General features: G+C 65.7%; 110 protein-coding genes, 1 tRNA gene and 2 pseudogenes (1 of these 113 running past the window's edge). 37 read left to right on the plus strand and 76 right to left on the minus strand.

Annotated features, from left to right (window positions below; all coding sequences use genetic code 11):
• Window positions 1–454, minus strand: the 5' portion of a protein-coding gene (locus AC5RVY_RS07350; protein WP_493954273.1) for a DMT family transporter. 653 nt of this gene lie to the left of the window's left edge; only the first 454 of its 1,107 coding nucleotides appear in the window; it begins with the start codon at window positions 452–454; the stop codon falls past the left edge of the window.
• A 119-nt stretch (window positions 455–573) separates the two neighbouring features.
• Window positions 574–1,170, minus strand: a complete 597-nt coding sequence (locus tag AC5RVY_RS07355) for a TetR/AcrR family transcriptional regulator (RefSeq protein ID WP_493954043.1) — start codon at window positions 1,168–1,170, stop codon at window positions 574–576.
• Window positions 1,171–1,381: 211 nt separating this feature from the next.
• Here AC5RVY_RS07355 and AC5RVY_RS07360 point away from each other — a divergent pair, with 211 nt between their 5' ends.
• Complete coding sequence (locus AC5RVY_RS07360; RefSeq protein ID WP_493954044.1) at window positions 1,382–2,236, plus strand: SDR family NAD(P)-dependent oxidoreductase; 855 nt, start codon at window positions 1,382–1,384, stop codon at window positions 2,234–2,236.
• 39 nt (window positions 2,237–2,275) lie between these two features.
• Here the strand turns inward: AC5RVY_RS07360 and AC5RVY_RS07365 are convergent.
• Window positions 2,276–2,715 (minus strand): annotated as a pseudogene (locus AC5RVY_RS07365) (SRPBCC family protein).
• Between the two features lie 139 nt (window positions 2,716–2,854).
• On the opposite strand from AC5RVY_RS07365, the gene AC5RVY_RS07370 reads away from it, so the two are divergent.
• Entirely contained in the window at window positions 2,855–3,304 is a 450-nt protein-coding gene (locus tag AC5RVY_RS07370) for a transferase (RefSeq protein ID WP_493954045.1), read from the plus strand.
• Between the two features lie 4 nt (window positions 3,305–3,308).
• Here the strand turns inward: AC5RVY_RS07370 and AC5RVY_RS07375 are convergent, their stop codons facing one another.
• The 16 genes from AC5RVY_RS07375 to arfA form a co-directional block, all read right to left on the minus strand.
• On the minus strand, window positions 3,309–4,400 hold the full coding sequence (locus AC5RVY_RS07375) for a HoxN/HupN/NixA family nickel/cobalt transporter (RefSeq protein WP_493954046.1): 1,092 nt from the start codon (window positions 4,398–4,400) through the stop codon (window positions 3,309–3,311).
• On the minus strand, window positions 4,400–5,230 hold the full coding sequence (locus AC5RVY_RS07380) for an urease accessory protein UreD (protein ID WP_493954047.1): 831 nt from the start codon (window positions 5,228–5,230) through the stop codon (window positions 4,400–4,402). Before AC5RVY_RS07380 ends, AC5RVY_RS07375 begins: the two co-directional genes overlap by 1 nt.
• Window positions 5,231–5,376: 146 nt before the next feature.
• Window positions 5,377–5,994, minus strand: a complete 618-nt coding sequence (gene ureG, locus AC5RVY_RS07385; protein WP_493954048.1) for an urease accessory protein UreG — start codon at window positions 5,992–5,994, stop codon at window positions 5,377–5,379.
• A 26-nt stretch (window positions 5,995–6,020) separates the two neighbouring features.
• Window positions 6,021–6,686, minus strand: a complete 666-nt coding sequence (locus AC5RVY_RS07390) for an urease accessory protein UreF (protein WP_493954049.1) — start codon at window positions 6,684–6,686, stop codon at window positions 6,021–6,023.
• 207 nt (window positions 6,687–6,893) lie between these two features.
• A complete protein-coding gene (gene ureE, locus AC5RVY_RS07395; protein WP_493954050.1) occupies window positions 6,894–7,373 on the minus strand; it encodes an urease accessory protein UreE in 480 nt (159 codons plus the stop codon).
• Between the two features lie 20 nt (window positions 7,374–7,393).
• Window positions 7,394–9,166 carry an urease subunit alpha gene (gene ureC / locus AC5RVY_RS07400; RefSeq protein WP_493954051.1) on the minus strand — a complete coding sequence of 591 codons (1,773 nt, stop codon included), beginning with the start codon at window positions 9,164–9,166 and terminating at the stop codon, window positions 7,394–7,396.
• The gene (locus AC5RVY_RS07405) at window positions 9,163–9,501 is read right to left on the minus strand and encodes an urease subunit beta (RefSeq protein WP_493954052.1); all 339 of its coding nucleotides are present in this window, start codon (window positions 9,499–9,501) and stop codon (window positions 9,163–9,165) included. Before AC5RVY_RS07405 ends, ureC begins: the two co-directional genes overlap by 4 nt.
• A 10-nt stretch (window positions 9,502–9,511) precedes the next feature.
• Window positions 9,512–9,814, minus strand: coding sequence for an urease subunit gamma (locus AC5RVY_RS07410; protein ID WP_066273243.1), 303 nt, complete (start codon window positions 9,812–9,814; stop codon window positions 9,512–9,514).
• 88 nt (window positions 9,815–9,902) lie between these two features.
• The gene (locus AC5RVY_RS07415; RefSeq protein WP_493954053.1) at window positions 9,903–10,337 is read right to left on the minus strand and encodes an SRPBCC family protein; all 435 of its coding nucleotides are present in this window, start codon (window positions 10,335–10,337) and stop codon (window positions 9,903–9,905) included.
• Window positions 10,338–10,373: 36 nt separating this feature from the next.
• Window positions 10,374–10,703, minus strand: coding sequence for a YciI family protein (locus AC5RVY_RS07420; protein WP_493954054.1), 330 nt, complete (start codon window positions 10,701–10,703; stop codon window positions 10,374–10,376).
• 81 nt (window positions 10,704–10,784) lie between these two features.
• The gene (locus tag AC5RVY_RS07425; protein ID WP_493954055.1) at window positions 10,785–11,762 is read right to left on the minus strand and encodes a TIGR03086 family metal-binding protein; all 978 of its coding nucleotides are present in this window, start codon (window positions 11,760–11,762) and stop codon (window positions 10,785–10,787) included.
• A complete protein-coding gene (locus AC5RVY_RS07430) occupies window positions 11,762–12,082 on the minus strand; it encodes an ArsR/SmtB family transcription factor (protein ID WP_493954056.1) in 321 nt (106 codons plus the stop codon). The genes AC5RVY_RS07425 and AC5RVY_RS07430 overlap by 1 nt, the downstream gene beginning before the upstream one ends.
• A 185-nt stretch (window positions 12,083–12,267) precedes the next feature.
• Window positions 12,268–12,819 (minus strand): cysteine hydrolase family protein, encoded by a 552-nt coding sequence (locus tag AC5RVY_RS07435; RefSeq protein WP_493954057.1) that lies wholly within the window; start codon window positions 12,817–12,819, stop codon window positions 12,268–12,270.
• Window positions 12,820–12,946: 127 nt separating this feature from the next.
• Window positions 12,947–13,951 carry a LacI family DNA-binding transcriptional regulator gene (locus AC5RVY_RS07440; protein WP_493954058.1) on the minus strand — a complete coding sequence of 335 codons (1,005 nt, stop codon included), beginning with the start codon at window positions 13,949–13,951 and terminating at the stop codon, window positions 12,947–12,949.
• Between the two features lie 103 nt (window positions 13,952–14,054).
• The gene (locus AC5RVY_RS07445) at window positions 14,055–14,645 is read right to left on the minus strand and encodes an HhH-GPD-type base excision DNA repair protein (protein ID WP_493954059.1); all 591 of its coding nucleotides are present in this window, start codon (window positions 14,643–14,645) and stop codon (window positions 14,055–14,057) included.
• An 81-nt stretch (window positions 14,646–14,726) separates the two neighbouring features.
• Complete coding sequence (gene arfA, locus AC5RVY_RS07450) at window positions 14,727–16,217, minus strand: arabinosylfuranosidase ArfA (protein WP_493954274.1); 1,491 nt, start codon at window positions 16,215–16,217, stop codon at window positions 14,727–14,729.
• 408 nt (window positions 16,218–16,625) lie between these two features.
• Here arfA and AC5RVY_RS07455 point away from each other — a divergent pair, with 408 nt between their 5' ends.
• Window positions 16,626–17,645: an ANTAR domain-containing protein gene (locus AC5RVY_RS07455; RefSeq protein ID WP_493954060.1), complete on the plus strand. Its 1,020-nt coding sequence runs from the start codon at window positions 16,626–16,628 to the stop codon at window positions 17,643–17,645.
• A gap of 22 nt (window positions 17,646–17,667) precedes the next feature.
• On the opposite strand, the gene araA is transcribed toward AC5RVY_RS07455, so the two are convergent.
• From araA to AC5RVY_RS07480, 5 genes are all read right to left on the minus strand, one after another.
• Entirely contained in the window at window positions 17,668–19,188 is a 1,521-nt protein-coding gene (araA, locus tag AC5RVY_RS07460) for an L-arabinose isomerase (protein ID WP_493954061.1), read from the minus strand.
• A 42-nt stretch (window positions 19,189–19,230) separates the two neighbouring features.
• Window positions 19,231–19,950 carry an L-ribulose-5-phosphate 4-epimerase gene (locus tag AC5RVY_RS07465; RefSeq protein WP_493954062.1) on the minus strand — a complete coding sequence of 240 codons (720 nt, stop codon included), beginning with the start codon at window positions 19,948–19,950 and terminating at the stop codon, window positions 19,231–19,233.
• A complete protein-coding gene (gene araB / locus AC5RVY_RS07470) occupies window positions 19,947–21,707 on the minus strand; it encodes a ribulokinase (RefSeq protein WP_493954063.1) in 1,761 nt (586 codons plus the stop codon). Before araB ends, AC5RVY_RS07465 begins: the two co-directional genes overlap by 4 nt.
• 328 nt (window positions 21,708–22,035) lie before the next feature.
• On the minus strand, window positions 22,036–23,049 hold the full coding sequence (locus AC5RVY_RS07475) for a LacI family DNA-binding transcriptional regulator (protein ID WP_493954064.1): 1,014 nt from the start codon (window positions 23,047–23,049) through the stop codon (window positions 22,036–22,038).
• Window positions 23,050–23,165: 116 nt separating this feature from the next.
• Window positions 23,166–23,238 (minus strand) — tRNA-Lys (locus tag AC5RVY_RS07480).
• Between the two features lie 178 nt (window positions 23,239–23,416).
• Here AC5RVY_RS07480 and AC5RVY_RS07485 point away from each other — a divergent pair.
• The 4 genes from AC5RVY_RS07485 (at window position 23,417) to AC5RVY_RS07500 (ending at window position 26,710) form a co-directional block, all read left to right on the plus strand.
• On the plus strand, window positions 23,417–24,076 hold the full coding sequence (locus AC5RVY_RS07485; protein WP_493954065.1) for a hypothetical protein: 660 nt from the start codon (window positions 23,417–23,419) through the stop codon (window positions 24,074–24,076).
• Between the two features lie 370 nt (window positions 24,077–24,446).
• Entirely contained in the window at window positions 24,447–25,064 is a 618-nt protein-coding gene (locus tag AC5RVY_RS07490; RefSeq protein WP_493954066.1) for a DUF47 domain-containing protein, read from the plus strand.
• 1 nt (window position 25,065) lies between these two features.
• Window positions 25,066–26,079: an inorganic phosphate transporter gene (locus tag AC5RVY_RS07495; protein ID WP_493954067.1), complete on the plus strand. Its 1,014-nt coding sequence runs from the start codon at window positions 25,066–25,068 to the stop codon at window positions 26,077–26,079.
• Between the two features lie 226 nt (window positions 26,080–26,305).
• Window positions 26,306–26,710 (plus strand): hypothetical protein, encoded by a 405-nt coding sequence (locus tag AC5RVY_RS07500; RefSeq protein ID WP_493954068.1) that lies wholly within the window; start codon window positions 26,306–26,308, stop codon window positions 26,708–26,710.
• Window positions 26,711–26,803: 93 nt separating this feature from the next.
• Here AC5RVY_RS07500 and pstB read toward each other — a convergent pair whose 3' ends face one another.
• From pstB to pstS, 4 genes are all read right to left on the minus strand, one after another.
• The gene (gene pstB / locus AC5RVY_RS07505) at window positions 26,804–27,583 is read right to left on the minus strand and encodes a phosphate ABC transporter ATP-binding protein PstB (protein ID WP_050056681.1); all 780 of its coding nucleotides are present in this window, start codon (window positions 27,581–27,583) and stop codon (window positions 26,804–26,806) included.
• A gap of 71 nt (window positions 27,584–27,654) precedes the next feature.
• Window positions 27,655–28,767 carry a phosphate ABC transporter permease PstA gene (gene pstA / locus AC5RVY_RS07510; RefSeq protein WP_493954069.1) on the minus strand — a complete coding sequence of 371 codons (1,113 nt, stop codon included), beginning with the start codon at window positions 28,765–28,767 and terminating at the stop codon, window positions 27,655–27,657.
• Window positions 28,768–29,700 (minus strand): phosphate ABC transporter permease subunit PstC, encoded by a 933-nt coding sequence (gene pstC, locus AC5RVY_RS07515; protein ID WP_493954070.1) that lies wholly within the window; start codon window positions 29,698–29,700, stop codon window positions 28,768–28,770.
• A 112-nt stretch (window positions 29,701–29,812) separates the two neighbouring features.
• Complete coding sequence (gene pstS / locus AC5RVY_RS07520; protein ID WP_493954071.1) at window positions 29,813–30,934, minus strand: phosphate ABC transporter substrate-binding protein PstS; 1,122 nt, start codon at window positions 30,932–30,934, stop codon at window positions 29,813–29,815.
• Window positions 30,935–31,188: 254 nt separating this feature from the next.
• On the opposite strand from pstS, the gene AC5RVY_RS07525 reads away from it, so the two are divergent.
• Together AC5RVY_RS07525 and radA are read left to right on the plus strand one after the other, a co-directional pair.
• Entirely contained in the window at window positions 31,189–32,316 is a 1,128-nt protein-coding gene (locus AC5RVY_RS07525) for an FUSC family protein (protein WP_493954072.1), read from the plus strand.
• A 65-nt stretch (window positions 32,317–32,381) separates the two neighbouring features.
• Window positions 32,382–33,755, plus strand: coding sequence for a DNA repair protein RadA (radA, locus tag AC5RVY_RS07530; RefSeq protein ID WP_493954073.1), 1,374 nt, complete (start codon window positions 32,382–32,384; stop codon window positions 33,753–33,755).
• 40 nt (window positions 33,756–33,795) lie between these two features.
• On the opposite strand, the gene AC5RVY_RS07535 is transcribed toward radA, so the two are convergent.
• Window positions 33,796–34,071, minus strand: a complete 276-nt coding sequence (locus AC5RVY_RS07535) for a hypothetical protein (protein ID WP_493954074.1) — start codon at window positions 34,069–34,071, stop codon at window positions 33,796–33,798.
• A gap of 119 nt (window positions 34,072–34,190) precedes the next feature.
• Between AC5RVY_RS07535 and AC5RVY_RS07540 the strand changes: the two genes are divergently transcribed.
• The gene (locus AC5RVY_RS07540) at window positions 34,191–34,664 is read left to right on the plus strand and encodes an NUDIX hydrolase (RefSeq protein ID WP_493954075.1); all 474 of its coding nucleotides are present in this window, start codon (window positions 34,191–34,193) and stop codon (window positions 34,662–34,664) included.
• A gap of 54 nt (window positions 34,665–34,718) precedes the next feature.
• On the opposite strand, the gene AC5RVY_RS07545 is transcribed toward AC5RVY_RS07540, so the two are convergent.
• From AC5RVY_RS07545 to AC5RVY_RS07565, 5 genes are read right to left on the minus strand one after another with little or no spacing between them, the layout of a single operon-like run.
• Window positions 34,719–34,991: a hypothetical protein gene (locus tag AC5RVY_RS07545; protein WP_493954076.1), complete on the minus strand. Its 273-nt coding sequence runs from the start codon at window positions 34,989–34,991 to the stop codon at window positions 34,719–34,721.
• 15 nt (window positions 34,992–35,006) lie between these two features.
• Window positions 35,007–35,411: a universal stress protein gene (locus AC5RVY_RS07550; RefSeq protein ID WP_493954077.1), complete on the minus strand. Its 405-nt coding sequence runs from the start codon at window positions 35,409–35,411 to the stop codon at window positions 35,007–35,009.
• A complete protein-coding gene (locus tag AC5RVY_RS07555; RefSeq protein WP_493954078.1) occupies window positions 35,408–36,955 on the minus strand; it encodes a tripartite tricarboxylate transporter permease in 1,548 nt (515 codons plus the stop codon). The genes AC5RVY_RS07550 and AC5RVY_RS07555 overlap by 4 nt, the downstream gene beginning before the upstream one ends.
• Before the next feature lie 9 nt (window positions 36,956–36,964).
• Complete coding sequence (locus AC5RVY_RS07560) at window positions 36,965–37,549, minus strand: tripartite tricarboxylate transporter TctB family protein (protein ID WP_493954079.1); 585 nt, start codon at window positions 37,547–37,549, stop codon at window positions 36,965–36,967.
• Window positions 37,550–37,554: 5 nt separating this feature from the next.
• A complete protein-coding gene (locus AC5RVY_RS07565; RefSeq protein WP_493954080.1) occupies window positions 37,555–38,556 on the minus strand; it encodes a Bug family tripartite tricarboxylate transporter substrate binding protein in 1,002 nt (333 codons plus the stop codon).
• Window positions 38,557–38,702: 146 nt separating this feature from the next.
• Here AC5RVY_RS07565 and AC5RVY_RS07570 point away from each other — a divergent pair, with 146 nt between their 5' ends.
• The 5 genes from AC5RVY_RS07570 to AC5RVY_RS07590 all read left to right on the plus strand — a co-directional run bounded on the left by AC5RVY_RS07570 (window position 38,703) and on the right by AC5RVY_RS07590 (window position 45,114).
• Window positions 38,703–39,587, plus strand: coding sequence for a LysR family transcriptional regulator (locus AC5RVY_RS07570; protein WP_493954275.1), 885 nt, complete (start codon window positions 38,703–38,705; stop codon window positions 39,585–39,587).
• A 125-nt stretch (window positions 39,588–39,712) separates the two neighbouring features.
• Window positions 39,713–40,627, plus strand: a complete 915-nt coding sequence (gene kdgD, locus AC5RVY_RS07575) for a 5-dehydro-4-deoxyglucarate dehydratase (RefSeq protein ID WP_493954081.1) — start codon at window positions 39,713–39,715, stop codon at window positions 40,625–40,627.
• Between the two features lie 54 nt (window positions 40,628–40,681).
• Window positions 40,682–42,295 carry an aldehyde dehydrogenase (NADP(+)) gene (locus AC5RVY_RS07580; protein WP_493954082.1) on the plus strand — a complete coding sequence of 538 codons (1,614 nt, stop codon included), beginning with the start codon at window positions 40,682–40,684 and terminating at the stop codon, window positions 42,293–42,295.
• Complete coding sequence (locus AC5RVY_RS07585) at window positions 42,292–43,620, plus strand: enolase C-terminal domain-like protein (protein ID WP_493954083.1); 1,329 nt, start codon at window positions 42,292–42,294, stop codon at window positions 43,618–43,620. Before AC5RVY_RS07580 ends, AC5RVY_RS07585 begins: the two co-directional genes overlap by 4 nt.
• 141 nt (window positions 43,621–43,761) lie before the next feature.
• Window positions 43,762–45,114 carry an MFS transporter gene (locus AC5RVY_RS07590; RefSeq protein WP_493954084.1) on the plus strand — a complete coding sequence of 451 codons (1,353 nt, stop codon included), beginning with the start codon at window positions 43,762–43,764 and terminating at the stop codon, window positions 45,112–45,114.
• Window positions 45,115–45,157: 43 nt separating this feature from the next.
• Here the strand turns inward: AC5RVY_RS07590 and AC5RVY_RS07595 are convergent, their stop codons facing one another.
• Both AC5RVY_RS07595 and AC5RVY_RS07600 read right to left on the minus strand, forming a co-directional pair.
• Window positions 45,158–46,387 carry a beta-ketoacyl-[acyl-carrier-protein] synthase family protein gene (locus tag AC5RVY_RS07595; RefSeq protein WP_493954085.1) on the minus strand — a complete coding sequence of 410 codons (1,230 nt, stop codon included), beginning with the start codon at window positions 46,385–46,387 and terminating at the stop codon, window positions 45,158–45,160.
• A gap of 6 nt (window positions 46,388–46,393) precedes the next feature.
• On the minus strand, window positions 46,394–48,007 hold the full coding sequence (locus AC5RVY_RS07600) for a peptide chain release factor 3 (RefSeq protein ID WP_493954086.1): 1,614 nt from the start codon (window positions 48,005–48,007) through the stop codon (window positions 46,394–46,396).
• Window positions 48,008–48,212: 205 nt separating this feature from the next.
• Between AC5RVY_RS07600 and AC5RVY_RS07605 the strand changes: the two genes are divergently transcribed.
• On the plus strand, window positions 48,213–48,443 hold the full coding sequence (locus AC5RVY_RS07605) for a hypothetical protein (protein WP_493954087.1): 231 nt from the start codon (window positions 48,213–48,215) through the stop codon (window positions 48,441–48,443).
• 359 nt (window positions 48,444–48,802) lie between these two features.
• Window positions 48,803–49,879: a DNA integrity scanning diadenylate cyclase DisA gene (gene disA, locus AC5RVY_RS07610; RefSeq protein ID WP_493954088.1), complete on the plus strand. Its 1,077-nt coding sequence runs from the start codon at window positions 48,803–48,805 to the stop codon at window positions 49,877–49,879.
• Window positions 49,880–49,884: 5 nt separating this feature from the next.
• On the opposite strand, the gene AC5RVY_RS07615 is transcribed toward disA, so the two are convergent.
• A complete protein-coding gene (locus AC5RVY_RS07615) occupies window positions 49,885–50,577 on the minus strand; it encodes a hypothetical protein (protein WP_493954089.1) in 693 nt (230 codons plus the stop codon).
• Between the two features lie 194 nt (window positions 50,578–50,771).
• Between AC5RVY_RS07615 and AC5RVY_RS07620 the strand changes: the two genes are divergently transcribed.
• The 3 genes from AC5RVY_RS07620 to AC5RVY_RS07630 all read left to right on the plus strand — a co-directional run bounded on the left by AC5RVY_RS07620 (window position 50,772) and on the right by AC5RVY_RS07630 (window position 52,783).
• Window positions 50,772–51,698, plus strand: a complete 927-nt coding sequence (locus tag AC5RVY_RS07620) for an HhH-GPD family protein (protein WP_493954276.1) — start codon at window positions 50,772–50,774, stop codon at window positions 51,696–51,698.
• 73 nt (window positions 51,699–51,771) lie between these two features.
• Window positions 51,772–52,203 (plus strand): DUF3592 domain-containing protein, encoded by a 432-nt coding sequence (locus AC5RVY_RS07625; protein ID WP_493954090.1) that lies wholly within the window; start codon window positions 51,772–51,774, stop codon window positions 52,201–52,203.
• Window positions 52,204–52,291: 88 nt separating this feature from the next.
• Window positions 52,292–52,783 (plus strand): hypothetical protein, encoded by a 492-nt coding sequence (locus AC5RVY_RS07630; RefSeq protein ID WP_493954091.1) that lies wholly within the window; start codon window positions 52,292–52,294, stop codon window positions 52,781–52,783.
• 2 nt (window positions 52,784–52,785) lie between these two features.
• Here the strand turns inward: AC5RVY_RS07630 and AC5RVY_RS07635 are convergent, their stop codons facing one another.
• The 5 genes from AC5RVY_RS07635 to AC5RVY_RS07655 form a co-directional block, all read right to left on the minus strand.
• Window positions 52,786–52,998 carry a hypothetical protein gene (locus tag AC5RVY_RS07635; RefSeq protein WP_493954092.1) on the minus strand — a complete coding sequence of 71 codons (213 nt, stop codon included), beginning with the start codon at window positions 52,996–52,998 and terminating at the stop codon, window positions 52,786–52,788.
• A gap of 47 nt (window positions 52,999–53,045) precedes the next feature.
• Window positions 53,046–53,735, minus strand: a complete 690-nt coding sequence (dhaM, locus tag AC5RVY_RS07640; protein ID WP_493954093.1) for a dihydroxyacetone kinase phosphoryl donor subunit DhaM — start codon at window positions 53,733–53,735, stop codon at window positions 53,046–53,048.
• Window positions 53,732–54,364: a dihydroxyacetone kinase subunit DhaL gene (gene dhaL, locus AC5RVY_RS07645; protein WP_493954094.1), complete on the minus strand. Its 633-nt coding sequence runs from the start codon at window positions 54,362–54,364 to the stop codon at window positions 53,732–53,734. The genes dhaM and dhaL overlap by 4 nt, the downstream gene beginning before the upstream one ends.
• A gap of 2 nt (window positions 54,365–54,366) precedes the next feature.
• Window positions 54,367–55,368 carry a dihydroxyacetone kinase subunit DhaK gene (gene dhaK / locus AC5RVY_RS07650; protein WP_493954095.1) on the minus strand — a complete coding sequence of 334 codons (1,002 nt, stop codon included), beginning with the start codon at window positions 55,366–55,368 and terminating at the stop codon, window positions 54,367–54,369.
• 250 nt (window positions 55,369–55,618) lie between these two features.
• Window positions 55,619–56,128, minus strand: a complete 510-nt coding sequence (locus tag AC5RVY_RS07655) for an amino-acid N-acetyltransferase (protein WP_493954096.1) — start codon at window positions 56,126–56,128, stop codon at window positions 55,619–55,621.
• A 280-nt stretch (window positions 56,129–56,408) separates the two neighbouring features.
• On the opposite strand from AC5RVY_RS07655, the gene AC5RVY_RS07660 reads away from it, so the two are divergent.
• Window positions 56,409–57,869, plus strand: a complete 1,461-nt coding sequence (locus AC5RVY_RS07660) for an amino acid permease (protein ID WP_493954097.1) — start codon at window positions 56,409–56,411, stop codon at window positions 57,867–57,869.
• A gap of 240 nt (window positions 57,870–58,109) precedes the next feature.
• Here the strand turns inward: AC5RVY_RS07660 and AC5RVY_RS07665 are convergent, their stop codons facing one another.
• Both AC5RVY_RS07665 and AC5RVY_RS07670 read right to left on the minus strand, forming a co-directional pair.
• On the minus strand, window positions 58,110–60,233 hold the full coding sequence (locus AC5RVY_RS07665; RefSeq protein ID WP_493954098.1) for a S9 family peptidase: 2,124 nt from the start codon (window positions 60,231–60,233) through the stop codon (window positions 58,110–58,112).
• Between the two features lie 278 nt (window positions 60,234–60,511).
• Window positions 60,512–60,769, minus strand: coding sequence for a hypothetical protein (locus AC5RVY_RS07670; RefSeq protein ID WP_493954099.1), 258 nt, complete (start codon window positions 60,767–60,769; stop codon window positions 60,512–60,514).
• Between AC5RVY_RS07670 and AC5RVY_RS07675 the strand changes: the two genes are divergently transcribed.
• Window positions 60,768–61,889: a CBM96 family carbohydrate-binding protein gene (locus AC5RVY_RS07675; protein ID WP_493954100.1), complete on the plus strand. Its 1,122-nt coding sequence runs from the start codon at window positions 60,768–60,770 to the stop codon at window positions 61,887–61,889. The genes AC5RVY_RS07670 and AC5RVY_RS07675 overlap by 2 nt on opposite strands.
• Before the next feature lie 182 nt (window positions 61,890–62,071).
• Here AC5RVY_RS07675 and AC5RVY_RS07680 read toward each other — a convergent pair whose 3' ends face one another.
• The 4 genes from AC5RVY_RS07680 to lysS form a co-directional block, all read right to left on the minus strand.
• Entirely contained in the window at window positions 62,072–64,564 is a 2,493-nt protein-coding gene (locus AC5RVY_RS07680; protein ID WP_493954101.1) for an ATP-dependent Clp protease ATP-binding subunit, read from the minus strand.
• Window positions 64,565–64,948: 384 nt separating this feature from the next.
• The gene (locus AC5RVY_RS07685) at window positions 64,949–65,284 is read right to left on the minus strand and encodes a histone-like nucleoid-structuring protein Lsr2 (RefSeq protein WP_493954102.1); all 336 of its coding nucleotides are present in this window, start codon (window positions 65,282–65,284) and stop codon (window positions 64,949–64,951) included.
• Window positions 65,285–65,417: 133 nt separating this feature from the next.
• Complete coding sequence (locus tag AC5RVY_RS07690; protein WP_493954103.1) at window positions 65,418–65,597, minus strand: hypothetical protein; 180 nt, start codon at window positions 65,595–65,597, stop codon at window positions 65,418–65,420.
• Window positions 65,598–65,599: 2 nt separating this feature from the next.
• Window positions 65,600–67,138 carry a lysine--tRNA ligase gene (gene lysS, locus AC5RVY_RS07695; protein WP_493954104.1) on the minus strand — a complete coding sequence of 513 codons (1,539 nt, stop codon included), beginning with the start codon at window positions 67,136–67,138 and terminating at the stop codon, window positions 65,600–65,602.
• Window positions 67,139–67,206: 68 nt separating this feature from the next.
• Here lysS and AC5RVY_RS07700 point away from each other — a divergent pair.
• Together AC5RVY_RS07700 and AC5RVY_RS07705 are read left to right on the plus strand one after the other, a co-directional pair.
• A pseudogene (locus AC5RVY_RS07700) lies at window positions 67,207–68,061 on the plus strand (alpha/beta fold hydrolase).
• 89 nt (window positions 68,062–68,150) lie between these two features.
• Complete coding sequence (locus AC5RVY_RS07705) at window positions 68,151–68,987, plus strand: alpha/beta fold hydrolase (RefSeq protein WP_493954105.1); 837 nt, start codon at window positions 68,151–68,153, stop codon at window positions 68,985–68,987.
• A 75-nt stretch (window positions 68,988–69,062) separates the two neighbouring features.
• On the opposite strand, the gene AC5RVY_RS07710 is transcribed toward AC5RVY_RS07705, so the two are convergent.
• Window positions 69,063–70,538, minus strand: coding sequence for a DHA2 family efflux MFS transporter permease subunit (locus AC5RVY_RS07710; protein ID WP_493954106.1), 1,476 nt, complete (start codon window positions 70,536–70,538; stop codon window positions 69,063–69,065).
• 130 nt (window positions 70,539–70,668) lie between these two features.
• Entirely contained in the window at window positions 70,669–71,235 is a 567-nt protein-coding gene (locus AC5RVY_RS07715) for a type 1 glutamine amidotransferase domain-containing protein (protein ID WP_493954107.1), read from the minus strand.
• A 256-nt stretch (window positions 71,236–71,491) separates the two neighbouring features.
• Here AC5RVY_RS07715 and AC5RVY_RS07720 point away from each other — a divergent pair, with 256 nt between their 5' ends.
• On the plus strand, window positions 71,492–73,126 hold the full coding sequence (locus AC5RVY_RS07720; RefSeq protein ID WP_493954108.1) for an HNH endonuclease signature motif containing protein: 1,635 nt from the start codon (window positions 71,492–71,494) through the stop codon (window positions 73,124–73,126).
• A gap of 45 nt (window positions 73,127–73,171) precedes the next feature.
• Here the strand turns inward: AC5RVY_RS07720 and AC5RVY_RS07725 are convergent, their stop codons facing one another.
• The gene (locus tag AC5RVY_RS07725) at window positions 73,172–73,840 is read right to left on the minus strand and encodes a TetR/AcrR family transcriptional regulator (RefSeq protein WP_493954109.1); all 669 of its coding nucleotides are present in this window, start codon (window positions 73,838–73,840) and stop codon (window positions 73,172–73,174) included.
• A gap of 111 nt (window positions 73,841–73,951) precedes the next feature.
• On the opposite strand from AC5RVY_RS07725, the gene AC5RVY_RS07730 reads away from it, so the two are divergent.
• The gene (locus AC5RVY_RS07730; protein WP_493954110.1) at window positions 73,952–74,218 is read left to right on the plus strand and encodes a hypothetical protein; all 267 of its coding nucleotides are present in this window, start codon (window positions 73,952–73,954) and stop codon (window positions 74,216–74,218) included.
• Here AC5RVY_RS07730 and AC5RVY_RS07735 read toward each other — a convergent pair whose 3' ends face one another.
• From AC5RVY_RS07735 to dacB, 15 genes are all read right to left on the minus strand, one after another.
• Window positions 74,219–75,190 (minus strand): 4-phosphopantoate--beta-alanine ligase, encoded by a 972-nt coding sequence (locus AC5RVY_RS07735; protein WP_493954111.1) that lies wholly within the window; start codon window positions 75,188–75,190, stop codon window positions 74,219–74,221.
• Between the two features lie 2 nt (window positions 75,191–75,192).
• Window positions 75,193–76,086: a Rossmann-like and DUF2520 domain-containing protein gene (locus AC5RVY_RS07740; protein WP_493954112.1), complete on the minus strand. Its 894-nt coding sequence runs from the start codon at window positions 76,084–76,086 to the stop codon at window positions 75,193–75,195.
• On the minus strand, window positions 76,079–77,710 hold the full coding sequence (locus AC5RVY_RS07745) for a PH domain-containing protein (protein ID WP_493954277.1): 1,632 nt from the start codon (window positions 77,708–77,710) through the stop codon (window positions 76,079–76,081). Before AC5RVY_RS07745 ends, AC5RVY_RS07740 begins: the two co-directional genes overlap by 8 nt.
• Window positions 77,711–77,817: 107 nt before the next feature.
• The gene (locus AC5RVY_RS07750; RefSeq protein ID WP_493954113.1) at window positions 77,818–78,330 is read right to left on the minus strand and encodes a PH domain-containing protein; all 513 of its coding nucleotides are present in this window, start codon (window positions 78,328–78,330) and stop codon (window positions 77,818–77,820) included.
• Window positions 78,311–78,859 carry a DUF3180 domain-containing protein gene (locus tag AC5RVY_RS07755; RefSeq protein WP_493954114.1) on the minus strand — a complete coding sequence of 183 codons (549 nt, stop codon included), beginning with the start codon at window positions 78,857–78,859 and terminating at the stop codon, window positions 78,311–78,313. Before AC5RVY_RS07755 ends, AC5RVY_RS07750 begins: the two co-directional genes overlap by 20 nt.
• Complete coding sequence (gene folK / locus AC5RVY_RS07760) at window positions 78,856–79,401, minus strand: 2-amino-4-hydroxy-6-hydroxymethyldihydropteridine diphosphokinase (RefSeq protein WP_493954115.1); 546 nt, start codon at window positions 79,399–79,401, stop codon at window positions 78,856–78,858. The genes AC5RVY_RS07755 and folK overlap by 4 nt, the downstream gene beginning before the upstream one ends.
• On the minus strand, window positions 79,398–79,847 hold the full coding sequence (folB, locus tag AC5RVY_RS07765; RefSeq protein WP_493954116.1) for a dihydroneopterin aldolase: 450 nt from the start codon (window positions 79,845–79,847) through the stop codon (window positions 79,398–79,400). Before folB ends, folK begins: the two co-directional genes overlap by 4 nt.
• Before the next feature lie 8 nt (window positions 79,848–79,855).
• Window positions 79,856–80,776: a dihydropteroate synthase gene (gene folP, locus AC5RVY_RS07770; protein ID WP_493954117.1), complete on the minus strand. Its 921-nt coding sequence runs from the start codon at window positions 80,774–80,776 to the stop codon at window positions 79,856–79,858.
• Between the two features lie 10 nt (window positions 80,777–80,786).
• Window positions 80,787–81,431 carry a GTP cyclohydrolase I FolE gene (folE, locus tag AC5RVY_RS07775; protein WP_306637627.1) on the minus strand — a complete coding sequence of 215 codons (645 nt, stop codon included), beginning with the start codon at window positions 81,429–81,431 and terminating at the stop codon, window positions 80,787–80,789.
• A 10-nt stretch (window positions 81,432–81,441) separates the two neighbouring features.
• Window positions 81,442–83,505, minus strand: coding sequence for an ATP-dependent zinc metalloprotease FtsH (gene ftsH, locus AC5RVY_RS07780; protein ID WP_493954118.1), 2,064 nt, complete (start codon window positions 83,503–83,505; stop codon window positions 81,442–81,444).
• 180 nt (window positions 83,506–83,685) lie between these two features.
• Complete coding sequence (locus AC5RVY_RS07785; RefSeq protein WP_493954278.1) at window positions 83,686–84,729, minus strand: LacI family DNA-binding transcriptional regulator; 1,044 nt, start codon at window positions 84,727–84,729, stop codon at window positions 83,686–83,688.
• Window positions 84,730–84,761: 32 nt separating this feature from the next.
• Window positions 84,762–85,313 carry a hypoxanthine phosphoribosyltransferase gene (gene hpt / locus AC5RVY_RS07790; RefSeq protein WP_041651844.1) on the minus strand — a complete coding sequence of 184 codons (552 nt, stop codon included), beginning with the start codon at window positions 85,311–85,313 and terminating at the stop codon, window positions 84,762–84,764.
• 31 nt (window positions 85,314–85,344) lie between these two features.
• On the minus strand, window positions 85,345–86,433 hold the full coding sequence (gene tilS / locus AC5RVY_RS07795) for a tRNA lysidine(34) synthetase TilS (protein ID WP_493954119.1): 1,089 nt from the start codon (window positions 86,431–86,433) through the stop codon (window positions 85,345–85,347).
• 131 nt (window positions 86,434–86,564) lie between these two features.
• Complete coding sequence (locus AC5RVY_RS07800) at window positions 86,565–87,698, minus strand: zinc-dependent metalloprotease (RefSeq protein ID WP_493954120.1); 1,134 nt, start codon at window positions 87,696–87,698, stop codon at window positions 86,565–86,567.
• Between the two features lie 173 nt (window positions 87,699–87,871).
• Window positions 87,872–89,386 carry a D-alanyl-D-alanine carboxypeptidase/D-alanyl-D-alanine endopeptidase gene (gene dacB / locus AC5RVY_RS07805; RefSeq protein WP_493954121.1) on the minus strand — a complete coding sequence of 505 codons (1,515 nt, stop codon included), beginning with the start codon at window positions 89,384–89,386 and terminating at the stop codon, window positions 87,872–87,874.
• A 154-nt stretch (window positions 89,387–89,540) separates the two neighbouring features.
• On the opposite strand from dacB, the gene AC5RVY_RS07810 reads away from it, so the two are divergent.
• Together AC5RVY_RS07810 and AC5RVY_RS07815 are read left to right on the plus strand one after the other, a co-directional pair.
• A complete protein-coding gene (locus tag AC5RVY_RS07810; RefSeq protein ID WP_079596875.1) occupies window positions 89,541–90,029 on the plus strand; it encodes an inorganic diphosphatase in 489 nt (162 codons plus the stop codon).
• 120 nt (window positions 90,030–90,149) lie between these two features.
• Window positions 90,150–91,556: a carboxylesterase family protein gene (locus AC5RVY_RS07815; protein WP_493954122.1), complete on the plus strand. Its 1,407-nt coding sequence runs from the start codon at window positions 90,150–90,152 to the stop codon at window positions 91,554–91,556.
• Here the strand turns inward: AC5RVY_RS07815 and AC5RVY_RS07820 are convergent.
• The gene (locus AC5RVY_RS07820) at window positions 91,553–93,961 is read right to left on the minus strand and encodes a phosphoketolase family protein (protein ID WP_493954123.1); all 2,409 of its coding nucleotides are present in this window, start codon (window positions 93,959–93,961) and stop codon (window positions 91,553–91,555) included. The genes AC5RVY_RS07815 and AC5RVY_RS07820 overlap by 4 nt on opposite strands.
• Window positions 93,962–94,122: 161 nt before the next feature.
• Here AC5RVY_RS07820 and AC5RVY_RS07825 point away from each other — a divergent pair, with 161 nt between their 5' ends.
• A complete protein-coding gene (locus tag AC5RVY_RS07825) occupies window positions 94,123–94,722 on the plus strand; it encodes a hypothetical protein (protein ID WP_493954124.1) in 600 nt (199 codons plus the stop codon).
• 26 nt (window positions 94,723–94,748) lie between these two features.
• Here the strand turns inward: AC5RVY_RS07825 and AC5RVY_RS07830 are convergent, their stop codons facing one another.
• On the minus strand, window positions 94,749–95,333 hold the full coding sequence (locus tag AC5RVY_RS07830) for a histidine phosphatase family protein (protein ID WP_493954125.1): 585 nt from the start codon (window positions 95,331–95,333) through the stop codon (window positions 94,749–94,751).
• A gap of 110 nt (window positions 95,334–95,443) precedes the next feature.
• Window positions 95,444–96,304 (minus strand): HAD family hydrolase, encoded by an 861-nt coding sequence (locus AC5RVY_RS07835; protein ID WP_493954126.1) that lies wholly within the window; start codon window positions 96,302–96,304, stop codon window positions 95,444–95,446.
• A gap of 716 nt (window positions 96,305–97,020) precedes the next feature.
• Here AC5RVY_RS07835 and AC5RVY_RS07840 point away from each other — a divergent pair.
• Window positions 97,021–97,572 carry a PDDEXK family nuclease gene (locus tag AC5RVY_RS07840; RefSeq protein WP_493954127.1) on the plus strand — a complete coding sequence of 184 codons (552 nt, stop codon included), beginning with the start codon at window positions 97,021–97,023 and terminating at the stop codon, window positions 97,570–97,572.
• 62 nt (window positions 97,573–97,634) lie between these two features.
• On the opposite strand, the gene serS is transcribed toward AC5RVY_RS07840, so the two are convergent.
• Entirely contained in the window at window positions 97,635–98,915 is a 1,281-nt protein-coding gene (serS, locus tag AC5RVY_RS07845) for a serine--tRNA ligase (protein WP_493954128.1), read from the minus strand.
• Window positions 98,916–99,005: 90 nt separating this feature from the next.
• Here serS and AC5RVY_RS07850 point away from each other — a divergent pair, with 90 nt between their 5' ends.
• Window positions 99,006–100,070 (plus strand): diacylglycerol/lipid kinase family protein, encoded by a 1,065-nt coding sequence (locus AC5RVY_RS07850; protein WP_493954129.1) that lies wholly within the window; start codon window positions 99,006–99,008, stop codon window positions 100,068–100,070.
• Between the two features lie 23 nt (window positions 100,071–100,093).
• Here AC5RVY_RS07850 and AC5RVY_RS07855 read toward each other — a convergent pair whose 3' ends face one another.
• The 3 genes from AC5RVY_RS07855 to AC5RVY_RS07865 all read right to left on the minus strand — a co-directional run bounded on the left by AC5RVY_RS07855 (window position 100,094) and on the right by AC5RVY_RS07865 (window position 101,762).
• Complete coding sequence (locus AC5RVY_RS07855; RefSeq protein WP_493954130.1) at window positions 100,094–100,300, minus strand: hypothetical protein; 207 nt, start codon at window positions 100,298–100,300, stop codon at window positions 100,094–100,096.
• Between the two features lie 95 nt (window positions 100,301–100,395).
• The gene (pheA, locus tag AC5RVY_RS07860; RefSeq protein WP_493954131.1) at window positions 100,396–101,373 is read right to left on the minus strand and encodes a prephenate dehydratase; all 978 of its coding nucleotides are present in this window, start codon (window positions 101,371–101,373) and stop codon (window positions 100,396–100,398) included.
• A 62-nt stretch (window positions 101,374–101,435) separates the two neighbouring features.
• Window positions 101,436–101,762: a rhodanese-like domain-containing protein gene (locus AC5RVY_RS07865; protein WP_493954132.1), complete on the minus strand. Its 327-nt coding sequence runs from the start codon at window positions 101,760–101,762 to the stop codon at window positions 101,436–101,438.
• Window positions 101,763–101,918: 156 nt separating this feature from the next.
• Between AC5RVY_RS07865 and AC5RVY_RS07870 the strand changes: the two genes are divergently transcribed.
• From AC5RVY_RS07870 to AC5RVY_RS07890, 5 genes are all read left to right on the plus strand, one after another.
• Window positions 101,919–102,059 (plus strand): hypothetical protein, encoded by a 141-nt coding sequence (locus AC5RVY_RS07870; RefSeq protein WP_493954133.1) that lies wholly within the window; start codon window positions 101,919–101,921, stop codon window positions 102,057–102,059.
• Window positions 102,052–103,470 (plus strand): amidase, encoded by a 1,419-nt coding sequence (locus tag AC5RVY_RS07875; protein ID WP_493954134.1) that lies wholly within the window; start codon window positions 102,052–102,054, stop codon window positions 103,468–103,470. The genes AC5RVY_RS07870 and AC5RVY_RS07875 overlap by 8 nt, the downstream gene beginning before the upstream one ends.
• 483 nt (window positions 103,471–103,953) lie before the next feature.
• Window positions 103,954–104,316 carry a hypothetical protein gene (locus AC5RVY_RS07880; RefSeq protein WP_493954135.1) on the plus strand — a complete coding sequence of 121 codons (363 nt, stop codon included), beginning with the start codon at window positions 103,954–103,956 and terminating at the stop codon, window positions 104,314–104,316.
• A 292-nt stretch (window positions 104,317–104,608) separates the two neighbouring features.
• Window positions 104,609–105,109: a LapA family protein gene (locus tag AC5RVY_RS07885; protein ID WP_493954136.1), complete on the plus strand. Its 501-nt coding sequence runs from the start codon at window positions 104,609–104,611 to the stop codon at window positions 105,107–105,109.
• Window positions 105,110–105,313: 204 nt separating this feature from the next.
• Window positions 105,314–106,762, plus strand: coding sequence for a purine-cytosine permease family protein (locus AC5RVY_RS07890; RefSeq protein WP_493954137.1), 1,449 nt, complete (start codon window positions 105,314–105,316; stop codon window positions 106,760–106,762).
• Between the two features lie 122 nt (window positions 106,763–106,884).
• Here the strand turns inward: AC5RVY_RS07890 and AC5RVY_RS07895 are convergent, their stop codons facing one another.
• Together AC5RVY_RS07895 and AC5RVY_RS07900 are read right to left on the minus strand one after the other, a co-directional pair.
• The gene (locus AC5RVY_RS07895) at window positions 106,885–107,469 is read right to left on the minus strand and encodes a DUF4190 domain-containing protein (protein WP_493954138.1); all 585 of its coding nucleotides are present in this window, start codon (window positions 107,467–107,469) and stop codon (window positions 106,885–106,887) included.
• Window positions 107,470–107,513: 44 nt separating this feature from the next.
• Window positions 107,514–108,500 (minus strand): nuclease-related domain-containing protein, encoded by a 987-nt coding sequence (locus AC5RVY_RS07900; RefSeq protein WP_493954139.1) that lies wholly within the window; start codon window positions 108,498–108,500, stop codon window positions 107,514–107,516.
• Window positions 108,501–108,794: 294 nt separating this feature from the next.
• Here AC5RVY_RS07900 and pgm point away from each other — a divergent pair, with 294 nt between their 5' ends.
• Window positions 108,795–110,471, plus strand: coding sequence for a phosphoglucomutase (alpha-D-glucose-1,6-bisphosphate-dependent) (gene pgm, locus AC5RVY_RS07905; RefSeq protein ID WP_493954140.1), 1,677 nt, complete (start codon window positions 108,795–108,797; stop codon window positions 110,469–110,471).
• On the opposite strand, the gene AC5RVY_RS07910 is transcribed toward pgm, so the two are convergent.
• A complete protein-coding gene (locus tag AC5RVY_RS07910; RefSeq protein ID WP_493954141.1) occupies window positions 110,468–110,980 on the minus strand; it encodes a 2'-5' RNA ligase family protein in 513 nt (170 codons plus the stop codon). The genes pgm and AC5RVY_RS07910 overlap by 4 nt on opposite strands.
• Window positions 110,981–111,093: the final 113 nt, after the last annotated feature.

The following is a 111,093-nucleotide window of genomic DNA, read 5'->3' on the forward strand; positions in this document are numbered from 1 at the left end:
CGGCCCGGTAAGAGCCCTCGGGCCGGTGCCCCGCAATGGACAGCACCACCGCGCCGCCGACGCCGAGGAACGCGCCACCCAGCCACCGGCGGGTGAGCAGTTTCCGGTCGGCCAAGCGCTCGATCACAGCCGCGGCCACAGGGGCTGAGCCAATGGAGACCACCGTTCCCACCGCTACGCCGGCAAGATGCATCGAGGTGTAGAAGGCCAAGGGATAGACCGCCACGGCCAGTGCCCCCAGCGACACCAGCGGCCATTGCGCCAGCAGGCCGCGCCATTGACCGCTGATCGGCCTTGCAGCGTACAGGGCCTGAAGCAGACCGCCCACCCCCATCGCCACGGCACCAATGGCCAGGGGGCTCACCGCCGGGGCAAACGTGGCCGCCGTTCCGGTAGTCCCCCACAGAACCGATGCCGCCAGCACAAAGACAGCACCCCAACCCGGCCCGGACAGATGGCCAGCTCTGGAGGGGCGGGCAGCCCAGGACGGACGGCCGGCCAAGGTCGAGCGGACGGTCCAGGTCGGGCGGGCGTTTCGCTGGAGCGGCCGGGCTGATCCGCCCGTGGAGGACCTCACAGCTCGTCCAGCATCTGCGCGGCAATCGTTCGGCCTTCCCGTAATCGGGCATCCCCGCCTTCGAGCCCGGCCCGGACCATGGCGCCCTCCAGCAGGAAGGCCAAGTGGGCGCCAAGCCGGGCCCGGCGTCCGTCATCTCCTGGAAGCAATTCCCCGAGGTGCCCGGCCAAGAGCGACTCGACTTCTTCCTTATGCCGCCGGACGGCCAACCGGCCAGGGCTGCCGCCGGGAAGTTCTGCCGCCGCGTTGAGCAGTCCGCAGCCGCGGAATCCGTGTTCGTAGGCGAAGTGTGCGTGATCCAGGTACGCGTCAAAAATAGCCAGCACCCGGTCCTTGGGCACGGCAGCATTCTCCAGGCGCGCCCGGTACAGGCCCAGCCATTCTTCATGCCGGGCTTCGAGGTAAGCGGCCACCAGGTCCGACTTGGACGTGAAGTTGTTGTACAGGCTCTTTTTTGCCACGCCCGCCTCCGCAGTAATGGCATCAATCCCCGTGGCACCGACACCCCGGGCATAAAAGAGCCTGGCCGCCGCATCGAGCAACAACTCCCGGGCACGCTTCTTTGGTGGCAGGGATACGTCAGCGTGGCCCACGGTGGCTCCTTATCGTCATGGTAGGTAGACCAGTCTACCTATAACGCCGAAAAATGCCTTCCATGCCGAATGGTGGTGCTGGAAAACGCCCGCAGGCGTACCCTGAAGGCAATTTCCGTGCTCTCCAGAAACGCCAGCAATAGGGAGTCCATGCGGCAAAAGTGGGAAGCACTGGGACAGTGAAACGAGCTGAAGTCCGGAGGAGCCGGTGATGGGTTCAATGGAGGGGCGCCTGGCCCTCGTAACGGGAGCAACCGGCGGGCTGGGGAACGCCGTGGCAACAGGGCTGGCACGCGAAGGGGCGGTGATTGTCGTCGTCGGGCGCTCCATTGCAAGGGCGGAGGAGGCCATAGCCGGCATCCGTGCCCAACTCCCGGCCGCACAGCTCGAATCCCTGCCCTGCGACCTGTCGTCGCAGTCCTCCATCCGCTCGGCCGTGTCAGACTTCCTGTCCCGGCATGAACGGCTGGACGTACTGGTGAACGCAGCGGGGGTGTTCCGGAAGGAACGCCACGTAACTCCGGATGGACTGGAGCTGACCTTCGCCACGAACGTGATGGCCTATTTCCTCCTGACCAACCTGTTGCTGGACGCACTCAAGCATGCCTCAGGCGCTGGCGGAAATGCGCGCATCGTCAATGTGGCGTCCAGGTACGGCAAAACCAGGGTGGACTTCGACGACCTCCAAACACTGAACGGCAAATACAGCTACCTTCGCTCCACGCCGCCCACCATGCTGGCCCGGGTCCTCCTCACCCAGGAGTTTGCCGAACGGCTACGCGGAACGGGAGTGGTGGCAAACGCCGTCCACCCCGGGCTGGTCAAAAACACCGCCCTGCTGCAGGACGTCGGCGGCCCGTTCCGCTGGATCACCAACACGTTTGGCGCCCCCGCGGAAAAGGCTGCCGACACCGCAATCTGGCTTGCCGGCGCACCTGAAACCGCGGAGGTTACGGGAAAGCTGTGGACAAAGCGGAAGGAGCTTCCGACGCCGGGAATGGGCTCGGACCCCGAAGCCCGCCGGCGCTTGTGGGAGGCGTGCAGCCGGTTGGCCGGACTTTCCTGACATCCGCCCACGCACCTGCGGGTCGGCTTGGAGGGGGTTCTAGGCAGCAGCGCGGGAGTTGAGGGTGTTCCTGATCCCGTTCAGTGCAGGGTCCGCAACGACATAAACGCCGGTTTCAGGAGCGGCTGGATGATCTTGGCGGGACCCTTGATGCTGAATTCGGCCGTGTACTTAACCACCGAACCCCCGCCGGCCGGGCTCACGTCGATGGAGTCGAACGCGGTGACTGTCCTGTTCTCACCACGAAGCTTGATGTGGTTGGCCGTCAGTTCGATGACCTCGTATTCCAGGGACTGCCGTTTGCCGCGGAACTCGGACTCCGCGTGGTACCTGTGGCCCACGGCCACGGTGCCCGGCGTGAGCTTGTCCATCACGGGGGTGCTCGGATCCCACTCGCTGGTGTTTTCGAACTCCCGCATGTACGCAAAGGCCTGGTCGGCGGGCAGGTTGGTTTCCACGCTTCCGGAGACTGTGATCATCACCCAAGTGTAGGAACCGTACCGTCGCAAGCCCACCCCTCTTGCCTACAGGACTTCGCACCCCCACCGGGAATCCCTTTGAGTTGTGGACCGTTAACTGAATGTGCGGAAGAGTCCGCGCCTTCAGACGAGGGATTGAATGAACGCGAAGTTTGTATCAGTTGAAGACGACGCCGGGAAGGTCACCCGCTACGCCCGCCATGCCAACGGCGGCGGCCTTATCGCTCCCGGCGCCACAGTGGCCGATAACGCACGCATCGGTCCGATGACCTATGTGGAGCACGGTGCCCGGATCGGTTCCGGCTGCCGGATTGGGCATGGCAGCTGGATTGACCGTGATGCCAACATTGGCGACCGCACGGTCATCGGGGACGGCGTTCGGATTGGCCGTGGAACCGTGGTTGGAAGCCGGGTGCATATCGGCAGCCATTCCCGGATTGGCTCCGGCGTCCTGATCGAGCACGGGGTGCACCTGCACGCGGACACTACAGTTGCCGAGGGCGGGCACGTTCCGATGAGTGCGCGGGCACGCGTGGACCAGGCGAAGAACCGACCGCATGGCAAGAGCAAGGGCCGGATGGCGGCTTGACTTCTTAGTGCCGGGAGCCGCCGAGGTGCCGGGACCTGCCGAGCAGCCGCCCCTGTACTGCCGCAGCTCCCCACAGCCCCAGCAGCAGTGCCACCAGTAACAGTCCGGCGTCACCCAGGTCGATGGATCCAAGCCACAAGGTCTCGGAATCTTCGAGGGATAAGGCCGCGTTGATGAATCCGCCCAGGGTAATGGCGGACATGAACAACGCGGACACGGCGGAGATACCGGTGACCAGGGCGTTGAAGCCGAGTTTCCGTTGCGGGTCAGCCAGTGCCGATCGGTACATCCGCATCATGGCCATGCCGTTGACCGAGTCGCACAGGGTCATGGCGGCCGTGAAGGCGAGCGGCAGCGCCAGCAGGGCGAAGGGCGGCACTCCGGCGAGGGACGCCGCCGTCGTGATCATCAGCAGCCCGATGGTGGTGGCGGTGTCAAAGCCGAGGCCGAACAGGAAACCGATCACGTAGATGTTCCGCGGCCGCCGCACACTGGACAGCGGCCGGGCAAGAATACGCGCCACCAGCCCCCGCGGCTCGAGATCTGCGGCATCGATTGCCGCGCCGGCACGCGCCCGGCGGTAGGCGCTGGCGGAGCGGGCGAAGGCCGAGCCGTTGAACAGGCCCATCGCGAGCAGGAACAGCCCTGAAACACCGCTGCCGATCAGGCCGAGCACCAGGTTGCCGGCGGATCCGTCCTGCATCAAATCCCCCGCCAGGGCAGCGCCGGCGATCACCAGCACACCGGCCAGCGTCACCACGGAACTGTGGCCAAGGCTGAACGCGAACCCGACGCTTACGGGGTCCTGGCGGTCTGCCACGAACTTGCGGGTTGAATTGTCAATGGCCGCGAGGTGGTCCCAGTCGTAGCTGTGCTTCACCCCGGCGAGGTATGCCGTCAGGACCAGTCCCCACGCGAGTGCCGGCGCACCGGTCCCGCCCGGACCGGCTCCGGTGCCTGCGTTGCCCGCCAGCAGAAGTACGACGGCGGCTGCGTGCAGGGCGGCCACGGCACCGAACATCCACAGCAGGCGGGTCCGCTGCGGCAGCGTCTCCCGCTGGCGGTACAGCCTGGCGATGTTCGGGATAGCTGTCATCAGTGCTTCCTCAGATCCAGGGGTTCCTGCCCGAACCAGCATTTCCGGAGCAGGGCAGTGCAAGCACCCAGCAGGAGGTTCAGTTCTCCGGTGCTGTTCGAGAGTGCGCGCAGCACCAGCCCCGTGGTTCCTGCGATGCTGCGGGTGAGGGAGATCCCGGTGACTGCGGCATTTTTGGACGTCAGCTGGTGCAGTTCATCGGCGAGCGCCTGGTTCACCCGCGGGTCCACAGCAACCAGCGAACCGAGGTGGCTGAATCCCTCCATGAATCCGAGCCCGGTGATGTCGCCGGCCGGGGGCCGGATCAGCAGGTTGTCCAGTGCCAGCAGCTGGCTGGAATGGTCCATTTCAACGTGGATCTCGTTCCGCAGCCGCACTTCCTCGTACCGGAACGCGGCCCCGTCCGGCGACCACCCTGGCGTGACCACTTCCGCCATCACCAGGGTCGACGACGGCCGCACTGTCACAGAGGTCCGTTGCCGGTAGCTGGCCTCACGGTAGGCAATGAGCTGGTCAGGGACATACTCCAGCCGGGCCCCCTCCCCCAACCGCACAGCCATCCGCTGTTCGGCAAAGGACCCGGGAGTCCGGTAAACCTTGGTAGCGGACTGGGTGGTCAGCAAAAGATCCGCACCATCCCCGACCTCGACATCCAGCAGAAAGAGATCCGCCCCCAGATAAGCCCCGCCAGGATTCACGACGACATAACAAACCTGCCCGGAGTCGTCGAGGTAGTGAGGCCGGACAATCCTCAAAGCGCCCCGGTGATACTGGTGCTCCGCGAAGGAACGCCCCGTACGCTCGGCGACCCGAAGCTCAAGCTCGCCCATGGGTGGTTGTCTGTGGCTGGGTCCAGCGGCTTCGCCGGATTTGGGACCGTGCCCGCTTCGCGGTGCCCACCACGCCGCGGCCCCCAAATCCGGCCTCGCCGCCTCTGCAGTCACCTCACCTTCAGGCGCCACTTGGGGAACCGTCGTCACTGAGCGAGGTCTAGCATGAGGACGTCGTGGCGTATCCAATCGATGACCTTTTCCAGCCCTTCGTCGGTTTTAAGGTTTGTGAAGCAGAACGGCTTAGACCCGCGGAACTCTTTGGAGTCCCGTTCCATGACCGACAGGTCAGCCCCGACGTGGGGTGCGAGGTCTGTTTTGTTGATGATGAAGAGGTCGGACTTGATCATGCCCTGGCCGGCCTTGCGGGGGATTTTTTCACCTTGGGCTACGTCGATGATGTAGATGGAGAAGTCGACCAGTTCGGGGCTGAAGGTGGCGGAGAGGTTGTCGCCGCCGGATTCGACGAAGATGACCTGCAGGTCGGGGTGCCGGGCTTTGAGTTCGTCGATGGCGACGGTGTTCATGGAGGTGTCTTCGCGGATGGCGGTGTGCGGGCAGCCGCCGGTTTCGACCCCGATGATGCGGTCCACGGGGAGGATGCCGTTGGCTGCGAGGATTTTGGCGTCCTCGATGGTGTAGATGTCGTTGGTGATGGCGGCCATGGAGATTTCGCCGCTCATGTGCCGGGTGAGCCTCTCCACGAGCTGGGTTTTGCCTGCACCGACGGGGCCGCCGATACCGATTTTGATAGGTTCGTTCATCTTTTCTCCTTGAACTTAAAGCACAGTTAGCTCATGAACATCCGCGCACGTTGGCGTTCGTGCCGCATTTGCGAGATTTCCAGTCCGGGGCTGACGGCCCCCAGGTGGTCCGGCGCCAGGTGCGGGATCTGCTCGACGGCGGCAGCAACGGCGTCGGCCGCTTGCCGTAGGATCCGCTGCCCGGCGTTTTGGCCCAGCGGGATGGCGCGGACGGCGTTCTGCGTCAGGGACGTGACGGTGGCGAACAGGTACGCGGCGAGCGCCTCCTGGAGCGGCACCCCGAGCGAGCGGGCGACGACGGCGAATGCCAGCGGCTGATGCCCCGCAGAGCGGCCGCCGGCCACCAAGTCCCGGTACAGTTCCAGCGCAGGCGAGGGAAAGACCTCCGCCCCAATCTCAAGCAACCGGAGCCCCATCTTCACACTGGCCTCCCGAACCTGCCGGGGCAAAAGAGAAGCAGACAAAAGAGCATCCAGTTCTCCGAGATCAACACCCTCATAAAGAAACCGAATGGCCAACCCATCAGAATAGGTCAACTGCTGCCCGATAAACGCACCAAGCCAGACCCCAAAACCAGCCTCATCAGCGATCACTCCGCCGTCGACATAGGTCTCGAACCCCAGGGAGTGAGCAAAAGCCCCAGTAGGAAGCGCAGAGTCAACCAACTGCTGCAGGGCGAGCTGGTAACTCATGTAAGGCACCTCGACGGAAGGCGACCTTTCGAATCGGCGGAGGCGGGAGATAGGGGCCGCGGCGTGGCGGGCCGCGCGGGGGGCCCACAGGCGCGAGGGCCCCGGCCCGAGCTTGCGAGGGTTGGGAGCGCCTGGGGACGGGCACGGCCCCTATCTCCCGCCGAAGCCCCCGAGGCGCACACGGTGAAAGGAGCCGAAGGCGATGAATTAGTGCGAGTGCTCAGCATGGCGGAAAGGTACAGGCATGACGCGTTCCTGGCGGGTAAAGGGCGCACCCACGTGGACAAGGTAGTCCTCGACGGTGTGGTCGTAGGCGCACACCATGACGTCCGCCCCATACTCCGAGGACGCGTCGAAGAACTGGGCCTGGAGGTGCCGGTTGCCGAGCGAGTGTGACACGACGCCCATCTCATACATGGACCGCGGCGCGATCACGAGGACGTCGGTGGGCAGCACGGATACCACGATCATGTTGGTCTCTTCGACGTGCAGGATGTCGCCGTCGCGCAGGTCGCCGGAGCCGGAGGGGAGCCGGATGCCGATCTCCTTGCCGTGGTCGGTGGTGGCACGTTGGATGCGTTTGACCAGTTGGGTGCTGGGCAGGACCACTTTTTCCTGGTGCAGATGGGCGTAGGCGTGCGGGTCCGGCAGTTCGTGCAGATTGCCGAGGACTTTGTCGATGATCACGTGGGCTCCGGGGATGGAAGTTAGAACAGGAAGTAGCGCTGGGCCATGGGCAGGACGTCGGAGGGCTCGCAGGTGACGTTCTCGCCGTCGACCGTTACCTGGTAGGTTTCCGGGTCCACCTGGATGTCCGGCGTGGCGTCGTTGTATTTGAGGTCGGCCTTGGTGAGGGTGCGGATCCCCGAGACGGGCCGGATGACCTTCTCCAGGCCGAGTTCGTGGGGTACGCCGGCGTCTATGGCGGCCTGTGACAGGAACGCGATGGAGCACTGTTGAATGGCCTTGCCGAACGCGCCGAACATGGGGCGCATGGTCCGTGGCTGCGGGGTGGGGATGGAGGCATTGGCGTCGCCCATGAGTGCGTAGGCGATGTGGCCGCCCTTGAGTACGAGCTCAGGTTTCACGCCGAAGAAGGCCGGGTCCCACAGCACCAGGTCCGCGAATTTGCCCTCTTCCACGGAGCCGACGGAGTCGGCGATGCCCTGCGCGATGGCCGGGTTGATGGTGTACTTGGCCACGTAGCGCTTGAGCCGGAAGTTATCGCTGTCCGCGCCCAGGCCTGCCTCGGAACCGTGTACTCCGGCCGCTTCGTCCCCCCGGGGGTCCTGCAATACTCCGCGCTGCTTCTTCATCTTGTCCGCCACCTGCCAGGTGCGGGTGATGACCTCGCCTACGCGGCCCATCGCTTGGGAGTCGGAGGAGGTGATGGAGAAGATGCCAAGGTCCTGCAGCACGTCCTCGGCGGCGATGGTTTCGGCCCGGATCCGGGAATCGGCAAAGGCCACGTCCTCGGGGATATCCGGGTTGAGGTGGTGGCACACCATCAGCATGTCCAGGTGCTCTTCAATGGTGTTGCGGGTGTAGGGCAATGTGGGGTTGGTGGACGCGGGAAGGACGTTGGGCATCCCGGCAATTTTGATGATGTCCGGGGCGTGGCCCCCGCCGGCGCCCTCGGTATGGAAGGTGTGGATGACGCGGCCGTTGATGGCGCGGATGGTGTCCTCCACGAAGCCGCATTCGTTCAACGTGTCGGTGTGGATGGCCACCTGGACGTCGTATTCGTCCGCCACGGTGAGGGAGGTGTCGATGGAGGAGGTGGTGGATCCCCAGTCTTCGTGCACTTTCAGCCCGATGGCTCCGGCGCGGATCTGCTCAGCCAGGGGCTCGACGGCGGATGCGTGGCCTTTGCCGAACAGGCCGATGTTCATGGGGAACCCCGCGGTGGCCTGCAGCATCCGCTGGATGTGCCATTTCCCGGGGGTCACGGTGGTGGCTTTGGTCCCTTCGGCCGGGCCGGTGCCGCCGCCGATCATGGTGGTCACACCGCTGGTCAATGCCGCGGGGATCTGGTCCGGGGAGATGAAGTGGATGTGGGTGTCCACGCCGCCGGCGGTGAGGATTTTGCGTTCGCCGGCGATGATTTCGGTGCTGGCGCCGATCACGATGTCCACGCCGTCGGTGATCTGCGGGTTGCCGGCTTTGCCGATCCTGAAGATGTGGCCGTCTTTGAGGGCGATATCCGCCTTGTAGATCCCGGTGTAGTCCAGGATGACCGCGTTGGTGATCACGGTGTCCGGGACGTCTGCGCCCTGGACGTTCCCGTCCCGCGTCACCTGGCCGTTCTGGCCCATGCCGTCGCGGATCACCTTGCCGCCGCCGAACACCACTTCCTCGCCGTAGAAGGTGAGGTCTTTCTCGATTTCCAGGAACAGGTCGGTGTCCGCCAAGCGGATCCGGTCGCCCGTCGTCGGGCCGTACAGATCCGCGTATTGCCGGCGGGGGATCTCGAAGCTCACTTGCTGCCTCCTTCAGGGCCGGTGCCGCCGTCGAGCTTTCCATTCACCGCGTTGCTGAGCCCGTAAACCTCACGGCTGCCCCCAAGCTCGATCAGCCGAACGTTCCGGGAGTCCCCCGGTTCGAAGCGCGCCGCAGTTCCCGCCGGGATGTCCAGCCGGCGGCCATAGGCTGCTTCACGGTCGAACGTCAGCGCGGCGTTGGCCTCGGCGAAATGGAAGTGGGACCCTACCTGGACGGGCCGGTCGCCGGTGTTGGTGACCACCACATCGATCGACTCCCGTCCGGCGTTCGCCGTCACGGGCTCGGGCCGAAGGATGTATTCTCCTGGAATCATGGCCAGCCCTTCAGCGGATGGGATCGTGGACGGTGACGAGTTTGGTGCCGTCCGGGAAGGTTGCCTCGATCTGTACGTCGTGGATCATCTCCGGAACGCCTTCCATTACGTCTTCCCGGCCCAGCAACGTGGTGCCGTAACTCATGAGGTCGGCGACGCTGCGGCCGTCCCGGGCGCCCTCGATCAGTTCGTAGCTGATGATGGCCACGGCTTCGGGGTAGTTGAGCTTGAGTCCGCGGGCCTGGCGGCGGCGGGCGAGATCCGCGGCCACCACGATCAAAAGCTTTTCCTGCTCACGCGGCATCAAGTGCATGAGGATCCCTTCAACGGCAAGGCTGGCATGGTTTCTGACCACACTAGGCCGGTCACGTTACCGTCAGGTTTCCGGCAGCCCCTTTCTCCTAACGCGCCTCGATGACGTCCTTCAATCTGTGCAGCTGGGCCACTTCGTTCTGCATGGTCCTGGCCACCAGGGCGTCGAGCACCTTCATGATGCCCGGCAGCTTGAGGTCAAGCACGAAGCGGACAGCAGTGCCGCTGTCCGCTTCGGTCAGGAAGTACTGTCCCTTGGGCCGTGCCGGGCCGGCAATCACCTCAAAGGCGAGCAGCCGGCCGGGCTCCGCGGCCGTGATCCGGTAGTCGCCAGCGATCGGCCTTCCCCGGGGTCCTGTCAGTGTCTGGCTGTAGACGGCACCGGGCTGCCCCGCGTTGCCGCTGGCCAACTCGATTTTCTGGACGCTGTTCCGCCAGGCGGTATTGTTCAGCCCGTCGGCCAGGAAACCGTAGACCTCGACAGCAGGGCGGTGGATGATGATCGAGTTTTCGGCGTGTGCCATTGACTGCCTCTCGTGCCGCCCCGGCGGACTGGTTGCCTACATCTGGATCTCGGCGAGCTCGTAGATCTCAAGCCTGAACTTACCACTGCCCTCGGAGAGGAACGGGTGGCCCGCGGCGAGGGCCTTGGCTTCATCGAGGTTGCCGGCCTCGACCATCGAGTAGCCGTTCAGGTCGGAGGCGTCAGCCGGCTGCCCGTCGTCCGCCACGGCTGCGCGTCCGGCGAACGGGGAGCCGCCGTCGAGCAGTGCCGGCCCCATGTTCTCCATCCAGGAACGCCATGCGGCCATCTGCTGGTCCGATTGCTCGGGGGTGAACTGGTCCATGGGGGTGGCGGGTCCTTTGTAGAGGTACATGAACTTGCTCATGGCATTTCCTTTCTTATTGTTGATGCGGCGGATTGTTGTGCGGCGGATTGTTGTGCGGCCGGATGGCTCAGGGGGGAGTGCTCAGATCCCTGCAACCTGGCGGCCGGTGAAAGCGATGAGCCGGTCAAGGCTGGCCGCTGATTCGTCGACCAGGGTTTCTTCGGCAAAGCTCTTGCCGCGCATTTGCGGGCTGATGGTGTTGCGGGCCAGGCCCAGCACATAGTCGGCGAGGACCGGGGAAACCGGCACGTCCTGTCCCGTGGCCTTGGCAAAGTCCCAGGCGTGGACCAGCAGTTCGAGGTTCAGGATGTTGGCAACGGTGGTTGCCGGGAGTTCGGCGAAGCCTATGTCCAGGGTTCCGTCGGTACCGTTGGCCCGGAACGCCTCCAGTACGGGCTGGGCGGCGTCCGCGATCCGCTTCTCCGGGGCGGCAGAAGGCTGGTCTGCAACGGTCACGCCGAGGGACTTGCCGATGGCCGCAATGGATCCGAAGAGATGGTCCAGCAAGCCGGCCACGGTGAAGTCCTCGCAGGGCGTCGGCAGTGCCAGGTGGGACTCGTTGAGCCCTCCGAGGACCCGCTGGGCAACTGCCAGCGCGGCTTCGGCGCTGGCCAGTTCGTCCATCGGATCGGGGGCTGCCGCCCATGCGTCCGGCCCCGCATCCCCTTCCGAGGCCAGCAGGACGAGGCGCTCCAGGAAGTGGTTCCAGCCCTCAGCGTGGGCCATCTCCTGGTCCCCGGTCAGCCCCTCGTGGATCAGCTGGACGGTAGTGCCGCCCTCGACCGGCTCCAGGTTCACTGTCACGGTGGACGTCCCCGGCGGCAGGGCGTCGTCGCCCTCCCAGCCCCAGGTGTAGACGATCCGCTTGCCAGGTTCGACTTCAGTGAAACTTCCCGCCGCAGAGTGGCCCGGGGTGATAGTCCACCGGTAATCCCCGCCCACGCGGAGGTCCACTCGTGCCGCCACAGTCTTCCAGCGCCGGAGCCGTTCCGGCTCGGTGATGAGGGCGAAAGCGGCGTCCGGATCTATGGGGAGGAATACGGTCTTGTTGAATGTCATCAGAAAGTCCCTTGCGATGGTTGTGGCCCCAACTTGGCAGCATCAGCCACCAGCAGGTCCAGTTCGGTTGTCCAGAAGGCCTCGAATTGTTCGCGCAGCCGGATCATGCCGGCTCCGTCCAGGCGGTAGTACCTGTTCCGCCCGTCTTTCCTGGCTGTCACCAGTCCCACCTCTGTCAGGAGCAGCAGATGCTGGGAAATAGCCGACCTGCTGACCGGAAAGTGGCCGGACAGCTCCGTGACCGTCTTCTCACCCTCCGCCAGGAGCCGAAGCAGTGCCCGCCTGTTCGGCTCCGTTGCGACTTCCAGAAGATCAGGCACAAGAAATACGTTAGCCGCCACTAACGCATTAAGCAAGAGCGAGGCCTCCTCTGGTCGCCTGCGGCGCGCTGAATCTCCCCAGGTTTCAACGCTGGGGTGGCGAGGACGACGGCGTTTCACCGGGACGCGCCGTCGACCGTCCTAAAAGGGGGAGACCCAGAGGTGGAGACCGGAGCTGGGGAGACTCAGCTCTCGAGCCGCGCCAGGATCTCGCTGCTGGACTGGACGGGCTGGCGGTAGGAGGTGGACAGGATGCGGAGCATGTCGGCCGCGTCCTTGCTGTCCTCGGAGGCCATGGCGTCCTTGGCGTAGGTGACCCGGATGTTGTGGGCGAAGGCGTCCGCGCCGGTCTGGGCGATGCAGTTGTGGGTGGAGACGCCGGCGAGCACCACCTCGTCCGCACCCCAGTTGCGGAGACGGGACAGCAGGTTGGTACCCACGAACGCACTGTCCCGCGTCTTGTTCAGCTGGGGCAGGCCGTCGATGGCCAGCCCGGGAACAGCCTGCGCCTGCTCGCTGCCGCGGAAGATAAAGCCCTGGTCGTCATCAAGCATGTTCAGCGTCCAGGTGGACTTGTCCCGCTCGTGTTCCGTGCCCACCATCAAGGCTTTGTGTCCGCTGGCCTTGAACGCCTCCAGCAGCTTGTTGCAGGAAGCCACGAGGCCCTCCTGCTGGGCCGCCAGTTCCGGCGCCTCGAAGTACGCGTTCTGCATGTCGATGACAAGAAGGGCTATCATCCAACGCACCTTTCCGACGTGTTGATCGTCCCGGAAACGTACCCTCCGGATGCCTTGGCGAAACGCCGACCGAGGAAGCCGCGGCGCGGAACGGCCAGGGCGCCGAACGGCCAGGGCGCGGAAAGCCCTAGGGTGCGGATTCGCGGATCTGCAGCTGGAACCCGGCCTCCAAGTGCACGCCCTGCTCCGCTGTTTCACGTCCTTCGATCCTGTCGATGAGCAGGGCGATTGACCGTTCGGCGATTTCGGCCATACCGGGGGAAACAGTGGTGAGGGAGGGCGAGGCGAAGCGGGCCTCGTCGATGTCGTCGAAACCGGCGACGGCCACCTGTTCCGGCACCTCGACGCCGCGGATGAGCAGTCCGTGCATGGCGCCGAGGGCGATGGCATCATTCAGCCCGAAGACCGCGTCAAAGCGGACACCACTGTCCAGGAGTCCGGCAACGGCCGCCGCTCCGCCGTCGCGGCGCCATGCGCAGGGCGTGATCAGCTCAGGATCAAAGGGAATCCCTGCCTTGTCCAGTGCCTTCCGGTAGCCGTTGAGCCGGAACCCGGCGCTTCCGACGGACTCGTCAGGGCGGGCGCCGATGACTGCAATCCGGCGGCGGCCTCCCTCCACCAGGTGCGTGGTCAACGCCGCGGCGGCTTCCTCGTTCTTCATGGTGACCAGGTCGAACCGCGGATCCAGGATGTGTTCCCCCAGCATCACCAGCGGTTTCTTGCCCCGGCCGGCGGCAATGGCGTCAGCGTCCATAACCAGGGGCGTGAACAGCAGGCCGTCGGTCAGCTGCCGGAACGGCCCCTGCAGGGCGCTCCGTTCCACGTCCCCCACCGCGTTCGACTGCTCCACCAGCACCCTGTAGCCGCGCTGCGATGCGGCCTTCATCAGCCTGGAAGCCAGCTCCGCGTAATAGGGGGCAGAGAGGTCGGACAGGACCAGGCCCAGCATGCGGGTCTTGCCGGAACGAAGGCTCCGTGCGGTCAGGTTGGCCTCGTAGCCCAGCTCTGCGATGGCGTCCTGGACCCGCTGCTTGGTGGCAGGACGGATGAACTCGTAATCGTTCAGGACGTTGGAAACCGTCTTCAACGACACACCCGCCGCCCTCGCGACGTCGTTCATGGTGACCGCCATAGTGGCTCCTTCTTGTGGTTCCGCCTGTTCCTGCCATACATCGTTGCAGAAGTTGCCCGTTTGCCGGGAACCCGCCGTCGGACCGGCGGCAGAAGCACTCCGATCAGCCCTTTGTTTTCTCCGCCTTCGCTGCAGCCTTGGCCGCCTGCTTGCTGGCGCGGACTTTCACCAGGGACTCGGGGTCAACGATGTCGGCCACGGAAAGGTAGGAGCCTTCCTCGCCGTAGTGCCCGGCGGCCTCGCGCCACCCCGGTGCCTGGAGGCCGCGCTGCTTGCCCAGCAGGGCCAGGAAGATTTTGGCTTTCTGCTCCCCGAAGCCCGGCAGCGCCTTGAGCCGGCGCAGGACCTCAGGGCCGTCCGGCTGGCCCTTCGTCCAGATCGCGGTGGCGTCGCCGTCCCATTCGTTCTGCACTGCTTCGGCGAGCGCCTGCACCCGCGCCGCCATCGAGCCGGGGAAGCGGTGGACGGCGGGGCGTTCCTTGAACATCTCCACGAAGGCCTGCGGCTCCTGGGAGGCGATGGCATCCGGGGCGATCGATCCGATCCTGGTCCGGATCTTCTCAGGGCCCGCGAACGCCGATTCCATCGTGACCTGCTGATCCAGCAGCATGCCCGTCAGCAACGCAAAAGCATCCTCACTCAACAACTTGTCCGCGGCGGGGTCCCCCGTGATGTGCAGTTCCATGCCGTCCATCCTCGCAGAGTGTTGGCCGGCGCGTCAGCGGGGTGCCGGAGTTGGCTCCCGGCACCCCGCCGCAACTGTTTCCCCTGAAGGCTACCCGGCCACGGCCAGCCGAATCATGGACCAGGAGACGGCAGGGAGCTCGGCGGTGAGCCGGCCGCCGTCGGACGTGACCGAGACGTTCTCGACGGGCAGGACGGAGGTTGAATCATCCGCCGTGGCCTGCCAGTAGGGATCCTTGTTCGAATAGGTGATGGCCTCCACCACCCGCACGTCGCCCAGGCCGGAGACCACGGCGTCCAGGGCGAGTGACTCCGTGGCCGAGCGGTTGACGGCGAACACCACGGCCTCGCCCTTGTCCGCATCGTACGTTGCGACGGCGGACACGGCGGCAAAGTCTTGCGTCTTGCCCCCGCTGACCAGCGGGGATTCGACGGCGAGCTGCAGCACCGTTCCGGCGGCGTGGCGGGAGGTGAGCGCAAACGGGTGGAACGTGGTCTGCTTCCAGGCGCGGCCGCCGGGCTCGGTCATGATGGGGGCGATGACGTTCACCAGCTGCGCCAGGCTGGCCGAGTGCACGCGGTCAGTGTTCTTGAGCAGGGTGACCAGGAGGTCCCCGACCACAACGGCATCTGCCACCGTGTAGGTGTCCTCGAGCAGGACGGGTGCCACCGGCCAGTCCTTGCCCGTGGGCGCCCGGGATGCGTCGCGGCTCATGTGCCAGACGTTCCACTCGTCGAAGGAGATGTTGACCTTCCGGGTGGACTTCTTCACGGACTTCACATGGTCGATGTGGCTCACGATGTCATGGATGAAGGCCTCCATCCGGTGGCCGGCGGACAGGTGTTCCTGCAGGTCCCCGAAGTCCTCGAAGTACTGGTGGGCCGAGATCAGGTCAACCAGCTCGTAGGTTTCGGACAGGACCACGCGCTCCCACTCGCCGAAGGTGCTCATGCTGGGGCCGGAGCTGCCGCAGGCTACCAGCTCAAGACCGGGTTCCACCATCCGCATGCCGCGGGCCGTGTCCGCTGCAAGCCTGCCGTACTCGAGGGCGTTTTTGTGCCCGATCTGCCAGGGCCCGTCCATCTCGTTGCCCAGGCACCACATCTTGATGCCGTAGCCGTTCTCCGCGCCGTTTGACCTGCGCTGCTCCGAAAGGGCCGTGCCGCCGTCGATATTGCAGTATTCCAGCAGGTCCAGCGCCTCCTGCGTTCCGCGGGTGCCCAGGTTCACTGCCATCATGGTTTCGACGCCGGCCTTGGCTGACCACTTGGCGAACTCGTCAACGCCCACCAGGTTCGGGTCCGTGGAGTGCCAGGCCAGATCGAGCCGCACTGGGCGCTGGTCCGCAGGGCCAACACCGTCTTCCCAGCGGTAGCCCGACACGAAGTTGCCTCCCGGATAACGCACAGTGGAGACGCCCAGTTCACGCGTCAACTCCAGCACGTCGCCGCGGAAGCCATCCTCATCCGCAGTTGGGTGTTCCGGCTCGAAGATGCCGGTGTAAACGCACCGCCCGAGGTGCTCCACGAAGGCGCCAAAGGTCCGGCGGCGGACGGGACCCACGGCGAAGGCGGGGTCCATGGTGATTTTTGCCGCTGCCGATCCCGGTTCGGCGGGTGCTGATGCCGGCGATTCCGGTCCGGCCGCTTGGCCGGGGGCGGTGGATTCTGTTGCTGCCACGAAAAACGTCCTCGTTCCTGTTCTTTTACAACGTTATAGAAATATTGTTGGCACTTCCCGGGTGCGAGTCAAGGGCCTGCCTCCGATCGTCCTGGGAAGGGAGGTGGGCAGGGCTCGTCCGGCTGCACGCCACCCACCTGCGGAAACACCGGAAGCAGGCTGGTGCCTGGCAAATCCAAGTAGTACCTAATCTCAAAAACACGTACCGGTTACGCGTTCATGCCAACAGCTGCGCAACTAGATTTTTCTCAGAGAGAAGACGAGTCCTGGCTCGCAGTACTTGGCTCACGAGGGGGTGTGAGACTGGCAATGCATGCACATTACGCAAGCTCCGATTTCCCGGTCCGAAGGACTCGGGTCAAAAGCGGGGCCGGCGACGAGGAGGCCTTCGAGACCAAGGCCTCTCCCCCAGCCGTCGCCGGCCCTCCTGTTTCCGGGCAGGGAGCCAACCATCACCAGCATGGGCCCGCAGCCCACGGAAGTCCCTCGCGCGGGCATTCCGCGCACGCCAGCACACCGGGGAACACCGCTTCTGCACCTAAGGGGCAGCGCAGGGCCCCGGCACCTCAGCACGAAAAGCAGAACGCAATCCTGCTGGACCTGGTGACCGGCGCCCGCACGTTGCGCGATTCCCTTGACTTGCTGGCAACGGCAGCAGCCCGGGCCGTGGTGGGCACGGCAGGCCTGGTCATTGAATGCGGCGTGGTGGTGCGGCAGCCCAAGCGCACCCCGATGATCACCGGAACGTCCGGAGAAGTCATCCGCCTCCTGGAATGGGAGCAGGAAAAGGGCGAAGGGCCCGTCAGTGACGTCCTGGCCGGCGGCCATCCAGTGGCCGTACTGCAGCGCAACGGCGACTTTCGCTGGCCGCGGTACTGTCACGAGTTACAGGCTGCAGCGCTGGGCAGCGTCCTGGGTATGAGGCTCCGCCTGGACCAGGACAACGCGGAAACGGATGACGGCACCGTCCCCGTCCGCGAAACCACTGCGGCCCTCGCATTCTTCGCCCAGGATGCCAAGGCCTTTCCGCTGCAGGTGATCTCGGAGGCACGCTCCTTCGCCGGGCTTGCGGGCAAGAGCCTCCAGATTGCCCTGGACCTCCATAACGCCAAGTCCACGGCATCGGATCTGCGGCTCGCCCTGGACAGCCGCACGTCCATCAACGTTGCCTGCGGCGTGATCATGGCCCAGAACAGGTGTTCCTACCACGAAGCCTTTTCGATCCTCGCGCGGGCCTCCAGCCACCGGAACGTCAAAGTCCGCCGGGTGGCGGAGGACATCCTCGAGCAGTTGCCCGAGGGTCCCCCGCAAGCCCACTTCGGCCGCTAGAAGGGCACCTCCGCCGCCAGGGCTAAATGCCACCGGCCAGTTTGTAGTAGGCGGCGTTCCAGTTCAGGTCCTTCTTGAACTGGCGGATGGTGGTTCCCTCGTCGATGGTGAGCAGTTCGGTTTTGGCGATTTCGGCGAAGTCCTCGAACACGTCCATGCCCACCTGGGTGGACAGCACAGTGTGGTGTGCCGCGCCGGCGGTGAGCCACGCCGCGGCGGAGGTGGCGAAGTCCGGTTTGGGCTGCCACAGTGCACGGGCCACGGGGAGGTTGGGCAGCGGCTGGTCCAGGGGGACGACGTCGACGGCGTTGGCCACCAGGCGGAACCTGTCCCGCATGTCGGACAGGGCGACGACGACGCCCGGGGAGGCGTCGGCGTCGAACACCAGGCGGACGGGGTCCTCCTTGCCGCCAATGCCCAGCGGGTGGATCTCCAAGCGCGGCTTCCCGGCTGTCAGGGAGGGGCAGACCTCCAGCATGTGTGCGCCCAGGATCTTCTCGGCCCCGGGTTCCAGGTGATAGGTGTAGTCCTCCATCAACGAAGCCCCACCCGGCAGGCCGGAACCCATCACCTTCGCGGCACGGACCAGGATGGCCGTCTTCCAGTCCCCTTCCGCGCCGAACCCGTAGCCGGCGGCCATCAGCCGCTGGACAGCCAGGCCGGGGAGCTGGCGGAGCGCGCCGAGGTCCTCGAAGGACGTGGTGAATGCGGCGGATCCATTGGCTTCGAGGAAGCTGCGCAGGCCCAGCTCGATCCGGGCGCCGTACCGCAGGGAGTCGTGACGCGCCGCACCCGCGCGGAGCTCCGGCACCACCTCGTAAAGGTCCTCGTACTCGGCAACGAGCGTGTCGACGTCGGCCTCCGCCGCGCCGTGGACGGCGTCCGCGAGCTCGTTGACGGACCAGGTGTTGACCGCGACGCCGAAGCGCAGCTCCGCCTCGGTTTTGTCGCCCTCGGTGACGGCAACATTGCGCATGTTGTCGCCGAAGCGGGTCAGCTTCAGGGTGCGCACGGCGGCCCAGCCCGCGGCGGCGCGCTGCCACGAACCCACCTGGCGGGCAACCTCAGGGTTGGAAACGTGCCCGACGACGGTCTTCCGGGCAATGCCCAGGCGGGACTGGATGTAGCCGAACTCGCGGTCGCCGTGCGCGGCCTGGTTGAGGTTCATGAAGTCGAAATCGATGTCCGCCCAGGGCAGGTCCCGGTTGGCCTGGGTGTGCAGGTGCAGCAACGGCTTGCGGAGCAGGTCAAGGCCCTGGATCCACATCTTGGCCGGGGAGAACGTGTGCATCCAGGCGGTGACGCCGATGACGGAGTCATCCGAGTTGGCCTCCAGGGCCGTGCGGCGGATGGCGTCGGAATCAGTGAGGACGGGCTTCCACACGATCTTCACGGGGACGGCAGAGGAGGCGTTGAGCTGGTTGGCGATTTCCTGCGACTGGGCGGCCACCTGCTTGAGGACGTCCTCGCCGTAAAGGTGCTGGCTGCCGGTGAGGAACCAGACCTCATAGCCGTGAAGGGAAGTGTTTGCTGCGGTGCTCATGGTTCTCCTGGAGTAGTTTTTGGGATGCCGCGCGGGCGGTTGTTACTGTCCGTAGACGTTCTGGTAGCGGGCGTAGAGGGAGTCGATGTGGCCTTGGTCGATGGGCAGCGGTTCGCCCAGCTGCCGGGAGATGTGGACGGTGCGTGCCACTTCCTCGCACATCACGGCGGCCTTGACTGCCGACTTGGCATCCTTGCCGATGGTGAACGGGCCGTGGTTTTGCATCAGCACCGCGGGTGAGTTCGAGTTCTTCAGCGTTTCCACGATGCCGTGTCCGATCGAGTCGTCGCCGATCAGTGCGAACGGCCCCACCGGAATGGATCCGCCGAACTCGTCGCTCATCATGGTCAGCACGCACGGGATGGCCTCCCCGCGCGCGGCCCAGGCTGTGGCGTAGGTGGAGTGCGTGTGCACCACACCGCCCACCTCCGGCATGTGGCGGTAAACATAGGCATGGGCGGCCGTGTCCGACGACGGCGACAGGGCCGGGTTGCCCCACTCGACGGTCCCGGCACTCCCGCCAAGGGCAGCACCTTTGACAGGCCTTCCGTAGAGGTCCGTGACCACCATCTGTTCCGGCGTCAGGTCCTGGTAGGAGACGCCGGAGGGTTTGATGACCATCAGGTCGCTGCCGGGGACCCGGGCGGAAACGTTGCCCGCGGTCCACACCACCAGTCCATACCGGGTCAGCTCAGCATGCAGGGCGCAGGCCTCCTCCCGGACACGGGCGATGGTTTCCAGGATTCCGGCTTGGGCGCTCATGCGGACACCTCCACAACAGCCTGATCAGCGGCGCCCGCCGCGGGCGAACCGGCAGCTCCCGCAAGGGAACCGTGCGCCTTCCTCTGGATGGCCTTTAGCCGGTGCATGACGTCGTTGCTGCCGCGGCCGAAGTAGTCGTGCAGGGTCCTGTATTCGTGGAACAGTTCCTCATAGGCGGCCACATTTTCGGGGATCGGGGTATACACCTCGCCCGGTTCCGAGCCCATGGCGGCTGCGGCTTCGCGGATGTCCGCATACTTTCCGGCGGCGACCGCCGCGTGGATTGCCGAGCCCAGCGCCGGGCCCTGCGCGGAACCGATGGTGGAGAGCTGCAGCCCGGTGACGTCGGCGTAGATCTGCATCAGGAGCGGATTCTTCAGGAGCCCGCCGGCCACAATGAACTCCTTGACCGGTACCCCGGAAGTGCGGAACGCGTCCACGATGGTGCGGGTGCCAAAGGCGGTGGCTTCCAGCAGGGCCCGGTAGGTGTCCTCGGGGCGCGTGGCCAGGGTCTGCCCGACGATGATCCCGGAAAGCTCGTGGTCCACCAGCACGGACCGGTTGCCCGAGTGCCAGTCCAGGGCGAGGAGGCCGTGTTCGCCGATGGCCTGCCGGGACGCCAGTTGGGTGAGGTACTCGTGGATGCCAACACCGGCTTCCCCGGCGGCGCGGTGGTATTCGGGCGGGACGCCGTACTTGGTGAACCACCCGAAGATGTCGCCGACGCCGGACTGGCCGGCCTCGTAGCCCCAGAGACCGTCCACGATCCCGCCGTCCACAACGCCGCACATGCCCGGCACTTCGCGCAGTTCCGTCCCGTTCATGACGTGGCAGGTGGAGGTGCCCATGATGGCCACCAGCTGGCCGGGATCCACTGCCCGGGCGGCGGGGGCAGTGACGTGGGCGTCCACGTTGCCCACGGCCACGGCGATACCCTCGGGCAGGCCCGTCCAGGCAGCAGCTTCAGCGGTGAGGTAGCCGGCAGCGTCCCCGAGACGGCCGATGGTGTGCTCAAGTTTGGCGCTGACGAAGTCTTTGAACCCGGGGTTCAGGGCCGCCAGGAAGTCCTCTGACGGGTACCGCCCGTCCTGGTAGATGCCCTTGTAGCCGGCGGTGCAGGCGTTGCGGACGTACTGACCGCAGAGCTGCCAGACAATCCAGTCGGCGGCTTCCACCCAGTGGTCCATCTCGGCGTATGCTTCGGGGTCCTCCTCCAGCAGTTGCAGTCCTTTGGCAAACTCCCACTCAGAAGAAATCAGGCCGCCATAGCGCGGCAGCCAGTCCTCGCCGCGCTCGGCGGCCAGCTTGTTGATCCTGTCGGCCTGGCCCTGCGCAGCGTGGTGGCGCCACAACTTCACATAGGCGTGCGGGCGGTTTGCAAAACCAGCCACCTCATTCAGCGGGGTGCCGTCCGCCTTCACGGGCACCATGGTGCAGGCAGTGAAGTCAGTGGCGATTCCGACGACGGCGGCCGGGTCGATCCCTGAGTCCGCCAGGGCTGCCGGTACGGCATGGCGCAGGACATCCCGGTAATCGTTCGGCACCTGAAGCGCCCACTCCCCCGGGAGCCGGATGCTGTTTCCGTCAGCCCCGGCGACGTCCCCGGGAAGGGCGTCGGTGACCACAGCGTGCGGGTAGTCGAACACACCGCTTCCGAGTTCCTTGCCGTCCCGCACCCGCACCACCACGGCACGGCCGGAAAGCGTCCCGTAGTCCACACCAATGACGTAGCTGTCCGTGTCCACATTGACGTCCATAAAAGTTCCTCCAATTAGCTGCCGGAGCTTCGCGGCCCTCCAATTGTGAGCGCTAACAAGCGTGAAGTCAATGACCAGGCAACTGCTCAATGGGCAGGCGAATGGCAAACCTTCTCCGCGAGGGGTAGGGAGATTAGGGAGCGGCAGCAAAACGCCCGCAACAGGAAGGGCGCCATGGGAAGCGTGCAGCCAAGGGAGCGTACTGGTTCCGTCGCATGGCTGGCCGGTCCGCTCTTTACCGGCCTCGGCCTGGGAGCGCATGTGGCGGCCGGCGGTCCGGCGCCCACCCAGATGATCCTCGCGGCTTTGGCCGCGCTGCTGGGGATTGCTAGGCAGGCGGTGCCGCCGCGCTCTCCCGGCGCACCAGTTCGGGGGTGACCACCGTGGAGCTCACGGGGGCACCCGCTTCAATTTCCTTCAACATCGTGTCCATGCAGCGCCTGCCCAACTCCTCGAAGTCCTGGCGCACCGTGGTGAGCGGCGGCGTGAAGTAGCCCGATTCGGGCTGGTCGTCGAACCCCACCACGGAGACGTCGTCGGGCACCCGCACGCCCGCCTCATTGAACGCGCGCAGCACACCAAGGGCCATCTGGTCGTTGCCCACGAACAGCGCTGTTGCCGTCCGTTTTGCCGCCAGCCGGCGCCCAATCGCGTAGCCGCTTCCGGCGCTCCAGTCTCCCTCCACTACCAGGTCATCCTGCAGCCCGGCACGCCGGAGGGCGGCCCGCCAGCCCTCGGTGCGGAGCGCGGCGTCCGTCCAGTCCGCCGGCCCGGCAACGTGCCCAATCCTGCGGTGCCCGCGTTCGATCAGGTGGGCCACAGCAATCTCGGCGCCTCGTTTCTGGTCCACCATCACGCCGCTGACGGCCTCGTTGCCCAGCGAACCTACGGCCACCACCGGCACGCCGGGGTTGAACTCCTCCAGGATGCGCAGTGTTTCGCTATGCGGCACCAGGACGGCGATTCCGTCCACGGCCTGGTCAGTGAAGTGCCGGAGGGCGTCGAAGATCGCGTCCCTGCCGATGGAGCGCAGGGCGGCGATACTAACGAAGTAGCCGGCGTCCCGCGCGGCACGCTCCACTCCCAGCATGGTGTTGGCCGGGCCGTACTGTGACAGCTCACTGCCCAGCACGCCGATGGTCTGCGAGCGCCGGGTCACCAGGCTCCGGGCTGCGGTGTTCCTCCGGTAGCCCAGTTGAGCGATGGCGGATTCCACCTTTTCGCGGGTTGCCTTGCTGACGTTGGGATGGCCGTTAACCACCCTGGAAACCGTCTGGTGCGAAACGCCGGCAAGTTCGGCCACGTCCTCGAGCCGCGGCAGCCGCCCGGTGCTTTTTGTCATGTCCCCATTCTGCCCGTTGTGGCCTGCGCCTGTTACGGCTTGGGCCCGTGGCCTGAACGAAAAATCCCCCGGCGGCCTTGGGAGGCTGCCGGGGGATTCCCGCTCTATTCAAAGAGTGGGCCCTGTGGGGCTCGAACCCACGACCCACGGATTAAAAGTCCGATGCTCTACCAACTGAGCTAAAGGCCCCTGCCGGGCTGTGTCGGCACCGAATGCCGGCCTGCCCGGCCCAATCCATTTCTGGACATTTAATACTCTAACCCATGGTTCCGGCCCCATTGCACGCAAGCCGGAACGCTCCGTGGGCTTTGCCGGCAAGGGTTTCGATGCTCGATTTCCGGGAGCGCACAGGAGTAGCGTGGGTGGCATGAGTGAGCAACCAGGTCCCAAGCCTTACGGCGGCGCCAACCGGCACCATAAGCCCAAGCCTTTCGCCCCCGTGGACTTCGAGCCTTTTGCCGGCGGCGCGGACCCCGCACGAGTGTCCGAAGCCGCCCACCTTGCCGCCCAGGCGCTGGTCCGGCACGGCCGTGACAGCGATGATCCGGCCGTGACGGAGCGGCTGGTGAGGCTTGCCGACGAGCAGGGGCTCGAGGCCATCGCAGAGATGTGGGCGGAGAGCCCGGCCCGGTCCCTTCCCGGGGCGCTCTGGCGCCTCTATGCGTTGCGGGCGGCCACCGTGCAGGACCCAGAGCGCATTTCCGTGTACTTCCGCGCGGGCCGGGATACTGCCCAGGTTTCCAACGTGGTGGCCGGGGCGGCCGAGCCTCCGGGAGCGGATGAAATGAAGACGATGGCGGATGCCATCCTGTCCGGAGCGTTCGACGGCGAGTTCGACGTCGCACTGGAACGTTCCGCCGCATTCTGCCGCGTGGTGGCGCTTGGCCAGGCAACGCTCGCCGATGGTGCCGACCTTGGCAACGAGGCGCACGCGAGCAAGCTCACCCGCAACTCGCACCAGCTGGTGAAAACTGCTGAGGACCTCGAGCACGCCGCCAATGCGTGGCGGCTGGGCGAACTGGACTGACAAGCGCGACCGCTGGGCCGGAAAGTTTCGGTGAGGCCGGTTCCATTGGCCCAAGACCCCGTATCTGTCAATGTTGACTTGGGCCAACCAACGTAGAACACTGAAACTGGTGCCGAGCCGCGAAACCCCCGGGCTTCAACATTCAGCCGCCTAGAGCGGCCTACCGCCGAGAGGCGTATCCGGTTCGGCACCATTTTCATGCCCGCCTTTATGCCGGGCGCCCACCGGCACCAACAGGGCCCGGCTGCCCGCTGTCAGCCCATGTCAGGGGTCCTTTTCCGGGCCGGTAGAGTTAGCGTTGGTTGCGCCGGGGTCACGTCACACGGCAGGCAACCCCCGCCCTGTACTTTTCCCGGAGACCGGTAACTACGTGAAACTGCGCCTTTTTCCCCAGGAGCCCGCCGGGCTGAACCTCTTATCGCAGATGGCACAGCAAATTGTGCTGGGCAGCGCCACCCTGGCTGAAATCCTCGGCGTGCCGGCCGCAGAGCACGGCAGGCTTGTGGAGGACATGCACAACCACGAAGCCCGGTCCGCGGAACTGCATTTCGCCCTCCTGACGCATATGCGCACCAGCTTCGTGAACCCGCTGCCGCGCGAGGACATGTATGCCCTATCGCGCTACCTTAATGAAGCCATCGAGAAGCTGGACGCCGCCGCGGAACTGGTGGCGCTTTACCACCTGGAGCGGCTGCCCAAACGGGCCGCGGACCAGCTGGAGATCATCAGCCGGCAGGCCGAACTGACGGTGGATGCCATGCGGCGCCTGGACAACTTGGACGACCTGGAGGATTACTGGATCGAAATCCTCCGCCTGGCCAAGCGCGCCGAACGGACCCACCGGGTGTGGGTGGCAGACATGATCAGTGACATGAAGTGGGCCCAGTACTCCCGTAACCGCGACATCGCCAACCAACTGGTGGAAGTCACCAAGGACATGCGGCGCATCGCCACCCAGGTAGGCAGCATCATCGTCAAGGAATCCTGAGGTGACCGCAGTCATGTTTGGCACGGTGGTCCTCCTGGCCGCCGTGTTTGCCTTCGTCAACGGCTTCCGCGACGCCTCAACCTCCGTTGCCCTTGCCGTGCGCACCCGGGCACTCACGCCCAGCGTGGCGGTTCTGCTCGCAGCCTTCTTCAACTTTCTCGGCGCACTGGTCAGCGCAAGCCTGGCGGTTGCGGTCAGCCAGACCTGGATCAACCTTCCGGCCGGGACGGACGGGCTCAGCATCCTCCTCGCGGGCCTGGCCAGCGCCATTGCCTGGGGCATCATCCTGTGGTGGCGCGGAATCCCGGCTTCCTCCACCCATGCCCTGGTGGGCGGCCTCGCCGGTGCCGGGCTCGCCAGCCTCGCATTGGGCGGGACGGGAGTCGGAGGAGTGGACCAGTCCTTGCTGTTCCAGGTGGTCCTGCCACTGGTGCTGTCACCGCTGGTGGCCTACAGCGGCGCGTTTATGCTGGTCTTCCCTTCCACCTGGGCCGCCCGGCACACCCAGCCCAACGTGGTGAACCAGCGGTTCCGCAGGAGCCAGTCCATCGCCGCGGGGGCGGTGGCCTTCGGCCATGGCCTGCAGGACGGGCAGCGTGTCAGCGCGGTCCTCCTCCTCGCGCTGCTGGCAGGCGGCTATTCCGACGGCGACTCCATCCCCGTGTGGGTAGCGCTGCTTTCTGCGGTGATGATTACCGCCGGAACGATGTACGGGGGCTGGCGGATCTCGCACACTATCGGCTACAAAATCACCAGGATCGATCCGCTGCGGGGTTCAGTGGCCCAGATCTTCAGCGCCGTGATGCTTTTTGTGGGCGCCATTGGCCTGCACTGGCCGCTGTCCACCACGCACACCGTCACCGCGGCGGTCCTGGGTGCCGGGGAGAACCAGCACTTTTCGGTGACCAACAGGAAACTGGTGATCCGCATCGTGGGGCTCTGGATCCTCACCCCCGTGGCGACGGCCGCCCTCGCCTTTGTCCTGGCGCTGGCGCTGTCGCCGCTGCCCGGATGACACAGACCTACCCGCCGGCGGGTTCCCGGCCGGGGGACACCGCCGTCGTACGCCAGCCTCCATTTAGGGGCAGGACCTGTACAGCCGGAAGCTGGTGACGTAGATTCAAAAGTAGGTCCCGGCGTTGCTGCCGGGCCTGACATCCGCCGCCGGGTGCAGGGCCGCGGAGAACGCCGCTGCAGCAAATCGGCGGCCTGGATGCACAACGTGGAAAAGGCCAGGCGTCATGTCTACCTCGACTCCCCGGCACAACCTTCCCCAGCCCCGGCAAATGCGCTGCGAGCTGTGCGGAACGGAAGACCAGCTCACCGTCCATGCGATCACCGCCATCGGAGCAGCAAACGGGGACCTCGTTACCGTTTCCTACACCTGCAACGAGTGCCGCCGGTTCCAAGAGCACCTCGCGTACGCGGCCGACGTGGCAGCGGCGCTGCGCCAGGTGCGCTGGATGGCAAAGGTGGTGATGTTCGGCGACGAGTACATCCACTGCGGATTCCCCATGGAGGAAGCCGAGTTCGAAATAGAACGCCTGTGCTATCGGAGCAGCAGCGGCGGCGGGCTCAGTACCGTCTCGCTGCCCACCAGGGTGCTGCGCTGCCGCTGCGGCTTCCAGCTCGAAGTCCCCGAGTAGGCGTACGACGACGACCCTCTGGTTCAGCCGGCTGTGGGCCCACGGCCGCAGGGGTCCCCGGGCGAGCGTGCGAGCCTGGGGCGCGGCTGGGGATTATCCGAACCGGCCCGAGACGTAATCCTCGGTGGCCTTCTGCGTGGGGTTGCTGAAGATGGTGTGGGTATCGCCGATTTCGATGAGCTTCCCGGGCTTGCCGGTGCCTGCAATGTTGAAGAACGCCGTGCGGTCCGAAACACGTGCTGCCTGCTGCATGTTGTGCGTCACGATTACCACCGTGTACTGGTCCTTGAGCTCGTTGATGAGGTCTTCGATGGCCAGGGTGGAGATGGGGTCCAGCGCGGAGCACGGCTCGTCCATCAGGATCACCTGCGGCTCCACGGCGATGGCCCGTGCAATGCAGAGGCGCTGCTGCTGGCCGCCGGAGAGGCCCGAACCGGGCTTGTCCAGCCGGTCCTTGACCTCGTTCCAGAGGTTGGCGCCCTTCAGCGAGCGCTCCACCAGGACGTCAGCCTCGCCCTTGGAGATCTTTTTGTTGTTCAGCTTCACGCCCGCCAGCACGTTGTCCCGGATGGACATGGTGGGGAACGGGTTGGGCCGCTGGAAGACCATGCCGATCTGCGAGCGGACGGTGACGGGGTCCACGCCTGGGCCGTACAGGTTGTCGCCGTCGAGGAGCACCTCGCCCTCCACGCGGGCGCCGGGAAGTACCTCGTGCATGCGGTTCAGGGTCCGCAGGAAGGTGGACTTGCCGCAACCGGAGGGGCCGATGAACGCGGTGACGGACTTGGCCTCGATGTTGATGGTGACGTCCTCAACGGCCAGGAAATCGCCGTAGTACACGTTCAGGTCCTTGACGTCGATGCGCTTAGACATGGTGTTCCTTCACTAACTGGGGATGAATTGAAGTCTAGGTTCCGGCCCGGAGGAGGCGGAAGGTGCAGGCGTCAGCGGCCTGTTTTGGGGGCGAAGACCCTGGCGATCAGCCGGGCGCCCAGGTTGAGGACCATCACCAGGATGATCAGCACCAGGGCCGCTCCCCAGGCCCGCTGGGAGGACGGGTCCGGGTTGGCCGGTGATGTGGGGTTCAGGATCTGGGTGTAGATGAACGTGGGCAGCGAGGCCATCCAGCCGCTGAACACGTTGGAGTTGATGCTGGTGGCGAAGCCGGCGGTGACCAGGATGGGCGCCGTCTCGCCGATGACCCGGGCGATGGCCAAGGTGACCCCGGAAGCGATGCCGGAGATCGCCGTCGGGATCACCACCTTGATGATGGTCCGCCACTTGCGCACGCCCAGCGCGTACGCCGCCTCGCGCAGCTCATTGGGCACGATCTTCAGCATTTCCTCGCTGGACCGCACCACCACGGGAATCATGAGGACGGACAGCGCGACGGCGGCCACTGCGCCGGTCTTGGTTCCCGGTCCCACCACCGCGAAGAAGAAGGCGGCGGCGAAAAGGCCGGCCACGATGGATGGGATGCCTGTCATCACGTCAACGAAGAACGTGATGGCGCGGGCCAGCCGGCCGTCGTTGCCGTATTCCACCAGATAGATGGCGGTGAGCAGGCCCACCGGGACCGAGATGACGGTGGCCAGCAGGGTGATCTCCAGGGTGCCCAGGAGGGCGTGGTAGATGCCGCCCAGGACGGGCGCGCCCTCTTCGACGGCCTTGTTGTCGAAGACACCGGTGACGCCGTTCATGGATTTTCCCAGGAAGCCGGGCGCGAGCAGCCCGGGGATGCCGTTGACCAGCACCGTCCAGATCACCGAGAAAAGCGGGAGCAGAGCCACCAGGAAGGACCCCACCACCAGGCACGTGGCCAATTTGTCCTTCGCCTTGCGCGAACCCTCCACAGCCGCGCTCCAGGACACCAGGCCGCCGGCGAAGAGGACCGCCGAGACGATGCCCCAGCCGAAGGCGTTGAACCCCACCAGGGCGAGGATGGCGGCACCCACGACCAGGGCTGCGGCCAGGACTGCATACGGGGCGTACTTGGGCAACTGGCCCTTCGTGAGCGCCGAACGCTTGCTGCGGACGGGCGTAAGCGTGGACGTCATTTAATTGGCTCCCGAGAATTCTTTGTGCCGGGTGATGACCCAGCGGGCGATCATGTTCACGGCCAGGGTGATGACGAACAGGACCAGGCCGGCAGCGATGAGCGTGCTGACTTTGAGCCCGCTGGCTTCAGGGAAGTTCAGGGCGATCTCCGCTGCGATGGTCTGGTTGCCGGACTGGATCAGGCTGGCCGTCAGTGCCCCGGAGGACAGCACCAGGGCCACTGCCATGGTCTCGCCCAAGGCGCGGCCCAGGCCCAGCATGATTGCGCTGATGATGCCCGGCCGGGCGAAGGGCAGGACGGACATCTTGATCATTTCCCAGCGTGTGGCACCCAGGGCGAGCGCGGCTTCCTCGTGCAGCTTGGGGGTCTGCAGGAAGATCTCGCGGGACAGTGAGGTGATGATGGGCAGGACCATCACGGCCAGGACGATGCCCGCCGTGAGGATGGTCTTGCCGGTGGCCGAGGCAGGGCCCTGGAAGATAGGCAGCCAGCCCATGTTCTGGGCCAGCCAGTTGTAGGCCGGGGAGATTTCCTTGGCCAGGAAGGCAGCACCCCATGCGCCGTAGATCACGGACGGGATGGCGGCGAGCAGGTCCACCACGTAGCCAAGGCCGGCGGCGAGTCCGCGCGGGGCGAAGTGCGAGATGAACAGTGCAACGCCGATGGCGACGGGCGTGGCGATCACCAGGGCGATGGCCGCTGCGATGAGCGTGCCGATCACGATGGGCCAGATGTAGGCGAAGAAGCCCTCACCGCCCTGGATCTGGGCTGCCGGTGCGGTCAGCGCCGGGATGGCCTGGACCACCAGGAAGAGCGCGACGCCGAAGAGGACGGCGAGGATGAGGCAGCCGGCGGCCAGCGCGGCACCCGAAAAGATTTTGTCCCCGGCGCGGCCGGCGCCCTGGGTGCTGGTCAGGGGGGTGGCGGTCATTCGACGGCCCTTCGATCGTGGAGGTTGTTCAAGACTGGAAAGCGTGGCAGCCAAAGCCAAGTTCCCCGCACTGCCTTCCGGCAGGCGGGGAACCCTGGACTCGGTGCGGTAATTAGGACTTGACCTTGACGGACTTGATTGCCGCGGCAGCCTTCTCCGCAAGGGAGGAGGACAGCGGGGCGGACTTTGCCGAATCCGCGGCAGCCTGCTGGCCTTCCTCGGAAACTACGTAGCTCTCGAAGGCCTTGACCAGGTCAACGGTCTCCTGCTTGTCGTAAGTGCTGCAGACGATGTGGTAGGAGACGAGCACCACGGGGTAGGCGCCGGAAACGGTGGTCTTGCGGTCCAGCTTGATCGCCACGTCGTTGGCGGAACGGCCTTCCACTGGCTTGCCGGCTTCGACAGCCTTGGCGGCGGCGTCGGCGGAGATCTTGACGAACTCCTCGCCCACCTTGATGGCGGCGGTGCCGAGCTTGCCGCCCACTGCGGATTCGTCGGCGTAGGTCACGGCACCGGGAGTGTCCGTGACGGTCTTGACAACACCGGAGGTGCCCTTGGCGTTTTCACCCTGCAGGTTTGCGGGCCATACACCTGAGGACTTGTCCGTCCAGACCTCCGGTGCTGCCGAGGCCAGGTAGTCCGTGAAGTTGGTGGTGGTGCCGGAGTCGTCCGAGCGGTTCACGGGGGTGACCTTGAGGTCCGGCAGGGTGATGCCGTCATTGAGGGCGGCAATGGCGGGATCGTTCCAGTTGGCGATCTCGCCGCGGAAGATCCTGGCAACAGTGGCAGCGTCCAGCTTCAACCCGGTAACGCCGGGAACGTTGAAGGCCACGGCGATCGGCGAGATGTAGACGGGGATGTTGATGGCGCCCTCGGGACCGCACACAGCCTTGGAGGCTTCGAGCTCGTCGTCCTTGAGGTACGCGTCGGAGCCGGCGAACTGTGCCGAACCGTCAACAATTGCCTTGCGGCCGGCACCGGAACCATCCGGGGAGTACTGAACGGTGGCGCCTTGGTTGGCGCTGGCGAAGCCTGCTTTCCAGGCGTCCATGGCTGCACCGGTGGAGGATGCACCGATGCCGGTGAGGGTGCCGGTGACCTTGGGGCCGGCAGAAGTCTGGCCGCCTGCGGGTGCAGTGCCCGTGGCGTTGTCTGAACCGCAGGCGGTGAGCGCGAGTGCGCCGGCTGCGATAACAGCGATAGCCGCGTGGCGGCCGAAGCGGAGTGCCTTCACTTGATGTACCCCTTCCAGGGTTATTCAGATGCGGGGCAGGACGGAGAACCCTGCTGCGCGATGCGTACGTTCTGTACCTTCATCGAAGTTATGGGCCGCAGGTAACGGGATGGGCTGACCAAGGTGAACGGAACATTAACGACGGCGGGATATTGGCTTACAAGTGCCGGGTTCCCATTGCGCGGATCACAGGTCCCGCCGTAGTGCACTGGCGTGGGGAAGAAATGGCGCAGCCAGCAAATAGACTGGACGTCATGGCTTCGGCAGCAGGACTCTCAGCGGGCAGGCGCTTCCTGCACGGCCGTATCCGTACTGGCCTGATCCGGAGCCGGAACTCACTGGTTCCCGCCATCCAGATGACCGTATGCGCGGTGGGCGCCTATGCCTTCGCCGAGTACGTGCTGGGCCATTCCGGCCCCCTTTTCGCTGCCACCTCGTCCCTCATCGCGCTCGGTTTCTCGCGGGAACCGCGCCTGCGGCGGGTGGTGGAAGTGGGCTTGGGCTGCACCATCGGCATTGCGGTGGGTGACCTGCTCCTGCACTGGCTGGGCAGCGGGATCTGGCAGGCCGCCGTCGTCCTCCTTTTCTCGATCCTGCTGGCCCGGTTCCTGGACAGCGGCACCATCTTCACCACCCAGCTGGGGCTGCAGTCGTTGCTGGTGGTGCTGCTTCCGGCGCCCGCCGGCGGCCCTTTTACGCGCAGTATCGACGCTGTGGTGGGTGGTCTGTGCGCGCTCCTGGTGACCATCCTGATCCCCAAGGATCCCCGGCGCGAGCCCCGCAAGGACGTGCAGAAGCTGCTGCACGAACTGGCGGAGGTGCTGCGCGAGTGCGCCGATGCCCTGGCCAACAGCGACTCCACCCAGGCCTGGCACGCGCTCATCCGTGGCCGGAACTGCCAGCCGCTGGTGGACGCGATGCGCCAGTCGCTGCGCTCTTCCGGTGAGGTGGCCAGGTTGGCGCCCGCCTACCGCAGGCACCGGGAGGAACTGGACCAGCTAAAGGAATCCCTCGACTTTATTGACCTGGCCCTGAGGAACAGCCGGGTTTTTGCGCGCCGCCTTACCAGCGCCATCAACCACGCGGCGCTCTCGGACGAGGCCACCGAGAACATAGGGGAAGTGCTGCAGGAGACCGCTGCCGCAATTGACGAGTTGTCGCTTGGCCTGGCGGAAACGCACGACGGCGTCCGGCGCGCCCATCTGCGCACGGCCCGCCGGGACCTGAGCGAGATCGCGCTGCGGCTGCACCCGAAGCTGCTGGAGGTGCAGCGGCTGGAAGGCGAAACGGTGGTGATGCTGTACCGGCCGCTGATGGTGGACCTGCTGGAGGCCACCGGAATGGACGCCCGTGAAGCCCGGGATGTGCTGCCGGCGCTTTAGCCTCCGGTACCGGCGCCGGCGCTCGACGGACAGGATTGTCAGATCCCGCCGCTAGGGTTGAGCCCATGGCTACAAAGACATCCCGGGCGTCCAAGGCGCCCGCCTACAAGTGCGCCGAGTGCGGCTGGACCACCGCCAAGTGGGTGGGCCGCTGCGGTGAGTGCCAGGCGTGGGGCACCGTTGAGGAGACCGGCGCCGCCGTTGCCCGGACGACGGCGGCCACCACCGTTTTGGAGCCGGCCCGCCGGATTGCCGAGGTGGACGCCACCACGGCGGCTTTCCTTCCCACGGGCGTGGACGAACTCGACCGCGTCCTGGGCGGCGGACTGGTGCCCGGCGCAGTGATCCTGCTGGCCGGCGAACCCGGCGTCGGAAAGTCCACGCTGCTGCTGGACGTCGCCGCCAAGTTCGCCCGCACGGCACAGGACGTCCTGTATGTCACGGGCGAGGAGTCGGCAGCGCAGGTGAAGCTCCGGGCCGAGCGGATCGATGCAGTGGCCGAATCACTGTACCTCTCCGCAGAAACGGACCTGGGCCAGGCGCTGGGGCAGGTGGAGAAGATTGAGCCCCGGCTCCTGATCGTGGATTCGGTGCAAACGCTGAGCAGCGCCGACGTCGATGGCAGCGCGGGCGGCGTCTCACAGGTCCGGGAGGTGGCGGCGTCCATTATTGCCGCTGCAAAACGGCGGAACATGACCACCCTGCTGGTAGGCCACGTGACGAAGGACGGCTCCATTGCCGGGCCCCGGCTCCTGGAGCACCTGGTGGATGTGGTGTGCCAATTCGAGGGTGAACGCCATTCCCGGCTGCGGCTGCTGCGCGCGGTCAAGAACCGCTACGGTCCCACCGACGACGTCGGCTGCTTCGACCTGAACGAAAATGGGATTGAAGGCCTCGCCGACCCCAGCGGACTGTTCGTGAGCCGTACCAAGGATCCGGTCTCGGGCACCTGCATCACCGTGACGATGGAAGGCCGGCGTCCGCTGCTGGCGGAGGTGCAGTCGCTGCTCGCGGAAAGCCCCAACTCGCAGCCGCGCCGGGCCACCAGTGGGCTGGACAGTTCCCGGGTCTCCATGCTGCTGGCCGTCCTGCAGCAGCGCGCAGGAACTCTCCTGCACAAGGATGACTCCTACGTGGCCACGGTAGGCGGAGTGAAGCTCAGTGAACCGGCCACGGACCTCGCGGTGGCCCTGGCCGTGGCCTCGGCAAAGGCCCGCAAACCGCTGCCGATCCGCTTGATCGCCTTCGGCGAAGTGGGACTGGCAGGCGAAGTCCGGCCTGTTCCGGGCATCAACCAGCGTATCCAGGAGGCCCACCGGCTCGGCTTTACGCACGCCGTGGTCCCGGCCAGCCATGCCGGGCCCGGGCCCGTTCCGGTCGGTTTTTCGGTCCGGGAAGTGGAGCACCTGACGGAGGCGCTGAGCCTGTTGATCGGATAGCCCCGCTGATTACTGGCGGTTGTCCGAGTCGTTGCTGTGGTCAGTGCGGGCCCTGCTGGGACAGCGGGTCTGGATCGTCCCGGTGCGAGTTGAGGAGCCAGCCTGATACATCGCTGCGCAGCACCAGCAATGGGCCTCCGGTGGCGCTCACGTTTCCGTTGGGCACGTAGTAGCCACGGCCGGAACCGGAACCGCCGGCCGCCCGGTCCAGCGCGTCAACCAGATGGCGCGGGAGGTGGCCCTGGACGCCAAGGCTGCGGAGCTCTTCACGTTCTTCCGGCGTCAGCCGTCCCAAAACCTCAGCGATGTTGGCCATGAGTGGTCCCTTCGAGCAGAGTGCCTGAAGGAATAACCTAAGACAGCGCCGTGAACTGCAGATTAACGCCGGGCGGCGGTTTCGAATCAACTTCAAGTCACCCCCATGACGGAGGCATCATGCCGGTTCTCAGCGCAGGAATCCTGCTGTACAGGCGGCCCGGTCCCGCCGTCCTGGAAGTGTGGATCGCCCACATGGGCGGGCCCTTCTGGGCACGCAAGGACACGCACGCCTGGTCTATCCCGAAAGGCGAGTACAGCGACGATGAGGACCCGCTGGCCGCGGCACGGCGTGAGTTCGCCGAGGAGATGGGGACACCGGCCCCGGCGGCGGACTACCGGAACCTCGGCAGGTTCCGGCAGCCCTCCGGGAAAGTCATCACTGTTTTCGCAGCGGAGCAGGACTTCCAGCCTGAACGGATCGAAAGCAACACCTTTCCGCTGGAATGGCCCAAGGGTTCAGGCCGGATCAAGCACTATCCTGAGATCGATGACGCACGCTGGTTTCCGGAACAGGAGGCCCGGCTCAAGCTGGTAAAGGGCCAACTGCCCGTGCTGGATGCGCTTGTTGAACAAGTCGCCGGGCAGCAGTAGGAGCGCTGTTTCCAGGAAACAGCGCTCCTACTGAAAAGTTCCTGGACTGGCGGGTCAGGCCGCGGCGTGTTCCCGCTGCGGCAGCTTGGTGACGGCAACGTCATCCCCTGCACAGAGCATGGTCCGCCCGGCGCCGTCGTTCCTGATCATCCAAAAGACGCTGCGGTCGGCAGCGATCATGTCGATGGTCCCGGACATGATTTCCCCACGAGCCGTGCGCACCTCCACGTGGTCGTTCCGGCAGAGCTTGGACCAGTCTGGAACGGGTGCAGGGCACGGCTGGAGGGCCGCAGCCGATCCCCGCCGGAGCTGGTTGTGTTTGTACATAACAGCCACCCGCGCCTAGAAGCTGCCGCCGTCGGCCTTGACGGCCAGGACGGGACGGTCCGCCTGCATGAGGATCTGCTGGGCGTGGCTGCCGAGGATGAACTTCCCTACCTGGGTGCGGTGGCGCAGGCCGATAACGATCAGCGAGGCGTCCACCTCCCGGGCCACGTCCAGGAACTCGTCAGCCAGGTCGTGCTGGTATGGCGGCTGGATGACTGTTGCGGTCACTCCGTTCTCGGCGGCCCGCCGGGCGGCCTTGGCGAGGACGTCCTCGGTTGCCACGGACTTGTCCACGAGGGCGCCCTGCCGGGCAGAGTTCACGATGACCAGGTCCTGCTGCCGGAGCTTCGCTTCGGCGATGCCCGCCGTGAGGGCCGCCTCCCCCGCCGGGGTGGGCACAAAACCGACGATGATGCTCATACCTTCTCCTTGATGTTGTGGGTGGTGCCGGTGTGGGAGGAGCCGGCTGACGCCGTCGTACCCTTACGCTTGGCGAGCAGGCTTCGGATGCCCGGCAGCACGGCCACCAGGACAAACACCACCAGCAGCGTGGCCGAGATGGGACGTCCGAAGAAGCCTGAGGGATCACCGCCGAAGACGAGCAGGGATCTGCGCATCGAGCTTTCCAGCAGTTCCCCGAGCACGAAGGCCAGCACCAGTGGACCGGGTTCGAAGCCAAACTTCTTCATCAGGTACCCGACGATGCCGAAGACCACCACGAGCGTCACATCGAACATGCTGTTGTTGATGGTGTAGGCACCCAACAGCGTGATCAGGGCCGTAACGGGAGCCAGGATGGCCGCGCGGACGCGCAGGATCTTCACGAAGATCCCCACCAGTGGCAGGCTCATGATCAGGAGCAGGATGTTGCCGATGTACATCGAGTTCACCACACCCCAGAACAGCTCCGGGTTCTGCTCCACGAGCTGGGGACCGGGAGTGACGCCCTGGATCAGCAGCGCGCCGAACATCAGCGCCATGGTGGCGTTCGCGGGGATGCCAAGGGTGAGCAGCGGGATGAACGACGACGTTGCTGCCGCGTTGTTGGCGGTTTCCGGTCCGGCCACGCCTTCCGGGGCTCCCTTGCCGAACCGCTCGGGCTGCTTTGCCCGCTTTTTCTCCATGGCATAGGACGCCATGGAGGCGATCGTGGCGCCGCCGCCAGGGAGGATTCCCAATAAGAAACCCAGGACGGATCCGCGGCCGATGGCTCCGGAGGCCTGCTTGAGGTCTTTGCGGGAGGGCCAGACGTTGGTGACTTTCGACGGCGCCTTTGCGGCCCGGTGCCGCTCCTCCAGGTTGTAGAGGATTTCGCCGAGGCCGAAGATGCCCATGGCGATCGGCACGAAGTCGATGCCGTCGGCGAGCTGGAGGCTGCCGAACGTAAAGCGGCTTTCACCGGTGAAGATGTCCCGGCCGACACTGGCGAGCAGCAGGCCAAGGGCAGCCGCAATAAGGGCCTTCGCTTTCGAACCGTTGCTGATAGTGGCTACCAGGAGGATGCCCAGCATGGCCAGCGCGGTGTATTCGGGCGGCCCAAAGTCAAGTGCGAAACTGGCCACGATTGGTGCGAGGAAGGTCAGCCCGATGATGGCTGCCGTTCCGCCGATGAAGGATCCAATGGATGCAAGGCCGAGTGCGGTGCCGGCCCGGCCCTGCTTGGCCATCTGGTAACCGTCGAAGACCGTGACCACGGAAGACGCTTCGCCGGGCAGCCTCAGCAGCACCGAGGTGATGGTGCCGCCGTATTGTGCGCCGTAGAAGATGCCGGCCAGCATGATGATTGCGGTGACCGGTTCAACGTTGTACGTGAGGGGAAGCAGGATGGCGATGGTTGCCGCGGGCCCCAAGCCGGGCAAGACGCCGATCAGCATGCCGATCACGACGCCGATCAGGCAGTAGAGGAGGTTGGCCGGCTCCAGGACAACCGCAAATCCGTTGATAACGGGATTCAGAAAATCCACGTAGGTCTCCTAGAAGAGGTGGGGTATGGAGGTGTGGAGCGCGAGCACGAAGATGCCGTAGAAGGCAATGACGACGCTCGCGCTGACCACGAGGGTTGAGCGCCAGGTTTCGCCCCCGAGGAAGCGCATCCAGATGACGCACAGCACCAGGGCCGGCAGCTCAAAACCGATCAGCGGCATCAGGGCCACCATTGCGGCCAGTGTCACCAGGCCGGTCAGCGGCGCGGTGGACATGCGCGTGAACTTCTCGGCATCCCGGTTGTGCCTGCCGGCGATCAGCTGGAATAAACCGAGTGCTGTCATAACGCAGCTAATAATGAACGGCCAGAGGCCAGGCTGCGGCTTGTCCGGGGTGCCAAGCCCCATAGCTATGGAGAGGACCACGGCACCGAGTCCTACGCCTATAACCACGAGCGAGGAAGCGGCATTGGCCAAGGCCCCGGCCGCGGGAGGTTTTTCTTCCTCCCACTGGGCTGCGAGCTCCTCGGGCGTCAGGTCATCGGCAAGTTGCTCAACCACGTCGCGTGGGGCGTCCCCGCCGGACGGGACGGCAGAGCTGCCCCGTCCGGCGGATACTGCTGGAGTTGGCTCCATCGCTGCTACTTGTTTCCGCCGAGGCTGATGCTGTACTTCTCAACCAGTTCCTTGTACTTCGCGGCGTAGCCCTTCCACTGCGTGGTGACCTCGTCGCCCGAAAGCTCCTTGGGCGTGAGCAGGTTCTTTTTGTTGAACTCCTGGTACGCCTCGGACTTGAACGTTTCCTGGAACGCGGCGAGCAGCTTGTCCTTGACTTCCTGGGGGGTGCCCTTCGGGGCAGCAACTGCGCGGTACTGGGCAACCGGGACGTCATAGCCGGCTTCCTTGGCCGACGGCACATCGGGAAGGAAGGTGTTGCGCTCCTCGGAGAAGACAAGCAGCGGCGCCACCTTGCCTGCCTGGATCTGCGCCATAGCCTCGCCAAGCTGGATAGTGGCCAGTTCCACCTGGTTGCCCAGGACGGCGGTCAGGGCCGGCTTGCCGCTGTCGAACGGGACGTCAGTGCCCTGGACGTTGGCTTGCTTGAACAGGACAGTCTGGGCCAGCTGGCTGCCCGTGCCCACGCCGGTGGTGCCGAAGGTGACGTTCCGCCCGGCACCAGTGACGTCCTTGAAGCTCTTGAAGCCGGACTGCTGGCTGGCCACGAGGACGTAGTCATCCTGGGAAAGGCCGGCGATGATGTCCAGGTCGTCGATTTTGACTGCTTCATCCTCGCTCACGGCCAAGGGGGTGATGGTCACCAGCGAAGCGGTGAGCAGGACCAGTTCCTGGCCATCGGCCGGTTTGCCTGCCACTTCTTTGGTGGCAAGGGCGCCGTTGGCCCCGGGCTTGTTGACCACCGGCATCGGCTGGCCGAGAGTCTTGGAAGCTCCTTCGGCCAAAGCACGGGCGATGAGGTCGGTGCTGCCGCCAGCCGCCTGCCCCACGGTAAGGGTGACGGGGCCGGTGGGATACTTGGCCGTGTCGGTGGCGCCGCCGGCGACGTTGCCGCAGGCGGTCAAGGCCAGCAGGGTGAGGGCCGAGGCGGTTCCGAGAACGGCTCGGCGGGACGGGAAGTGCATCATTGGAACTCCTAGGTGGCAGAGCGGGACGAAAAAGCCCTGAAAGATGTGTGAAGCGGGTCACCCCGGCTTCGCTGTGTCGAGTTTAGGGAGCCGCTATGATGCTTGTCTAAGCCCAAAACAGCATTGCTTGATACCCGGAGGGCATCATTTTTACTTTTGACCAATTGGCCGGATTCATCGCCGTCGCCGAGGAACTGCATTTCGGGCGGGCAGCCGAGCGCCTGAACATGACCCAGCCACCGCTGAGCCGGCAGATCCAGAAACTCGAGAAGATCATCGGCGCCGAGCTCCTGGAGCGCGACAACCGCAAAGTCCAGCTGACGCCGGCCGGCCAGACCTTCCTGGAAGAGGCGCGGCGCCTCATGGCACTCGCGGAGCGCGCACCCCTGACCGCACGGCGCATCGCCTCGGGCCGCTCGGGCGTCCTGCGCGTCGGCTTCACGGCGGCCAGCGGATTCAGCATCCTGGGACCGCTCCTCGAAGAACTTTCCGGAATCATCCCGGACGTGGACATCGACCTGCAGGAACTGGTGACGGGCGACCAGATCAGCCGGTTGCTGACCGGCGAGCTGGACCTTGGGCTGGCCCGGCCGCCTTTCGACAAGGAAACCTTCGATTCCCACCTGCTGTACCGGGAGTCACTGGTGCTCGCCTCCCCTTCCGGCCACCCCTTGACCCTCCTGGGGCGGGACATCGTTCCGGAGGACTTCAAGGACGAGCCCCTGATCATGCACTCGCCCACGCAAGCCCGGTATTTCTACGACCTGGTGGTGCGCATGCTGCCGATCCGGCACACCAACGTGGTGCACACCGTCAGCCAGATCCTCACCATGGTCTCGCTGGTATCGGCAAACCGCGGGCTTGCGTTCGTACCCCACTCCGCCACGTTGCTTGGCGTGAAGGGCGTGGAGTTTCTGTCGCTGGGAGTCGGCGACAGCGAGCAGGTGGAACTGCACGCCATCTGGAACCGCAGGATCACCAACCCCGCGCTGGCACGCCTCCTGCGCGACCTCGAGTTCTCCATGGAGTAATCTCGCAATGCCCTGAAGGTATCAATACATACAAAAATGCACTTAGACAGGCATCAGCCGCGCTCCTAGTCTGGGAAGGAATCATCATCCCGCCGCCCGCGGCGCACATACCGGAGGACCACACCGTGGCAAAGTACTCACCCCAGGAACTGGCGGACACTCTCAAGGAAGGCCTGCTGTCCTTCCCCGTCACGTCATTCGACGCCGAGCTGCAGTTCGACGAGGAGAACTACCGCAAGCACCTGGCGTGGCAGGCCAGCTTCCCGGTGGCGGGCCTGTTCGCTGCCGGCGGTACGGGCGAAGGCTTTTCGCTGACCCCGGCGGAATCAGAGCGGGTGGTCCGCACCGCCGTCGAAGAGGTGGGCGGCCAGGTTCCCGTACTTGCCTCCGCCGGCGGATCCACCGCCCAGGCCATCGAAAACGCCAAGGCTGCCGAAGCAGCCGGCGCCGAGGGCATCCTCCTGCTGCCCCCGTACCTCACCGAAGCCGACCAGGCCGGTTTGACGGAGCACGTCAGCGCCGTGTGCGCCGCCACGTCCTTGGGCGTCATCATCTACAACCGCGCCAACGCCATCTACAAGGACACCACGGTTGCCACCCTGGCCGAACGGCACGAGAACCTGATCGGGTTCAAGGACGGTGTGGGCGACCTCGAACACGATGCCCGCGTCTACGCCAAGCTCGGCGACCGGCTCTTCTACCTCGGCGGCCTGCCCACCGCGGAAACCTTCGCCCTGCCGCTGCTGCAGCTCGGCATGAGCACCTACTCCAGCGCCATGTACAACTTCGTGCCGCAGTTCGCCCTGGACTTCTACCAGGACGTCCGCAACCAGGACCGCGTTGCCGTCAACAAAAAGCTCAACGACTTCGTAATTCCTTACCTGGACATCCGGGACCGCGTAAAAGGTTATTCCGTATCCATCGTCAAGGCCGGCCTTGACGCCATCGGCCGGTCCGCCGGTCCCGTGCGCCCGCCGCTGCAGAACCTGGCCGAGCAGGACCTGGCAGACCTCAAGGCACTCATCGCCACCGTCTCCTGATCCACCGTTCCTGATCAACCAACTCCTGATCCACCCTTACTAGGAGGAACCACCGTGACCCTTACAGGACACTCACTTATTGCCGGGCAGCCCGTTGTGGGCGATGGCAAGACTACTTTCGGCCTTAACCCGGCCACCAACGAAGCCCTCGAGCCCACCTACACGCTGCTCACCGAGGAGCAGCTCAAGGCCGCCACCGCCGCTGCAGCCGAGGCATTCCCGTCCTTCAGCGCCCTTGACCCCGAGACCCACGCAGGCTTCCTTGAAGCCATCGCGGACAACATCGAGGCAATTGGCGAGGAGCTCATCATCCGCGCCAGCACCGAAACCGGCCTGCCCGCCGCCCGGATCCAGGGCGAACGCGCCCGCACCACCGGCCAGCTTCGCCTGTTCGCCGCCGTCGTCCGGCAGGGCGACTTCCGCGGCGTCCGCATCGACCCTGCAATCCCGGACCGCGCTCCGCTGCCCCGCGCAGACATCCGCCAGCGCCAAATCCCGCTCGGCCCCGTGGCCGTGTTCGGCGCCAGCAACTTCCCGCTGGCCTTCTCCACCGCCGGGGGTGACACCGCCTCTGCCCTCGCCGCCGGTTGCCCGGTGGTATTCAAGGCACACAACGCCCACCCCGGCACCAGCGAACTCGTCGGCCACGCCATCACCAAGGCCGTCCAGGACGCAGGCCTGCACCCGGGCGTTTTCTCCCTGATCTACGGACCGGGTGCCAGCATCGGCCAGGCGCTCGTGGCCGACCCCGCCATCAAGGCCGTCGGCTTCACCGGCTCCCAGGCCGCCGGCATCGCCCTGATGCGCACCGCCGCGGCCCGCCCCGAACCCATCCCTGTCTACGCGGAAATGTCATCGCTGAACCCGGTCTTCGTCTTCGAAGGCGCCCTCAAGGGTGACGTCGAACAAATTGATGCCCTCGCGCAGCAGTACGTCACCGCCGTCACGGGCAGCTCCGGCCAGCTCTGCACCTCCCCCGGCCTGCTCTTCGCCCCCGAAGGCGATGCAGGCGACAAACTGGCAGCCGCCGTCGGCCGCGCCGTCTCCGCCTGTGCCGGCCAGACCATGCTCACCGAAGGCATTGCCAAGTCCTGGAACGCGGGCACCGAAAACCTCGGCGGCGCAGAGGGAGTCCAGCTCATCGGCCAGGGCACCCCCGGCCCCACGGAAAATGCACCCGCACCCACGATCTTTGGTACCGGCGTCACCGAATTCACCAGCAACCACGTCCTGCACGAGGAAATCTTCGGCGCCGCATCCCTGGTGATCCGCTACAGGACCGTTGAGGACCTCCTCACGGCAACACGCCGCATTGAGGGCCAGCTCACCGCCTCGCTGCAGCTCACCGAAGAGGACTACCCGACGGCGGCACGCCTGCTTCCCGTCCTCGAGCAGAAGGTGGGCCGCATCATCGTCAACGGCTGGCCCACCGGCGTCGAAGTAGGCCACGCCATGGTCCACGGCGGCCCCTTCCCCGCCACTTCCGACTCCCGCACCACCTCCGTGGGAACCCTCGCCATCAACCGCTTCCTGCGTCCCGTCGCCTACCAGAACCTCCCCCAGGAACTGCTCCCGGAAGCACTGCAGGACGGCAACCCCTGGCACCTGAACCGGCGGATCGACGGCGAAGTGGTCGCGGCTGCGGAGAAGGCCGAGGTGGGAGCATGAGCGCCCAGCCCACCATTGCCGCCATTGAAGTAGTGCCGGTTGCAGGCCATGACAGCATGCTGATGAACCTCAGCGGTGCGCACGGCCCCTTCTTCACACGCAACGTGGTGATCATTACCGATTCTGACGGCCGCACCGGCCTCGGCGAGGTCCCCGGCGGCGAGAAGATCCGCACCACCATCGAAGAGGCCGGCGCGCTGATCAACGGCAAGCCGGTGGCCCGCTACCGCTCGCTCCTGCGCGAGGTTGCGTCTGAGTTTGCCGACCGCGACGCCGGCGGCCGGGGCCTGCAGACCTTCGACCTGCGCACCACGGTGCACGCCGTCACGGCCGTCGAATCAGCACTGCTGGACCTGCACGGACAATTCCTGGGTGTTCCCGTTGCGGAACTGCTCGGCGACGGGCAGCAGCGGACATCCGTGCCGATGCTGGGCTACCTGTTCTTCGTCGGCGACCACGCCCGTACCAACCTGCCCTACCTCGTGGAGGACGCCCCTGCTGACCGCTGGGAGAAGCTCCGCCGGCAGGAGGCAATGACTCCGGAAGCCGTCGTCGCGCTGGCAGAAGCGGCACAGGAGCGCTATGGCTTCAGCGACTTCAAGCTCAAGGGCGGTGTGCTTTCCGGGGACGACGAAGTGGACGTTGTCACCGCGCTGGCCAAGCGCTTCCCCGAGGCCCGGGTTACGCTGGACCCCAACGGCGGCTGGCTCCTGGACGAAGCCATTCGGCTGGGCAAGCGGATGCAGGGCGTCGTTGCCTACGCCGAGGACCCCTGCGGCGCCGAGGGCCGGTTCTCCGGCCGCGAGGTGATGGCCGAGTTCCGCCGGGCCACCGGGCTGAAGACTGCAACGAATATGATCGCCACGGACTGGCGCGAGATGTCGCACGCTATCCGCAGCAACGCCGTGGACATTCCGCTCGCCGATCCGCACTTCTGGACCATGCACGGCTCGGTCCGGGTAGCCCAGATGTGCCACGAGTTCGGCCTCACCTGGGGCTCGCACTCGAACAACCACTTCGACATCTCGCTGGCCATGTTCACGCATACCGGTGCCGCGGCCCCTGGCGAGATTACGGCCCTGGACACGCACTGGATCTGGCAGGACGGCCAGGGCCTCACCAAGGAACCGCTGCAGATCAAGGGCGGCGCCATCGAGGTTCCGGCCGCCCCGGGCCTGGGCATCGAACTGGACCGCGACGCCCTGGACAAAGCCCACCAGCTGTACCTGGAGCACGGCCTCGACGCCAGGGACGACAGCATCGGCATGCAGTACTACATCGACGGCTGGTCCTTCGACCCGAAACGGCCCTGCCTGGTCCGCTAAACCCCGTTCACCGGCAACTGTCCCCAAGCAGCTGCCCGCGGCGGCTGTCCGGTAAAGTAGTGGGGTCGCTGTGACCGGCCCCACTACTCCCCTGTGCCGGCAGCCGGCCTGCGTTATCTAAACCCCCAAAGGAAACATTCAATGATGTCTGTGGACAACGCTGTCGCGGACGTGGCCTCGGCCACGAAAAAGTTCTTCAAGCGGGTGCTGCCCGTCATGCTGGTCATGCTGGTCTGCAACCAGCTGAACCGGTCAAACATCGGCTATGCCCAGGACCACCTCCAGGCCGACGTAGGCATTGGCGCGGCCGCTTACGGCTTCGGCGCCGGACTGTTCTTCATCGCCTACGCCATTTTTGAACTTCCCAGCAACGTAATGATGGAGAAGTACGGGGCCAAGGTCTGGCTTACAAGGATCATGATCAGCTGGGGTGCCGTTTCATTCATGATGGCCTTCGTGCAGAACGAAACCATGTTCTACGTCCTGCGTTTCCTGCTGGGTGCCGCTGAAGCCGGCTTCTTCCCGGCCGTCATTTTCTACTTCGCCCGCTGGGTACCCGCGGGCCAGCGCGGCAAGGCCACGGCAGTCTTTATCGCCGGTTCGTCGGTTGCCGCCGCCATTTCCGGACCCATCGCAGGGATGCTGCTCAGCCTCCAGGGCGCCCTCGGCCTGCGCGGCTGGCAATGGCTCTTCGGCTTCGAAGGCGCCCTGTCAATTGTTGTGGGCATCACCGTGTTTTTCCTCCTGGACGCCAAAATCAATGACGCAACGTGGCTGACCGGCTCCGAAAAGAACGCACTGACCCGGGCCATTGCCGATGAAGACGCCCAGCACGCCACGGCCGACGGTGGAAAGATCAACCGCTGGAAGATGCTCCTGAACCCGCAGATCCTGCTGCTCTGCGGCATCTACTTCTCGGTCCAGCTGTCCATTTACGCCAACACGTTCTGGCTCCCGAGCATCATCAAACAGATTCCCGGCACCACGGACCTCACGGTCGGTTTCCTGTCCTCAATCCCGTGGATCTGCGCGGTGTTCGCCATGTACTTTGCGGCCAAGTGGCAGGACAAGGCCAAGTCCAAGCGGCCGCTGCTGGTGGCCGCACTCCTCGTCGCTGCAATCGGCACCTTCGCGGCAGCGATCGCGTCACCCGTAATGGCGCTGGTGTTCCTGGCCATCGCTGCCATGGGCTTCAAGAGCGCTTCACCGCTGTTCTGGACCATCCCGCAGTCCGGGCTGCATCCGCTGGTTTTGGCGCCGGCCATTGCGATCATCAACTCGCTGGGAAACCTGGGCGGATTCGTGGCGCCGTTCGGCTTCGGCATCATCAAGGAACAGACCGGAAGCGTCATCCCTGGACTGTTCGCCCTGGCTGCCGCTTCCACCATTGCCGCAGGGCTGGTGTACTTCCTGAAGGAACGCCGCACCGAAAGCGACGCTGCGCCGGCCGCCCAGGAAGTCAGCGTGGAAGAACAGGTTCCAAGCCGGGCGTAGGTGCGTGGCGCAGATCGCGCCCAAACTGTCCCGAACCAAGCGGCTAAGCCGCCGTGATCACCAGGGCAACGCTGTGCCCGCCGAAACCGAAGGCGTTCACCAGGCCGGCCGGAGCATTCTCCGTCTGAAGCTGGCGGACGTCTTCGGTGACGACGTTAAGCTCCACCTCGGGGTCCAGCGACTCGACATTGAGCGTCCCCGGCAGCATTCCTGTGCGAAGGGCTTCCACCACCACGACGGCAGCCAGCGCGCCGGCACCTCCCAGAAGGTGTCCGGTATGGCCCTTGGTGGACGTCACCGGGATGCCGGGGCCAAAGATGGCATTGATGGCCTGTCCCTCGAGCCGGTCGCCAACAGGTGTGGAGGTGGCGTGGGCATGCACGAAGCCGATGTCGTCCGCAGCCAGTCCGGCCGATTCCAGTGCCTTCTGCATCACACGCCGCTGCATGGCTGGATCGGCGGCCACGATGTCGTTGGCATCGGACGTCACCGCTCCGCCCGCCACTGCACCCAGCACTGCCGCGCCGCGGGCGCGGGCGTGCTCTTCGCTTTCAAGCACCACCACCCCGGCGCCTTCTGCGAGCACAAAACCGTCGCGGCCGCCGTCGAACGGCCGCGATGCCCGCTGCGGATCGTCGTTGCGGGTGGACAGGGCACGGATCTGGGAGAAGCCGGTGATCACCAGATCGTTGACCGAGGCGTCCACGCCGCCGGCAATAACGACGTCGGCAGCACCGGAGCGGATCATCTCGACTGCCTGGACAATCGCCTCAGCCCCCGAAGCGCAGGCGCTGACCGGGGTGCGCGCGCCGCCGCGGGCGCCCAGGTCAATGGACACCCAGGCCGCGGGACCGTTGACCATAAGCCGGGTGAGGGTGTGCGGGGAGACTTTCCGCGGGCCGGATGCAGCAAGGGTCCGGTCCTGTTCCAAGGTTGAGCCGAGCCCGCCGTAGGCGGAGCCGATTACCACAGCGAAGCGCTCGGGATCGACCTCCGGGGCGCCGGCCTGCTTCCAGGCTTCCCGCGCCGCGATGAGTGCCAGCTGCCCGCAGCGGTCCATGCGCTTCATCTCGCGGGTGCTGAGGTGCCCGGAGAGGTCGGCCGCGACCTGCCCGGCCATCCTCACCGGCAGCTGCTCCGCCCACTCGGCCTCGAGCGGGGCGATGCCGGACTTGCCGGCCACCAGGGCTGACCAGGTTTCGGGCACGGATGAACCGAGCGGATTGATAGTGCCGACGCCGGTGACCAGCGCGCGGGATTGTGGTGCAGGCATGCGGCCCTACTTTGCGGGGTTATGGGTGCCGATGGGCACAAGGGTGAGGTCGGGGTGGTTCTTTTCGATGCGCCGAAGGGCCCAAACATCGTTGAACAAGGCGAGGTATTCGCCGTCGGACCGCAGAAGTACCTCGGCGCCGATCACGTTGGCCAGCGCAGGCATGGCGTCCGCCGTCGAGATCCTGGCCAGGGAATAAGGCAGGCGTTCCAGCCGCATGGGCGCGCTGAAATCGTGCGCCATGCGGTCCTCCACCACTTCGAACTGCATGGGTCCGACGGCGGCGAGCACCGGCGCCTGGTCGCCGCGGACGTCGGAGCGAAGCACCTGGATGACGCCCTCGTGTTCAAGCTGTTCGATACCGCGGCGGAACTGCTTGAACTTGCTGGGGTCCTTGGAGCGGGCAACCTGGAAGTGTTCGGGCGCGAAGAGCGGGATGGCAGGGTATTCCACCGGGTCCTCGAGGAACAGGCTGTCGCCCACGCGCAGGGACGAGGCGTTGACCAGGCCCACAACGTCGCCGGGGTAAGCCTCGTCGATGACTTCGCGTTCGCGGCCGAACACCTGCTGCGCGTACTTGGTGGCGAACGATTTGCCGGTGCGGGTCTGCGTGACCACCATGCCGCGCTCGAAGACGCCGGAGCAGACGCGGATGAAGGCCACATGGTCGCGGTGGGCCTTGTTCATGCCGGCCTGGACCTTGAAAACGAAGCCGGAGAACGGGGACTCAACGGCCCTCGGGTTTCCCTCGACGTCGGGGCGCGCGGCTGCCGGCGGGGCAAAGTCCACCAGCGCGTCCAGCAGCTCCTTGACGCCGAAGTTGAGCGCGGCTGAGCTGAACAGGATGGGGGTGGCCTTGCCGGCGTGGAAAGCTTCGACGTCGAACTCGAGGTTCGATTCGATCACCAGGCCCGCCTCGTCCACGGCGTCGGACCAGTTGCTGCCCTGGCTTTCCGCCGCTTCCTCGGGGGTGAAGTATTCGGTGAGGGCGATCTGCGCGCCGGCATTGTTGCGCTGGAACCGGGCAAAGCGGTCATTGCGCAGGTCCCATACGCCGCGGAAATCGCCGGAGATGCCCACGGCCCAGGTCAGGGGCATGGGCTGCAGGCCCGTGCGCTCGGTAATCTCGTCCATCAGGGCCAGCGCGTCCAGGCCGGGGCGGTCCCACTTGTTGATGACGGTGATGATGGGCAGGTTGCGCTGCTTGCAGACCTCGAACAGCTTCATGGTCTGGGTTTCCAGGCCCTTGGCGGCGTCCACCAGCATCACGGCGCAATCGACGGCGGCGAGCACGCGGTAGGTATCCTCGGAGAAGTCGGCGTGGCCGGGGGTGTCCAGGAGGTTGATCACGGTGTCCCGGTAGGAGAACTGCAGCGCGGCGGAGCTGATGGAGATCCCGCGGTCCTTCTCCATCTGCATCCAGTCCGAGACCGTTTCCTTGCGGTTGGCCTTGCCGCTGGATGCCCCGGCGGTGCCGATCACCTTGGCGTGCAGCGCAAGCGCCTCTGTCAGCGTGGACTTGCCGGCGTCGGGGTGGGAAATGACAGCAAAGGTCCTGCGCCGGCCGGCCTCTTTGTGAATCTCCGAGATCCGGGCGGGGGTGAGGACATCTTGGGACACGGTGCTACTTTCGCTGCGGGTGGGACTGCCCAGGCGCCCTTGAAGGCACTGCGGGACCGGGCATCGCGGCCATGGGGCCGGGAAACGGGCTGGCGGAAAGCCAAGTTCCAGTTTATCGCAGCACTGCAAATCACAATGCGCCCGTTTAACGCTGCCGAAACCAGCCGTTCAAAGGCGGGAAATGAGTGCGGGCTACCGTGGCCGCATGAGGACGCCCGGCTTCGCCCAGACCACTTCCGGAGGAACTGAAACCGTGGACTCCGCACCGTACTCGGGCACCCTTTTCTTTGATCCACTGACATCCGGGCCGCCGCACGTCCCGGAGCCGAGGGGAAACAGGAAGCAAACCGTGGCGGAACAGGAAGCCTTGAGGGCGGCGTCGCTCTCGAAAGTCAGCCGGGACCTGGCGCGCATGCTGCGCGAACGGACACGCTGATCCTTGTCATACCCCCCCGTTACAGGTCACTTCACTGTCTGGGTGGCAGCAGACGATGAATCTGCCCCCGCAATGTCGTTTGCCGGGTCCGGAATCAATAGCCAGGAACGTGGTGTCCCTGGCTTGGCAAGCGGCAGCCGACCCGCAAAATGCCCGCCCGGACACCCGCCGTCGGACACTTTTTCACGCACTTCCCGACAACCCCTAATGGCCCACTTTGGGGCCCCACCGTGCGGAAGTTGGAGTTTCTTACCCCTATCATTGAGCTTGCGGGAAACTGGGCATTTTCAGTTCCTGCCGGCGAAGCAGTAGGCCGGCATTCTTGTGGGCGGCGGTCCGCACCTTTGAAGGGAACATTTATGGCGCGGAGCCCCGAAGAATCTCTCAGGGCAACCCTGGCCAGAGTGGCACCCGGAACACCCCTCCGTGACGGGCTGGAGCGGATCCTGCGCGGACGGACCGGAGCGCTGATCGTCCTCGGCTCCGACCGGACCATCGACTCCATCTGCTCGGGCGGGTTCGATATCGGCATCGATTTCTCCCCCACCCGCCTGCGGGAGCTCGCCAAGATGGACGGCGCCATCATCTGCGACAAGGACGCCGGCAACATCCTCCGCGCCGCTGTCCAGCTCGTCCCCGATTCCAGCATTGAAACCCAGGAATCCGGCACCCGTCACCGCACCGCCGAACGCGTGGCCATCCAGACGGGCGTGCCCGTCATCTCCGTCAGCCAGTCCATGCAGATCATCGCCCTCTACGTCAACGGACTCCGGCACGTGCTGGAGGGATCCGAAAAAGTCCTGGCACGCGCAAACCAGGCCCTGGCGACCCTGGAGCGCTACCGCTCCCGCCTGGACCAGGTCACCAGCTCACTGTCGGCGCTGGAAATCGAAGCGATGGTCACGGTACGGGACGTCGCCGTCACCCTCCAGCGGCAGGAAATGGTCCGCCGCATCTCCGAGGAAATTTCGCAGTACGTCCTGGAACTCGGCGAGGACGGCAGGCTCCTGTCCCTCCAGCTCGATGAACTCACAGTGGGACGCGGCCCTGGAAGCGACGTGATCATCCGCGATTACGCCAGCCCCAACGCTTCCGCCGACGACATCGATAAAGCGGTCACCGAACTGGTTAATCTGGGCCCCACAGAGCTGATTGACCTGGGAAAGATCTCCAGCATCGTGGGTTTTGCCGGCGGAGAGGCAAACCTGGATGCCGTTGTGCAGCCACGCGGCTACCGCCTGCTCTCGGGTCTCAAGGCAGTTCCGAAGGCTGTTGCGGACCGCCTCGTGGACCACTTCGGCGGCCTGCAATTCCTGATGGCGGCCACCATCGACGACCTCATGACCGTGGACGGCATTGGCGACCAGCGCGCCCGGACAGTGCGTGAAGGCCTCAGCCGGATGGCAGAAGCAAGCCTCCTGGACCGCTTCCTCTAACCACGTCAGTTCAGCTGAAAAATTGCCTTGGGGCTCGCCTTGGACCCGAGCTTCGCCGTGAAGATGTAGTACGCGCCGCCGCCTCCCGGCTTCGCTTCCACAGACTGGCAGCCGTCGACCGTGCGGTTGCGGGACCACGGGAAGTTGGCTGTCTCGCTGGCGCCCGGCGCGATGGTCTTCACGAGGTCCTCGCTCTTTGCCTGGCAATCCTTCGATGAGAAAATCCGGTCCGCCCCGCTGGTGATCAGGAATTCCATCTGGGAGGTGCCGATGTTGACCTCGCACGGCATGGTTCCGCCGTTGGTTACCTTGAGTGTCAGCATCGGGTTTTCGTCGGGTCCGTAGGCGGCCTTGTCCGTTGACGCCGAAACGGTCACCAGGTTCTGGTTACAGGTGGGAGTTGGCGTGGGCGTGGGCGTGGGTGTCGGCACCGGAGCAGAGGACGACGGCGATGCCTGGCTGGAGGGGTCTGCGGAAGCGGTTGCGCCGGGGGCAGGGTTGGTGGACGAGACCTGCTCCTTGCCGCTGAAAGCACCGGCGAGGGAGAAGCCGCCGATCACCAGTGCGATCACCAGCAGCAACGCCGCGCCGAGGAAGAGCCGGCGCCGGCGGTACACGGCAGGGCTCGGCTTGCGGACCGTGCTGGATCCGGATGCCGTCGTCTTGCCCCGTGATGCTGAATCGCCTTGCCCGCCCATCCTCCTAGGCTAGAGAATGGCCGCGGATCTGCCCGGCCACCACGCCGCCGGCACGCCCATCGCTCTGGTCACATTCCGTAACCGGCCGCTCCCCCTCCTGTTTCAGGCTGCCGGAAGGGATCCATTACAGTATTGGGATCAATACTGAAGCCTTGACCACAGCTGCCCCTGCCCGTTTCCCCACTGGACCGCAACTGCAGGAGCTGCACACCCGAATCAGCAACTGGTTCGCCGCCGTTGCCCGGGACTTGCCGTGGCGCGAGACCGCCTGTTCCGCCTGGGGTGTGCTGGTCAGTGAAATAATGCTGCAGCAGACTCCCGTGGTCCGGGTGCTGCCGGTCTGGCACGAATGGCTGAAGCGCTGGCCCAACCCGACCGCCCTGGCAGGTGAGCCGGCCGGGGAGGCGGTGCGTTCCTGGGGCAGGCTCGGTTATCCGCGCCGTGCGCTGCGCCTGCATGCGGCAGCTGTTGCGATCGTCCAGGATCATGGGGGCAAGGTACCGGACAACTACGCCGACTTGTTGGCGTTACCCGGGGTGGGCAGTTATACCGCCGCAGCCGTTGCGGCCTTTGCCTTTGGGCGCCGTGAAACCGTAGTGGACACCAACATCAGGCGCGTCCACGCAAGGCTGGTCTCCGGCACAGCCCTTCCTGCTCCTGCCCTGACGGCCGCTGAGATGCGGCTCGCCGCCCAGTTGCTCCCGGACGACGACGGCACCTCCGTCCGCTGGAATGCTGCGGTCATGGAGCTGGGTGCCTTGGTCTGCACGGCCCGGGCACCAAAGTGCGGTGACTGCCCGGTGCGGGACTCCTGTGCGTGGCGGGCTGCAGGTGAGCCGCCGCCGTCGTACATCCCCAAGGGACAGTCGTGGCACGGCACGGACCGCCAGGTCCGCGGAGCCATGATGGCGGTCCTGCGCGTGGCCGAGGCGCCGGTCCCGGCAGAGATCTTTCAGCGGGAGCCGGCGGACCTGGGCTTCGCGCCGGAGGGGATCGGCATACCGCTGGCGGCCCTGCACCGGCTCGGCTCCGCCCCTGAACAGTTGGAGCGGGCGTTGGCCGGACTGGTTGCCGACGGCCTCGCCGAAGTTCACGACGGCGGGTACCGGCTCCCTGCCTAAGCCGGCCTTAGGCGCCCGGGCGAAAAAGTACATGGAATGGCATACTTCTTGGTGACCAGAACCGGGGGAAACCTTGAGAACCATTCTGTACATTGTGTGGGCGCTGTTTGTTGTGGCCGCAGTCTTCGCCGTTGTCTGCGCAGTGCGCAAAACGCGGCGCCGCGAGCAGCACATTGCGGCCTGGCCAAAGGTGCAGGCTACCGTCACGGGCAGTATCGCGGGGTGGACCAACGGCGGTGGCGGGTCCACCCGCAGCCGGCGCTTCTTTCCCACTTACCAGTTCACGGACCCGGACGGCACCCTGTTTGCGGCTGAATCTGATGTTTCCTCGGCCGCCAAGCCTGTGCCGGGGTCCTTGATCGAGGTAGCCTACAACCCGGCTGATCCCAACGAATCGTTGCAGGTTTCGTCGGCACCCCGGATGGCGATGGGGTGCCTCATCCCGTTCTTCGCAGCGTTCGCCCTTGCCCTGTTCTGGTTCATCGGCATCTTCCCGCTGGGCTGATCCGCGTTCAATCGGAGGCCGGATAACGATGTTTGCATCACTTCACCGTTGACCACAGCGGGCAAGCCGCCCGGCCTTACGCTGAAGTATGGGCAAGCGCGGACTGCTTTTGGCGCTGATGGCGACGGCGGGACTCACCGTTGCCTGCGGCCCCGGCCCCGGCGCGGTTCCATGCCCGGCCATCGCACAGGCCACGGCTGTCTCGGTCACCATTACAGCCGACTACGCGCCTCACGTGGAGAAACTGCACCTGAAGGCCTGCCAGGACGGACAGTGCAAGGAAGAAGATGTGGAACTGCGGGCCGGCAGCGCGTCGATCGACCAGGGATGCACTCCGGAGGGGGTCTGCTCAGCCACTGCCTCCCCCGATGGGACGAAGGTTGCCACGCTGTTCCTGGAAAACCTGACGGAATCCCCCATGACGGTGACCGCTTCCCCAACTGCGCCGGACGGATCACCCCTGCCCGTGCGGACCCTGGATTTCCGGCCCCGGGCCGACTACCCCTTCGGAGAGCAGTGCGGCAGGTTCATTTCCGCGTCCGTGCTGCTGGACGCCGCCGGGCTGCATGAAAGGACCTGAGCCTAGAACAGGGCGGGCTGGCTGAAGTTCTCCCCTGACGAGCCATTACTGCCGGCTCCGTTATCCGGCAGCCACTCGAAGCCGAGGTCGGCAAGCAGCTCCTCGACGGACATTTGCCCCTCGAGCACTTCGATGTCCGGGGTGTTGTCTTCGAGGTCGAGCCGTTCCATGGCATCGAGCATATTCGCAGGAGTGGCTTCCGGGGCTGCGAACACACCGCCGTGGCATCATTCGGACTGATCGGGGACCACCGATGGGCGGGCTATGGTTCGCCGAATCCGGCCTGCACCAGCCCGCCCACGTAATTCACGGCCCGCTCGGCGTCGGCACCCCAGGCTTCGACGTGCAGCACCGATCCCTTACCGGCCGCCAAGGTCATCAGCGCGGTCATGGATGTGGCTTCAACGCCGTTCACCTGGACTTCGGCATCAAGGGAGGACAATCCGCCAGCGATCTTCGCGGCCGGCCGCGCATGCATACCTGCCTGGTTTATGAGTTCAAAGTCCCCGGTGAAATCGGGCCGGGACCCGGAGCCTTCCCCGACCTCCTGCACCGCGGGGTTGTCGGGCGTCCTGGCCGTGCCGCGGACTGCCTCCGCGGCCCGTTTGACTGCCTTCACGTCGCCGCCGCCTTGCGCAGCGACCGCAGCGGCTACGAGCCCTTCCACCAGCGGCGCATCCGCGAGCACCAGGCCGGCGGGGTCTTCGACAAATTCCAGCGCCGATTCCGCGGTCATCACGGCCGATCCCAGATCGGTGAGGATCACCGCACCGCTGCCGTTTGGCACCTGGTCCAGGGCGGCCAAGACCTTCTCCAGGCTGGTGCCTATCCTGCCATCGGTGGTGCCGCCCGCCGGCAGGATCACCACGTCAGGTGCCATTTGCGCGGCAAGTTCCGCGGCGCCGTCGGCAATCTTTTCACTGTGTGAAACCACCACAATGCTGACGGTCACGCAGCCGCCTTCGCCGCAGCCCGCAGGATCAATGCGCTGGATGCCGCGCCGGGGTCGCGGTGCCCGGCGCTACGCTCCCCCAGGTAACTGGCCCGCCCCTTGCGCGCGACCAACGGATCGGTGGCTACCGCCCCCGCTTCAGCCGCCTCGGCCGCAGCCACCAGCACTGTCAGGGGGTCGGAACTTCCGTTGGCGGCCGCCTGGCCGGCTGCTTCAGCCGCCGGTGTCCACGCGTCCACCATGGTTTTGTCCCCCGGTTCGGCTTTCCCCCGGGCCACGATACCGTCCCGGGCCGCGGTCAGGGCGCCGGCCCAGGCGGCAGGATCGATCTCGGCTGCGTCACCCAGGGAGGTGGCCGCGCGCAGGAATGCCGTTCCGTACAACGGGCCCGCAGCCCCGCCCACTTTGGACATCAGCGTCATGGCCGTGAGCTTCAACGCAGCACCCGGGGTTTCCGGCGGGGATTCAGCCAGTTTGTCCAGGACTGCCTGGAACCCGCGATCCATGTTTTCGCCATGATCGGAATCCCCAATGGCCCGGTCCAGCTCGATCAGCTCCACCCGGTGCTCCGCCATAGCCTGCGCGCACAGCGTCAGCCACTTCACTGTCCAGTTCACATCCAGGACCACCGCTACACGCCCCAACGCAGTGCTGCCGTATGCACCGGCGCGTCCCACAGCTCAGTGAGCTCATCGTCCAGCCTCAGCACCGAGATGGAGCAGCCCTGCATCTCCAGCGCGGTGATGTAGTTGCCCACCAAGGAACGCTCGACGACGGCGCCCCTGTCAGCGAGCACCTGCGCGGCCCGGCGGTACACAATGTACAACTCGCTCAGCGGGGTGCCGCCCATGCCGTTGACGAACAGCAGTACCTTCTCCCCCGAGCCGATCCCCAGGTCTGACAACACGGGTTCCAGCAGCCTGTCCGTGATGCCGTCCGCGTTTTCCATGGGGATCCGGTGCCTGCCTGGCTCGCCGTGGATCCCGATGCCAATCTCGATTTCGTCCTCGGCCAGGTCGAAGCTCGGCGAGCCCGCATGGGGAACGGTGCAGGCCGTCAGGGCGACACCCATGGTGCGGACGTTGCTGTTGACCCGTTCGCCGATGGCGGCCACGCCGTCCAGGTCGTCGCCCCGCTCGGCGGCCGCTCCCGCGATTTTCTCCACCAGCACTGTTCCACCCACTCCGCGCCGGCCCGCCGTGTACAGCGAATCCTCCACGGCCACGTCGTCATTGACCAGGACGGCGCGGACGTTGATTCCTTCCGCTTCAGCCAGTTCCGCTGCGGTTTCGAAGTTCAGGACGTCACCTGTGTAGTTCTTCACGATATGCACGACGCCGGCTCCCGAGTTAACGGCGAGCGTCGCCGGCAGGATCTGGTCCGGTGTGGGCGAAGTGAACACCGCCCCCGGCACGGCGGCGTCCAGCATGCCGCGGCCCACGAATCCCGCGTGGAGCGGCTCGTGCCCGCTGCCGCCGCCCGAGACGAGGCCCACTTTCCCACCTACCGGCGCATCCTTGCGCGTGATGAAAGTGGGGTCTGAATTGACGGTCACGAGGTCTGAATGTGCTTGGCCGAAGCCCTGCACTGATTCGTCAACCACCGACTTTGGATCGTTGATGAGCTTTTTCATGGCGTTGCTCCTGGTGTGGTTCCTGGAGGATGACATTTCCGACCCTACTACCGGCTGGTGGCGAGGCGGTAGGGTGCGGCTTCCTGTAGGCGCAGAAAAGGGACAGCCCCCCAATGACTGTCCCTTCCCCTGGGCCCCCAACCCGGCCAAAGACACTTTATCCATCAAATCGAATAAAAGGAAGCGCTGGTCAGCCCAGTGCACAGCTGTTTTGCGTTGGCACGGTGCGGTGCCCGGCAAGGCGGTTCGGTCAGAGAAACTTAATCATGCGGGTGTTGCCCAAAGTGTTGGGCTTTACCCGCGCCAGGTCCAGGAATTCCGCTACGCCTTCGTCATGGGAACGGAGCAGTTCCGAGTACACCACGGGATCCACGGCGGACTGGTCCGCCATCACCTCGAAGCCATGACGCTTGAAGAAGTCCACCTCGAACGTGAGGCAGAAAACGCGGGCGACGCCCAAGTCCTTGGCTTCCTCGAGCAGGCTCTCCACCAGCACATGCCCCACGCCTTGCCCGCGCCAGTCCTCCGAAGCAGCCAGAGTCCTCACTTCGGCCAGGTCTTCCCACATCACGTGGAGCGCCCCGCAGCCAATGACGTCGCCGTCGGCCGATTCGGCGATGCGGAACTCCTGCAGGCTTTCGTAGTAGGCCACAGTCTCCTTGGCCATCAGAATCCGCTGCTCTGCCAGCGGCGCTACAAGTCTCTTGATAGCGGGCACATCGCTGGTGCGGGCAGGGCGGATGTGGAAGGAGTCAGTCACAGAGCAATCCTAGTTCGATGAAACCTCGCCGGGTTCCGTCCCTTTCGCCGCCGGCGCCATATGCCGCTTGCTGCAAGGGCCGCGGATTAAGACAGCTGCTGTTCGTCATGTGGGGGCCAAGTTGAAGCTCTGCTTACGCTCAGGAGCCGTTTCCAATGGTGACTGGAAAGAGTTAGGAGTTCAAAACCGGCCCGGTTTGCGGATGTGGGTGGCGGAGAACCAGTGTTGCCGATGTTACTCAAGTCACCTTAGAGGTGCAGCCGTCCGACCCGGAGGAAAAATGGCCTTAGGCTCCCCCACGCTGACCGATGAACCGTTGGCGCAGAACGAGAAGCAGGGCCTTCGACGGTCCATGGAGGCCCGTCACTTGGTGATGATCGCCATGGGAGGCGTTATCGGCTCCGGCCTGTTCCTCAGTTCGGGTTACACCATTGCGCAGGCAGGGCCGCTGGGAGCGATCATCGCTTACCTCCTCGGCGCCGTGGTGGTGTACATGGTGATGGCTTGCCTGGGTGAACTGGCGGTGGCCTACCCGGTGTCGGGCGCTTTTCACATCTACGCAGCCAGGTCGATAGGCCCGGCCACCGGCTTCGCCACCGCCTGGCTTTACTGGCTTTGCTGGGCTGTGGCCCTGGGCTCGGAGTTCACCGCGGCCGGCCTCTTGATGCAGCGCTGGTTCCCGCAGGTGGACGTTTGGGTTTGGTGCCTCGTGTTTGCTGCCGTACTGTTCACGCTCAACGCGATTTCTTCCCGTGTCTTTGGTGAATCTGAGTTCTGGTTCGCCCTCATTAAGGTTGCCGCCGTCATTGGGTTGATTGTCCTGGGCGGCGCAGCGCTGCTCGGCTTCCATCCATTGGCCGAGAACGGTTATCCGTTCCTGGGCGAGAACCTCAACACACCGGAGGGCCTCTTTCCCAACGGAATCACGGGTGTCCTGATCACCACGCTCGCCGTGTTCTATGCGTTTTCAGGGTCTGAACTCATTGGCGTGGCGGCAGGAGAAACCGCCAACCCCGCCGTCAATATCCCGAAAGCGATGCGGACCACCGTTATCCGGCTCATGATCTTCTTTGTTGGCGCCATCGCTGTCATCGCCGGAACGGTGCCTTACGAGGAAACGTCCCTGGAACAAAGCCCCTTTGTCACCGTCTTCTCGCAGCTCGGCATTCCGTACGCCGCGGACGTCATGAACTTCGTTATCATCACCGCACTTTTGTCTGCCGGGAACTGCGGCCTGTTTTCCTGCGCACGGATGCTTTTCTCGCTGGCGGATGAGGGCCACGCCCCTAAGGCCCTGCAGAAGCTGACGAAACGCGGCATCCCCTTGCTTGCCCTCTGCGTGAGCATGCTGGGCGGCCTGGCGTCGCTGATCAGCAGCGTGGTGGCACCAACCACCGTCTACCTGGTCCTGGTGTCCGTCGCGGGCTTTGCCACTGTCGGCGTCTGGATGTCCATCACTGCAGCGCATTTCTTCCATCGCCGGAATTTCCTGCGCTCAGGCGGCGACCCGGCATCGCTCCCCTACCGGGCCCCGCTGTTCCCGTTGTTGCCCATCGCCGCGTTTGTGCTGTGCGTCATCTCCCTGATCGGCATAGCCTTCGACCCAACCCAAGCCACAGCCCTGTACTTCGGAATCCCCTTCGTAGCAGCCTGCTACGCCTACTTCCACTTCAAACACGGCCGCGGAGCGAGGAGGCCCAACAAGAAGGGCACCGAGCCCCAAACGGTCAACGCCCCCTAACCCCAGCTGAAGGGGCCGGAAGGTCCTGGACCCAATATGCGCCCAAACGACTCCGGGCAGGAGGCGCCGGAGGCTTGACTAAACGTCTGTCCCAGGGCGACGCGAGGCAGGAGGCTCGGAGGCTGGGACATTTATGTAGCGTGCGTCAAAGCGAGGAACGAGCAGCACGCTGGAAATGCCCCAGCCTCCGAGCCGGACCCAGCCGGAGCCGATCAAAGCGACCCCCGGAGCCGGGGGTGACTAAAGTCCGAGCTCGGAAGGAAGAGGCACATCCTGGTCCAGGACGTTCCGGGCCAGGAAAGTCTCTATGACCCCGTACCAGACCTTTGCGTGCTGTGGCTGGAGGACCCAGTGGTTTTCGTCGGGGAAGTACAGGAACCGGTGCGGGGTCCGTCCTTCCTGGTCCGCGGCAAGCTGCGACTTGGACAGCAGCTCGTACCAGAGCCGCAGGCCCTCCCCGATGGGGACGCGGTAGTCCTTGTCTCCGTGGATCACCAGCATCGGGGTGCTGATCTTCTCGACGTGCAGGTGCGGCGAGTTCTCCCGCGCCATCTCTTCGGTCATTTCCTTGAGCCAGTATTGCGAGGCGTCCGTGGTGGGCCCGAACTGGTCCAGCGCCCAAAGGCTGGCGTGGGTGACGATTGCCTTGAACCTGTCCGTCTGCCCTGCCACCCAGTTGGCCATGTAGCCGCCGAAAGAACCACCCATGGCGGCAGTGCGTTCCGGGTCAATGTCAGGCCGGTCCACGGCTGCGTCAGTCACGGCCATGAGGTCGGTGAACGGGGCCTGGCCCCAGGCACCCCAGCCGCGCTGGATGTAGTTCTGGCCGTAGCCCGTGGACAGCGCCGGATCGGGCAGGAGCACTGCGTACCCTCGGGCGGTGAGCAGCCAGGGGTTCCAGCGCCAGGTCCAGGCATTCCAGGATGCCAGCGGACCGCCATGGATCCACAGGAGCATCGGCGCCGGGGATTCGGCGGACGCTCCGTCAGGCAGTGCCAGGTAGGCCGGGACGCGGGACCCGTCAGCTGCCGTGGCCGCGATGCGTTCCAGCCTGCCGGCGCGGGCAGGCCGTTCGGCAGGGGCCGGCAGGCGGGCTGCCTGCCCGGTCTGCAGGTCTATGCGGACCGCCTCGGGCGGAAACTCATACGAGCTGCGCAGGGCATAGGCGTAGCGCCCCTCGGGCGAAACCACGACGTCGCTGTATGTCGCCGCGTCGTGCGTCACCCTGACAACGCTTACCTCAGCGGCAGCAGACGGGACGCTGATCCGGAAAACCGGCGACGCGCCGTCGTCGTCAGCTGTGACCAGGAGTGTGGAACCGTCCGGCAGCCAGGCCGCTGGTTTTGCCCAGCGGTCCCAGTCGTGCGCCAAGGGCGTCAGCTCCGCACTCCCCGGTCCAAGCCCTTTTGACACATCCAGGAGGTGGAGCTTGACCTGGGGAGCCTGGTGCGGAGTGCTGTCATTCTCGCTGACCACCACCAGTGTGGTTCCGTCCGGGCTGACCGGCCCGGGGAAATAGCTCATGCCCTCATGGCCAAGAAGCACGGTGGTGACTCCGGAAGCCACGTCGATAGCCACCAGGACGGAGCGGCTGTCCGCCTTCGCCAGCGGCCTGGTGTAGCTCGTGTAGATGGTCCGGCCATCCGGGCTGACGACTGTTTCCGCCTCCCTCAGCCGTGGTCCCGCATCGGGCGTCAGGTTGCGGAGTGCCAGAGGGGGCGAGGTGTCCACGGTGGCGGGTTTCCCGGGTTCCTGCTCTTTTCCGGGCTCGACGGCGAAGATCCGCGGCTGGCCGGGCCCGAGGTCCGCGTCCCAGTACCGCACCGGATATTCGCTGTGCAGGATGGCCGAAACTTTGTTGTCCTTGCGCGCTTTGCGGCGTTCGGCATCGTCATCCTCATCGCTGGAGCCAGCCAGGACCTCCGCCACCACAAAGGTTGCGTCGGCGTTCCTGGCGGTCAGCACCGAGCCCACACCACCGGGGCGGTTGAGCACAACGCGCGCCTCGCCACCGTCGGCCGGCAGCAGCCACAGGGCGTTGATGGGCTCACCCTCGGGACTCTCTGGATCGGGGCGCGCGGACGTGAAGTAGACGTCGCCGCTGGCGGCAAAAGCGGCCCCGGCCTCGCCCTTGGCACTTCGGGTGATGCGACGCGCCTGCTTCTGCCCGGCCGGATCAAGTTCCCACAGCGCCGTGGCGAATTCCGTGCCCTTGCCATTGAGTGTGGCCACGGTAGTAACCAGCCTGCTGCCGTCAGGGCTCAAAGCCAGCCCGCTCACCCGCGGAATGGCAAGGTAATGGTCGAGATCGTGAAAAGGGGTCAAAGGTTGCTCATCCGGGATCACCGGTTCCAAGTTAGCCATGCTCCCGATTCAACACGCTTTGTGCCCGGGATCACAGCCGCCACACTCCTCCGGCCGGCCTGGGTGCCGGTAGTTATGTAGGGGAATCCCCGGTGATGGCTTTCATCAGTGAGGGATAGGGGTTATCAGTCAGGTCTCCATTTAGGTACATGGGTTTTCGCGCATTCCTTGGATATTGGGTAGAGAGGATCGCGGACGAATGGTCTACTCTTTGGCATATCTGGAATCCAGCGGTCGTTGTTTCTGGGTCGGCGCCTGCTTATTCCGGCCCGGCACATTTAATCCCCAGTAGAAACAGCGATTAACATGAAGGCTACGTCCGCTGGCTTAGCAAAGCCCTCATCCTCACCACAAGCGACGACAAAGATCCGCTTGATAATGAAGGGAACAGCCGGTCCACTGCGATCTTCAGGCTGGATCAGGAACGGGCTGATGTTCCGGCGTAAATGCGCAGCGGTTGCATCCTCCATTCTGGTTGGGATCGCAATCCTTACTCCGACGTCGGCAAGCGCCGCAGCGACGGCCTCGCTGACCATGGACACTTACGTACAGGCGGACAGGGCCAGTTCCAACTTTGGAACCAGCATCCGCCTGTCCACCGAAGGACGTGCAAACATCTGGCGGAACAGTCTCCTGCGGTTCAATGTCCAGGTTCCAGCCGGCGAACGTGTTGCCTCGGCCAAACTGCGCTTGCATTCCGAAGTATCCGCCAGTTCCACTGAATTCGTGGATGTTTTTACGACCACGGGCGGCTGGACCGAGAGGGGCGTCACCTGGAATACCGCCCCGGCACGCGGGACCTGGCTGGGGAAGGCCGGCGGGTTCGCCACCGGCTCCTGGGTTGAATGGGACGTCACCAAAGGTGTCAGCGCAACGGGTGGCGAGCAGAACTTCAAGCTGGAAAGCAACGCGCAGAAGTGGATCGGGTTCAAGTCAAAGGAATCCTCGAATTCCGCCCTGCGTCCGCGGCTGGTAGTGACCACCGCGCCCGCCACGGTAACACCTACCGAGGCGGCGGTAATCCAAGGTTGGGGCGCGCCTGTCACCGGCGACGAGTTCAACTACGCGGGCGCTCCGGACGCCACAAAGTGGATCGTCTACAACAGCGCCGGGCACGCGGGCAACGGTATCCGGAGTCCACAACAGGTAACAGTGGACGGCTCCAAAATGGTCATCACTGGAACTCCTGATGGCACCACCGCCGGCATGGGCGCGAAGTTCGCAAAGCAGAAGTACGGGCGGTGGGAAGTCCGGGCGGCTGGATCCGGAGACAACGAATACCACATGGTGTCACTCCTGTGGCCGGACAGCGAGAATTGGCCCTGCGACGGCGAAATCGACTACGCGGAGACGACCGGTGACTGGAATGCCATCAAATTCTTCCACCACTATGGATGCACAAACTCGCAGACGTCGGAGTCCCGGACTCTGGACGTCACTCAGTTCCACAACTACGCGGTTGACTGGTCTCCTACCGGAGTCGTCGGCTACGTCGATGGGGTGAAGTGGTTTGAGGACAACGACTCCGCGCACCAGCCTCCAGGTTCGATGCACCAGACGCTGCAACTGGACTGGTTCCCGGACAGCACCGTCAACGGCGGCGGCGAGATGCGGGTGGATTGGGTGCGCGTGTATGCGGCTGCCGGAACACCCTAGAGCCACTACCCTGCCCCAGGCTGCCGGATGCGGGATGCTGGCTGGAGGGTTCCGCTCGGCGGGCCCCTGAACCGCAGGGAGTCCCCACGCAACGCTTGGTGGGACCGAGGGCAAAGCGAAAGCCCCGCCTGCTCCTTTCGGAGCGGGCGGGGCTTTCGGGTTGATGCCTGTCGAGTTGATGCCTAGACGCTCGGAGCGATCTCCGGGATGCGCGGCTTGGCGTTGCCTGCGAACGTGAACTTGGCGTCGTCGCCTTCGCCTTCCACGTCCACTACGACGATGTCGCCGGCGTGGATCTCACCGAACAGGATCTTTTCGGAGAGCTGATCCTCGATCTCGCGCTGGATGGTGCGGCGCAGCGGCCGGGCACCCATGGCGGGATCGTAGCCGCGAGTAGCCAGGAGCACCTTGGCCGCAGTGGTGAGCTCGATGCCCATGTCCTTGTCCTTGAGGCGCTTCTCCAGCCGGGTTACGAACATGTCCACGATCTCGATGATCTCGTCCTGGGTGAGCTGCGGGAACACCACAACATCATCAACACGGTTCAGGAACTCGGGGCGGAAGTGCTGCTTGAGCTCCTCCGTCACACGGGCGCGCATCCGGTTGTAGCCGGTCTGCGTGTCCGTGCCGGACTGGAAGCCGGTGGCAACACTCTTGGAGATGTCCCGGGTGCCAAGGTTGGTGGTCATGATGATCACGGTGTTCTTGAAGTCCACCACGCGGCCCTGGGAGTCGGTCAGGCGGCCGTCCTCCAGGATCTGCAGCAGCGAGTTGAAGAGGTCCGCGTGGGCCTTCTCCACTTCGTCGAACAACACCACGGAGAACGGACGGCGCCGGACCTTCTCGGTCAGCTGGCCGCCTTCCTCGTAGCCGACGTAGCCAGGAGGGGCACCGAAGAGCCGCGACACGGTGTGCTTCTCGGAGTACTCGGACATGTCCAGCGTGATGAGGGCGTCCTCTTCACCGAACAGGAACTCCGCCAGTGCCTTGGCCAGCTCGGTCTTGCCGACGCCGGTGGGGCCGGCAAATATGAACGAGCCGCCGGGACGCTTGGGGTCCTTGAGCCCTGCACGGGTGCGGCGGATGGCCTGGGACAGTGCCTTGATGGCCTCGTCCTGGCCCACCACGCGCTTGTGCAGTTCCTCCTCCATCTTCAGCAGGCGCGAGGACTCTTCCTCGGTCAGCTTGAAGACGGGGATGCCGGTGGAGTTGGCCAGCACCTCGGCGATGAGATCCTCATCCACCTCGGAGATGTCGTCCATGCCGCCGGACTTCCAGTGGCGTTCCTTCTCCGAGCGCTCGGAGATCATCTTCTGCTCCTTGTCACGGAGAGCAGCAGCGCCTTCGAAGTCCTGCGCGTCAATCGCGGACTCCTTTTCCATCTTCAGCTTGGCGATGCGCTCGTCCATGGCCTTGAGCTCCGGCGGAGCGGTCATGCGGCGGATGCGCAACCGGGCGCCTGCCTCGTCGATCAAATCGATCGCCTTGTCCGGCAGGAAGCGGTCTGAGATGTAGCGCTCGGCGAGGCTGGCCGCGGAGGCCAGGGCGCCGTCGGTGATGGTGACGCGGTGGTGCGCTTCATAGCGGTCACGCAGGCCCTTGAGGATCTCGATGGCGTGCGCCACGGAGGGTTCCTTGACCTGGATGGGCTGGAAGCGGCGCTCCAGCGCGGCGTCCTTCTCGATGTGCTTGCGGTACTCGTCCAGCGTGGTGGCACCGATGGTCTGCAGCTCACCGCGGGCCAGCATGGGCTTCAGGATGGATGCAGCATCGATGGCACCTTCGGCGGCACCGGCACCAACGAGGGTGTGGATTTCGTCGATGAACAGGATGATGTCGCCGCGGGTGCGGATCTCCTTGAGGACCTTCTTCAGGCGCTCTTCGAAGTCACCGCGGTAACGGGAGCCTGCAACCAGGGACCCGAGGTCCAGGGTGTAGAGCTGCTTGTCGCGAATGGTCTCGGGGACGTCGCCGCGGACAATCGCCTGGGCGAGGCCTTCGACGACGGCAGTCTTACCGACGCCTGGCTCACCGATCAGTACCGGGTTGTTCTTGGTACGGCGGGAGAGGACCTGCATGACGCGTTCCATCTCCTGCTCGCGCCCGATGACCGGGTCCAGCTTGTTTTCGCGGGCAGCCTGGGTGAGGTTGCGGCCGAACTGGTCCAGCACAACAGAACCTGCCGGAGCGCCTTCGGGCTGGCCGGAGCCAACACCTGCGCCGGTAGATTCCTTGCCCTGGTAGCCGGACAGCAGCTGGATGACCTGCTGGCGGACCCGGTTGAGGTCCGCGCCGAGCTTGACCAGCACCTGGGCTGCAACACCCTCACCCTCACGGATGAGGCCCAGCAGGATGTGCTCCGTGCCGATGTAGTTGTGGCCCAGCTGGAGGGCTTCGCGCAGCGAGAGCTCCAGCACCTTCTTGGCACGGGGGGTGAAGGGGATGTGGCCGGACGGCGCCTGCTGGCCCTGTCCGATGATCTCCTGCACCTGCTCGCGAACGCCGTCGAGCGAAATGCTCAAGGACTCAAGAGCTTTGGCGGCAACGCCCTCACCCTCATGGATCAGACCCAAGAGGATGTGTTCGGTACCGATGTAATTGTGGTTCAGCATGCGTGCCTCTTCTTGGGCAAGCACAACTACGCGACGGGCACGGTCCGTAAATCGCTCAAACATTTCGCCACACTCCTAGCTACGACGTACTTTGATGCTACGTGGCCAGCCGATAGTTGTGGAGCGTGTTCGCCACGGGGGAAACCGGAGGCTTCACGGAATATCTGCAGCGACCCCCTTTGAGGTCTCCTGCCACCCAACTTCGGCGGCAAGGACTGCACGCGCAAAGGGGTGCCCGGGCAGTGAGGTGCCGGAAGTGCCCGGGGTTTGCCGGCTTTTCTGATCAGCCCTCTGCGGGGCCCGCCGGGCGGGAAATCGGCAAACCCCGAAAGATCCGGGCACTGCAGGGGTAATTACGGGCCCGGGCCCACATTTTGGCCCCCGACCCCAAAAAGCCCTGCCTCCCGTAATGGGAAGCAGGGCTTTTTACGCCGACTGCCGCAGTAGCTAGGAATTGGCCTTTTGGTAGGCTTCCTGGATTTCAGCCTGAATTCGCCCGCGGCTGTTAACCGTGTAGCCGTTTTCGCGGGCCCATTGACGAATCTGGGCCGAATCGTGGCTGCGGCCACCGGTGGCCGCTTTGGCCCGGGCAGGCCGGCCGCTTCCACCGGAAGCCTTTCGTGCTGCGCCGATAAAACGCTCCAGTGAGGAGCGAAGTTCCGCGGCATTCGCCGCGGAAAGATCGATCTCGTAGTTGACCCCGTCAAGGCCGAACTTAACATTCTCGTCTGCGGATCCCCCATCCAGATCATCAACGAGGATGATGTTTACTTTCTGTGCCATTTAAAGTCTTCCTCTTGGAAAGGGTTCGGTTTTCAGAAAAGCAGGATGTTTCCTAAAAAGTATGACTCTTTTTATGGCAACGCGTCAAAGTGCCTAATCGTTCCCGGGGATAAAGGCAGAAAGTTGGCGGGCTTTAGTTTTTCGATTCGGGGTCAGTAGGGTCAGCCGGAGAAGCTGCGTGCGCTTCTGCTTCTGCCTGCGCCCGGGCTTCCGCCTGGCGTTCAGCCTTGTCCGCATTAAAGATTGACTTCATTGCGAACCAGAAGAGCAGGCCCACCACCAGCGAAGGAAGGAGGACAGCTACGTATTCCATGCTTAGTGCCCCTCAGGCTTGAGCAGCGGGAAGAGGATTGTCTCCCGGATGCCCGCGCCGGTGAACAGCATGACCAGCCGGTCGATTCCCAGGCCGATGCCGCCCATCGGAGGAGCTCCATATTCAAGCGCACGCAGGAAGTCCTCGTCCAGCTGCATGGCTTCATCATCACCTGCGGCGGCGTGGCGGGACTGCTCCGTGAGCCGCTCACGCTGGATAACCGGGTCAATCAATTCGGAGAACGCGGTGCCGCGCTCCATGCCGCCGATGATCAGGTCCCAGGCCTCGATCAGCCGGCCGTCCTTCCGGTGCGGGCGTGCCAGCGGCTGGGCGGAGGGCGGGTAGTCGTAGACGAACGTGGGGTTCAGCAGGGTGGGCTCGACAATCTCGCCGAAGAGCTCGACCACAAGTTTCTCGGCGTCCCACTTGGGGTCAACCTTGACCTCATGCTTTTCGGCAACCGCGCGAAGCACCTCCAGCGGAGTGTCCGGTGTGATGTCCTGGCCAACGGCGTCGGACAGTCCGGGGTACACGGACACCCAGGCCCAGTCGCCGTCGAGGTTAATCTCCCCCGCCTCGGTCTGGAGGACGCGGCCGGCACCCACGGCGTCGGCGGCGTCAAGGATGATCTCCTTGATGCGTTCGGCCATCACAAACTGGTCGGCCCAGGCCTCGTAGCATTCGAGGGTGGTGAACTCCGGGCTGTGGGTGGAGTCCACGCCTTCGTTGCGGAACACCCGGCCCATGTCGTAGACGCGGTCGATGCCGCCCACCACGGCCCGCTTGAGGTAGAGCTCGGTGGCGATGCGCAGGGTCATCTTCTGGTCGAAGGCGTTCATGTGGGTCTCGAACGGCCGTGCCAGAGCGCCGCCGTGGACCAGCTGGAGGATGGGGGTTTCCACCTCAACGTAGCTGTGCCGGAAGAGCGTCTCGCGGATGGAGCGGGTGATGGCCGCGCGGGTGTACACCATCTCGCGGGCTTCGTCGCGGACCATCAGGTCCACGTACCGCTGGCGGACCCGGGTTTCCTCGTTCAGCTCCGCGTGCAGCACTGGCAGCGGACGGAGGGCTTTGGAGGCCATGGACCAGGAGTCCGCCATGACCGAGAGCTCGCCGCGGCGGGAGGAGATGACCTCACCGCGGACGAACACATGGTCGCCGAGGTCCACCAGGGACTTCCAGTCGGCGAGCGCTTCCTCCCCCACGTTGGCGAGGCTGAGCATGGCCTGCAGGCGCGTACCCTTGCCGTCCGTGCCGCCTTCCTGGAGCGTTACGAAGCACAGCTTTCCGGTGTTGCGGACGAACACAACACGTCCTGTAACGCCCACGATGTCGCCGGTGGTGTCATCGGCCTGGAGGTGGGCGTACTTTTCGCGGATCTCCGCAAGGGAGTGCGTCCGCTCCACACCCACCGGGTACGCCTCAACGCCGCCCTCGATCAGTTTGGCGCGCTTCTCCATGCGGATCCGCATCTGCTCACTGGCGTCGATCGGCTCTGGGGCGTTCTGGGGCGAGGGGGTGTTTTGGGAAGTCACAATCATCAAGTTTACCGGGGATCCGGCAGGGCTCGCTGCGCAGGCTCCCAGGCGGCCCTGCCTGGGATGGGGTGGTGAAAAAGCAGGTACTTTCCACGCACGACGGCGACCGGCTGGCTTTGTACAGCTACGGCGCCGAGGACGCGCCGGGAGAACGGCGGGTGCTGCTGATCGGCGGCGCGTTCCTCACCGCGCTGATCTACCGGCCGTTTTCCGTTGCGCTGGCCAAGGGCCTGGGTGAGGGCTGGCCGGTGGACGTTTACGACCGGCGGGGCCGGGGCAGTTCCTCCGCACAGCCGGCCGGTTACTCCATGGCCACCGAGATAGCGGACGTACGCACGCACAGTCCTGGACGCCACCGGCGCCCGGAACATCCTTGGCCACAGCCTGGGCGGGTCGGTGGCCCTCAACGCCGTGCAGGAGTTCGCCAGGCCCCTGCGTCCCGGACAAGCTCGCGGTGTACGACGCCGCCGTGAACATCGACGGCGGCATCGACACGGCCTGGCTGGGCGGATTCGAGGACGCCGTTGACAAAGGCAAGGTGGGACACGCCCTGGCCCCCATGAAGAAGGCCGCAAAACCGGGATCTGCCATGGCGAAGATCCCGGAGCCTGTCCTCGCCGGGCTGATGGCAGTGCTGTCCCGCACCAGGGTGAACAGGATGTTCCGTGAGGTGATGCCCAGCGGCGTTGGCGAGCTGCGGGCCGCCTACAATGAGGCTGACCATGCCCGGGACTTCAGCGTGCTCCCCGCCAACACCCATGCCATGGCGGGCGGGAAGAGCCCGGGCTACTACAGGGCAACAGCCGAGCGCTGCACGCAGCGGTCCCGGGCAGTACCTATCAGCTCTCCCCCAAGTGCTTCCACGGCTCCATCCCGTCGCCGTCAGCGAACTGGTTACCGATATCTCCGAGTACTTCAAGGGTTAGGCCCCGCGGCTGAACCGACCAAGGCGGGGCCGGGGCCGGGTGCAGTGTCCGTGGTGCCCGCGTTCAGGTTGCTCGGCTAGGCTCGGAACATGACGCGTGAGAACATCAGGACCCCCGACGGCGGCACTCTGGAGCTCTTTTCCACCGGCGCGGAACTCGCTTCGGCCGGTTCGGGCGTGGTGGTTGTCCCGCCCTCGATGGTGACGGCCGCGGACTACACCAAATTCGCCCAGAAGCTCAGCGCTGCCCTGGGCAGGCCGGTGCACACGTTCAACCGCCGCGGACGCGGTTCGTCCTCCGCCCAGCCCGAGGATTACACCTTGGACGTGGACATCCGCGACCTCGATACCGTCATGAGGCACACCTCCAGCACCGACGTCTTCGGGCATAGCTTTGGCGGTGCCGTTGCACTTCACGCGGCCAGGACCCTCCCGGTGGAACGGCTTGCTGTCTACGACCCCGCCGTCTCCGTGAACCACAGCGTCAAGGCGGACTGGACCACCGAGTACGAGCGCGCCGTCGCAGCCGGGGATGACGACCGCGCCCTGGCTGTCCTGCAACGCGGACTCGAGGCCGGCGGCGCCTTCTCGTCCCGGATGCCGCTCTCCATGCTCACCCTGGCCAACAAGCTCACGGCCGGCACGTCGGAGGGCAAGCAGCAGCGGGAACTCATGCGGACCGGAGTCCGTGAAATCAAGGCGATCATCGCCGCGGACATGCCGGCCGAGCCGTTCCTGGAACTGCCGCTGGAAACGCTGATCGTGGTGGGCGAAAAGAGCCCCGCATACTTCGGCGTGGCGTGCGGCCAGATCCACGACGTCCTCTCCGGCTCCAGCTACACCATCCTGCCCGGCTTCGGCCACGACGGCGCCATCAAGGCCCCGGACAAGCTCATCAGGGAACTCGCGGACTTCTACGCCGGCTGACCCCATGCAGGTAGTGCCAAGTGCCGTTGTGAGCGGTCAAAACGACACTTGGCGCTACTCAGTGGGCCGTGGGGGCTAGTGGCCCCCGTGGCCCGGCCCGGCACCTTTGGTCTTGCGCATCATCGCTGAAAGTACGACGGCGGCGAAGGCTATGACGGTTGCCGTCAGGAAGGCGGCACTCATCCCTGCGACGAGGCCCGACGTCGCCGAAACCACGGCGAAGATGGACACCAACAGCGCCGTGCCGGCGGCACCGGCAACCTGCTGCGTGGTGCTCATGATCGCGGACCCGTGCGAGTAAAGGTGCGGCGGCAGCGGGTTCAGGCCGGTGGTGAACGCCGGAGTGAACAGCAGGGCCAGGCCGAAACTCAGCCCCACGTGCAGGGTGACGATCCATGCGACGGGCGTGCCGGCGTCGAGCATCGAAAACTGCCACAGCGTCACCACCATCAGGACTGAACCGGTGACGGTGAGCGGCAGCGGCCCCACCTTGTCGAAGAGCCGGCCGATGACCGGGCCCAGCAGGCCCATGGCCAGGCCGCCTGGAAGCAGCGCGAGGCCTGTCTCGAGGGAGCCCAGTCCGCGGATTTCCTGGAGGTACAGGGGCAGCAGGATAACGCCGCCGAACAGTGCCATCATGGCTACCACCATCAGCAGGACCGAGACGGTGAACATGCGGAAGTTGAACGCGCGCAGGTCCAGCAGCGGGGCATCGCCCTTCTGCAGGCGAAGCTGGCGGAGGACAAAGACGGTGAGGCTCGCGACGCCGATGACCAGTGCGGCGATTGCTGCAACACCCGGCCCGGCCTGGCCGCCGTGGCCGCCGCCAATCTGGCTGAGCCCGTAGACCAGGCCACCGAATGCGGGGACGGTAAGGATGACCGAAAGGGCGTCCAGTTTGGCCTTTTCCGTCTCACCCACGTTGGTCAGGTACTTCGCGCCGATGGCGAGGGCCGCGAGGGCAACCGGGAGGACAAACACGAACATAAAGCGCCAGGTGAAGTGCTCAAGGATCAACCCCGAAACTGTGGGGCCCATGGCCGGGGCCACGGAGATCGCGATGCTGACGTTGCCCATCACGGCGCCGCGCTTGGCCATGGGGACCAGCGTGAGGATGGTGGTCATCAGCAGGGGCAGCATGATCGCGGTACCGCCGGCCTGGACGATGCGCGCCAACAGCAGGATCTCAAAGCCCGGAGCCGCCGCCGCAAGTGCGGTGCCGCCGGCGAAAAGGCCCATCGCGAGCATAAACACTGCCCGGGTGGAGAGGGTCTGCAGGATGAATCCGGTGGTGGGAATGACCACGGCCATGGTGAGCATGAATCCCGTGGAGAGCCACTGAACCGTGGGCGCATCCACCCGGAGGTCCACCATGAGCCGCTGCAGGGCGACGTTCATGATGGTCTCGTTGAGGATCACCACAAACGTCGCCACCAGCAGCGTGCTGATGACTGTCACCGATTCGCGGGACATCTTCTCCGGCGCGGCGGGCTTTGTTACTTCGGTTTGGACGGAGTTCCCGCCGGCATTTGGAGAGACTTCGGTAGACATGGGTGTTCCCTCAGGGAGTTTGTTTGAAAGGTGCGCGATCAGCGTCGCTGCAGACTCCAACACTCTACCGGCTGGAGTAATTCCTCCGCACGGTATTTTTTCTTTAACCCTGAGGGAACAATGGGTGCTTTTAGGCCGTCTGGCCGGCGTGCTGGCCTTCGGAAATCTCCTCAACCAGCTTGCTGTTGAACGCCGGAAGGTCGTCCGGGTTCCGGCTGGTCACCAGGCCTTGGTCCACCACCACTTCCTCGTCGGTCCAGTTGGCGCCGGCATTCTTCAGGTCCGTCTCGAGCGTGTGGTACGAGGTGACGTTCCGTCCGCGCAGCACGCCAGCCTCGATGAGCAGCCAGGGTCCATGGCAAATGGATGCCACGGGCTTGTGCTGTTCAAAGAAGCTTCTGGTGAAGGCCTGGGCGTCCTTGTCCACCCGGAGGTGGTCGGCGTTAACGACGCCGCCGGGGAGCACCAGGGCGTCAAAGTCCGCGGCGTCCGCTTCTGCAACCGTGAGGTCGACGTCGAACGTGTCACCTTTTTCCGTGCCCTCGAACCCCTGCAGCTTGCCGCTCTTGGGTGCCACCAGGGTGGGCTGGCCGCCCGCGTCTTTGACCGCCTGCCACGGGCTGGTCAGTTCAATCTGTTCCACGCCGTCCGTCAACAGGAATGCGACCTTCTTGCCTGCGATGCTGTGTTCTGACATTTGTCCTCCTCATGTGAGGCGGCGTTCCGGCCGCTATTGAGGGCACGGACTACCGCTTCGAGAGTTGTTTGCCTGACAGTTTCCAGCCTAGGAAACCCGAAAGTAATAAGCAAGCTGACTATTACTGCCCTTGGTGTGCGGTGCCATTACGGCGGCGGGCGGCCGCCACAGATGTATGACGGGCGGATGGAAACAGCTCTCTACGAAAGTGGACATCGCCCCGGAAAATGTCAGACCCCCATTAGATGATCTTTGTATGGGACACGGGACGGGCACGGCAGCAGCGATGGAGGGCATTTATGCCTCCGTCGCGGGCCTCGATGCGCTCTTCCTCGAGGACGCCGCCCTGACTGGCGGCGGAGGTGCCGGTGCCCGTGCCGGTCGCAGTCGTGATGCTGGTGTGGATGTGCTGCAGCGCCGGTATGAGATCCGGCTGGAACGGATGGAGTTGATGTCGCGGCTGGAAGCGCAGCTCGCCGCGGTCAAGGCCCGGGACGCCGCAGAGGCGATCGAGATCCAGCATGCGATGACCCCGCCGGACGCGCCCGTCCATGAACGGACCTATGCCGAGATGTCCGCGGTCGAGGAAATCGCCGGGGTCCTGCCCATCAGCTCCGCCGCCGCCGGGGCACTCGTCGCCCAGTCCCGCCAACTCACAGCCCTCCCCCAAGCTTTCGACGCGTTATCCACTGGGACCATCTCCTGGATGCACGCCCGGATCATCGCCGACGAAACCGACAACCTCGACCCCACCGGCGCAGCCGCCCTCGTCGCCCATGTCCTGAACCCCAACCCGGCCCGCGGAGCCGCCGCCGGTGAACTGATACCGTCGCGGTTCCGGTCCCGAGTCCGTAGCTGGCGCGAACGCCACCACCCCGAATCCCTCGAAAAACGCCACACCAAAAGCGCCGCCGACCGGCGGATGGAATGCACCCCGGACCGCGACGGCATGGCCTGGGTATCGCTCTACCTCCCCGCCGGCCAGGCATCAGCCATCTGGAACCGCACCACCGCCCTCGCCCGCGGCCTCCAAGGGCATGACGAACCCCGCACCCTCACCCAACTAAAAGCCGACATCGCCGCCAGCCTCCTGCTCGCCGCCCCCGCAGAGGACATCCGCGACGGGGATTCTGCAGAAAGGGCCACCCCACGACAGAACACCGCAACAGGAGAAATCCCAACAACCGGGAAAGTCCCGGCACCCAAGGTCGACGTGCTCGTCACCGTCCCGGTCTTCGCCCTGCTCGGCCTCACCGACGAACCCGCCACCCTCGACGGGTTTGGCCCGATCCCGGCCTCCATGGCCCGCAAACTCGTCGCCGACGGGGCCAACTCCTTCTACCGGGTACTCGTTGATCCCCGGGACGGGGCGCCACTGGAAATCGGCCGCACCAACTACCGCCTCACCACAGCAATGAAAAAAGCCCTGCAGCTTCGGGACGGCAAATGCACCTTCCCCGGCTGCAACAACCCATCCCCGGACAGCGACACAGACCACCTCACAGCCTGGCACCACGGCGGAACCACCGGCATCAGCAACCTCGCCCAACTCTGCCCCAAGCACCACCGCCTCAAACACCACAGCCGCTGGGAACCCACCCCAGCAACCCAAAACGAGCCACCCGGCTGGACCTCACCCACCGGCCGACACTACAAACCCGAACAACCCGACCGGGAACAACCACACTGGCCACCCCGACTCCTGCCGGATGAAACGCCGGGGTTCCTGCCCGCTCAAACACCCGCGCCCTCGCCAGCGGAAAAGCCAGCGGAGCCACCTGCAGCCCTGCGCTCGGAAGAACCCGCATCACTGCCAACCGAAATGCCCCAGTCCTGGCCGAGAGCGCAAAGCCCCCTTGAAGCTGCCCTTCTGGAGCTATTAGCCGGCTAAGTGCCTTTTGCGCGCGCAGGTTTCGACAGGCTCAACGACCGGGCTTCAACGGTGGTGCTCGATCAGCCAGCCGGCCATCTCCTGGGCGCGCTTGGCTGCCTGCATATCGCCCTCTGTGGCGGAGATAATGGAGCCCTTCATCAGGATGTGCCAGGACCGGGCGAACTCGTCGGGCCGCTGGAGCCCGGCCTCGTCAGCCAAAGCTTGGACGTGGCCCCGGATCTTCGCGAGGTAGTCGATGCTGGCCTGGCCCAAGGGATGGGCCGGACCCATTTCCAGCAGGACGTTGATGAAGGAGCAGGCCTCGAAATCCTCGCGCAGGAACCAGTCGCCGAAGACGTCGAAGATGGCCAACAGCTGCTCAGTGGGAGTATTACCGCGTCGCCGGGCTTCCGAGACAATCGCGTCGACGGTCCACTGTTTGTCCCGCTGCTCAAGGAACGCCAGGACCAGGGAGTCCTTCGACGGGAAATGACGGTAAAAGGTGGCTTTTGCCACCCCGGACCGCTCAATCAGTTCGTTGACACCCACATCGCGCACGCCACGCTGTGAGAAAAGTTCATAAGCCACCAGCATGATCCTCGCTACGGATTTAGCGGCAGGGGTCTCCGGCGGGGGCGGTTCGCTGACAACAGGCGCAGAAGCCGCCGCGGGAGGCCCGGCTGACGGCCGGTCAACCGCATTCACCGGTGAATACTCCGCTTCTGGATTCATGACAATTCCAGTTTACCGCCGGGTGAGAAGACAGACCGGTCTTCCCCACTGTAGTGTTCCTTACGCGCAGTGCTTACGACAACGCAGTCGGATCGGTGCAAGGAGGCTCCTATGTCAGCAGAGCGGATGTTCCAAAGTGTGCCCTCGGATCCCGATCCGTGGATGGCGCGCGATACTCCAGACGAGATCCGGCAGTTTGCCATCGAGTCGCTTCGGTGGCAGGCGCAGGAGATCGTCGAGGAAGTGCTCCGCAGTGACGAACCCGGCGACGAGCTGGCCAGGGCGAGGCTCCGCCGCTGCGTCGCCCGGAATCCGGGCCAGCCGGAACGCGCGCTCCTGGAACAGTTGATGACGAGCCAAGGCAGGCCAGGCATCTAGCTAGGAGCTCAGCGGCATATTGTCGATCAGCCGCACCGGGCCCACCTTTGCTGCGATAAGCGCCAATGCCTCACCTCGGAACGGAGTCTCCCGGCAGTTCTCTGCCAGCGGTTCCAAACTGTCCGGATCCACCACGTCGAAGTAGTCAAGGGCCACCAGTGGGTGGGACTCCACCAGTGCCTGCGCGGATTCCAGATCCAGCGGCTCCCGCGCATTGGCCCGCTCCTCAAGCAGCCGCAACGCCCGCGACAACACCAGCGCAGCCTCGCGCTCGTCGTCGGACAGGAAACGGTTGCGGCTGGAGAGCGCCAGCCCGTCGGCGGACCGCACCGTGGGCACACCCACGATTTCGACCGGGAAATTCAGGTCCGCCACCATCCGCCGGACAAGCGCCAACTGCTGGGCGTCCTTCTGGCCGAAGTAGGCCCGGTAGGCCGGCAGCCCACCCAGTGCCCCTTCAACAGCCTTTGCCCTTTCAATACCCCGCGCTGGCTGGACGACCCCAGCCCCATCCCCGGCCGGCAGCCCTGCCCCGGGGATGCCGTAATGCAGCAGCTTGGCCACCACCGTCAAGGCGCCGTCAAAGTGGCCGGGCCGGGATGCGCCCTCCCACTTCTCCCCCAAGGCTCCCGATGTGACCCGCACCAGGGGTTCGCCGCCGGGGTACACCTCCTCAACGGACGGGGCGAAGGCCAGGTCCACGCCCTGCGCTTCCAGCAAGGCAAGATCGGCTTCAAGGGTCCGCGGATAACGGTCCAGGTCCGTGGCGTCGCCGAACTGCAGCGGGTTGACGAAGATCGTTGCAACCACCACGTCGTTCTGCTCGACGGCGGTCCGCGCCAAGGCGGCATGCCCCTCGTGCAGGGCGCCCATAGTGGGTACCAAGCCCTGTGAACTGCCGCGTTTCTCCCTGAGGAGCCGGGCACTCGCGGCATGCAGTTCCGCGACGGTTGTGACGAGTTTGATGGGCATCTTCAGTCTTCCTCCGGTTCCAGAGCCTTGTGCAGCTCCCCCAGCTGGTCAGGTTTCAGCAGTCCGCGGCCCTCGGCGCGCAGGGCTGTGGCACGCGCCATCGCAAGGTAGGCCGCCAGCACGTCGCCTTGCCCGCCGCCGTCGAACTCCCGCAAAGCCTCCGCGTGGGCTTTGACCGTTCCCACGTCCCCGCGCGCTACCGGGCCCGTGAGGGCCGACTCCCCCGACGCCAACGCGTTCTCCAGGGTTGCCCGCAGCAGCGGACCGAGCATCCTCTCAGGCGCTTCCACCCCAACATCCTTCAACAGCTCCGAAGCCTGCGCCACAAGGGTCACCAAGTGGTTGGATCCATGGGCCAGGGCTGCGTGGTAGAGCGTCCTGTCCGCCTCGGCGATGGCTACCGGTTCGGCGCCCATCTCCACTACCAGCGCCTGCGCAATCGGCAGCATGGCGGCATCCGCGGTGACACCAAACGTGCAGTCCAGCAGGCGGGTCAGGTCCAGGCTCATCCCGGTGAAAGTCATGGCAGGATGAAGTGCCAGTGGGACTGCGCCGGCCGCGCGGACCGGATGCAGGACGCCCACCCCGAACCGGCCGGAGGTGTGGGCAACCAGCTGCCCGGGCTGCCACGCGCCCAGTTTCGCCAGCCCGTCCACCAGCCCCGGCAGGGCGTCGTCGGGCACGGCCAGCAGCACGAGCTCCGAGCGCTCCACAATCTCCTGCACTTCCAGGACCGGCACGCCGGGCAGCAGCGTCTCCGCCCGTTCGCGGCTGGCATCGGAAACAGCTGAAACCCCGACGACGGCGTGTTCGGCGGCGCGCAAGGCTGCGCCAAGTACGGCGCCCACCTTGCCCGCGCCAACGATTCCGACGCCGAGGCGTCCCGGTTTAGCCATGTTGCGGGCCTTCCTGCCTGGGGACTGGGGTGGAGATGGAGGGTGGGTTAGGAGGGGATGCCGGGATGGATGCGGGGGTCGAATCGGGAGATGGAACCGGGTTGGGCGGGGATGCTGCCGTGTCGGCCGGCTCGACTACCTGCCCCGGCTCACCGCCCTGGACATCCGGGGCCACCTCGGCCAGCCACTGTTCAGTGGTCTGCCGCTTCCGAGCGAGCCGGGCACGGGCGGACTGGGCGTCGAAAAGCGCCACCGCCTCCTCCACCCCTGACTGGCGTAACCGTGGCGAAACCGGCCCCACGGTGGTGTGCAGGACCAGGTCAGCCACCCGGAACCGACGTGCCAACGGGCCCTGCTGCAACGCCATGGACTGGGTCCGCTGGTGCGGCACCACCACAAGCTCGCGCCACCAGCGGCCTGAGCGGATCAGCAGCGCCGTGTCCGTGGCGGTAAAGCCGTTCCGGCGCCACCCCAGGAGCGCCAGGATGCGGGCCCGGCGTGGCGTGGTGACGAAGCCGCCGTCGGAATCCAGGCCATGGAGCCCTGCGCCGAAGACGACGGCGGGCCGGGGCGTACCCGGATCGGGGAGCACCAGCGCGAGCATCGCCATTACGTCCTCAAGCCGGCCCACGGGCAGGAGCGTTGTCCGGGCCGAGCCCTCGCCCGCATTTTCGAGGCCGCCGTAACCGGCCACGTTGACCTGGATGCGGTACCAGCCCAGCGGACGCCACAAGGGAGGCTGGGCCACCCGCAGTGCCTGGATCCGGCCCGGCGGAAGCGTCTGCGCCTGGGTGTCCAGCAGCCCGTACCGCAGCCGGATGCCGTCCGGCGAGATGGCGGCGGTGAAGTTGTAGCCCTTGGTGAACAGGTTCCAGTAGCTTGCGGCCAGGCCCAATGCGGCCGGAATCAGGTAAAAGTAGAAACTGCGGTTCTCAGTGACCGAGGAAAGAACCACGGAAGCGGCACCGGCAAGCACCACAAAGACGCTTTGCTCGCTGAGCAGCAGGGAACCGACAAGGCGCGCCGGCGGGACGGACAGTACCGGATATTCCGGCGCCTCGGGTGCGGGTTCGTCGGGCCGGGACGCATCCAGGGTCACGCCGGCGGCGCGGGCCAGGATGGTGGCGCGGAGCTGGCGGGCGTCGTCCATCTTCAGGTAGGCAAGATGCACCGCCGACTCTCCTGCGTCTGCCACCTCGAACTTGAGCTCAGCCAGGCCGAAGATCCGGGCCAGCAGGGGCTGCACAATATCGATGGCCTGCACCCGGTCCAGGCGGGCCTGGCGCTGCTGGCGGAAAATGAAGCCGGTGTTGACCCGGACGTAGCCACCGGACACCTGGTACTTCGTGAAGTACCAGGTGAGGATGAAGCCGAGCACCGCGATGAGCAGCATGATGGCGCCCGCGGCCAACAGCCAGGGCGCCCGGCCGGCAAACTCATCCTCCAGGATGGGCCGGCCCTGCAGCGCCCGCTCAAAAACGTCCCGGCCGAAGAAAAAGCCGATTGCCGCCAGGGCCACCCAGCCGCGCACAAAAGGCGACGCCGGATGCACCCTCAGCCATTCGCCGTCGGACCCGGCTGGCAACCCGTCGGACCCGGCGCCTGGCAAACCGTCGGACGCCACTCCCGGCACACCCCTGGCCCCGGCGCCTGGGCCGGCAGCGGGAGCGGTGTTTCCGGCAGCACGGGAAGGGATGGGAGCGCCTGGTTCCGTACGCGGTCCCTCAGACGTCACAGTCCAGCCAGCCTGGCTTCGCCGCGGGCCGTGAGCTGCTCACGGAGGCGGGCACCTTCCGCGGCCGGAAGCCCGGGAATGTGCGCACGCGTGCCCGGCGAGGCGGTATGGAGTTTCAGCGTGCACAGGCCCAGGCCGCGCTCCACCGGACCCACTCCGATATCCACGTACTGCATGCGGCCGTAGGGGACGGCCATGGTGCGCTGGAAGAAAATGCCGGTCCTGATCAGCAAATCGTCGTCCCGTTCGGCATACCCAATGGCGCGGACCTGGCGCGGGATCAGCACCAGGCGCCAGAGGGCGAGGACCAGCGCCACAGACGGCGCCGCGACAGCCAGCCACAGCGGCGGCCACGCCCACTCGCCAAGGAGCACAAACACCAGCGGCAGGGACAGCACCAGTACTGTGACAAGGTTCGCCAGGGCCCACTCCACCAACCGGACGGTGACGTACTTCGGTGATACCCGCTGCCAGACGATTCCCGGCGGGTCAATCGCCCCGGTATGCATATTCGCCTTCCCCCGTGGCTTCGCCGCGCACAGTGCGGCCCGGCTTCCCGTCCGCACTGTTGGTGTCGCCGTCCTCCGGCGGGATCTTGCAGAACCGCTCCACCAGCAGGCCCACCACGATCATCACCAGTCCGCCGCCGGCCATCGCCAGCGCCAGCCAGGTGATGCCCTGGTTGCTGCGCAGGCTCCAGATCCGCAGCTGGTCCAGGAAGATGCCCACATGCCAGCCCAGCAGGACGGTCCCCGCGTACGCGCAGGCCTGGGCCAGCACCAGGGTACGGGCTGCGAGGAGCGGATCGAGCAGGGTTTTTTTCTTGGTGCTGTTGGGTTTGTTGCTGTCGCGCCACTGCAGGACCCTGATGCCAAGGATCAGCGTGATGGCAACAATCACGCCCATGGTGGCCAATGCGGTGGCCGGCAGGACGGGAGTGGCCATGCCGTAGCGGCTGGTGATCACTGTGGCGGACCAGCCCGCCACGGCCAGGATGACGCCGATCAGCATCAGGCGCAACGGGTTGAGGGGTTTCATCGCTCCTCCACAGCTCCTGCCGTGGGCAGGCCGTCGAAGTCGCCGAAGCCGTCGAACAGGGCAAGGTCGCCGAAATCCTCCGCCCGGGAGGCCAAGGCGGAGATGCGTTCGCCGTCCAGCGTGGCCGCAGGCTCGATCAGCGACCAGGGGTACAGGACAAAGGCGCGGGTTGCTGCACGGGGATGCGGGAGCGTAAGTACAGGGTCATCACTGCGCAGGTCGGCGTAGGTGATGATGTCGACGTCGAGCGTGCGGGGTCCCCAACGCACCTCCCGAACGCGGTGGTGCTTGTTTTCCACCGCCTGGCAGTGTTCCAGCAGCTCCAGCGGGGTCAGGTTGGTCTCGATGGTGATGACCATGTTCAGGAAATCCGGCTGGCCGGCCGGCCCGCCGACTGCCTTGGTCTGCACAACGGGCGAGACGGCCAGAAGGCGGACCTCCGGCGGGTCCACGAGATCCGCAACGGCCTCGGTCAGGGTCTCGTTGCGCTCCCCAAGGTTGCTGCCCAGGGCGAGCACCACCTTGGAATACCCGGAGTTCATGCGTCTTCCCCCTGCGCTGGTCTCTCCTGGTGGCCGCGCCCGGCGTGGGCCGGGCGGGCGTGGTCCATGTCTGCGTCAGCCCGAGCGTCAGCCCGAGCCCGATGCACAGTGACGGCGACGTCGCCAAAGGGCACCTCGATGGGCGCCTGCGGCTTATGAACGGTGATGTCCACGGCCTGGAGCTGGAATTCGGCCAGCAGGCCCTCCGCGATCCGCACGGCCAGCGCCTCGATCAGGTTCAGCGGTTCACCCGAAATCCAGTCAGTAATACGCTGGGCAACTTCGCCGTAGTGCGCGGTGTCGCGGACGTCGTCCGATTCCGCCGCCTTGGTGAAGTCCAGGTAGAGCACCGCGTCCACAACAAAAGGCTGGCCCTCGCGGCGCTCAAAATCGAAGACGCCGTGATGGCCGACGGCGGTGACACCGGTCAGCGTAATCCTGTCCATGGCTTGGCCTACTGGCTGGTTCTGGGGGCGGCCATGCGCGCGGCGACCTTTACGGCGTCCAGGCTGGGGCCGACGTCGTGCACGCGCACTGCCCAGGCGCCCCGGTAGGCGCTGATGGCGGTGATGGCCGCGGTGGCGTCATCACGTTCCTGCGGGGCGGCAGTCTTTCCGGCCACGGTCAGGAGGGTGCCGAGGAACCGTTTGCGGGAGGCCCCCACCAGGACCTTATGGCCCAGGCTGTCCAGCTGGTCCAGGTTCTGCAGGAGTTCCCAGTTCTGGGCGTCGTTCTTGGCGAAGCCTAGTCCCGGGTCGATGATGATCTGCTCCGGGCTGACGCCGGCGGCATACAGTTTGTCCCTTACTCCGGCGAGCTCGGCCACCACTTCGGCGGCAACGTCCTTGTACTCGGCGAGGGAGTTCATGGTGCGGGCGTCGCCGCGTCGGTGCGTGAGGATGTAGGGAGTCTTCGAGGAGGCCGCGAGCTCGGCCATTTCCGGTTCCATGGTGAGGCCGGAGACGTCGTTGATGATCGCTGCGCCGGCCTTCAGCGCGGCGGCGGCAGTGGAAGCGTGGATGGTGTCGATGCTGACCAGGGCGCCGGCCTTCACCAGCGCCTCGATCACGGGAATCACCCGGCGCTGTTCATCGTCCGGGCTGACATCCTCCGCACCGGGCCGGGTGGATTCGCCGCCGACGTCGATGATGTCCGCACCCGCATAGAACATCCGCAGGCCGGCTGCGATGGCGGAGTCAGCGGTGGCGTGCTGGCCGCCGTCACTGAAGGAGTCCGGTGTGACGTTGACGATGCCCATCACCAGGGTCCGGTCGGTGGGCAAGTCTTCGAAGCGGGCTGCCGGGCGCGGTTTGCGCAGGACGGGCAGTGGCGAGGTTGCCGGGCCGGTTCCCGGCGCTGCAGCGAGTGAATCCATGGTGTGTTGACTACCTTCCGAGGATGAGGCTCATGGCTTCGGCACGGGTGGCCGGGTCATGAAGCTGCCCGCGGACCGCACTGGTGACGGTCTTCGCTCCGGGCTTGCGGATACCGCGCATGGACATGCACATGTGTTCGCATTCAACAACGACGATCGCGCCACGCGGCTTGAGGTGGCGGACCATCGCTTCCACGATCTCCGTGGTGAGGCGCTCCTGCACCTGGGGACGGCGGGCGTAGATATCCACGAGCCGGGCCAGCTTGCTCAGCCCGGTCACCTTGCCGTCATGCGACGGAATGTAGCCCACGTGGGCCACACCGTGGAACGGCACCAGATGGTGCTCGCAGGTGGAGTAGAACGGGATGTCCTTGACCAGGACCAGTTCTTCGTGGTCCAGGTCGAAGGTGGTGGACAGGACGTCGGCGGGGTCGTGGTGCAGTCCGGCAAACACCTCGGCGTAGGCCTTGGCCACCCGCTTGGGGGTGTCCACAAGGCCGCCTCGGTCCGGGTCTTCTCCAATGGCCAGGAGAATCTCGCGGACGGCAGCCTCGATCCGCGGCCGGTCCACCTTATGGTGCTTTGAATGGTGTGCGCCGCCCTCCGCCGGGTATCCGGCGGAGGCGGGAACGTCGTCGTCGTCGAAGTGGTTCACGTAAGAAAGCTTAGCCGCGAAGGGCGTCAGGCCCCGAGTCGGGGATGCCTCCCTGGAACGGAGCGTCTTCCGGAACACCCTGCGGATGCGGCGGCTGGGCGTCCAGCGGCTCGTCCAGGCGGGCCTTCTTGGCTTCCTCCTGGGCTTCGCGTTCCGCCTGCTCCCGGCGGGACTCCACCGGGCCGGCCGTCTGCACCGGACGGGTCTCCTTGGAGAGCCACACCTCGCGGAAGTCGCGCTTGCGGATGTCACGGAAGATGTCCGCGATTTCGGCCTGGTTTAGGGTTTCCCGTTCCAGCAATTCCAGGGCCAGCCGGTCCAGGACGTCCCGGTTCTCAGTGAGGATGGCGTAGGCCTCGTCATGGGCCTGGTCGATCAGCCGGCGCACTTCCTCATCCACTACGTAGGCGATCTGGTCTGAGTAGTTGCGCTCATGCCCGGCGTCGCGGCCCAGGAACGGCTCACCTCCGCCTTGGCCCAGCCGGACGGCGCCGACGCGTTCGCTCATGCCGTACTCGGTGACCATCTTGCGGGCGGTGCCGGTGGCCTTCTCGATATCGTTGGAGGCACCGGTGGAGGGATCGTGGAACACGATTTCCTCGGCGACGCGGCCACCCATGGCGTAGGCCATTTGATCCAAAAGCTCGTTGCGGGTCACGGAGTACTTATCGTTGTCCGGGACCACCATGGTGTACCCGAGGGCGCGGCCGCGGGGAAGGATAGTGATCTTGGTGACCGGCGCGGAGTTCCGCAGCGCGGCCGCCACCAGGGCGTGGCCGCCTTCGTGGTACGCGGTGATCTTGCGCTCGTGTTCCTTCATAACGCGGCTGCGCTTCTGCGGGCCGGCCATCACGCGGTCAATGGCTTCGTCCAGGGCACGGTCATCGATCAGGTTCGCATTGGAGCGGGCGGTAAGCAGTGCGGCCTCGTTCAGGACGTTGGCGAGGTCCGCACCCGTGTAACCGGGGGTTTTCTTGGCGACGGCCTTGAGATCCACCTGCGGCGCCATGGGCTTGCCCTTGGCGTGCACCTGCAGGATCTGGTCGCGGCCAATCATGTCCGGCGCTTCCACACCGATCTGGCGGTCGAAGCGGCCGGGGCGCAGCAGCGCGGGGTCCAGGACGTCCGGACGGTTGGTGGCCGCAATGAGGATGACGTTGGTCTTGACGTCGAAGCCGTCCATCTCCACCAGCAGCTGGTTCAGGGTCTGCTCGCGTTCATCGTTGCCGCCGCCGATTCCGGCACCGCGGTGGCGGCCGACGGCGTCGATTTCGTCCACGAAGATGATGGCAGGCGAGTTGGCCTTGGCCTGTTCAAAGAGGTCGCGGACACGGGAAGCACCCACACCGACGAACATTTCCACGAAGTCCGAGCCGGAGATGGAGAAGAAGGGAACGCCGGCCTCGCCTGCGACGGCACGGGCCAGGAGGGTCTTACCGGTACCTGGAGGGCCGTACAGCAGCACGCCCTTGGGGATCTTGGCGCCGACAGCCTGGAACTTGGCCGGTTCCTGCAGGAATTCCTTGATTTCCTGCAGTTCCTCCACAGCCTCGTCAGAGCCGGCCACGTCAGCGAACGTCACCTGGGGCATGTCCTTGCTGACCATCTTGGCCTTGGACTTGCCGAACTGCATGATCTTCGAGCCGCCGCCCTGCATCCGGGTCATAAGGAACCAGAACAGCGCACCGAGCAGGATGACCGGAATCAGCAGCGAGAGCAGGCCGGAGAACCAGTTGCTCTCGATCGGCTGGTCCGTGTAGCCCTCGGCCGGCTTGGCGTCAGTGACTGCCTTCACTACATCCTGCGCACGGGCGTCCACAAAGAAGAACTGGACGCTCTTGCCCTTGTCCTGTCCGTCCAGCTGGAGGTTGTCCTTCAGCACCAGGTCAACACGGTTTTCGCCGTCGAAGATCTTTGCCTGCTCCACCTTGTTGCCGGACAGCAATTCAAGGCCCTTGTCAGTGTCGATCCGGGCTGCACCGCCGGGAGCGAGCGTTGCAAAGGCCACCAGGAGCATCCCGATCACAACAACGATCCAGATGCCCGGGCCTTTGAAGAAGTTCTTAGCTTTCATCTGTTCGGGGGCTGGCCCCGTCCCTCCTGGTAGTGCTGCACGGCGAGTACTCTGCGCGCGTGATGGTGCTGCGTCAGCTTCTAGCTATACACCGTCCGGAGTAAATCACGCATGGTGTTGGGCAAAAGTTCCCTCTGGGCGTAGCCTGCACGGCCACACCGCCGGGCGCGGGCACCAGGGCTAAAACCGGGGGCCGGCCACGGACGCGCGGGATACCAGCGGACAGTTAAGGAGTGCTGGCTCTGGAACGGCGGCACCGGGCACTGCTGTCCCCTCCACTGCGTCAATCAACCGTTCGGCAGCCCATACGCCCATTTCATAATGCGGCAGGGCAACGGTGGTGAGCCCGGGGTACAGGTTGCCGGCTATCAGTTCCTGGTCATCGAAACCCACCACGGACAGGTCCGCGGGGATGGAAAGGCCCAGCTCGGCGGCGGCGCGGTAAGCGCCCATGGCCATGCGGTCGTTGTAGCAGAACAAGGCCGACGGCGGGCTGCCGCCCTCGAGGATCCGGCGGGCAGCCTCGTAGCCTCCCTGGGCGTCAGAGGAGGCTTCCTGCACAGGTGCCGCCCCGCCGTCGAGCCCTGCGCCGGCCAGTGTTTCGCGGAAGCCGCGGAGCCGCTCGCGGGTGGAGGGTGCGTCCGCGGCGTTGTTGATGAAACCGATGCGGGTGTGCCCGGCGGCCAGGAGGGTTTCGACGGCGGTACGCGCGCCGCCGTACTCGTCCGGCACTACCGAGGTGAATCCTCCGTCCGCGCTGACAGCGTCAACGAGGACCGCCGGCACCTTGCCCAGGTTGGGTGGCGCTTCTACGGTGCGGTGGTACATCGTGGCATAGAGAATGCCGTCCACCTGCCGCTCGAGGAGCGCGTCCACATCCGCTTCGCGTGATGCCGGAGTGGCGGTGCCCGAGGTGTTGATGACCATCAGCGTGTAGCCGCGGGCCCTGGCAGCGTCGTCGGCCCCTAAAAGGATCCGGCCGGCGTGGGGCGTGGTGGCGATATCTTCGCTGACCAGGCCGAGCATTCCGGTGCGCCGGCTCCGGAGTGCCTGCGCCAGGCGGTTGGGGCCGTAGCCCAGCTGCGCGGCCGCGGACCGGACCTTGTCCCTCGTCTCGGCACTGACCCGTGCGTAGGCAACATCGTTCAGGACGTGCGAGACGGTGGTCGCGGACACTCCGGCGGCCACCGCCACGTCCTTGATGCCGATGTTTTTACGCAAAATGGGGAGGCGCAGCGTTCTCGTGGATGTGCGGCCTACTCGTAGACGTGCGGTGCGAGGGTGCCCACGAAGTCCAGGTTGCGGTACTTCTCGGCATAGTCCAGGCCGTAGCCCACCACGAATTCGTTGGGGATGTCGTAACCCACGTACTTGACGTCGATCTCCACCTTGGCGGCGGTGGGCTTGCGGAAGGCGGTGCAGATTTCCACCGAGGCGGTGCCGCGGGATTCCAGGTTGGTCTTCAGCCAGGAAAGGGTGAGGCCGGAGTCGATGATGTCCTCGACGATCAGCACGTCCTTGCCCATCAGGTCCGTGTCCAGGTCCTTCAGGATGCGCACAACTCCCGAGGACTGGGTGCCGGAGCCGTAGGAGGAAACAGCCATCCAGTCCATGGAGATGTGGCTGTGCAGCGCTCGGGCGAGGTCTGCCATCACCATCACGGCACCCTTGAGGACGCCCACAATGAGGATCTCGCGGCCCTCGTAGTCCTTGTCGATCTGCGCAGCGAGCTCGGTGATCCGTTGCTGGATCTGCTCCTTGGTGTAGAGAACGTGCTTGAGGTCTGCCTGGACGTCGTTTGAATCCACCAATGGCTCCTGTGTAGATGCGGGGGTGCGACTATTTTGCGGGCGGTTTTTGAGGCCGGAATACTAGCTTCCCACAGCGTGCGCCTCCGCGGGGACCGGCACCCGGCTCATCAACCCCGGCGGCACTCTCCTTGTCGGCGCTGTCCTTAGCGGCGCTGTCCCCGATCGGGAGGTCTGCCAGCTGCGCGAGGGACAATCTGTAGACACTTACGCCTCCGGGCAGTTCCACCGGTCCGGCTGAACCCTGCCGCCGCAGCAGCGCTTCCGCCGCCACAAGGCGCCGGTAGCTGGGCTGCTGCCCGCCGGCGTCGGCCGCTGCCTTGGCGATGACCCGGAACCGGATGGCGGGGGCCAAGGCGCGCAGGGCATCCTCCGGGAGGCTCAGTTCCCGGCCGTTCCGCTCCACGAGGGAGGCGAACGTGGTTTCCGCCACGTCCTCCAGGTAATCGGCGTCGATCTGCAGGATGGAGGCAGTCCGGGCCAGGGATTCCGCGACGCCTGGCCCCAGCTTTTCCTCGAGGTGCGGCAGCACTTCCACCCGGGTGCGTGAACGGGCGAAGGACGGGTCCGCGTTGGTGGGATCGAGCCAGGGGTCCAGTTCCTCGGCGGCGCAGATCTCTTCCGTGTCCGCCCGTCGAAGCTCCAGGAAGGGCCGCAGCAGCTGGCCGCGGGCGGGCCTCATCCCGGCGAGCGAACGGGTCCCCGAGCCTCGGGCAAGGCCAAGGAGCACTTGTTCGGCCTGGTCGTCCAGGGTGTGGCCCAGCAGGATAGCGTCCGCGCCCTGGCTGATGGCGGCTGCTTCCAGCGCTGCATGCCGGGCTTCACGCGCCGCGGCTTCGGGGCCTGTGCCGGCGGCAGCCACTGTCACGGTCCGGATTTCCACGGGGGCAAGTCCCAGTTCGTGCAGGACCCGGGCTGTTTCGGCCGCCACGTGGGCGGACCCTTCCTGCAGCTGGTGGTCCACCACCACTGCACCCACCGTCACCGCATGGCCGTCCACGTGGCCGCGGCGGGCAAAGTAGGCCGCCACTGCTGCCAGGGCCAGGGAGTCCGGCCCCCCGCTGCAGGCCACCAGGACATGCGAGGGGTAGCCTGCCTGGGCCAAGGACTCCTGCAGCATCTTGCGCGCGGTGCCAATGACGGGCGCAAGCCGGCCGGGCCGCCGTCGTCCGCTTGTCCGTGGTGCCTGGCTGCTGATAGAAGCTGGCTGCCTGCCCTGACCTGCCTGGCCGCGCTCTGGACCGGTGATAATCAGAGTCCCATCCGTTCAAGCCACAGCTTGGCATCGTGGATTTCGGGCTCGGTAGGCAGGTGGTCCACCGACTCCCATACCCGGTTGAAGCCTTCCATTCCCGCAACCTCCACCACGGCACGGACGAAGCGCGCGCCGTCGGAGTATTGGCGCATCTTGGCGTCCAGGCCCAGGAGGCTGCGGATGAACTTTTCGATAACGCCGCGGTCCTTGCCGCGGTCGTTGAACCGCTGGCGGATGGTCTTCACCGACGGCACGATGCTGGCGTCCACGGCGTCCATCACCACATTGGCGTGGCCTTCGAGCAAGCTCATAACGGCGGTGAGGTGCGAAATGGCCGCCTTCTCCTCCGGGTCCTGCAACAGGTCCAGGATGGCGCCGCGGCCGGGGGTATTTCCGTTGCCGGTGCGGTCCTTCAGTGACCGGGCGGCGGCGGTGGCCCGCTCCATCAGGGTGTCAACGTTGCCCAGCAGGTGGACGCTGAGTTCGTCGATCTGCTCGAGCATGTGGTGGCGTAACCAAGGAGCGGCGGCGAACTGGACGCGGTGGGTCTGCTCGTGCAGGCAGACCCAGAGCCGGAAGTCCTCCGGGGTGACGTTCAGTTCCCGCTCCACGGACACGATGTTGGGGGCGACCAGGAGCAGGCGTCCGCCCGACGGCGCGTTGGAACCTTCGGCCAGGGCGGCAAAGGGATCGTATTGGCCAAGGACCTTGCTGGACAGGAACGCAAGGACCGCACCCAGTTGGCTGCCGGTGATGGCGCCGCTGACGCCGGCGGCGGCCGGGCTCAGGGAGCCGCGCCTGTTTTCGAGCATCTTTTCCATGGCGGGCTTGAGCATCACGGCGAAACTTTGGGTGTTGGCCTTGGCCCATGAGGCGCGGTCCACCACCAGGACGGTGGAATCGCGGAGGTTTCGTGCCGCTTCCAGTCCCGTGATCTCGTGGACGTGCTCCACCGAGGCGTCGGCGAGCCGGCGGAGGCTGTCCACCGCGTCCCCGATGGCGGCCTTGTCCAGGACCGGGCCGGCGGGCGCCAGCCGTGCCGCCGTGGTTGCGGCAAGGTCCCAGTTGATCAGGGACGAGGCCTGGCTGGACAACGTTTGGGCTGACGACTCACCTGCAGTGGACTCCATAGGTCCCATCAGAACACAGCAGGCTGGGGATAGTCCTTAAGTTCGCTCACCGGCGAACCACCGCGCTCCCGCAACAGGGTGTCGACACCGCACGGACGGCCTGGGCCCGCATAAGCGGCGCCGGGCAGCAACGGTTGAGCGGCGCCGGGCCGCTCCTGCAGACGCGTAGGGTGCTACCGGCACCCGCAGGCCGCGAGCGCCGTGGCGGCCCGGTCCAACGCCACTTTGTTGCCCGCCGCGCCCGGGGTGAGTCCGTTGCCGATGAAGGAGAAGACCAGGAGCCGGCCGTCGGCATCCACCACATAACCGCTAAGTGCCAGCACGGTGTTCAACGTGCCGGTCTTGGCGCGGACCAGGCCTGCGCCCCGGGCTGTTGATTCCTCGCCATAGCGGGTGTCCAGCGTGCCGGTGAGGCCGGCCACCGGGAAGCCGTTCAGTGCGGCGCGGAGCCGGACGTCCGTGCCGGCGGCGATGGCGCGCACCACCTCGGTGAACTGGCGGGCCGGGACCTGGTTGCCCATGGCCAGGCCGCACACATCCACCAGCTTGATGCCGTCCACGGCAATCCCGGCGTCGGCGAGTTGCGCCCGGACAACAGCCGTGGCGCCGTCGTTGCTGGCCGGCCCGCCTGCCGCTACCGATGCCATCCGTCCCAGGACCTCCGCAAGGTAGTTGTCCGAGGCCTGCAGCATCAGGTCCACCTGCTCAGCCACCGTGGCCGACTCCACCTCTGCCAGGACAGCCGGCTCCCGGGATTCCCCTCCGCCTTCCTGGGCGGAACGGGGGGAACGTTCGACGGCGGCTGCAACGGCCAGTCCCGCGGCCGCGCCTGCCGTACGCAGCCCGGCTGCGAATTCCTCCGCCGCCGTCATGGCCGAATCCTGCGGGCGCGGGCCAGTGGTGCCGGCGGGATCATAGCGGGCCGAGTTCATGGCCAGCGGATATAGCGGTGCCACTTCACCGGCAGCCACGTCCCCGCTTTCCCAGGCAGGGTTCAGGGCCGGGCCGGTGAACAGGGAATCATCCAGCATCACCTTCAGCTCACCCGTGGTGCCGGCAGCTTTCAGTGCTTCGGCAGTCTCCGCGGCGAGCGTAGCCAGGCCCGCATGGCCCATCGCCTGATCCGCGTTCGACTCCCCCGCGCCCAGGAGGACGTCACCGCCGGCAACCAGCACCACCTGCCCGGCTTCAGGACCCTGCACTACGGAGGTGGTGAAGCGGCGCTCTGGACCGAGGGAACGAAGGGCGGCCGCCGCGGTGAGCAGTTTCAGGTTGGAGGCCGGCACCCTGCTCTCGGAACCGCCGCGGTCAAAGAGGACCTGCCCGGTGAGCGCATCCTGCACCAGCCCCGTAAAGTTCCCGCCGCCGTCGGCCTTCAACAGCGGGTCCAGCTGTGCGGTGACGCTGGATGCGAGCGGGAGGCCGGCCGAAGCGTCCAGCGGGGCAAGCCCCCGTGCGGGGGCAAGCGTGGTGGGAGCCTGCTGCCATTCCGGCGCTGGCGGAGCGGGGGCAGGGGCCTCCGGGCCCACGAAACCCGGGGCAACCAGCAACGCAGCGGGGACCATGAGGACCGTCAGGAGAGCCGCCAGCACAACGAAGGACCAGGACCGTTTCAGGCCCGGGACCGCAGCCCGCAGACCGTGGCGGACACGGTCAAGCCACGGTTCCGCGGAAGTTGTTTTGGTCATGCTGGTGCTGGTCCTCAAGTCCTGAAATTTCCCCACAAGTTCCTGATTCCAGGGCCTCTCGCTATATCCTCAATAGTAGTCGGCGGCACGGACACTCCCTTCTGGAGGCCGTCAGGTGTGCCGCGAACCCCCTGCAATTGCCGAGGAGCATTCCATGAAGCATGACGTGACCATCGAGATCCCCAAGGGATCGCGCGTCAAGTACGAAGTTGACCACGAGACCGGCCGCGTCCGCCTGGACCGCGTCCTCTTCACCTCCATGCAGTACCCCACGCACTACGGATACTTCGAAAACACCCTCGGCGAGGACGGCGACCCGCTGGACGCGCTGGTGCTCCTGCAGGACTTCGACCTGCACCCGGGCGTCATTGTCGAGTCCCGCCCCATCGGCGTCTTCAACATGACCGACGACGGCGGCGGAGACGCGAAGATCCTCTGCGTCCCGGTGGATGCCCGCTTCGACCACATCCAGGAAGTCAGCGACGTCAACGACTTCCTGATCAAGGAGATCGAGCACTTCTTCACCCGCTACAAGGACCTGGAGCCGGGCAAGTGGGTCAAGGCCGAGGGCTGGGGCGACCGCGCCGCCGCCGAGGCCGAGCTGGAAGCCTCCATCAAGCGTTACGTCCCCACCGGCCACTAGTACTGTTCCGCCGGTTGAGCCTGCCGAAACTTTGGAAAGCCGGGTTTTGACAGGCTCAGCCACCGAATGATGAAGGCCCACGTCAAGCGACGTGGGCCTTCGTTGTGGTTAAAGTGAGAGGTGACTTCAGCACCCACCTTCACCCCGCCCTGCGGACCAGTCACCGGCTGGCCCGATGGGGACGTCATCCGGGCCACCGGCATCCCGTACGCCAGGGCTGCCCGGTTCCAGCCTCCCGCTCCTGTGCCGGACTGGACCGAACCCTACGCGGCAACATCCCCCGCGCCCGCCTGCCCGCAGGGACCGGTGCCGTTCCTTGACGACGTCCTGGGCACCCGCTACGGCGAACTTCCAGGCAGCGAGGACTGCCAGAACCTGTCCATCACCATGCCCGCCAGCCTCACTCCGGGCGAGCGACTGCCCGTGATGGTCTGGATCCACGGCGGTTCCTACACCACCGGCTCCGGCGACCTTGCCATCTTCGACCCCGCGGTGCTGGTGGCCGAAAACCGCGTAGTAGTGGTTTCGGTGACCTACCGGCTGGGACTCTTCGGCTTCCTGGGCACCCGTTCCGGCCGGCCCGGCAACCTGGGCCTGCTGGACCAGCTTGAGGCCTTCCGCTGGGTGCAGCGGAACATTGCCGCCTTCGGTGGAGATCCGGGGCGGGTGACCGCCTTCGGACAGTCTGCCGGCGGTGACGCCATCGCACACCTCATGGCAACTCCTGAAGCCCCGTCACTGTTCCAGCGGGCCATCATCCAGAGCGCGCCCCTGGGTATCTCCCGGGGGCGCGCCAAAATGAACCAGGCCATGGGAATCGCGGCGGAAGCGGTCGCCGAGGACACTCCGGCCATGGAGGTGGTGGAGCGGGAGGACCACGTGGCGCAGGTGGCCCGGAAGTTCGGGATGCTCGCCGCCATGCCTTTCGGGACGCAATACGGGCACACGCCGCTCCCGGAGGAATCTGATATCGAGGCTGCGTGGAACCGCTCGGCACCCGGTATAGAAGTACTGATCGGGCACACGTCCGAGGAAGCGAGGCTGTTCCTGCCGCGCAGCCCGTACCTCAGCAAGCTGGCACGCGTCCCGGTCGCCGGAACCGCCGCTATCCGGGCCATCGATGGGGTTGTGACCGAGACTGTTTATGGCAGGGCCGCCCGGAAGTTCGCCAGGCGGCACGCCCGGGCAGGCGGAAAAGCCTGCCGCTACGTCCTGAGCTGGCACGCGCCCGGCAACATTTTTGGTGCTGCCCACACCATCGACCTCCCGCTCCTTTTCGGCAACAGGAGGACCTGGGACGGCGCCGGGCTGATCGCCGGCGCACGCTGGGAGGACGTGGACGACGTCGGGCGGCAGGTGCGTAGCCTGTGGGCGGCCTTCGCCCGGGGTGATGGCCTGGGCGAAAAGGGCGGGATCCCGGGTGCCCTGCGGTACAGGGCTGAGCACCCACAGGCTGGCTCCCGCCAAGGTCCTCCGCGATCCAGCGGTCCGCGAAGGAGCCGGCCGGAGCAGGAAAAGTACAGCTAGCCGAGTTTCCAGTCCCGGATATCCTCGGGATCCTCACCATGTGTGCGCGTGTGCTCCCGTGCCCGGATCCTGCTGTCCTGGAGCTCCTGCCGCAGCAGCGAGTGTTTCTCCGCCAGGCCCGGCACGCGGTCGATGGCGTCGATGGCCAGCTGGAACCGGTCGATGCCGTTCAGCATCGCCATGTCGAACGGCGTGGTGGTGGTCCCCTCCTCCTTGTAGCCGCGGACGTGCAGGCCCTCCTGGTTGTTACGGCGGTAGGCCAGCCGGTGGATCAGCGCCGGGTAGCCGTGGTAGGCGAAGATGACGGGCTTGTCCGGAGTGAAAATCCCGTCGAAGTCCCGTGCCGGGAGCCCGTGCGGATGCTCGCTTTCATCCTGCAGCCGCATCAGGTCCACGACGTTGACCACGCGGACCTTCAGCCCCGGAGCACCCTTCCGCAGCAGTTCCGCCGCGGCCACCGTCTCCACCGTGGGAACATCCCCGGCGCAGGCCAAGACAACGTCGGGGTCCTCGCCCGGGACCTCCGAGCCCGCGAACTCCCAGATACCCAGGCCCCGCTGGCAGTGGGTGGCGGCATCGGCCGGTCCGAGCCAGGTGGGCGAAGGCTGCTTTCCGCTGACCACGATGTTTACGTAATCCGTGGACGCCAGGCAGTGCTCCATCACGGACAGCAGCGTGTTCGCGTCCGGCGGCAGGTACACACGGATGACCTCGGCCTTTTTGTTCACTGCATGATCGATGAACCCCGGATCCTGGTGCGAAAACCCATTGTGGTCCTGCTGCCACACGTGCGAGGACAACAGGTAGTTCAGCGACGGGATGGGCTGGCGCCATGGCAGCTTCCGGTGCACTTTCAGCCACTTGGCGTGCTGGTTGAACATCGAGTCGACGATGTGGATGAACGCCTCATAGCAGCTGAACACGCCGTGCCTGCCGGTCAGCAGGTAGCCCTCCAGCCAGCCCTGGCACAAGTGCTCACTCAGCACCTCCATCACCCTGCCGGAGCGCGCAAGGTGCTCGTCGACGTCGTCAATGCGGTACTGCCACACCTTGTCCGTGACCTCATAGACGTTTTGGAGCCGGTTGGACGCTGTCTCGTCCGGTCCGAACAACCGGAACGTTTCCATGTTCAGGGCCACTACGTCCCGCATCCAGGAGCCCAGGGTGACCATCGGGCTGACCCGCTCAGTACCCGCCCGGGCAACCTCGACAGCGTGGTCCCGGTAATCGGGCAGCTTCAAGGCGCGGCGCAGCAGTCCGCCGTTCGCGTGGGGTGTGGCGCTCATCCGGAAGTCACCGGTGGGCGCACCCTCGGCGACGTCGGGCCGGAGCCGCCCGTCGCCGTCGAACAGTTCCTCCGGGCGGTAGGACTGCAGCCACTGCTCCAGGAGGCGCAGGTGGTCCCCGTTGGTGCGGACCTCGGAAAGGGGCACCTGGTGGCTCCGCCACGTCCCCTCAACCTGCAGCCCGTCCACCTCGCGCGGCCCCGTCCAGCCCTTCGGCGAGCGCAGCACGATCATGGGCCAATGGGGCGCCTCTTCTCCCCCTGTGCTGTATCGTTCCTCAGCGCTGTCCGGTGCCTCAGGGCTTTCCTGCGTCCGCCGGGAGTCCTGGATGGCACGGATGTCCGCCATGCAGCTTTCCAGCGCCTCCGCGAAATCCCGGTGGGCCTGCTCTGTGTTGTCCGGATCCTTCACCGTGACGAAGTAGGGCTCGTGGCCGTAACCGCGCAGGAGTTGCTCGAGCTGTGCTTCCGGCATGCGGGCCAGGACCGTGGGGTTGGCGATTTTGTAGCCGTTCAGGTGCAGGATGGGCAACACCGCCCCGTCCGTTGCCGGGTCCAGGAAGTTGTGGGAGTGCCAGCTGGCGGCCAGCGGCCCGGTCTCCGCCTCGCCGTCGCCAATCACGACGGCGGCAACCAATTGGGGGTTGTCCAGCACTGAGCCGTACGCATGGGCGAGGGAGTATCCGAGCTCGCCGCCCTCGTTGATGGAGCCGGGAGTTTCCGGGGCGGCATGGCTGGGGATGCCGCCGGGGTAGGAGAACTGGCGGAACAGCTCCGCGAGGCCGTCCTCGTCGTTGCCCACGTGGCCGTAGATTTCGGAATAGGTGCCTTCGAGCCAGGAATTGGCGACGACGGCGGGGCCGCCATGACCGGGACCGGCCACAAAGAGCATTTCGGCGGAGTCGCGGCGGATGATGCGGTTCAGGTGCGCGTACACGAAGTTCAGCCCGGGCGTGGTGCCCCAGTGCCCCAGCAGCCGGGACTTGGCGTGCTCGGCCTTCAGGGGTTCACGCAGCAGGGGGTTGGAGCGGAGGTAGATCTGTCCCACTGATAGGTAGTTGGCGGCGCGCCACCAGCGGTCCACAAGTCCGAGTTCGTCCTGGCCCATGCTGCTGGTCATAACCATCCTCACGTCGCGGTCACCGCCCGAAGGCAGCCGTGGCTCCATCGCACCAGATGGACCCGGGCGAGACAACCCTGCTTGCCCGGATCTGGCTACCTGATTACCCCGGTGGCCCACTTGGCCGGGCGAGGCTACTTGCGGGTAGGCTGTGCATTCAGATGTTCACGCTGACAATCAACCAAAGGGATAGCCGGCGCGATGGTGACCGGGTACCGCAGCTGCTCAAGGACCTGCGGCACATTCCTGCGCGCCTGGACTTTGACCGGTCAGTGGAAGACGAAGTCCAGGGCATCGTGGACTGCCCCGATCAGGCCGTGGAGGCGGCACTGATCGCGCTGCGGGCGGGTTCCTGGTACGTGGGGATCGGCGTCGGGCCTGTCAATGAGCCGCTGCCCAACCAGGTCAAGGACGCCTCCGGCCACGGGCTGGTGTACGCCCGGCGGGCCGTGGACCGGCTGCGGAACAGCAATTACAGGGTCCCGGTCGCCGTTGAGGGCCCTCTCGCGGACGTAGCCCATGATGCCGAAGCCGTGCTCCGGCTGCTCGGACACATCGTCCGGGACCGGTCCGGCGCCGAATGGCGGGTCCTTGACCTGCTGACCCCGGGGGTGCGCGGCCAGCAGAAGGCAGTGGCCCAGGAACTCGGGATCACCACCCAGGCGGTCAGCAAGGCGGTGGCGCGGGCGCAGTGGAACGAGGAACATGCCGCCCGGCCCGCAGCAGCCCGGTTGCTGGCGCTGATCCTCGAGGCGCGCTGAGCCTTCTTCGCGCAGGCATCCTGATGTCAGCCCTGGCTGGCCGCCATCACCGGCTCGCCGTTGAAGTATTCAAGCTGCCAGCCGTCAATCGCGTGGTGATGCGCCAGGTTCAGCACCGCATTGTCGATGCTCTTCAAGGTGCTGCCCACAGCGCGGCTGAGGCTCACGCGCAGGAGCGTGCCGTGCGCGACAACGAGAAGGCGCCGCCCGCGGTACTCATCAGCCAGTGCCTCCAACGCCGCCAAACCCCGGTCAGCGGCCTCGTCCTCGCTTTCGGCACCACGGAAGCCCCCGGGGATGCGGAGCGCGTCCAATTCCGGCCCGGCCTGCATTCCCTCCGCGGGTCCAAAACTCCGCTCGATGAGTTCCGGCATGCGACGGACCTCGCTGAGGCCCAGCCCGGCCGCAATCACATCTGCCGTCTCGGCGGCACGGCTCAGCGGCGAGGACACGATGGCGTCCCATTCGTAGGCAGACAAAACGGCGACGGCGTCACGCGCCTGGGCCCGGCCGACGTCGTTCAGCGGAATGTCCGTGGCACCCTGCAGCCGGCGCTGCGCATTCCAGTCGGTCTGGCCATGGCGGATGAGGGCGAACGTCGTGAGGGTCATGCTTTCCATTCTGCCCGACGGCGGGTGGAGGCCAGGAATCGTGGGAGGCCTCCGGAAGGCCCGAGGTTCGTCCCCGGCCAGGCTGAAGCCTTCCCCGCTAACGGAGAGGCCTAAAGGAGGCTGCGCAGCACGTGGGCGGCGCCGTCGTCGAACACGGAATGCGTGACCTCATCCGCAGCAGCGATGACTTCCGCGGGGGCCTGGCCCATGGCCACTCCCCGGCCGGCCCACGTGAGCATCTCGATGTCGTTCCTGCCATCGCCCACTGCCACCGTGAGGTGCGGTTCGATGCCGAGGCGGCCACGCAGTTTCTCCAAAGCGCTCGCCTTAGTGACGCCGGCGGCCGCGATGTCCAGCCATGCCGTCCAGCCCACGGAATACGTGACGCCGGCGAGGCCCACGTGCTCGATGGCCTCGTTGAACTCCTCTGGCGTGTTCTCGGTACTGAACACCACAACGCGCACGGCGGTGGCTTCGAGCATGGTGTGGAAGTCGACGCCCACAGCCTCGACGCCAAAACTTGGGTCCTGGAAGCGCTCGGTGGACAGGAAGTTGCCGTCCTCATCCTCCAGTGCGTACTTGGCGGACGGAAGCCGTTCGCGGAGGGCCCGGAGGGCGGGAGCCGGATCGAACGTGGCCTTGTGGATGACCTCGTACCCGTTATCCAACTCGGGGTGGAGACGCAGGGTCACACCGCCGTTGCAGCACACCGCATAACCGCGGTCAATGCCGATGTTTTCAATGATGGGCAGCATCGCGTTCAGTGAACGGCCGGTGGCAATCATCACTTCGTGGCCGGCGGCTACTACTGCCTGCGCCGCTTCACGAACGGCCGGGGACATGTGGCCGTCGTGATCCACCAGCGTGCCGTCCACGTCCAGGGCGACCATCAGCTTTTGGTCTGTGTTGTTGTTTTCGTTATCTCGCCGGTCATCGTTGCCGGCGACTGAGGTTTCAGTCAGCGTTGTCATCCATCAAGTAGAGCAGATGCCCCCAAAAATCCGCTAGGACGCGCGCCACAGAGTTATTGAACAGTTGGCAAATACCCACAGGTTTTCCCGCAGGGGGTGTTAACCTCCGCGGGTGCCCTATGCTCCCAGCGGGAAAGCACCCGCCAACGGACTGTGCAACTGCGGCCCCGCAGGTGCACAGTCCGCGCGGGGGTGCGCTACCTAATTCGTGGTTTTCCACATAGATCCGTTACCGCTTCACGCCCCAGAAGGCTCCGGGGACGATGATGGGCATGGAGTTAATTGACGCCGCCGCGGTGAGTCGGAGTACCGGGGACTCCCGTTCGCTCAGCAGGCGGTACGCCCGGGGAGAGCTGATCCGCGTCCGCAAAGGCATCTACGCCTGCAAACAGGAATGGATCTCGCTGGCGCCCTGGGAACGGTACCGCCAGACTGTCCTTGCTGTGAACCTTGAGCTACCCCGGTCCAGGTTCTGCCTAAACACAGCCGCCTCCGTATGGGCCCTGGAATTGCTCGATGTTCCGGCCTACGTCCACCTGTCCGGGGCGTCAAGGGGGCACACAGGCAAGAAGCCGCCCACGACGTCCGCGGCCGTGATGCCCACAGGACGAACCGGAATTGAAGGGATAACGTCCTACGGGACCGCACGCCATGGGCCGCAAGCTACTGCCGTATTACATGCCGGCCTCTTGGTAACACCACTGCCGGAGACCGTGGTGTCAGTTATCGCCAGAGAGAACTTCGCGGCGGGCACGGTTCTGGCGGATCATGCCATAGGCGCGCGCCGCACGTCCGGTCCGGGAGTGAGCAGAGAAGAGTTGCTCGCGCACGCTGGGCGGCTGGAGTCGGGTGCACGCAGGCGGTGGGTCGCCCGAGTACTTGATTTTGCCGTAACGAATTCCGGATCGGCCGGCGAATCGTTAAGCCGGGCACAGATACACCTTCTGGGTTTTCCTGCTCCCCTGCTTCAGGCAAGCTTCCACGTGGGCGGGCATTTCATTGCCCGAACTGACTTCTTCTGGCCCCGGTTCAAGCTTGTCGGCGAGTTCGACGGCGACGCGAAGTATCTGCGCGACGAGTACCTCAGCGGCCAAACAGCCCGCGAAGCGGTGCTGGCCGAGAAGAAGCGGGAGGACAAACTTCGTGCAGCCGGGCTCAAGGTGGTGCGCTGGGACTGGGCGATCGCTTCAGATGCGGCCCGACTTGGTGCGCATCTAAGAAATGCGGGCCTGGCCAGCAGCGGGACCAGGAACAAAAGCACCCGCTAACCGACTTTGCACCCGCGGGTACGCAGGTGCAAAGTCCGTTAGAGGGTGCGATTCGCGGGAAGCTACAGAACCGGGAGGACCTCAAGGCCGCCCAGGTACTTCTGCAGCGCCTTGGGCACGGTGACCGAGCCGTCCGCGTTCTGGTGGTGCTCCAGCAGGGCTACGATCCAGCGGGTGGTGGCCAACGTTCCGTTCAGGGTGGCCACAGCCCGGGTACCCTTTGCCACACCCTCCGAATTGACTGCGCGTTCGCGGATATTCAGGCGGCGGGCCTGGAAAGTGGTGCAGTTGGATGTGGAGGTCAGCTCGCGGTACGCATTCTGGGTGGGAACCCAGGCTTCACAGTCGTACTTGCGGGCAGCGGACATGCCGAGGTCGCCGGCGGCAGTGTCGATCACCCGGTACGGAAGCTCGCACTTGGCGAGCATTTCCTCTTCCCAGGCCAGCAGCCGCTGGTGCTCGGCCGCGGCCTCCTCAACTGTGGTGTAGATGAACATCTCCACCTTGTTGAACTGGTGCACGCGGATGATGCCGCGGGTGTCCTTGCCGTGTGAGCCGGCTTCGCGGCGGTAGCAGGAGCTCTGGCCGGCGTAGCGGATGGGCCCCTTGGAAAAGTCGAGGATCTCGTCCGCGTGGTAGCCGGCGAGGGCCACCTCGGAGGTGCCCACCAGGTAAAGGTCGTCTTCGGCGAGACGGTAGATCTCGGCGTCGTGCTTTACGTCAAAGCCGGTGCCCTGCATGGTCTCGGGGCGCACCAACGTGGGGGTGATCATCGGGATGAACCCGGCTTCGATGGCCTGGTCCATGGCCATCTGCAGCAGCGCCATTTCCAGCCGCGCACCCACACCGCGGAGGAAATAGAAGCGCGCTCCGGACACCTTGGCGCCACGCTCCATGTCGATGGCGCCGATCAGTTCACCGATTTCCAGGTGGTCCTTCGGCTCAAAGTCCGGGAATTCCCGCGGCGTGCCAACGGTCTTGACCACCACGTAGTCGTCCTCGCCGCCCTCGGGGACGCCGTCCTCGATGAGGTTGGGGATGGTGCGCAGGAGTTCTTCCTGCTTGGTCTGGGCGGCATCGGCTTCAGCGGAGGCTGCCTTCACCGAGTTGGCCAGCTCCTTGACCTCGGCCAGCAGGGCCTTCTTCTCGTCGCCCTTGGCCTGGGCCACCTTCTTGCCGAAGGCGTTCTGCTCGGCACGCAGGTTCTCGAAGCGGATGAGCGCCGCGCGGCGTGCGGAGTCGGCGGAAATGATCGCGTCCACCACTGATTCGTCCGCGCCGCGGGCGCGCTGGCTGGCTCGGAACTTCTCCGGGTTTTCGCTGAGGTCTTTTACGTCGATCACCACATAAGGGTATCCAATCCGGAGGAGTACGACGGCGGCCGGCCAATGGGCCGTCAAGCGCAGCTGCCGCCGGGATACTGTTGGGGAACCATGAGCGACCTGATTCTCTACGTGCTGATAGCGGTGGCGCTTGCCTTCGCGATTTCCAGCTGGTGGGGAGTCCGCAGGCTCAAGGCGCTGCATGTGCGCAGCGCGGTGGGCGGAGAGGCGCACGAGTCAGGCCTCAGCCAGCAGCGTGTGGCAGTCATCCTGAACCCCATCAAAGCCCGCTCCGGTGAAGCGAAAGCCACCATCCAGCGGGCCTGCCTCACCGCGGGCTGGGACGAGCCGGTGTTTTACGAGACGACGGCGGAGGACCCCGGATTCTCCCAGGCGCAGGCAGCTTTGGCCGGCAAGCCCGACGTCGTCCTCGTGGGCGGCGGTGACGGCACCGTCCGCGTTGTGGCCGAGTCCCTCGCGCGCACCAGTGTTGCCATGGGACTGATTCCGCTCGGAACCGGGAACCTCCTGGCCCGTAACGTGGACCTGGACGTCAACGACCTCCACGGCAACGTGCAAACGGCCCTCTTCGGAAACCAGCGCTACATCGACACCGCCCGGCTGGGCATCGAGAACTCGCGGACCGGGCATTCCTCGGAACATGTGTTCCTGGTGATCGCCGGGATTGGCATGGACGCAGAGGTGCTCGCGGATACCAATGCGGGCCTGAAAAAAACGTTCGGCTGGCTGGCCTATACCGAGGCGGGCATGCGCCACCTGCCCGGGCGGCGGAAGAAGGTCTCCATTTCGCTGGACGGCAGCCCGGACCAGGTGCGGAACATCCGCAGCGTCCTTTTCGCGAACTGCGGGCTGGTCCCCGGCGGCATCGACTTCATCCCGCAGGCCATGATCGACGACGGCATGCTGGACGTTGTGGTGATGAGTCCCCGCAGCGCCATCGGGTGGCTGCTGATGTACGTCAAGATCATGTTCAAGCACAGCGGGAAGCTGCCCATCATGACCGTCTACCGGTCCGGCAGGGTCGTCATCAAGTGCCCGGAACCGATGCCCACCCAGCTCGACGGCGACACGGCGGGCGAGGCCACCCGGGTCACCGTCCAGGTGGAACCGCGTTCTTTATTGATAAGGGTGAAGGGACAGACGGCTCTGGGCTGAGCCGGACCGGTCTCAACCAATGGTCAGGCGTTGGCTTCCTTTTTTGCCTCGGCCGCTGCTTTTGCGGCGGCGCGGGCCTCGGACTGCTCACGGATCATGGCCTGTTCCTCTTCGAAGCGCAGGCGGTCAGCACGGTCAGCCTCGTCGCCGTCCCAGTCCTGGTTGTCGGCGGTGGGACGGGGATTAACGATCATTCCCTGGCCATCATTGTCGTTGCTGCTGGTAGTCATGACCCGCTCCCTTCGTTAGGGGCCATCCCTCATCGTGGATCAAGTAAGCATACGCATTGCCCACACCCTGCGGAAGTGGTACAAGAGGCATTTGCCTACGCTGTGGGCGAAGCGACGGAACCGTTTTCCGTGGTCGCAGGTTCGGGCTGAAGCCCGGCAACCCATGCCCGCGCTGCTGCGAAAGCCTCGTCTGACGTATGTGGTTCCACTACCGTCTCCTGGCGGTCCGCCCGCGGATACGAGCCCAGGAAACGGGTGGCAGGGCTGATACGGTGCAGCCCTGCGAGGGCATCAGCCAGGCGGGCGTCAGCGAGGTGGCCGTCGGCGTCGATACTGAAGAAGTAGTGGCCCAGGTACTGCCCGGTGGGCCGGGACTCGATCCGGCTAAGGTTTACCCCGCGGCTGGCGAACTGGTCCAGAATCTCCATAAGGGCGCCCGGCCGGTCCTCAGGCAGCGGCACCACCACGGTTGTCTTGTCCGCTCCCGTGCGTTCAGGCAGGCTGCCCGGGCGGCTCACCAAGACGAAGCGTGTCACCGCATCCGGGTTGTCACCAATGTTTTTAGCGAGAGCCGAAAGCCCGGGCTGTTCCTCGGCAACCAGCGGAGCGCAGATCGCGGCGTCGTAGTGGCAGTCCTCCGCCAACAGCCCCATGGCCGCCGCAGCGGTGGATGAAGCGGGAACGTATTCCGCGCCCGGAATGTTCGCGTCCATCCAGAGCCGGCACTGAGCCCAGGCATGGCCATGGGTGGATACCCGGCGGATATCCTCTACCCGCAGCCCGGGCCGGGCCACCAGGACGAAGCTGATGGGCACCAGGACTTCGCGGATAATCCGCAACTCCTGCCCAGTGGCGATTGCATCAAGGGTGGCCGTGACGCCACCCTCCACAGAGTTCTCGATGGGCACCATGGCGGCGTCGGCGGACCCTCCGCGCACTGTGTCCAGCGCCGCATTGACGTTCGACGCCGGCACCCGGTTTGCGTGCGCAGCGTCCGGTACCTGCAGCAGGGCGGCCTCGGTGAAGGTGCCTTCGGGCCCGAGGAAGGCATAGGTGGCGGCGCGCGCGGGCATAGGTATTCCTTTGGGAGCATGGGAGCGCCCTGGACAGGACGCAGCGGGGAAAAGCGTTCGGGCTAGAGCACCAGGGGCTTGAGGCCGTTGTCCGAGACCAGGGGCTTTCCCGCCTCCAGCCATTGGTCCATGCCGCCGGAGACATTGATTGCGGTATATCCCTGGCCCGTCAGCCACTGCGCAGCACGGAAGGACCGGCCACCGGTCCTGCAGATGACATAGAGGTCCTGGTCCGGATCGAGTTCATTCAACCGGGCGGGCAACTGGTCCAGGGGGATGTGGAGGGCGCCGTCGGCATGGCCGGCCACCCATTCGTAGTCCTCCCGGACATCCAGGATCGCGGCCTCGTCGGGGATGTCGTTGACACGGACGGTATCGAAATCGCTCATGGGAAATCCTGTCTGGCAGATCGTGGTTCGGCTTTAAGCCTAGTCCCCGCCTCCGGGATTAGTCCCCCGGCCTGCCACCCCGCACCCTTGCCTTCCCGGAAGCACCGCGCGTTAGGCTCGTGGAACCACGTTTCAGCAAGAACCCTGGGAGGAACCTTGCCTGCAGCTCATCCCGCGGCCATCCCGAAGGATTCCCGGGAATCCGCGCGCCCGCGCCGGCGCTCCGCCAGGCCGGGCAGGGACCTGGACCTGGACCTGGACCTGGACCTTGACCTGGGGCAGCTGTACCTTGGCTGAGCTCCACGAACTGCCCGCCGTCGCGCTGAGGGACAGCCTCCGCAAAGGAGAGGTCTCCGCCGCCGAAGCCACCGCCCACTTCCTCGCGAGGGTTGATGAGCAGAATCCCCTGCTGGGCGCGTTTGTCACTGTCACGGCCGAGCAGGCCATGGCCGGCGCCCGCGCCGCAGACGCCTTCCGGTTCCGCGCCGATCAGGACGAGCTCCCGCTCCTGCACGGCATGCCCTTGGCTTTCAAGGACCTCACTGACGTGGCCGGTGTAGTGACCACCCATGGCAGTGCCGCCCTGGACCACAAACCGGCGGTCAGTGACGGGCCTTTGGTGGCGCTCCTCAAGGAAGCCGGAGCGATTTCCCTGGGCAAGACGCAGGTGCCGGAATTTGGCCTGACGGCTTACAGCGAAAACCGCGTGGCGCCGCCGTCACGCAATCCGCACGCTCCAAGCAGGAGTTCAGGAGGATCCTCCGGCGGCAGCGCCGCAGCCGTGGCCGCAGGACTGCTTCCCTTCGCGCCCGGCACCGACGGCGGCGGTTCCATCCGCATTCCCGCGGCCGCATGCGGGCTGGTAGGCCTGAAGCCGGGCCGGGGCCTTGTGCCCAGCGGAGAGAGCCTGGGCGATCCTGCACGGCTTGTGGTGGCCGGACCCTTGGCCAGCAGCGCTGCCGACGCAGCCCTGATGCTGGACGCACTCGTCCCCGCCGGGCCCGCGGAGAACAGCTACCTCAAAGCGGCGGAAAAGGAACCCCCGCGGCTGCGGATCGGCGTTACGCTGGACAGCCCGTGGGCCGGCACGTTCCCGTTTGTCCCGGACCAGGAGGCCTTGGACGCGCTCCGGGCGGGCGAAAAACTTTTGGAAGACGCTGGGCATTCGATCAGCGACGCACGCATCCGCTACGACAACCGCTACCCCGACGCGTTCACCACTGCGTGGACAGCGGCAGTGGGTGCGGCCCGCATCAGTCCTCACCGCGAAGCCCTGCTGGCACCGCTGACCCGCACTTTCCGCCGTCGGGCCCAGCAGCGCAGTCCCGCCAAACTGAACGAAGCGTTGGCGTTCCTGCGGCAGTTTGAGCGGGACACGGTGACGCAGTACGCCCAGTGGGACCTGCTGCTGATGCCGGCGCTGGCGCAGACGCCGCGTCCCATCGGCTGGTTCACCGGAACGGCACACGGCGGTGCCCCCTGGCCTGCAGCCCACTGGGCAGGGGATGCCGACGGCGACTACCGGAAACAGTGCGAATTCGCGCCGTGGTCCTCGATGGTCAACGTGTGCGGCCTGCCAGCCATTACCGTCCCCGTCCACTGGACCGGCGGGACGACCGGCGAAGGGCTCCCGATGGGCATCCAGTTGGTGGGGCCCATGGGTTCCGAAGCGCTCCTGCTGCAGGTGGCCAGGCAGCTGGGCTTCTAGCGCTCCGGGCTTCACCGCTCCGGACTGTTGCCCTGCATCCGACGCCTGCGTCATCTCCTGCACCGGGAATCTCATATCGTCAGGCACCTCGACTCCTGCACGGATCAGGAGGACGATTAAAGGGCAGTCACTATGAGGAGGCCTGTGATGTGCTATTCATCCAGCAAGGACTTCGGGTGGGGCATCAGGAAGGAAACTGAGCACCAGCCCGAGGCGAAGCAGGAAACCCCGGTGGAAACTCCGGAGAAGCCGGTCAAGGCGCAGGACTTCACGTTCTGGGCATTTCCTAACTGGCGCAGGACGCCTAGGCCCCGCACCCCCTCGGCTGAAAAGAGCAAAGAGAGGGTCTGACGCCTAACGGTGTAATACGAAGGAAGGGACTCCAGCGGAGCCCCTTCCTTTCTAATGGCGAAGATCGGATGGCCGCGGCATGAAGAATGTTGCCGGACCAAGGGACGAATGGGGTGACGAAGGGATGAGCGAGTGAACGGACAGTATGTGCACACGGCCACCCTGCTTATGGATGGCCCTGCCGCTGATCCTGCCGCTCCTGGTGCCGCCATCACTGCCGCTTTGTGCGGGAGCTGGGAACACCCGCCGCCGTGTCCGCTGGCCGCGCATCACACAGGCTGGTCCCGGGACGGGGACGCCGTTGCGCTGCGGATTATCTTCGCCACTGAGCCCCGGCATGAAGGCGATGTGCGGAGGTTCATCGACGGCGCCCTGGCACTGGGCGCATTCGACAGGCCGGACGGCACCGTCTCCCGCTGGAGCCTGCTGGCAAGCGGCCCGGCGACACTGACCGCCCGGGAGCAGGAACACGCAGAACGGATCTCCGGAACTTAGCGCAGCGTTTCCGGAACCACGCGCAGCCTGTCCTGAAGAACCACCGGCAGCATCTGCGAATCTGCCCATGCATTGCGCAGAAGGGCCACTGCCTCATCGGAATGCCGCTTTCCGGAGTGCCGCCTTATCGAATGCCGCCTCTTCGGAGTGCCGCTTTAGCAGCGCATAGCTAGTGCGTCCCCGGCTCTGGCTGGAAGCCCCTCCCGTTGTGCTGTTCGAAGGACACCTACTAGGGTAGGAACATAAGCATGCTTAGTATCACGCGCAGAGGAATCCTGGGAAGGGAATCAGCATGAGCACCGGAAACTACCCGCCGGCCGGACAGCCGGAACCCACCGGACATTACGCCGAGACCAACCCGCCTGCCGGAACACCTGCCCGCGCGGATACGCCTGGGGGCAACGGCACGGGCACCGCGCCCGGGGCCTTGGGCACCGGCACGGGCACCGGCACGGGGACGCCGGGCACCGCTGGCGGGACGCCGGTCCAGGATTCAACGTCGGCAACTCCCACCCGGCCTGCTGCCGATCAGCTGCCGGTGACCCGGGCCGGAGTGGTATGGGCCGCCGTCGTGGCCGCCCTGGTACTCCTGATCCTGCTGATCATCTTTATCCTGCAAAACCAGGAACAGGTGGCCGTCCGCTATTTCGGGCTTGAAGGATTCGTCCCGCTGGGAATGGCCCTGTTTATCGCGAGCGTATCCGGAGGCGTCCTGGTGGCCATGGCAGGCGGCGCCCGGATCCTGCAGCTCCGCAGGAACGCCCACCGCGCCCGCTCTGCCCAGCGAAGGTAAAAGCCGGGGCCACGCAGGGCAGGACAGAAAGCGCAGGCAGCACAACCCCCGCAGTAGCTTGCGACAGCGCCTAAACACTCCGGCTGCGCCGCGACACGCCAGGCTGTCTGGTACACCGGACAGACCGGCGCTGTTTGCTGTTCTCTTCGGGCCGCAGACCCAGTGTGATGGAACCTACGTTTTATCACCCAAGGAGTGTTGGCCATGGCCGCAGCAAGCAGTGCCGTTGAGGCACGATCGATCGAAATGATTCCGCCCGGCGAGCGCCACGGCCACCCCCGGGGGCAGTTCACGCTCTGGTTCGGCGCCAACGCCCAGATCACGGCCATCGTTGACGGAGCCCTCGCCGTTGTCTTTGGTGCCGACGCGTTCTGGGCCATTGTGGGACTGCTGGTGGGCAATATCGTGGGCGGCGCCGTCATGGCCCTCCACTCGGCCCAGGGACCGAAGCTGGGATTGCCGCAAATGATCTCCAGCCGGGCGCAGTTCGGCGTCTACGGGGCAGTGATCCCCTTGGCTCTCGTGATCCTGATGTACGTAGGGTTCGCCTCCACCGGAACCGTCCTCTCCGGCCAGGCCATCAACCTGATGCTGGGCGCGGAGGCCCCCGCCGTCGGCATCCTCATCTTCGGTGCAGCGACGGCCCTGCTGGCGATCCTCGGATACAAGTACATCCACGCCCTCGGCCGCATCGCCACCGTCATGGGGCTCGCCGGCTTCCTCTACCTGACCATCGCCGTCCTCACGAAGTTTGACATCACCCAGATCATGATGGTCAAGGGCTTCGAATGGCCCACCTTCCTGACCGCCATCGCCCTGGGCGCCGGCTGGCAGCTGACATTCGGGCCGTACGTGGCCGACTATTCCCGCTACCTTCCCGCCCACACCTCAGAACGCAAGACGTTCTGGTACACGTTCGCAGGCTCAGTGGGCGGCGCCCAGTGGGCCATGACCCTGGGCGCCCTCGCCGGCGGCCTGTCCGCCGCGAAACTGGGCGGCGACTTCCTCAAAAACCAGGTGGGCTACATGGGCGACCTCGCCGGCGGCGGCCTGGTCGCGGTCTTCATCTACCTGGTGATCGTCACTGGAAAGCTCACCGTCAACTGCCTGAACGCCTACGGCGCGTTTATGTGCGGCGTCACCATCAGCACCGCTGTCAACCGCAAGGACACGGTGTCCAGGACCTTGCGGATCGTTTTTATCATCGCCGTCATCTCGGCCAGCGTCCTCATCGCGCTGTTCGCGAGCAAGGACTTCCTGAACCTGTTCAAGAACTTCGTCCTGCTGTTGCTGATGGTGTTCACGCCCTGGTCCGTGATCAACCTGGTGGACTACTACAAGATTTCCCGCGACCGGCTGGACATCCCGGCGCTGTACAACCCGGACGGACGCTATGGCCGGTGGAACACGGCAGCGTTGGTTTCTTACGGAGTGGGCGTGGTGGTCCAAATCCCGTTCCTCGCGCAGGCACTGTACACCGGCCCGGTTACCAAGTGGCTGGGCGGTGCCGACATCTCCTGGCTGGTGGGGATCGCCGTCACTCTCGCCGTCTACTACCCGTGGGCAAAGGCCACCAACCGTGCCCCGGCCGAATCAATCTATCCGGAGCACCCGGCGGAGATCCTTCCGGCCCCGGCAGTCGCCAAAGGCTGAAGGGACGACGGCGGGACCGGGCCAGCGTGCGTCCCTCACCTGGTCCCGTTGCCAACCAAGTAGCGCCGAGTGCCGTTTTGACGCTTCAAGACGGCACTCGGCGCCCCTCAGTTGGGTCGCCGTCAGAAGGTGTAGGACGAGCCGGTGGAGGAGCTGGCAATGGCGAGGCCAATGATGACCAGCAGCCAGAAGGCCCCGTATCCCAAGAGGCACAGGTAACCCAACACCAGCCCGGCGATGGCCATGCCCTTGCCGGCCGGCTCACGCTTGAGCGCCAGATGGCCCGTGACGATGGCGGCGATTTGCGGCAGCAGGATCCAGCCCATGATCACTGAGGCGATGCCGCACACCATGCTGGCGATGCTGAGTGTCTTCGGTTCGGCCGGCATGCCGTAGTACGCGGGCTGGCCGTAGGGGCTGGCCTGCTGGGTATACGGGCCCGCCTGGTGGTACGGGCTCGGCGCCTGGTTGTAGCCGCCGTACTGGGCCTGATCTTCGTACTGCTTTCCGTAGCCGTCCTGCCCGTAGTTCCCCGGTCCGTAGTTCCCCTGCCCGTAACCGCCCGGTCCGTCACTGGACTGCCCGTACTCGGGGCGGGACGGGGTTTCGGAACCGTACGGCGGCGAGAACCGCGGCGGTTCGAAGCCAGGCGGCGTGCTGCCGTGAGGCTGTTGGGATTCAGGCCGGTGGGCGGGCTGGTCAGTCAAGGTTTTCCCCCTGGAAGTTTTGCTTCCAGCCTACCGCCGCCAGGTCAACGCCCCAGATATGGCAGCACGTACACAGCAAAGATGACGAACGCCGCGAGGAGGGCAAGCCGGCCCCAGCCTGTGGCACCGCGCTGGCGCCCCTCGGCGTTCCGCCCTGTGGACGCCCCCTTCGAAAGATTCCCGCGGCTTGCCGGACTGGCTGACCCGGCGCGCGATGGCCCGGACCGAGAGGACCCGGACCGGGCCGGGGCGGGATGCTGCGAGGAGGAACGGGGTGACGTGGATCGTGGCACCACAGATCGCGCAGGCACGGGCGGCGGCGCTTCCGAACCTGGGTGGCTGCCGGCTGCGGGACCCTGGCCGCCGGCACGTGGAGTCGTGGGACGCGGGTCCGCGGGTTTCACCACCGTCCCGGGCCGCACGTTCCGGAAGGCGGTGATGCCGGGCTCCTGTTCATGCGTGAGCTGCTGTCCGAGGTGTGCGTAGAGCCCCACCACAGTCTGCTGGTCCAGCACGGGCGGCAACGCCTCGATGGCGCCCACCACCCGCTGGGCGCCCACCACGGCAACATCCGAGTTGGTCACGCCAAAGAGGTCCGGCTGGGCAGCCATACAAATCAGGGGCCGCACCATCCGGCGGTGCGGCGGTGCCAGGACGGAGGCGACGGCGGCGCATTGGGCCAGTGCCCCCTCCACCGCCTGGGTGCGGGCGTAGCGGCCCTGCCACAGCACGCCGGACGAGACTTTGACTTCTCCGGTCCAGTTTTTGGCATCCACCACCACTACGCCACCGGGCCCCACCAGGACGTGGTCCAGGTTTGCTTTCGGCCGGCCCGGCCAGTGGACATCGTGCAGGAGGTACCAGCCGCGCGGCACCAGTTCGCTGAGCTTTTCCGCCACCACGCGTTCCCCAACGGCGCCGGCGTCCCACGCCTTGGTGCTGTGTTCGGCCTGCTCGAGCCGGCGCTTCAGCCTGGCAACCCGTTCAGCCGCCAGCCTGGACTGCTCTGCAGCTCCGTCCCCTGCCCCCATGGCCGCCCCCTGCTTTCCTGCCGGCGAAACGACGGCGGAAGGCCGCCGTCGTCCTTTTGCTCCGGGCATTCCGCCCGATTTGTCGAAAGTAACAGGACGGTCACGCAGCGGTATATAAGTACTTTGCGGGGCCAGTACTCAGGTGGGCTACTTGCTTGAGGGGGCCATGCCGGTGGCCGCCTGCCTCTCATGGCCCACGCCTTTGATGACGCAGTCCCGTCACAGGGCCGGACACAGGGGCTTGTTTTTGGACGGGTCGTTTTGACCGTGGCTCCCGTCTGGCATGCTGGTCCCATGGCTAGCCGCGCGGGCACAGTTGCCCAACCCCAGGACCTTGTTGACATTACTGCGCTCCTTGACGCGTATTACGACATCACGCCGGACCTGGGTGATCCCGGCCAGCGCGTGGTGTTCGGCACGTCCGGGCACCGCGGTTCGAGCCTCAAAGGATCGTTCAACGAGAAGCACATTGTGGCCATCACGCAGGCGATTGTTGAGTACCGGGCGGCCGAGGGGGTCACCGGGCCGCTGTTCCTGGCCAAGGACACCCACGCGCTGAGCGAGCCGGCCCAGAACTCGGCCCTTGAGGTGCTTGCCGCCAACGGCGTCCAGGTCCTCATCGACGCCCGCCACGGCTACACCCCCACTCCGGCGCTGAGCCACGCCATCCTCACCTACAACCGGAACGCCGGTGCAGGCGCTCCCCAGGCTGACGGCATCGTGGTCACGCCGAGCCACAACCCGCCGGCTGACGGCGGCTTCAAGTACAACCCTCCCCACGGCGGCCCCGCCGATTCGGACGCCACCGGCTGGATCGCCAACCGCGCCAATGAACTGCTCGAAAACGATCTCCGGGGCGTAAAGCGCATTGCTGTCGCTGACGCGCTGGCCGCGGACACCACCGGCAAGTTCGACTTCCTCAGCAGCTACGTGGACGACCTCCCCTCCGTCCTGAACCTGGACGCCGTCCGCGAAGCCGGCGTCCGCATCGGGGCCGACCCCATGGGCGGCGCGTCGGTGGACTACTGGGGCGAGATCGCCGAGCGCCACCAGCTGAACCTCACCGTGGTCAACCCCACGGTGGACCCGCAGTGGGCCTTTATGACCCTGGACTGGGACGAGAAGATCCGGATGGACTGCTCCTCGCCAGCCGCCATGGCCTCCCTGATCCGGCGCATGGCAGACGCGTCATCTTCCGGCCAGCCGGTCTTCGACGTCGCCACCGGCAACGATGCGGACGCGGACCGGCACGGCATCGTCACACCTGTTGTTGATGGAGTGGGTGGCCTGATGAACCCGAACCACTACCTCGCCGTGGCCATCGACTACCTGTACCGCAACCGCAGCGGCTGGAACCCCGCCTCCGTGGTGGGCAAGACCCTGGTGTCCTCCTCCATCATCGACCGTGTTGCCGAGAGCCTGGGCCGGAAGCTCGTGGAGGTTCCGGTGGGCTTCAAGTGGTTCGTGCCCGGGCTGCTCTCCGGCGAGGGCGCCTTCGGCGGCGAGGAATCAGCCGGTGCCTCCTTCAACAAGTTGGACGGCAGCGTCTGGACCACGGACAAGGACGGCATCCTGCTGGCCCTGCTCGCTTCGGAGATCACGGCCGTCACCGGCAAGTCTCCCTCACAGCTCTACAAGGGCCTGACGGACCAGTTCGGCGCGCCGGTCTACGCCCGCATCGACGCGGCCGCCACGCGCGAGCAGAAGTCGGCACTCGGCAAGCTGTCGCCGTCGGACGTTACCGCCACTGAACTGGCAGGCGAGACCATCACGGCCAAGCTCACCCAAGCACCAGGCAACGGCGCGTCAATCGGCGGGCTGAAGGTGGTCACGGAGAACGCCTGGTTCGCCGCCCGCCCGTCCGGCACCGAGGATGTCTACAAGATCTACGCCGAGTCCTTCAAGGGCGAGGAGCACCTCAAGCAAGTGCAGGCCGAAGCCAAGGCCCTGGTGGACAGCGTCATCGCCTAACCCGGCTGGCCACCGGCTGCTTCATCCCGGCTCCAGAGCCGGAGGACGCGCCGGACGGTACGGTCACCGTCCGGCGCCATGTCCACCAGCGCGATCCGGTCAAGCACGACGTCGTCCCCCGGGTTCAGCCGCCTGTCACCCTGATGTGAAACGTGCGGCCGGAAGCCGGACAGCGTGTGGGCGGGCGTGAGGATCCTGCCGCCCAGGCTGCTCGCCGCGGCAACCAGCCGTTCGTGCAGGGCCTGCAGGTCCGGCTGCGGCTCGATGAGGCTCACGGGCACGGACCCGTTCCGGCCGAATCCTGCGTCCTTCCCCACTGTGAGGGCGGCGCCGAGGGCTGCTTGGGCCGGGTGTTCGGCAAGTGCTGCGATGCGGGCCGCAGGGTCGGCATCCTCTGTGGTCCCGACGTCGAACCTCACCAGCGTGATGTGCAGCGGCCACTGCGTCCGCAGGAATACCTGCCCTTGCGTGACGGGCTCGACAAAGGCAACCAGGATCAGGTTCCGCATCTGCCCATCTTCCCACCGGGGCCACCCGCCATCAGATTCCGCACCTTAAACACAAACGCTCCATCACCTACCGCGCCTGAGGAGCATGGAAGTGATGGAGCGTGGGTGGAAAA

This window comes from Arthrobacter sp. Ha26 (assembly GCF_059091705.1).

Excerpts from the sequence above, each read along its gene's own strand:
- AC5RVY_RS07360 (WP_493954044.1), top strand. The coding sequence starts at position 1,382 with ATGGGTTCAATGGAGGGGCGCCTGGCCCTCGTAACGGGAGCAACCGGC.
- AC5RVY_RS07370 (WP_493954045.1), top strand. The coding sequence starts at position 2,855 with ATGAACGCGAAGTTTGTATCAGTTGAAGACGACGCCGGGAAGGTCACC.
- AC5RVY_RS07375 (WP_493954046.1), bottom strand. The coding sequence starts at position 4,400 with ATGACAGCTATCCCGAACATCGCCAGGCTGTACCGCCAGCGGGAGACG.
- AC5RVY_RS07380 (WP_493954047.1), bottom strand. The coding sequence starts at position 5,230 with ATGGGCGAGCTTGAGCTTCGGGTCGCCGAGCGTACGGGGCGTTCCTTC.
- ureG (WP_493954048.1), bottom strand. The coding sequence starts at position 5,994 with ATGAACGAACCTATCAAAATCGGTATCGGCGGCCCCGTCGGTGCAGGC.
- AC5RVY_RS07390 (WP_493954049.1), bottom strand. The coding sequence starts at position 6,686 with ATGAGTTACCAGCTCGCCCTGCAGCAGTTGGTTGACTCTGCGCTTCCT.
- AC5RVY_RS07405 (WP_493954052.1), bottom strand. The coding sequence starts at position 9,501 with ATGATTCCAGGAGAATACATCCTTCGGCCCGAGCCCGTGACGGCGAAC.
- AC5RVY_RS07410 (WP_066273243.1), bottom strand. The coding sequence starts at position 9,814 with ATGCACTTGATGCCGCGTGAGCAGGAAAAGCTTTTGATCGTGGTGGCC.
- AC5RVY_RS07415 (WP_493954053.1), bottom strand. The coding sequence starts at position 10,337 with ATGGCACACGCCGAAAACTCGATCATCATCCACCGCCCTGCTGTCGAG.
- AC5RVY_RS07420 (WP_493954054.1), bottom strand. The coding sequence starts at position 10,703 with ATGAGCAAGTTCATGTACCTCTACAAAGGACCCGCCACCCCCATGGAC.
- AC5RVY_RS07425 (WP_493954055.1), bottom strand. The coding sequence starts at position 11,762 with ATGACATTCAACAAGACCGTATTCCTCCCCATAGATCCGGACGCCGCT.
- AC5RVY_RS07435 (WP_493954057.1), bottom strand. The coding sequence starts at position 12,819 with ATGATAGCCCTTCTTGTCATCGACATGCAGAACGCGTACTTCGAGGCG.
- AC5RVY_RS07440 (WP_493954058.1), bottom strand. The coding sequence starts at position 13,951 with ATGGCGGTCACCATGAACGACGTCGCGAGGGCGGCGGGTGTGTCGTTG.
- AC5RVY_RS07445 (WP_493954059.1), bottom strand. The coding sequence starts at position 14,645 with ATGGACGGCATGGAACTGCACATCACGGGGGACCCCGCCGCGGACAAG.
- arfA (WP_493954274.1), bottom strand. The coding sequence starts at position 16,217 with ATGGACCCCGCCTTCGCCGTGGGTCCCGTCCGCCGCCGGACCTTTGGC.
- AC5RVY_RS07455 (WP_493954060.1), top strand. The coding sequence starts at position 16,626 with ATGCATGCACATTACGCAAGCTCCGATTTCCCGGTCCGAAGGACTCGG.
- araA (WP_493954061.1), bottom strand. The coding sequence starts at position 19,188 with ATGAGCACCGCAGCAAACACTTCCCTTCACGGCTATGAGGTCTGGTTC.
- AC5RVY_RS07465 (WP_493954062.1), bottom strand. The coding sequence starts at position 19,950 with ATGAGCGCCCAAGCCGGAATCCTGGAAACCATCGCCCGTGTCCGGGAG.
- araB (WP_493954063.1), bottom strand. The coding sequence starts at position 21,707 with ATGGACGTCAATGTGGACACGGACAGCTACGTCATTGGTGTGGACTAC.
- AC5RVY_RS07475 (WP_493954064.1), bottom strand. The coding sequence starts at position 23,049 with ATGACAAAAAGCACCGGGCGGCTGCCGCGGCTCGAGGACGTGGCCGAA.
- AC5RVY_RS07485 (WP_493954065.1), top strand. The coding sequence starts at position 23,417 with ATGAGTGAGCAACCAGGTCCCAAGCCTTACGGCGGCGCCAACCGGCAC.
- AC5RVY_RS07500 (WP_493954068.1), top strand. The coding sequence starts at position 26,306 with ATGTCTACCTCGACTCCCCGGCACAACCTTCCCCAGCCCCGGCAAATG.
- pstB (WP_050056681.1), bottom strand. The coding sequence starts at position 27,583 with ATGTCTAAGCGCATCGACGTCAAGGACCTGAACGTGTACTACGGCGAT.
- pstA (WP_493954069.1), bottom strand. The coding sequence starts at position 28,767 with ATGACGTCCACGCTTACGCCCGTCCGCAGCAAGCGTTCGGCGCTCACG.
- pstC (WP_493954070.1), bottom strand. The coding sequence starts at position 29,700 with ATGACCGCCACCCCCCTGACCAGCACCCAGGGCGCCGGCCGCGCCGGG.
- AC5RVY_RS07525 (WP_493954072.1), top strand. The coding sequence starts at position 31,189 with ATGGCTTCGGCAGCAGGACTCTCAGCGGGCAGGCGCTTCCTGCACGGC.
- radA (WP_493954073.1), top strand. The coding sequence starts at position 32,382 with ATGGCTACAAAGACATCCCGGGCGTCCAAGGCGCCCGCCTACAAGTGC.
- AC5RVY_RS07535 (WP_493954074.1), bottom strand. The coding sequence starts at position 34,071 with ATGGCCAACATCGCTGAGGTTTTGGGACGGCTGACGCCGGAAGAACGT.
- AC5RVY_RS07540 (WP_493954075.1), top strand. The coding sequence starts at position 34,191 with ATGCCGGTTCTCAGCGCAGGAATCCTGCTGTACAGGCGGCCCGGTCCC.
- AC5RVY_RS07545 (WP_493954076.1), bottom strand. The coding sequence starts at position 34,991 with ATGTACAAACACAACCAGCTCCGGCGGGGATCGGCTGCGGCCCTCCAG.
- AC5RVY_RS07550 (WP_493954077.1), bottom strand. The coding sequence starts at position 35,411 with ATGAGCATCATCGTCGGTTTTGTGCCCACCCCGGCGGGGGAGGCGGCC.
- AC5RVY_RS07560 (WP_493954079.1), bottom strand. The coding sequence starts at position 37,549 with ATGGAGCCAACTCCAGCAGTATCCGCCGGACGGGGCAGCTCTGCCGTC.
- AC5RVY_RS07565 (WP_493954080.1), bottom strand. The coding sequence starts at position 38,556 with ATGATGCACTTCCCGTCCCGCCGAGCCGTTCTCGGAACCGCCTCGGCC.
- AC5RVY_RS07585 (WP_493954083.1), top strand. The coding sequence starts at position 42,292 with ATGAGCGCCCAGCCCACCATTGCCGCCATTGAAGTAGTGCCGGTTGCA.
- AC5RVY_RS07590 (WP_493954084.1), top strand. The coding sequence starts at position 43,762 with ATGATGTCTGTGGACAACGCTGTCGCGGACGTGGCCTCGGCCACGAAA.
- AC5RVY_RS07595 (WP_493954085.1), bottom strand. The coding sequence starts at position 46,387 with ATGCCTGCACCACAATCCCGCGCGCTGGTCACCGGCGTCGGCACTATC.
- AC5RVY_RS07605 (WP_493954087.1), top strand. The coding sequence starts at position 48,213 with ATGAGGACGCCCGGCTTCGCCCAGACCACTTCCGGAGGAACTGAAACC.
- disA (WP_493954088.1), top strand. The coding sequence starts at position 48,803 with ATGGCGCGGAGCCCCGAAGAATCTCTCAGGGCAACCCTGGCCAGAGTG.
- AC5RVY_RS07615 (WP_493954089.1), bottom strand. The coding sequence starts at position 50,577 with ATGGGCGGGCAAGGCGATTCAGCATCACGGGGCAAGACGACGGCATCC.
- AC5RVY_RS07630 (WP_493954091.1), top strand. The coding sequence starts at position 52,292 with ATGGGCAAGCGCGGACTGCTTTTGGCGCTGATGGCGACGGCGGGACTC.
- dhaK (WP_493954095.1), bottom strand. The coding sequence starts at position 55,368 with ATGAAAAAGCTCATCAACGATCCAAAGTCGGTGGTTGACGAATCAGTG.
- AC5RVY_RS07660 (WP_493954097.1), top strand. The coding sequence starts at position 56,409 with ATGGCCTTAGGCTCCCCCACGCTGACCGATGAACCGTTGGCGCAGAAC.
- AC5RVY_RS07665 (WP_493954098.1), bottom strand. The coding sequence starts at position 60,233 with ATGGCTAACTTGGAACCGGTGATCCCGGATGAGCAACCTTTGACCCCT.
- AC5RVY_RS07675 (WP_493954100.1), top strand. The coding sequence starts at position 60,768 with ATGGACACTTACGTACAGGCGGACAGGGCCAGTTCCAACTTTGGAACC.
- AC5RVY_RS07670 (WP_493954099.1), bottom strand. The coding sequence starts at position 60,769 with ATGGTCAGCGAGGCCGTCGCTGCGGCGCTTGCCGACGTCGGAGTAAGG.
- AC5RVY_RS07680 (WP_493954101.1), bottom strand. The coding sequence starts at position 64,564 with ATGTTTGAGCGATTTACGGACCGTGCCCGTCGCGTAGTTGTGCTTGCC.
- AC5RVY_RS07685 (WP_493954102.1), bottom strand. The coding sequence starts at position 65,284 with ATGGCACAGAAAGTAAACATCATCCTCGTTGATGATCTGGATGGGGGA.
- AC5RVY_RS07690 (WP_493954103.1), bottom strand. The coding sequence starts at position 65,597 with ATGGAATACGTAGCTGTCCTCCTTCCTTCGCTGGTGGTGGGCCTGCTC.
- lysS (WP_493954104.1), bottom strand. The coding sequence starts at position 67,138 with ATGATTGTGACTTCCCAAAACACCCCCTCGCCCCAGAACGCCCCAGAG.
- AC5RVY_RS07705 (WP_493954105.1), top strand. The coding sequence starts at position 68,151 with ATGACGCGTGAGAACATCAGGACCCCCGACGGCGGCACTCTGGAGCTC.
- AC5RVY_RS07710 (WP_493954106.1), bottom strand. The coding sequence starts at position 70,538 with ATGTCTACCGAAGTCTCTCCAAATGCCGGCGGGAACTCCGTCCAAACC.
- AC5RVY_RS07715 (WP_493954107.1), bottom strand. The coding sequence starts at position 71,235 with ATGTCAGAACACAGCATCGCAGGCAAGAAGGTCGCATTCCTGTTGACG.
- AC5RVY_RS07720 (WP_493954108.1), top strand. The coding sequence starts at position 71,492 with ATGGGACACGGGACGGGCACGGCAGCAGCGATGGAGGGCATTTATGCC.
- AC5RVY_RS07725 (WP_493954109.1), bottom strand. The coding sequence starts at position 73,840 with ATGAATCCAGAAGCGGAGTATTCACCGGTGAATGCGGTTGACCGGCCG.
- AC5RVY_RS07730 (WP_493954110.1), top strand. The coding sequence starts at position 73,952 with ATGTCAGCAGAGCGGATGTTCCAAAGTGTGCCCTCGGATCCCGATCCG.
- AC5RVY_RS07735 (WP_493954111.1), bottom strand. The coding sequence starts at position 75,190 with ATGCCCATCAAACTCGTCACAACCGTCGCGGAACTGCATGCCGCGAGT.
- AC5RVY_RS07740 (WP_493954112.1), bottom strand. The coding sequence starts at position 76,086 with ATGGCTAAACCGGGACGCCTCGGCGTCGGAATCGTTGGCGCGGGCAAG.
- AC5RVY_RS07750 (WP_493954113.1), bottom strand. The coding sequence starts at position 78,330 with ATGCATACCGGGGCGATTGACCCGCCGGGAATCGTCTGGCAGCGGGTA.
- AC5RVY_RS07755 (WP_493954114.1), bottom strand. The coding sequence starts at position 78,859 with ATGAAACCCCTCAACCCGTTGCGCCTGATGCTGATCGGCGTCATCCTG.
- folK (WP_493954115.1), bottom strand. The coding sequence starts at position 79,401 with ATGAACTCCGGGTATTCCAAGGTGGTGCTCGCCCTGGGCAGCAACCTT.
- folB (WP_493954116.1), bottom strand. The coding sequence starts at position 79,847 with ATGGACAGGATTACGCTGACCGGTGTCACCGCCGTCGGCCATCACGGC.
- folP (WP_493954117.1), bottom strand. The coding sequence starts at position 80,776 with ATGGATTCACTCGCTGCAGCGCCGGGAACCGGCCCGGCAACCTCGCCA.
- ftsH (WP_493954118.1), bottom strand. The coding sequence starts at position 83,505 with ATGAAAGCTAAGAACTTCTTCAAAGGCCCGGGCATCTGGATCGTTGTT.
- tilS (WP_493954119.1), bottom strand. The coding sequence starts at position 86,433 with ATGCTGCAGGAGTCCTTGGCCCAGGCAGGCTACCCCTCGCATGTCCTG.
- AC5RVY_RS07800 (WP_493954120.1), bottom strand. The coding sequence starts at position 87,698 with ATGGAGTCCACTGCAGGTGAGTCGTCAGCCCAAACGTTGTCCAGCCAG.
- dacB (WP_493954121.1), bottom strand. The coding sequence starts at position 89,386 with ATGACCAAAACAACTTCCGCGGAACCGTGGCTTGACCGTGTCCGCCAC.
- AC5RVY_RS07810 (WP_079596875.1), top strand. The coding sequence starts at position 89,541 with ATGAAGCATGACGTGACCATCGAGATCCCCAAGGGATCGCGCGTCAAG.
- AC5RVY_RS07820 (WP_493954123.1), bottom strand. The coding sequence starts at position 93,961 with ATGACCAGCAGCATGGGCCAGGACGAACTCGGACTTGTGGACCGCTGG.
- AC5RVY_RS07825 (WP_493954124.1), top strand. The coding sequence starts at position 94,123 with ATGTTCACGCTGACAATCAACCAAAGGGATAGCCGGCGCGATGGTGAC.
- AC5RVY_RS07830 (WP_493954125.1), bottom strand. The coding sequence starts at position 95,333 with ATGACCCTCACGACGTTCGCCCTCATCCGCCATGGCCAGACCGACTGG.
- AC5RVY_RS07835 (WP_493954126.1), bottom strand. The coding sequence starts at position 96,304 with ATGACAACGCTGACTGAAACCTCAGTCGCCGGCAACGATGACCGGCGA.
- AC5RVY_RS07850 (WP_493954129.1), top strand. The coding sequence starts at position 99,006 with ATGAGCGACCTGATTCTCTACGTGCTGATAGCGGTGGCGCTTGCCTTC.
- AC5RVY_RS07855 (WP_493954130.1), bottom strand. The coding sequence starts at position 100,300 with ATGACTACCAGCAGCAACGACAATGATGGCCAGGGAATGATCGTTAAT.
- pheA (WP_493954131.1), bottom strand. The coding sequence starts at position 101,373 with ATGCCCGCGCGCGCCGCCACCTATGCCTTCCTCGGGCCCGAAGGCACC.
- AC5RVY_RS07865 (WP_493954132.1), bottom strand. The coding sequence starts at position 101,762 with ATGAGCGATTTCGATACCGTCCGTGTCAACGACATCCCCGACGAGGCC.
- AC5RVY_RS07885 (WP_493954136.1), top strand. The coding sequence starts at position 104,609 with ATGAGCACCGGAAACTACCCGCCGGCCGGACAGCCGGAACCCACCGGA.
- AC5RVY_RS07890 (WP_493954137.1), top strand. The coding sequence starts at position 105,314 with ATGGCCGCAGCAAGCAGTGCCGTTGAGGCACGATCGATCGAAATGATT.
- AC5RVY_RS07900 (WP_493954139.1), bottom strand. The coding sequence starts at position 108,500 with ATGGGGGCAGGGGACGGAGCTGCAGAGCAGTCCAGGCTGGCGGCTGAA.
- pgm (WP_493954140.1), top strand. The coding sequence starts at position 108,795 with ATGGCTAGCCGCGCGGGCACAGTTGCCCAACCCCAGGACCTTGTTGAC.
- AC5RVY_RS07910 (WP_493954141.1), bottom strand. The coding sequence starts at position 110,980 with ATGCGGAACCTGATCCTGGTTGCCTTTGTCGAGCCCGTCACGCAAGGG.